Below are 110,240 nucleotides of genomic sequence, written 5' to 3'. Positions count from 1 at the left end.
TCGGCCATGATCTGGGCTTGTTGTTCCGGGTACAACCAGGCCGTCGAGTTGACCACGAAGCAGGCCGATTCCAGGGCGTGCATGCGGATGCTGACTTCCATCTGGCGGGTAAACCGTTCACCGGCAAATGAACCGGGGTACATCGCGGCGTGAATCTGTTCGCCGTCTTCGATCAGGGCGTAACGCGCCAGCGGGTTGTAATGTTCCCAGCAGGCCAGTTGCCCGATGCGGCCAACGGCGCTGTCCACCGCTTTGAGGCCAGAGCCATCGCCCATGCCCCAGATCATGCGTTCGTGATAGGTCGGCGAAATCTTGCGCCGGGCCTGGATCAGGGTGCCGTCGGCATCAAACAGCAACTGCGTGTTGTACAGGGTGCTGCCATCGCGCTCGTTGACGCCGATGGACACCACCATGTTGGCCTCCTTGGCGGCCTTGCCGATTTCATCGGTGGTCGCAGAAGGCACCACCACCGCCTGATCGAGCAATTTGTAGTGCTCGGCACCCATTTTGAAAGGCGCCTGCACAAAAGAAAAATACGGGTAGTACGGGACGATGGTTTCCGGGAAAACGGCGAACTGCACGCCCTTCTCGCCGAGTTCGCGAATCTTGTTAACCACCTTTTCTACAGTGCCTTCACGGCTGTAGAGCACAGGTGCGATTTGGACGGCAGCAGCTTTGACAATGGTCATGGCGGTGATCTCACTGAGGGTTTGGGCTTCAACGAGATAAAGATTACGGCAATCATATTTTGTCTTAAATGCCGAATACACCACCTTTTAGGACATGCCGATTATCACGTCCGGTTCGCGCGCTGAATCACCTGCGGCGGCTGCCCGAACGCGCGAATAAACGCCCGACGCATGCGCTCACGGTCGCCAAAACCGGTTTCGGTGGCGACCACATCAATGGCGTGCCGCCCGGTTTCCATCATCAGCCGCGCGGCCTCTACCCGCAGGTTTTCGACAGCTTTGGCCGGTGATTGCCCGGTTTCGGCCTGGAACACCCGACTGAATTGCCGAGGGCTCAGATTGGCCGCCTCGGCTAATTGCTCCACCGACAACGCCGACTTCAAGTGTTGCTTGGCGTAGGTCAATGCCGCCTGGATGCGGTCGGTCTTCGGTTCGAGTTCCAGCATCACCGAAAACTGCGACTGCCCCCCTGCGCGGCGGTGATACACCACCAGTTGCCGGGCCACCGTGCGCGCCACGTCAGCACCGAGGTCTTTTTCCACCAACGCCAGGGCCAGGTCGACACACGCACTCATGCCCGCGGCGGTCCAGAGGTTGCCGTCGTTGATGAAAATACGGTCCTCCTCGACGAGCACCTTCGGATACGCCCGTTGCAAGGCCGGCGCATGGCACCAATGCGTGGTCGCCCGCCGCCCGTCCAGCAAACCGGCCTCGGCGAGCGCGATGGCGCCGGTGCAGATCGAACCGATACGGCGAGTGGTCTGGCTGGCGCTGCGCAAAAACGCCACCACGCCGGGCGACGTCGGACGAATCACGTTGTCGCCCATCACCAGCAGCGTGTCGAAAGTGCGCTGATCGAAAGCGCTGGTTTCCACGCCGAAACCGGCGGAGGTCTGCACCGTGCCGCCGTGCTCGGACAGCAGTGAAAGGCTGTACACCGGCTCGGTGGTAGTGTTGTTGGCCAGCTCGAAAGTGGCGCACATGGCGAGGCCGAGTACCTGGAAGCCGGGGTAAACGATGAGTCCGATGTTGTGCACGGCTGACGACCTTAAAAGTGGCATAAGGGGTTTCAGGCCATAAAAGGTGGACTCTACGCCACTTGGCATTCTGGACAACAGGCTTTGCGATCAATGGATCGAACAATGCCGTTATGCAACTTCCTCAACCCGTTCTATTTCGCGTTAAGTTTCATACTTGTGTATTGGCCACGTTACAACTTACAGGGCAATAACACGCTCAACTAAAAGAACTAAGCACTCAACAAAACCAACTTGTAAAACAGGTCTATAAATAACCTAGTAGCGTCGGCCATTCGAGGGATGGGCCATGGACAGCAACAAGGATTCCGGTACTAACCTGGCGTTCTGGCTGCCGGGCAGCGCAGTCATCTTCAGTCTGGTCGTCTCTACGTTTGCACTGACCCGCGAACCGTTCCTTGAACCGCGCCCCATCGGTGCACAATTTCAAGCGCAGTTGCCGATCGAAGCGCGGTTATGGCAGGACCCGTTTGATGCGCTGGAGCGTTATCGCAAGAAACTTAACGACATCGATAGTCCGGATGCCGCGAATTTATGCGCGCCCAGGGTTTCCCCGCCGCCCGGAGCGCCCACCCCGCCCGACATCATGGTTTCGCTGGTGGAAGGTGGCCCCTACGCTGACGAAGTCGAACGCCGACGCCGCACTCGTTATGCTCTGCTTGCCGGGTTTAAAAACTCTCATCGTGTGCCGGATCAAGAGCAATACATCCATTGTTTGAGACTGGCGGCCGATCTGTCGGTTGATCCTTCGCCGGACCAACACTTCATCGATGTGCCCTACGAAATATTCGTTTCCAATCCATTCGATCCACCAAAATCTCTTGAAGGCGCTCCCCAGCCCGCCGAGCAGACCATCGTGTTCTGGCTGAAACAAGACGCACTGGGTTCACAGCCATTGCAGCAACTGGAAAAGCTGCGCCAGAGCCTGGCGTGTAGCACTCTCGAAAGCAGTTACCCATTGGCCTGCACAGGCGTGCCTGACAATCGTACTGTGCTGAAAGTCATCGGCCCCGCCACTTCAACCGTGCTGCGGGCTATGTATCAGGATGACGCCAACGCCCGGGCAACACCCAATGTCGAGATCTACTCGCCCCTGGCCACTGCGGACAATTTGACACTGACTAACCACCTCAATGTTCCCGACCCGCCGCCACCGCGCGAATACGACATGAAGCTGCTGCGAACCGTCAACGACGACGGCACCATGGCGCAATTGATGCTGGCGGAACTGAAGCTGCGCAATGTTGATCCGGCCACCAGCCTGCATTGCAATAAAGAAGGCGGCTTGCAGCGAGACGGAAAAACTTGCGTACAGAGCAGTTGGTCGCTTGCGCCAGACCGAATCGCACTGATTTCCGAATGGGACAGCTTTTATAGCCGCGCACTGATCGAAAGTTTCAAGACCTGGGTTGCCGACAATGCAGGGTTTAGTGAACAAGGCGACAAGGCATTTGTCGACAAATGGGTTTTGCGTTTCAGCTATCTACGGGGCCTCGACGGACGCCTCCCCGAGGAAGCCGCGAGCAATGACAAAACCGCCAGCAGCGATGCCAGCAAAAATAACAAGGACGCCGGCAAAATTGACCTCAGCCCACTGGAGAAAGCCGATGGAAACTCCCAGCTCGACTACCTGAGACGCCTTGCCGACCACATCGCACGCGAGGACGCAGCCTATCGACGAGACGGCATGCCCGGCATTGGCGCAATCGGCATATTAGGTGTCGATACCTACGACAAACTTTTGGTGTTACAGGCGCTCAAGAGTCGAATGCCTTACAAACTGTATTTTTCCACGGACCTCGACGCGCGCATGCTGCAACGAGGTCAGGCGGAAACCACCCGCAACCTGGTACTGGCGGCGCCTTATGGGCTGACGCTGACGCGCGCTCTGCAACAAGACGTGCCGCCATTTCGCGACAGCCTGCAAAGTTCGGTGTTTGTGGCCGTTCAGGCGGCATTGGCGCCGCAATCGTTCCATGACAAGCGAGAGAAATTCGACTATTCAACATCGAAGCTATTGCCCGGCATTTATGAGGTGGGCATCAACGGTTTTATTCCGCTGGCGAGCCCGATAGACCAAAAGCGCACACAGAAATGCAACGTACAGTCCGAGTCGAACCGTTCGGATCAAGAAATACATCCGCACGATTTGATGTCCTTAGACTGCCTTCAGGACCCGTCACCCCTGTCCTACCCTGGAACCTCCAAGTCAGTGCGCGAGCACTTCAAAAGAACTCAATCGCTTTTCTTGGCCGGCCCGCTGACGTTTGTCCTTCTTCTACTGGCCGGGTTCGTCGTCTGGCGCTGGATCTCGGGGCCGGAAATGGCCACACAAACGAAGCTGGCCTGGGCACGCGGCGTGCCCATGACGCTGTATATGATCGCGGTAGCCTGTGCATTTATCGCCACCCACTTCTGGTATGTCGGGTTTCTCTGGGGCACGTTTTTGCTGATCCTGCTGGGCATCATCACCTCAAACCGGATCCGTCGCCTCGAGCGGCTGGCACAAGACAATAACGCGACGGCCAGCGCCAGCAGCGGCGTGTACGATTCCCCATCGTGGTACATCGTCGTCCCCCTCGTCGTATTTGTCCTCGCGTTGATGCTGGCGTACCAAAAGCGCGGCCCCTTGACGAACTATGGGCTCGGCGAGCCGATGTTCCTGTTTGAAGGCATCAGTGCCTGGCCGACGGTGGGACTGCGCGTCACCGCCGTGCTGATCTCGCTTTCGGCACTGGCATGGGGCTGGCGCAACCTGCGCGTCAACAGGGTCGAGATAGAACGCACCTATCAATTGCACGCATTCATGCGCAGGTATCGATTGGGGTTGTGCCGCCAGGTACTGCACTTTTTCCATAAAGGCAGGCGCTGGAACTTTCGTCGCTGGTGCAATGAATTTGGGTATTTCCTGCTGCTGATTTTTTTCCCGCTGGTCAGTACCAATGACAACTGGTCAAAGACTTGTACAACTATCCAGGCCAACTGCGACGACGAACGAAAAATGATTTCCATCGCACGCTTCTGGGGTGAGCACTGCATCTGCGGAGCGTTCGGCGCCCGCCTCTTGCGCGCTCTGCTCGCGACCTGGGTGTTCATCGTGGTCACCAGCGTCTTGTTTGTGATCTGGCCAATGGAACAGGTTCCGGTGCGCGGGCAATCGATGATGTGGATGTTCGTCTGGCTGATCCCGACCCTGGCGTTCCAGGTGCTGGTGTTCTGGGTCGTGGATGCCAACCTGCTGCTGACACGATTCATACGGCACCTGAGCAATCACCACGCGATCTGGCCCGAAAAGCTGCAGCAGGAACACGGGAAAATCTTTGGCGTTCTCAGACACCCCTGCATCGATGAATGGGTGGATTTGCAACTGATCGCCAAGCGCACCTCAGCGGTCAGCCGCCTGATCTATGCCCCGACGGTGGTCATGTTGATTCTGTTGGCATCGCGCAGCAGCCTGTTCGACAACTGGCCGACGCCCCCCAGCGTGGTCATTTCATTCCTGCTGACCACGCTGATCCTGCTCGCGTCCGCACTGTCGCTGCGTCGGGCGGCCGAAAAGGCTCGTACGCTGGCACTGCAGCGTATCGATGCCTATCTGCTGGAGACCCCCAAAAAGCCGGGCTATTACGAAAAATTCCAGATGATCCGCGACCGCATCGCGACGCTCAATACCGGTTCGTTCTCCCGCTACTCCGAAGACCCGTTGATTCGTGCGTTGTTGCTGTCGCTGACCGGTATTGGCGGCTCCGCCATTGTCGATGCGTTGAACTACGCGAAGTTCTGACGTCCCATCAGGGCGTTCCACCGAGCGCATGACGCCAATGGACTTCCCCCTGCTCCAGCGGTTTAATCGCAACGGACTTCAAGCACAACAAGGGACAACCATGTTCGATATTTCCATGCAGGACAGCGCCGCACCCGATGGCGTTTGCTACGGCTGCGGCAGCCGTAACCCTCACGGGCTGCACGTCAAAAGCCGCTGGGATGCCGATGGCGTACACGTGGTCGCCGAGCACCTGCCCGAGGCCAAATATTGTGGCTGGCCGGATCTGGTGTACGGCGGGCTCATTGCGATGTTGGTTGATTGCCACTCGAACTGGACCGCCATGGCTTACCACTATCGGGCCGAAAACCGCGAGCCTGGCTCACTGCCGCGTATCGACTGCGTCACCGGCAGCCTTGGCATCAAGTTCATCAAACCGACACCGATGGGCGTTGCGCTCACCTTGCGCGCCAGGGTCGAGGGTGACGTCGGGCGCAAGAGCCGGGTGATTTGCGAGGTGTACGCCGACGACGTGCTCACGGCAGTGGGCGACTCGGTGTTTGTCCGGGTCGATACCGGCCAACTGGCCGCTGTGGCGCATGGTCGCGAAGTGTAGAGCGCTTGAACCTCAGGGTCGGCCAATTTACTTCGCCGACCCGTCATGCGGCTTGTAGAACACGAACAAGCCGATGCTCGCCGTTTTGATGTACTTCTTGGCCCAGACCGGCTTCACCGTCTTGTCGTGGAAATACATCGCGCCGCCGGTGCGATCCGGTAGCTGCTTATTCAGCGCCTTGCGCGCGATTTCCTTGGCCAGCCCATATTGGTTTTCTTCCTGGACCGAGTCCGACTTCCCGTCGCACCACCAGGAGAACTGGCAACTTTTGGTTTCGGAGCCTTGCTTGACCACCCCGCACACGGTATCGGGAAAACCCTCATGGCCGAGGCGGTTCATCACCACATTGGCAATCGCTTCCATGTCGATCTTGTCCTTGCCTTTGGCTTCCCAGTAAATGGAGCGGGCCATGCAGGTAATCGCATCGTCCAACGGGGCCTTGCCGGCCGGGTCGACCGCCTGGACTTCGGACGGGGTGATGGTCTCGGACTTGGGCACCGGCGCATCACTGCCCTTCTCCGCCGCCTTTTGTTCAAGTACCTGCGCCTTGCCTTCCGCCACCTGCTTTTTTTGTTGTTGCTCATCCGCGATGACGTAACCGGCGAAAAGCACAGCAGTGAGAAGCACGGCTATCCATTTGCTGGACATGGTGAAAACACTCTGGGAGGTGTCGGAACAGTGTAGTAGCCAAATCATGTCAACTACTGAGCAACAAACTGCAAAAAGCCATTGCCTTGTACCGGGGGAGTTCGCGCATCATGGGCGCAGTCCGTCCAAGGGGGTTTCCATGCACGTCTTATCATCCGCATTGCGCTTGTCGGGGTTGTCGTTGGGTCTGATGCTTGCCGCAACGGCGATGGCGTCCGAAGAAACGCAACTGGCCGATTCGATCAACGCCTTTCGCAGCCTGTCGCAGCGTTGCGGCGGTCAGGTCTCGCCGGAGTTGCCTCCGCTGACCAGCGATCCGCGTCTGGTATTGCCGGCCAGCGGACAGGTCGACTTGCAGCAGGCCATGGTGCGTGCGTCGTATCCGATGTTCAACGTGCAAGCGATATCCCTGAAAGGCCCGCGTGATGCGCAAGCGGCGATGATGGCGGTACAGGAAAGCTTCTGCCAGGTGGTGCTGGACCCGAAATTCATCGACATCGGCGTCAGCCGCCAAGGCACCGACTGGCGCATCGTGCTCGCCCGCCCCCTGTTGACCGCGCGCCTGGGTGATGCCGCCGCCGAAGGCCAGAAGCTGTTGGTCGAGCTCAACGCCGCGCGCAGTACACCCCGTCAGTGCGGCGGCCAGCCATTTACCGCGACCACGCCGCTGGCCTGGAACGCCACCCTCGCGTCCGCCGCCGAAACCAACTCGCGGGCCATGGCCAACAACAACTATTTTGATCACAAGGACCGCGACGGTCGCACGCCGGGAGACCGGGCGGAACTGGCGGGCTATGTCTATCAGCAGATCGGCGAGAACATCGCCGCCGGGCAAGACTCCGTGCGCAAGGTCGTCGACGGTTGGCTGGCCAGCCCCGGTCATTGCGCCAACCTGATGAATCCGCAGTTCCGTGAATTGGGCGCGGCTTACGCGGTGGACCCGAAAAGCGATTCGGGGATTTACTGGACGGCCATGTTCGGTACGCAGTAGCCGAGTCGGTCAGAGCGGTGCTGCACCGCTCTTACAGCGTTTGCTGACTGTTGCCGACGGTTTTGGCCTTTTCGATGGCCCAGTCCATCGCGTCCTCCATGTCCAACAGGTGCGGCGACGGATGGTGGTCCTCTTCAATGACCGAACCGTCCGGCCGGTACACACCGATCAACATTTTCAGGGAGCCGTCTTTCAGTATCTCGGCCTTGACCCTGATCGAGCATCCGTTGGAAAGCGTCTCCTTGTGTTCCTCGTGGCGTTCAGTCATCGCTGTCTCCCTCTCATTGTGAATGGATCGGGCCAGTCATTCTTTTTGAGCGTAGTAGAAGTTCATCGTCGGACGGCACCCGGTGGTCACGGCGATGAACCTGCCGAGACAGCGGCGTAATGCCACCTATACTCCTTCCCACCAACCCCGCCCGGGGCCTGCACGATCAACAATAAAAAGCAGAGGTGGAACATGGTTTGGCAACAAGTCTACGACCCCTTCAATAACCCGGTGCTTTCCACGCTCATGGCGGCAGTGCCGGTGGTGGTGATGCTGGCATCTCTGGCGTTTTTCCACATCAAAGCGCACATGGCCGCATTGTTCGCCTTGGCGTCCGCCTTGCTGATCGCAATTTTCGCTTTCGGCATGCCCGCGAACATGGCCGGTTCGGCGGCGCTGTTCGGTGCCGCCAACGGTTTGCTGCCGATTGGCTGGATCGTGCTCAACATCATCTTTCTGCACCGGCTGACCACCGAAAACGGCTCGTTCAAAGTGCTGCAGGACTCCATTGCACGCATCACCGACGATCGACGCCTGCAGTTGCTGCTGATTGCCTTCTGTTTCGGTGCCTTCTTCGAAGGCGCGGCCGGTTTCGGTACGCCGGTGGCGGTGACCGGTGCGATCCTGATCGGGCTGGGCTTCTCGCCCCTCGCCGCGTCCGGCCTCGCGTTGATCGCCAACACGGCACCGGTGGCCTTCGGCGCGCTGGGCACGCCCATCATCACCCTGGCCAAAGTGACCGGGCTGGATGAAATGGAGCTGTCGATGATGGTCGGTCGGCAGCTGCCCTTCTTTTCGGTGCTTGTACCGTTCTGGTTGATCTGGGCCTTCGCCGGTTGGCGCAAGATGCTGGAAATCTGGCCGGCGATTCTCGTGGCGGGGGTCAGCTTCGCGATACCGCAATTTCTCGTGTCCAACTACCACGGCCCGATGCTCGTGGACGTGATCGCCGCGCTGATTTCCATGGCCTGCCTGACGGCTTTTCTCAAGGTGTGGAAACCGGCCTCGGTGCACACTTCGGCCGCACTGACCGGGCGTGTCGACAACTCGAAAATCGATGCCGAGCATGAACAGAAAACCGCACCCAGCGCGACGTTTGCCAATGATGCCAAGCCTGCAGTGATGCGCGCGTGGATGCCGTGGATCATCCTCACGGTGTTCGTCTTTATCTGGGGCACCCAAGGTTTCAAAAACACCTTTGATACCCGCCCGGCCATCGATCCGCAAACCAGCGCAGCCAAGCTCGACCCGCAAGGCAAACCGATGCGCGAGGCCAACCCGATTTTCGCCCCGATCGTGACGTTCACCACGCTGCACCTGCAAGTCGAGAAAGTGCCACCCGTGGTGCCGGCACCGAAAACCGAGGAAGCGATCTATAAATTCACCTGGTTCACCGCCACCGGCAGCGGCATCTTGCTGGCGGCAATCCTCGGTGGCTTGCTGATGGGTTACTCCATCCCGCAGCTGATTCACCAGTATCTGCGAACATTGTGGGTGGTGCGTTTTTCGCTGATCACCATTGCGGCGATGCTCGCCCTGGGCTTCCTCACGCGTTACTCCGGACTGGACGCCACCATGGGCCTGGCCTTCGCCGCGACCGGCATTTTCTACCCGATGTTCGGCACCCTCCTGGGCTGGCTCGGCGTGGCGTTGACCGGCTCGGACACCGCGTCCAACGTGCTGTTCGGCGGCTTGCAACGGGTGACCTCCGAACAATTGGGGATCAGCCCGGTGCTGATGGCAGCGGCGAACAGCTCCGGCGGGGTCATGGGCAAAATGGTCGATGCGCAATCAATCGTGGTCGCGTCCACCGCAACGCGCTGGTACGGGCATGAAGGGGAAATTCTGCGTTATGTGTTCTTCCACTCCATCGTGCTGGCGATTCTGGTCGGTGGGTTGGTGACGTTGCAGGCGTATGTGGCGCCGTTCAGTCATATGGTGGTGGGTGGGCATTAGTCGGTAGGCCCTTTTGTTTGCCACGACCCGCAAAGAACGTCCGGGTTGTGGCGACAAAACCCACTGTCGGTCGAAGTTTAAGCTGGGGTGCTAAATCATGACTGACGTTGCATTCAAAGATGCGTTCGACATTTATCAGAAGCAAAGCGACAGCATCCATAAACTGTGGGCCTACTTTCAGGTCATCTCAATTGCTGTCTTGGGTTACACCATTGGAAGCGACAAGGGTAAATGGCCAGCTACCACCTACCTGCTGATTGCAGTCAGCTACTTTATTTTTGCAATGGCCAGTCAATGGGTAATTGTCCTGTCACAAAAAGAGCTTCGCAGATTCGGCGAAGCCGTCAGGCTGGCCTCGGATGAAACGGGCCCGGTCGGCAAAAGGCTTGTCGTTCAAGCAGTGAAACCACGGACTGTTCGAATATTCCATGTCCTGTCCACATTGATCGTCCTGGCTGCAATCGGGGTGACCTGGTACTACACGTGCCCAGAACCCACGCCCTGCAAAGCTCAGGCAACGACTGAAAATAAGTGCCCCTGAGACAATCACTGCTTTACTGATTCAAATCCTGACCAAACGGGAAGCGCCCCTATGGACCGCCTAACCGCCAAAGACTTCGCCCCCGAACTGCTCGAACTCTACGACTACTACGCCCATGGCAAGATCAATCGGCGAGAGTTTCTCGATCGTGCGGCACTGTTCACCCTGGGCGGTTTGACCGCCAGCGCACTGCTCGCCTCCCTGAGCCCCAACTATGCGCTCGCCGAGCAAGTGGAGTTTACCGACCCGGACATCTTCGCCGAGTACATCACCTACCCCTCGCCCAAGGGCCACGGCAATGTGCGCGGCTATCTCGTGCGCCCGACCAAAGTCACCGGCAAGGTGCCGGCGGTGTTGGTCGTGCATGAAAACCGCGGGCTCAATCCTTACATCGAAGACGTCGCCCGACGCGTTGCCAAAGCCGGGTTTATTGCGCTCGCCCCCGACGGCCTGAGTTCGGTCGGTGGTTATCCCGGCAACGATGACAAAGGTCGGGAGCTACAAGCGAAGGTCGATCCGGAAAAGCTCATGAATGATTTTTTCGCCGGCATCGAATGGCTGACAAAAAACGACGCGACCACCGGAAAAGTCGGCATCACCGGCTTCTGCTACGGCGGCGGGGTCTCCAACGCCGCGGCCGTGGCGTATCCGGAACTGGCGGCAGCCGTACCCTTTTATGGTCGCCAGCCCAAGGCGGAAGACGTACCCCGGATCCAGGCACCGTTGCTGCTGCATTACGGCGAACTGGACGCAGGCATCAATGAAGGATGGCCGGCGTATGAGCAAGCGCTGAAAGCAGCGGGCAAAACCTACGAGGCCTACATCTATCCGGGCTGCAATCATGGTTTCCATAACGACTCGACGCCCCGATACGATGAAGCCGCCGCGAAACTGGCGTGGGACCGCACCGTGGCGTGGTTTCGCAAGTATCTGGTTTAGGCGGTTGGCCAACGACTGCCGAGGCGCAACAAGCGGAACGCCTGGTCAGGTATCAATTCCTTCGATCTTTTAAATCACGAAGCCGAATTTTTTATTTTTCTTCGACGAATTCATGATGGCGTCCTTTCGGATCAGTCGGACGATACCCTCATGAATTTAAATTTTGCCTTTGCCTGCCTCATCGTCGTGTCGTTTGCGATTGCGTTGGGGCATGGCTGAACTCAGGCATCGACCTGAACCACTTCAATGCCCAACCGCTGATAATCCTCGACGCTGCCCGACGCTACGTGTTGCTCGGTAATCAGTGTATGGATGCGATTGCACGGTGCAACCACAAACGGCTCCACCGCCCCGAGTTTGTCCGCCGTAATCACCGCCACCACGTGTGAAGCGCTGGCAAGCATCGCTCGCTTCACGGGCGCCTCATCGAAATGCAGCGAGCTGATGCCGACGTCCGGGTGAATCGCGCAGACACCGGTGAACAACAGATCAGCCTTGATGCCTTCGATCAGCCGCAGGGTTTCATGCCCGCTGGCCGACATCGTCGCGGGGTTGAGCTGTCCACCGGCCAGGATCACCTTGATGCCTTTGTACTCGGCCAGGGTGATGGCGATCATCGGCGACGCGGTAATGGCCGTGATGGAGATGTCCGAGGGCAGCGACCGCGCAATTTGCAGCGTTGTACTGCCCGAATCGAACAGCACAATCTGCCCCTCCTGAACCCGGCGCGCCGCGAGTTGCGCCAACTGCGCTTTCACCTCATCGGTTTCGCTGACCCGAGTGAAAAAATCCTTGCCCGTGTCTTTCGGTCGCGGCAGCGCCCCGCCGTGCACCCGCTGCACCAGGCCGGCGGTGGCAAGCTCGGAGAGATCGCGACGAATGGTGTCTTCGGACACCGCAAAATGCTGACTCAACTCTGAAGCCATGACTTTGCCGTCGCGCTCAAGGATCAGGAGGATTTTTTGCCGGCGCACCGAAGGGAGCTCGGCGATGGAATGCTGATCTTGCATGTTTATGCCTGATTTTGCGGGTTTGTGCGAGGTTAGCCAAACAGGCGGGTAAACACAATCGGGAGGGACCGGGGCGGCAAATGGGCAGGTGTCCCCTCGCTTATTGGCAACAGTCACGAAACAGACAACATGGACTGGATCAAACGACCAGATTTGATCATTGAGTAAATGCGATTAGCGGTCGGGCAATACGCGGCGCAATGACGGTGATGGAACTAACGTTGTAATTCCACGCTGGTCAACCCGGCATTCCCGAAGCGGTGAACTTCCATGGAAAAGATCGCCCGTAAGTTAATCCAACCCTCGGCCGTTCGTGTCGCTGGGGCCGGGCTGGCGCTGATTCTCGGATTGAGCCAACCGATCATTTCGCTGGCAGATGAGGCGTACGCCAAAAATTTGCTAAAGAACATGTCCGACTATATGTCAGCGCAAAAAAACATATCGTTCAACTACGACACCAACTTTGAAGTCGTCACCAAAGAAAAACAGAAACTTGCCCTCGCCGCTTCCGGCACGACGGTAATCAGCCGGCCAGACAAAATACGCAACATCCGCACTGGCGGATTTGCAGATATCGAAATGCTGTATGACGGTAAGACGCTGACTGTGCTGGGCAAAAATGTGAATGCCTATACGCAAGTGCCCATCACCGGCACGCTGGATCATTTGATTGATGAGTTAAGGGTTAAGTACGACAGGCCAATAGCCGGTGCCGACCTGTTTGGGTCCAACCCCCAGGAAGCGTTGATGGTGGGAGTGACCGACATAAAAGACTTGGGCAGCGGCGTCATCGGTGGCGTCGAATGCGATCACCTGGCCTTCAGAACCAAGGAAGTTGATTGGCAAATCTGGATCGCTCAAGGCGAGCGTCCTTACCCTTGCCGCTATGTCATCACCTCAAAACAAGTCGAGGGTGGTCCGCAGTACAGCATTCAGTTGAGTGACTGGAAAACGGGCACAGAGGTTGCCGCTGACGACTTCACGTTTGATAACTCGACGGATGCCAAGAAAGTCGACTTGAAAGACGTGCCCAACGGCGATGACTTACCGAAAAACTTTGTGCGAGGACATGCCAAATGAACGGCTTGATAAAAACCGGTGGCTTGGTGCTGGTGGGCTTTGTTCTGGTCGCAGCGCTCGAACTCGGCGAAACCCTATCGATCCCGGGCGTACACAGTGTCATTTCCTCGGCCGAAGCCGTCGTAGGACGCCCTCTTACTCCGGTCAGCGTTTCGGGTGTGGCGCGGCGTAGCAATCGGCGTGATTGAAGGGCCAGTGCTTATAACGATTGATTATAAATTGAAAACTTGCCGGACTTTTCGGCCCGGCAAGTAACAAAACAAATATAAAATACCGGTGCAAAATATTTAAATATTCTCATTTTTTTATCAAACCTTGTCACAACCAATTAACACTGACTCATAACTTTTACAACTTTCGTCATACGTGAATTTCCTCGCATATTGACGCACTTGCAAAACACGCCTTTTATATATGTCCGAGCCCAACCTTCTCGGCTCACGCAGTTGGCAAAGTGCGCTCCCCCTGAAAGGAAACTTATCATGCTCATTATCGACACCCCCTACAACACCACGACAAAACTCCGTTGCCTGTCGAAAGAAAACGTAAAAACTGTTATCCGTTATTACAACTTCAGCAACTCAAAAACGTTTCCAGACAAATGCTTGACGCTTATAGAGGCGCAGTCCATTTGCGCGCAAGGCATGAACATCGCCGTGGTGTTTCAACAACGACAGGACAATGCCGCCGATTTCTCGGAAATCAAAGGCTATGAGGCGGGACGCAGAGCCTACCGATACGCCCTCAACGACATCGGGCAACCCGAGGGATCGGGGATCTATTTCTCTGTCGACTTCGATGCCAGCACCAACGAAATCACCAGCGACATCATTCCTTATTTCCAAGGGGTGCAGCGGGCGTTCAACGAGATCTCCGGTGCTCAGCCAGCCTATCGGGTGGGTATCTATGGCTCTGGCGCAACGGCCAATGCGCTGACAAAAAACGGCCTGTGTTCACTGGTATGGCTGGCCATGTCGTCCGGATTTCGCGGGACCAAAGACGCAATAAAAAACGGCACCTATCACATCGAGCAAAAAGCCCCATCGGCAAAATTGTGCGGCCTGGACCTCGACTACAACCTCATCAATCCCCAGCACGCCAACGATTTCGGGGCTTTCGTTCTACCGGTCGAAACCTCGGTGGTCGCGACATCCCATGCCGCCGCTACCCACGAAGTGATATCGCGCACCAGCCTCAGGCTGCGCGGCGGCCCTGGTACCGAGTACAGCGTAGTGAGCAGCTTGAAGCCCGGCCAGTTGGTTACCGCGAAACCGGTCAATACCGAATGGTCAAGTATCGATCTTCAGGGTGACGGGTTGATTGACGGGTTTGCGGCTTCGGCTTTTTTGAAAGAGTTGAGTTGATTACCGGGCTGTTTCAATCGAGCAGGAGGCACCATGGCCCTTGAACGCGGTGAAACGCAGTTGATCCCAGGCGTACACAACACAATTTCCTCGGCCGAAACCGTCGTTGGGCGCCCGCTCACCCCGGTCAGCGTTTCTGGGGTGGCGCAGCGTAGTTCGCGGCGTGATTGAGCGATCAGGATTTGCAATTGTCAGTGATAGTTGAAACGCCTACCGGGCCACTAGGCCCGGTAGACATGGGTCCCCCCTTAAGTCCAGAAGCAACTACTCGGACGACCGCTGAATTATCTCAAAACGAAACATTCAATATTATCTAATAATCTAATCACGGTTGGCCGACAGATTTAACAAAGGCTACGCTGTACTTCCAACAGCAACTGGCAATAGCGACTTAAATAGAAAATCAACACAGGGAAATTAAGCATGGGAATTTTCCCAGCGGGAATAATCTCCACTATAAAAAATTGCGCCTATCAAGCGGACAAACTTGCACGCTCTGACTTGATTGCCAACCACATCACGACCGAAAACGATTACACCTCTAATTTCACCAGTTTTTTCCGACACAGTATTAACGCATTAAAAATTTTCGGTTTAAGTTCACGCATCCAACAACTTCACCCCCCGCATGAGCGAAAATTCGGCGCCGATGGGTGCATCATTTTCCACAACATCACCAATCACACCATGAAGGTTGGTATTTTTGAAGCCAAGTGGCCCCGGCTGAGCACTCATAAAGACTGCTGGGATTCAATTCAAACCACGAAGAACACATCACACTTTCACGACCAGCTTCGTCGGCAAGCAACAAAAGCAAATGTGTGGGCCATTTGGGAAATGTTTTATTGTGAGTTCCCGTTTAGAGGACAACCCGCCTTTATGCCGCCAGAAGGGTCAGCGTGTGTTTGGCATTCGCCAGCTTACGCAGCTTCTAACAAAAGGCCCAATCCAGCGATTGCCTGGCGGGATAGCGATCTGGAGCAATTGCTCAAAAACCATCCGATGACGATATCTGAAGTTATTACCGATATCTGTAAATGCCACGAAGGAGTGGAGTTACCCGCCACAGGTTTCGACGAACTGTTCCAGGGTGCTATCACCCCTGAAGAAGTGCTGATAGTTGAATATTTTGCTTCATGACCACAGACCACCATCGTCCCTCTTCAAAGCAATTTTAGGACTTTGATATGAACCTTCCAGAACCTGACTTAGTGGCGATTCTGCAAGCTGGAGATTGGGGCCCCACCGCTGAAGACAGCTCGGATTTTTATGGTGAACAAATCCCTGCTCAATGGGTCAAGCAATGGGTTGAGCAATATGACCCGCACAAAATCGAGTCCACGGCAGGCCTCGGCGCATTGACCCTGATTACCGCAGCTGCGGCGTGGGGAGTGACCCCAGGGGGCCTGCTCCCGGAGGATCCGGAGGGAAAGCAGTGGAAGGGTGCACAAAGAGGCAATGATGGAAAACACCTGATGAGCTATGCAGTGGGGGGTGTGGGTGTCGACCATACAGACAGCGCTCAACTCAAGCGCTTGTTCGACTTTATTAAACTAAATCATCTAACGCTGGCCCCCAAGGCAGACCAATTTTTCAATCTGCGCGGGATCAACTTCGACAATATCCGGGCTAGAGGTGGAGTCTGTTCTACGCCACGCTCGGAAATCACCCTCGATCTTGACGCAAAACCGTTCGCTCACGACATCTATGGCGGCGGTAGCAGCTACTGCGGTGCACACATGAACGGCGCAACGACGCTGGAAGACTGGCAGATTTTCCGGCATTGGATACGCACAGCCTTACGCCAGAAAGATGTTCAGAGTTTTATCATCAATCAATGGCTGACGAACGTCTGGGTGCCTTCCTACCAAGCGGTTTTGGCGGCAGGAGGTTCTGTAGAAGAAGCGATGATCAATAGCCGCATTAGAAACTCGAGCCCAGTCACCGCAAAGTGTGCAATTGACAAGGCAAACCAGGTCGCTGACGGCAAACGAATCGAAACCCAACTAAAGGCCTACACAGACCCTGATTGCAAGGGGAAAGCGCGCCATAGCGAGCGTTTCGGCGTGATGAAGAGACCCATGGTGCTCTACCGGCATTTTCGCCAGCAACCCTAATGAACTCAGCGATAACCCGCACATCGACTCACAAGTTTGAGATTGCACGGTAGCCCCGGCAATTGAATTGAATTCAATAACCGTGCTGAAGCTGAGCATCGGGAGGCCAGGTTCAGTTACTCGCCACCTGCGCCACAGTGCCCGCAGTCACCAGCGCTTTAAGCGAAGCATCAAACTGCTTCAGCGCATTCACTTGCAGCTCAGTCTGCCGGTCAATCTGCGCTGCAATCTCCGGGGCCGCTTTGCCATGCACCCAGACCGAAGGCATTTGCTGAGCGCGTGAACCTTCGGCCTTGCCGATGTACTGCAGGTTCGCATCGTAGAACTTGGCCATGAACCGCGCTTCAACCTGATTGTTGCGCTTGGACACCAGGCGGCTGTAGGTATCCAGCATCACCACCACGTCGGGGCGTGCCTGCACCAGCGCGTCGAGGTTGTCGTAGACCGTCACCGAGCCGAACTCTTTTTGCAGCGAGCCCATCAGCCAGTTGATCGCAAGCTGCGGGTCGGAACTGTTGACGAAGGCGTTGCTGATGCGCGAATCCAGTTGAGGGTTTTTCGCACCGTTCACCGCCACCGCATGGTACTGCTCAAGGTATTGGAGGGTGTTGAGGGTGTTTTCACTGTAGAGCACGCCCACGGTCTGGGCATGTTGCAGATGGGTTGTACTGTCGGCGACCGGCGGCAAATGGCACGACTGGTCAGCCGCGTAAGCCGGCCCGGTGGCGGCGACGCTGCCGGTGAATACGGCGATAAAGGCCAGCAAGGTAGACATTTTCATCGCTCAGGTTCCTTCAAAGGCGAGTTCGGTATGCAGCTATCCTCCTCCCTTGGCGAAAAAACAGAACTTGCATTCCTTGATGGTGATTATTGATTAAACGAATGGTTGGGCAACGGGCCTGAATCGGGCCTGGCGTGCGTAACCTCTCAATAGGAAAACGCTGCCCGTCGCAAAGCGCGGCTTTCGGTCTACGCTGTTCTGACGTCCCTTTTCTCTATCACTCATGGAGCCCAAACTTGAACTGGACTGCTTCTGCCGCTATCGCCTTGACCCTATTGTTCTCACTCTCAAGCCCTGCCTTCGCCGAAACACCGGCCCTGAATGAAGCACGCGCACTTGTCGCCAAGGCACACATGGGCAGTAACCTCCCGGCCATTGCCATGTCGACGGCGCAGGGAACGGTGTCCTACTCGATGATTGCCGAGAAGCTCGGCAGTGCCGACGCCGACCGTATCGTTTCCGAGGAAATCACCGCATTGCTGCCCAAGTACCAGCCAAAATGGGACGAGAACCTGGCACAGGCCTATGAAAAGTCATTCTCTGAAGAAGAACTGGCTTCGCTCGTCGCGGACGGTCCGACCTCACAATACGTCGAAAAAGTAAAAGCACAGCAAGCCACCGTCGGCAGCGAGATGCGCTCGACTTCAGAACCGATTGTGGCTGCCCTGGTGACCGAAGCACTGAAAGAGACCATGGAAAAACGTGTCCAGTAACGGACAGCAAATCTGTCTTTGAAAAGCCGTCTACGCTGCTGCAATCGGTATCCCGCTCAGGCTGGGGGGGTACGTGACATTCCACGCGTACGTTGGGAGACACCGTTATGTTGCGTACCCTGCTGACCACTGCCTTACTGCTAGCACTGAGCCTCCCGGCGCAGGCTGGGGTGACACCGTTCCCTGCGGCGTTCCAGACAAAAGACATCAGCGTCGAAGGCGTCAAGATCCATGTGCGCGTCGGCGGCAAGGGACCTGCCGTGGTGATGCTGCACGGCTTTGGCGACACCGGTGACATGTGGGCGCCACTGGCGGCGAATCTGGCCAAGGACCACACAGTCGTGGTGCCGGACCTTCGAGGCTTGGGGTTGTCGTCGATACCGGAAAGCGGCTACGACAAAAAGACCCAGGCCGGTGACATCCGCGGGGTATTGGCGGCACTGGGGATCGAGCATTCGGTGGTCATCGGCCACGACATCGGCACGATGGTCGCCTTCGCCTACGCCTCGCGTTATCCGCAATTGACTGATCGCCTGGTCGTCATGGACGCGCCGGTACCCGGCATTCCACCCTGGAACGATATCGTGCGTTCGCCGATGCTATGGCACTTCGACTTCGGCGGACCGGACGCCGAACGCCTGGTGGCAGGCCGGGAACGCATCTACCTGGACCGGTTCTGGAACGAGTTCGCAGGCGACCGCAGCAAAGTCGATGAAGCCACCCGCCAACATTACGCCAAGCTCTATGCCCGCCCCGGCGTCATGCACGCGGCCTTCGCTCAGTTCCGCAGCATTCGCCAGGACGCGGCGGACAACGAAGCGTCGATGAAGACGCGGTTGAGCATGCCAGTGCTGGCCATCGGTGGTGAAAAATCCTTCGGAGCCAATGAGGCAATCGTCATGCGCAATGCGGCGGACAACGTGACCGAAGTGGTGATACCGGGGGCCGGTCACTGGCTGATGGAAGAAGCGCCGGCAGCGACTATTCAGGCGATTCGCGATTTCATTGCACAGTGATGCCAATCGACAGGGACGAGTGATTGGCAATGCAGTTCCACGGCGAGGCGGTCAAATGATCGCCACGCTGTTTCATGGCTTGATACAACCCCGTTACGCCAGCTGTTACCTGCCGGTCCGAATCAGTGTTGATGACCACTGCGACTGTAACGCCAAGACACTTCGCCGCCCTTTTCTGCCCGCCTACAGTGAAGCCGTCGATGTGCTAACAGGGCCATTGATTGCCCAACATATCACTCCAAGGAATAGGGAAATCATGAGTAAATCCACTGCGGTAAGTGCCCATCAAAAACAGCTGCATGATGACGTGCAGGCGGCCGTCAAATCGATCATGGCCGCACCAACGGCCTTGAAAACCACCGACTACAGCAAGGTCCTGACCTCAACCCTGGCGGCCACGCAAAAATCGGTGAAGATCCAGATCACATCCGGCGACCTGACCACGCTGAAACAGTCCGGCTACAAGCTGTGTTTTGCCAAGAAAGTCGGTACCGAAGCCTATAACGTGGTCTGGCAGTCTTATGTCCAATACTTGAGTAACAGCACCTTCAGCTGGACCCCGCAATATCAGCTATTCGGTTCCAACTCGTTCCAGGCCAACGTGCAAGTGGATGTCTCGACCAACATCGTCAACATCGGCCTGGGTCAACAGTCAGTGCTTGATACTTCCGGCCTGCTTGGCTCGGCGACGACCGGCGGCCCTGACACATCGATTACCCTGATCAATAACTACGGCGCGATCCACCCAGGCATCAGCCAATTGTCCACCGGCATCGATGGCAAGCAGGTCAGCACGCCAATCTACGTGGCTTCCAATCAGATCGTCACCGGCTCCACGGTGTTGACCCCGGTCGAAACCATATTGGTCTGGTTCGAACAGAACGTGCAGACCAGCACCATGTTCAGCACTTCGCGCTCTCAATCCGTCGAAATCGATCTGACTTTCGACAACACTGCCACCCGCCTCTACTCCGGCGGCAGCTGGACCGTCGTGTAACACGGCATCCGGGGCGACCTTGCGGTTGCCCCGCTTTCTCAAGCGTCACCGTCGCCCCGGGCGAAATACCCGGTCAATGACTGGCAGATAGACTCCGCCAAATCTTCCTGAGTGGCGATGCCGTAAGGTCGATTGCGATCAAACTGCTCTGACCAGCGAATTCGCCCCTGCGCAATATCGATCAGGCGCACCGAAGCCCGGACCCGGGTCGATTCAACCCGCACGCTGCCCTCCAGTGAATAACTGCCGCGCCCGGCCCGCACCAGGTCCGGGGCTTTGACGCTGTTGCGCGCGACCTTCATCAATACGTGGTTGCCTAGGCTTTGCGTCTGCTCGAATGACTCGAACAGCTTACAGCTCAACTCTTCGCACAAGCCCCGGGCGAAGTCATCGCCGTCGCGGGTGATGCAGGTGAATGGCTGAATCTGCAAGACCGGATGGCGAGTCGCGATCCCTTTGGGCCTGAGCCGCTGGTAAGCCAGCCGATAACACCCGGCCGGTATGCTCAGGCGTATCGCGTCTTGTTGGCCGGTGGTGGCGTAATGGGTGGTGAGCTTGCGTCGCAACCGCCCCACTTGCACGCGCACCACCGGATCATCGCCCGTGCAGTAAATCGCCGGATCACGGCGAAACACCGCCAGGCCGATGGCGTGCTCGGTGAGCGCAATGTTCGGACATTGAAGGTCATGATCGACCAGAAAGCGCAGCAGACTGCCCATTCGCCGGGACTTGGAAAACACCGGGCTGGCCAATAGCTGCGCCAATACCCGCTCCATTTCTTCACGATCAAGTGGTCCGGGGACACCCTCGGCACTTGAATTGCCAACGTGCTTGATCACCATTGCCTGCCTCCGTGCAGGTTATCGACAATCACTCGTCGTACTCCATGGCCACGCGCAACGCCCGCCCTGAAGTGGCTCGGGCGCTGCAATGTCGAAGCTTAGCAGCCGTAGAATATTGTGCTGAGCGCAACGCTCACAGAGGCATTCAGCAGCAACGCGTCGTGCATTGCTTGCCGCCGTAGCGGGCCTCCTGACGCTCGCGAATAAACATCGAATGGCTCATGACCGGCTGATCTTGTAGCAGCTGCCGTAACACCGACTTTGTAGCAGCTGCCGAGCCCGCGAGGCTGCGTTCGGCTGCGCAGCAGTTGTGAGATCAAAAAATGCGGTGTGTCAGGCCCTCCTTGTACTCAGGGTTTACGACTGCTGCGCAGCCGAACGCAGCCTCGCGGGCTCGGCAGCTGCTACGGGATCGCGTTATGGCCACTGATCCGTATTTTTCTGCACGTTCTGTCTCTGTACTGGTACCAGCGCTGGTCCGACAATGAGCAACGCACCGCAACAGTTTGTTAATATCCACCCGCTTTTTTCGTCTGATTTATCAGCCGCCACAGATTTCACGTCGCTACACAGGATTTTCCCCATGAGTACGTTGTATACCCGTCGCACTGTCCTGCGCGGCATGAGCCTGCTGAGCCTCGGCCTGTTGGTCGGCTGCGATGACAGCAGCAAGCTGTCGTACAAGTACGGCAAGGACCTCAGCGACAACATCATGGGCCGTACCTTCAAGCTCAAGGACGCCGACGGCGAAACGAAGATGCTGACCAGCTATCGCGGCATGATGCCGATGGTTTTCTTCGGCTTCACCCAATGCCCGGCGGTGTGCCCGACCACCCTGGCCCGCGCCGCCCAAGCGAAAAAACTGATGGGCCGCGATGGCGAAAAGCTGCAAGTGATCTTCATCACCCTGGACCCCGAGCGCGACACGCCACAGATGCTCGACAAATACGTCAAATCGTTCGACCCGACGTTCGAAGCGCTGCACGGCACGCTGGAAGAAACCGCCGCCACCGCGAAGGAATTCGGCGTGTTCTTCGAAAAAGGCCCGAACGGTGACAGCTACACTCTCTCCCACACCGCGACCAGTTACGTCTTCGACTCCCGGGGCAATCTGCGCCTGGGCCTGTCCGCATCCCTTACCGCCCAAGAGTGCGCAGAAGACCTGCTCACCGTCATGGAGGTCTGCTAATGACTTCAACCCCCTTCAAGCGCATCAAACAACTGGCCCTGGGCCTGTCCCTGATCGGCCTGGCCTTTCAGGTGTCGGCTCAAACCCAGGTCCAGGACGCCTGGGTTCGCGCGACTGTGGCCGACCAACCGTCGACCGGCGCCTTCATGACCCTGCAAGCCGACAGCGACAGCACCCTGCTGAGCGTGCAGTCCCCGGCGGCAAAAACCGTACAGATTCACCAAATGAGCATGAAAGACGATGTGATGAGCATGCGTCAGGTCGACGCTGTGCCGCTGCCGGCCGGCAAGCCCGTGAACTTCGACCCGCATGGCTACCACGTAATGCTGATTGACCTGACGGCTCAAGTGAAAGAAGGCGATAAAGTGCCGCTGACCCTGACCGTGAAAAATGCCAAGGGCGAGCAGGAAACCATCGAAGTACAAGCCGAAGCCCGGGCACTCGGCACGATGGACCACAGCAAGATGCATTAAGGCGTTGGGCGTGATGCCCTAACCGTGCAACACCCTCCCTCCAGACCCGCCATCCAGGCGGGTCTAAACGTTCTGCCTCAGTTATTTATACTCAAATGCCAGCTTAATAATATTTTACCGATACAGGGGTGATCCCTAGTCTTGAGCCCAAGAGATGGCAGGCCATAAGCGACCTGAATCCCACTTCGAAGGGTAGAGAGATGACCACAGAAAAAACAAAAACAGACACGCTGATCGTTGGCGCCGGTCAGGCTGGCGTGGCCATGAGTGAACACCTGAGCAAACTTGGCGTGCCGCACCTGGTGCTGGAGCGCAACCGTATTGCCGAGCGCTGGCGCACCGGGCGTTGGGATTCGCTGGTGGCCAATGGTCCGGCCTGGCACGACCGTTTTCCCGGCCTGGAATTCGACGACCTCAGCCCGGACGGCTTTGCCCCCAAAGAGCGCGTGGCGGACTACTTCGAAGCCTATGCGAAAAAATTCAACGCACCGGTACGCACCGGCGTCGACGTGCTCAAAGTCGAGCGCAATGTCGGCCGTCCGGGCTTCACCATCGAAACCTCCGAAGGCGTGATCGAGGCCAACCGTGTGGTAGCCGCCACCGGGCCGTTCCAGACGCCAGTAATCCCGCCTATCGCGCCTAAAGATCAACCGTTCTTGCAGATCCACTCGGCCGACTACCGCAATCCCGGTCAACTGCCGGAAGGCGCTGTGCTGGTGGTTGGCGCCGGCTCGTCAGGGGTGCAGATCGCCGATGAATTGCAGCGCTCCGGCAAACAGGTTTACCTCTCGGTCGGTGCGCACGACCGCCCGCCTCGCGCCTACCGCAACCGCGATTTCTGCTGGTGGCTGGGTGTGTTGGGTGAATGGGATCAGGCCGCGATGAAACCCGGTCGCGAACACGTGACCATCGCGGTCAGCGGTGCACATGGCGGCAAGACGGTCGACTTCCGGGGGCTCGCCCATCGCGGCATGACCCTTGTCGGTCTGACCCAATCGTTCAACGGCAGTGTGGCGACGTTTCAACCGAACCTGGCCGAGAACCTGGCGCGCGGTGATGAAAACTACCTGGCGCTGCTCAATGCCGCCGACGCCTACATCGAAAGCAATGGTCTGGACCTGCCGGAAGAACCTGAAGCGCGCATGACCTTCCCGGATCCGGAATGCGTGAAGAATCCGATTCTTGAACTCGATCTGGCCAAGGCCGGCATCAACTCAATCATCTGGGCCACCGGTTTTGCCACCGATTACAGCTGGCTGAAGGTCAACGCCTTCGACGACAAGGGCAAGCCAGCGCACCAGCGCGGTGTGTCGAGTGAGCCGGGGGTGTATTTCCTCGGGCTGCCATGGCAGTCGCGTCGCGGTTCTTCGTTCATCTGGGGGGTGTGGCACGACGCCAAGTACGTGGCCGATCACATCGCCATCCAGCGTTCGTACCTCGACTACCACGATACGGCGCAGCGTCAGGCTGAAAGCGTGCCGGTCGCTCACAAAACCACGGTCAGTGCTTGATTTTTTATTCAGGAGTTTCAGATGTCCACGCCAACCCATACCCGAATTCGCATGTTCAACACCAAGGAAACCTACCCGAACCAGAGCCTGGACAACGATTTGTGCCAGGCCGTGCGGGCCGGGAATACCGTTTATGTTCGCGGCCAGGTCGGGACTGATTTCGAAGGCAACCTGGTCGGTCTGGGCGACCCGCGCGCGCAGGCCGAGCAAGCGATGCGCAACGTCAAACAGTTGCTGGAAGAGGCCGGCAGCGATCTCAGCCACATCGTGAAAACCACGACGTACCTGATTGATCCGCGCTATCGCGAGCCGGTTTATCAGGAAGTGGGCAAGTGGCTCAAGGGCGTGTTTCCAATTTCGACCGGGCTGGTGGTATCAGCGCTGGGGCAGCCGCAGTGGTTGATGGAGATTGATGTGATTGCGGTGATTCCTGAATAAACCGGGTCGCCACCATCGCAGGCAAGCCAGCTCCCACAGGTTAGTCGTCGTACGCAAATCTGTGGCCACTGAAGATCCCTGTGGGAGCGGGCTTGCCCGCGATGGCGTCCGCCCAGACACCTTATTCGCCAGGCTAAACAAGGAGCACAACCATGACCTTCTCCATCGCCGCCCGTTGCCCTGAAACCGGCCAGTTCGGCATTGCGATCAGTTCCTCCAGCATCGCCGTCGGCGCCCGTTGCCCGTGGCTGCTTCCGGGTGTCGGCGCGGTCTCCACGCAAAACATCACCCTGCCCTCGCTCGGCCCGGAAACCCTCGCGCTCATGGAGCAAGGCCTCGCGCCTGCCGAGGCGCTGGACAAAGTCCTGACCCGCAACGGCTACAGCCAATACCGGCAAATCACCGCCATTGACCACCTGGGCCAGACCGCGCATTTCAGCGGTGCACAAACCCTGGGTAACCACAATGCCGTGTCCGGCGAACAATGCGTGGCGGCCGGCAACATGCTGGCGGATCGCTCAGTGATCGAAGCCATGGTCCACGCGTTCGAGCACGGCGAAGGTCAACTGGCCGACCGCTTGCTGGCCGCCATGAAAGCCGCCATCGCGGCTGGCGGTGAAGCCGGGCCGGTGCATTCGGCGGCATTGGTGGTGGTCGGTGAACTGACCTGGCCGATCATCAACCTGCGGGTGGATTGGGCGGACGAAAACCCGATCTGCCAGTTGGAAAAACTCTGGGACGCCTACCGTCCACAAGTCCAGGACTACATCGACCGCGCCCTCGCCCCTGACAAATCCCCCGGTTACGGCGTCGCCGGAGATGACCGATGAGCCACAGCCGCGATTTGCTGAAAACGCTGGTGGCGTTCGACACCACCAGCCGCGAATCCAACCTGCACCTGATCGAGTTCGTTGGCGACTACCTCGAAAGCTTCGATGTGCCGTGCGAACTGATCTACAACGAGCAGCGCAGCAAGGCCAATCTGTTCGCCACCCTCGGCCCGGCGCATCTGCCGGGCATCGTGCTGTCGGGACACACCGACGTGGTGCCCGTCGACGGCCAGCCGTGGACCGTTTCGCCGTTCGAACTCACCGAGCGCGACGGCAAACTCTACGGTCGCGGCACGGCGGACATGAAAGGCTACATCGCCTGCGTGCTCGCCCTGGTGCCGTCGCTGGTGAAGGCCACGTTGCGCCGGCCGGTGCACATTGCGCTGTCCTACGATGAAGAGGTTGGCTGCCTCGGCGTGCGCTCGCTGCTGACGGAACTGCAACAGCGTCCGGTCAAACCAATGCTGTGCATTATCGGTGAACCGACCGAACTGAAACCGGTGCTCGGGCATAAAGGCAAACTGGCGATGCGCTGCGATGTTCACGGCCAAGCGTGCCATTCCGCCTACGCGCCGCAGGGGGTCAATGCGATTGAATACGCCGCTGAATTGATCGGTGAGCTGGGACGCATCGGTCACCGACTGAAGGCGCCGGAGCTTCACGATGCGCGGTTCGATCCGCCGTTCAGCACCGTGCAAACCGGCGTGATTTCTGGTGGCAAGGCATTGAACATCGTCCCCGCCGATTGCCGTTTTGATTTTGAGATTCGCGCATTGCCTTCGCATGATCCCAGCGAGGTTGCGCAGGAGCTCAAGGCCTATGCCGAGCAACAAGTGTTGCCGCGCATGCGTGCCGTGAGTGAACAGAGTGAGATCCGCTTCAGCGAGTTGTCGGCGTATCCCGGTTTGGTGACGGATGCGCACAGTGAAGCGGCGGAATTGATTGCTTTATTTTCGGGCTCAAGAGCGTTCGGCACCGTGGCATTCGGCACCGAGGGCGGCCTGTTCGACGCTGCCGGAATTCCCACCGTCGTCTGCGGCCCCGGCAGCATGGATCAGGGCCACAAACCCGACGAATTCGTCAGCCTCGAACAGCTCAACGCTTGCGATGCCATGCTGCAACGGATGCTGCTATCGATCAGCTAATCCGCCCCCTACACATCCCCCTGTAGCAGCTGGCGAAGCCTGCGTCCGGCTGCGTAGCAGTCGTAAAATCTGACGGCTCGGTGCATCGGGAAAGACCGCGTGCGCAGGGTTTACGACTGCTACGCAGCCGGACGCAGGCTTCGCCAGCTGCTACATGTTGCGCGGTGTTTCGACGATCCAACCCCCTCTAATCCCACAGTTTTCTAGCGACCAACCGGCATACATTTTTTAACGTCTATACCCACAATCTTACTAATTTATCTCTCGCCACCCACCGCACATCATCAACTCCAACAAGAAAAGCGTCGCCCTGTGCGGCGCTCACCGAAGTACGTCCACGTACTCAAAATTGCCTTGGAGTCCGTCATGGTTACCGCTGCAACCACCACCGCCCCGCTCATTGAAAAACACACCATCGGCTACGTGCCGCCCGAAGATCGCCACGGCAAAACCCGCGACCTGTTCACCCTCTGGTTCGGCGGCAACATCGCCCCGCTGCCCATCGTCACCGGCGCCCTCGGCGTGCAAATGTTCCACCTGAACCTGGTGTGGGGCATCGTCGCCATCCTCGTCGGCCACTTGGTCGGCGGCGTGCTGATGGCGCTGCACTCGGCGCAAGGCCCGCAGATGGGCATCCCGCAAATGATCCAGAGCCGCGCCCAGTTCGGCTCCCTCGGCGCACTGCTGGTGGTGCTGATCGCCGGCGTGATGTACATCGGCTTCTTCGCCTCCAACATCGTCCTCGCCGGCAAGTCCCTGCACGGCGTCGTCGACAGCGTTCCGGTGCCGGTCGGCATCGTCATCGGCGCCCTCGGTTCCGGCATCATCGGCATCATTGGCTACCGCTTCATCCACGTGCTCAACCGCATCGGCACCTGGGTGCTCGGCGCCGGCATCGTGCTCGGTTTCGGCTACATCTTCACCCACGTGCAGACTGCCGACTTCCTCACCCGTGGCAGCTTCAACCTGTCCGGCTGGCTCGCCACCGTGTCCCTCGCCGCGCTCTGGCAAATCGCCTTCGCGCCGTACGTCTCCGACTACTCGCGCTACCTGCCGGCCAACGTGCCCGTGGCCGCCACGTTCTGGACCACTTACCTGGGCACCGTGCTCGGCTCCAGCCTCTCGTTCATCTTCGGCGCCGTCGCCGTCCTCGCCACGCCCGTCGGGATGGACACCATGGACGCCGTCAAACTCGCCACCGGCTCCATCGGCCCGCTGATGCTCGTGCTGTTTTTGCTCAGCGTCATCAGCCACAACGCCCTCAACCTCTACGGCGCCGTGCTGTCGCTGATCACCCTGGTGCAAACCTTCGCCTACCGCTGGATCCCCACCGCAAAAAGCCGCGCCGTGCTCTCGGTATTGATCCTCGCCGCCTGCTGCTTCGCCGCCGTCGGCGCCTCCGCCAACTTCATCGGCCACTTCGTCGACATGGTGCTGGTGCTGCTCGTAGTGCTGGTGCCGTGGACCGCAATCAACCTGATCGACTTCTATGCGATTCACAAAGGTCATTACGACATTGATTCGATCTTCAAGGTCGATGGCGGGATTTACGGGCGGTACAACCCACAGGCGTTGTTGGCGTACGCGATCGGGATTGTGGTGCAGATTCCGTTCATGAATACGCCGCTGTATGTCGGGCCGATTTCGGAGCACATCAATGGGGCTGATTTGTCCTGGTTGGTCGGCCTGCTGATCACCTCGCCGCTCTACTACTGGCTCGCCAACCGCGACACCGCTTACAAACGCCGCCTCGCCACCGGAAAACTGGCCACCTCGATCTAACTAACCCTGCAACTCCATGTGGGAGCGGGCTTGCCCGCGAATGCGGAAGGCCAGGTAAAATTGAATGACCTGACAGACCACCATCGCGAGCAACCCCGCTCATGCCTAAACCACAAAACCCCAAAAATTAATGAACCCTGCCCACCATCACTCACCTAACTGCATGACCATCAGGAGGGTGACCCATGCAATTCGAAACAACCTGGATAGTACTTACGGCAGTTCTTCTACTGATCGAGCTATGGGCAATCAACAGAGTCCGCAAAGCCGACGGCAAATCGAGCAACAAACTCTTGTGGATCGTGGTGATCGTGTTCGTGCCGATGATTGGGGTCCTGGCATGGGCAGCGTTCGGCCCGAAAAACACCGAACACAACGCGCATTCGCCGCAGGACCGACAATGACGTCGAACGATCCGCAACATCGATTTTGGTAATTGCACAAAGCCCCAACGATTCGGGGCTTTGTCGTTTCGGGCCATCCGAAAAACATGTAGGAAACCGCCCCCTGTGACGAGGGAGCTTGCTCCCGCTGAGCAGTGAAGCCGCCCCATTTTTCACCAAACTTTTAAACAACCCAAAACCCTGTAGCAGCTGGCGAAGCCTGCGTCCGGCTGCGCAGCAGCCGTAAACCAGTACACACGGTTCACCTGACACTAAACAACCTTTGATTTCACGCCCGCGACCCAACTGCATTCAATCGCAGCCACCCGCTAAAAACTCGAGTTTGCGTCCTACAACCCCGTTTGCAGCCACCAAAATCGACGCCTATATTCGAGCCGTCGCTGACCGCAGTCAGCGATAGGGTTTCGCAGCCCTGAAGAAGATGACGCACCGCTAAATGACAACTGTGGCAAACTTTGCCGCCGTTACGTTTTATGGCGGCTGTGTGTGGGAGACCTTCGGGTCTGCCGGCTTTTGTCTCTTCTCCGGTCTGCGAACCCACACATAGCTGCCACCTATTTGTTTCGCAGCAGAAAGGTGGCTACATAATCCTTTGAAGAGCTCATCTTTATGTCTACGAACAATCCGCCACGCCGCTTCACCCCCATGTCCCAATTCGCCACCGACTACCCCGTCCTGCTCATCGACAACGACGCCCCGCTACGCGAACTCCACAACTGCCTCAGCGAACGCCTCAACGCCGTCCTCAAATACCTAAACCTGATGGCCTGCACCAGCCTCCCCGACTACGCCGAAAACGACATCAACACCGTCACCAACATCGCCCGGATCATGGTCCAAGATGTGAGTGATGTGTTTCGGGTGATTGAGCAGCGTGGATTTGATGCGCCCAAAGGTAAGTAACCGCATTTCCACAAAAAAGGTGACAGATCTATTTATTAAATATAATTCGCACCTTCTCCACTAAAATAGTAAAAAATGGCGACAGATCTATCTATAAAAATAGATCTGTCGCCATTTATATTTCTCTAACTCTGAGCCCCTACCCTTTCGAGTTTGGTTCCGAAACTAATAGCTCTCGCATATGCAGGGTCCATTTCTGTGCCATCAGGGCGCCCCCCTTCGGTTCTTACATTAATAAACTCCCCTTTTACTATGCCTTTTTCGAAATCCACTTCTTTTAATCGCATTGTACCTTCGACAAACTGACCTCCACTTATCATTTCACTGCCGCCTTGGATCAAAAGCGCGCTAAAACCTCCCGAACCAACCTTATAATCAACACTTGGTTTAAAATTTACGTGTCCAAAGTCCAAGCGAAACACCCAATGATTCGGCGCATCCTCTGGATTAAACCCATAAAAATATCGTTGACCGGAAGCAGTAAAACGGCCATTAACTTTAACTTTACTGGTAGCTACAGCAAAATCCCTGTCAGACAACTCAATTTCAAATTGAGCCTCCCAGTCATCACTCGATGACGAACCTAGTAGCCGAACATCATTTTTTTCAATCGTTTTATTACTGGCCATAAACGACATCCTGTTTTATTTATAAATGAGCACTCTCATTTCAGCCCATTCAGACTAATTAAATAAAACACACTCCACACCTGTAAAATATGACAGGTAATAAGATCATTCAAGCATAACCACAAAAAAACCCATTACCCTTAGCTATAACAGCAGGCAAAAAGCTGCCAGACGAAGATCGACGACATTAGTTGCACCCACATCAGCGACCATGACCAGCGTGAACTCAGCAATGCCAAGAAGGTCGGTAGCTGCTCGTATATCGGCGATCACAACCTGCATAACCAGTGTGATCCATGAAGCAATGATTGTACGGCTCACCGAGTGCCAGATAGAGCCGGCAGCAAATCAGAGGAACTAAAACCCGCATTACTGCGGGTTTTTCATGATCTGTTTCATACATGGCAGAATCCCCCAATCGCAATCAAAGGTGACAGATCTATTTATTAAATAAATCTTTCATCATTTCCACTAGTAAAGAGATTTGCTTTTACGCTCTTGCCTTTGCTTTTCTCTAGCTTCCCGTTCCTCCCTTTCAAACTTTTTCATTTCTTCATAAAATTTAGTTGATGTTAATCTGAGATTCTGCATATGACCGATTGCGACTGTTGTAGCAATGACTGTAGTGGCGCCAGCCCAGGCGGTTTTGTTCTGCGCAATTCTGCTTAAAATAGAATAGCAGGGCCACAGGCCGGGAATGCTCACGCCTAACTCTAACAGCAGCGTATACCCAAAAAGGAATGCACCCGCGAAAAGCAACCCGAGAATTGAGAACATACCCAAGTAATACATTATGGATGATGAAACAACCCACGCATTTCGGACAAAAACAGGAACAGCAAGTATTACACCGAGCAATCTATAACCGATTATCTCAGCAAAATTGTTATACCAACAAGGAAGAAAAGGCCGGAAAATATATGAAGCCATCCATATAACAAATATTATTTTTAACACTATAACAATAACGTCCCACCACATATGCACCTCGCCAACAAACAGCCACAGAGATCAATTCAGCAATGCGACCTTTTTAAGTAGATCGTAGAGCCCATCCGGCACCAACGGCGCGTCATCAGTAAAGCCCTCCCACGCCAGCCACTTCGCAGTGAACGTCGCGCCATCGGTTTCCTGACCGTCCAAATACGGCAACTCATAAGCACTAACATCCACAAACTTCGCATCGTAAACCTGAACAATTTCATGCCCCGGCCTGCCGGCGTAGGTAAAGATGTTTTCAAGCGTCCCGAGCAAGCGGACATCAGTAATAGCCAAACCAAGTTCTTCCTGAACTTCGCGGACAATGGCTTGGGCACTGGTTTCGCCAAACTCGATTCCACCGCCGATTGGACGGAAGAATGGGCGGTTTTTGATGGGGTCGTGGGCTTCGCTGAGCAGGATCTTGCCATCGTGATGGAAGATGCAGAGTGCGAGGGGGCGGATGCGGGGTGTGGTCATGAGGTGAAGTCCATTTCTTTAGATAAACGCTGAAGCAGCTGCTTCCATTCAGCATGGGTGTTGAATGCGGACGCAGCCTTCGGCAGCTGCTACAAGGTTGCGTCCGTTTTGAGGTTAGAAGTTTGCCGGGGTGTTGGCGCTGATGATTTCCGCTTCATCCTGGCCAATATTGCGAAACTTGTGCGGCAGGGTTGTCGGGAAGTAGTAGCCGTCGCCCGCGTTGAGCACACTGATCTGGCCATCCACGGTCAGTTCAACCGTGCCACGGGTTACGAGCCCACACTCCTCCCCTTCCGAGTGCACAATCGGCTCTTCACCTGAACTCGCCCCAGGCGCGTATTGCTCGCGCAACAACCGCATCTGCCGACTCGGCACCGAAGCGCCAATCAGCAGCAACCGCAGCCCATGACGCCCGAGATCCGGCTGTTCATTGGCGCGGAACACGTATTGGTGCTCACGCGGCGGCTGATCAAAGGTAAAGAAGTCCGCCAAAGACATAGGAATGCCTTCGAGCAATTTTTTGAGGGAGCTGACGGAGGGACTGACGCGATTCTGTTCGATCAGGGAGATGGTGGCATTGGTGACGCCGCTACGCCGGGCCAGCTCGCGCTGGGACATTTTATAGCTTTCGCGTACTAATTTGAGTCTTGAGCCCGTGTCCATGACAGCCTTATGCGTGAATTACTTAAGGGGTAATGGGGGTGGATGGCGGGCGACTTTTGGCCGCGAAAAACACCGCTTCCCTGTCCCGGAAATTTGAAAGGCGGGTATTAAATCACGTTTGTTCGTGTTGCTCAGCAGGTTCGATAAATGGTTAGTTAAAAAGGTTGTTTTGACCTGATATCAGGGGGTTTGGCTGTGAAAACTGTAGGGGCGGTTGCTGTGTGTCAGCTGGCATTGATGGCGACGGGGATGGCCTCATCGCGAGCAAGCTCGGCTCCTACAGGGTAGTGGTGTGTCAGGCGATATCGATGCTGGCTGATATGGCCTCTTCGCGAGCAGGCACGCTCTCACAGTTTGGTTCTGGTCGTGTACAAATTTTGTGTATGCCATAGATCTCCTGTAGGAGCCGAGCTTGCTCGCGATGGCGGTGTATCAGCCTCCGTCGATGTGACTGACACACCGCCATCGCGAGCAAGCTCGGCTCCTACAGGGATTGCGGCGGGTTTAGATGCCGAAACGGTCGCGCAGCGAGTAGTACACGGCACCGAGGGCGGTCAATGGGGCCGAGAAGGTGCGGCCGCCGATCATTGGCATGTGTGGCAGCGAAGCGAACGCATCGAAGCGTTCGGCGTCGCCGCGGATCATTTCCGAGATCAGTTTGCCGGCCAGGTGCGAGCAGGTGACGCCGTGGCCGCTGTAGCCTTGCATGTAGTAGGCGTTTTTCTCGATGCGGCCGAATTGCGGCATGCGTGACATGGTCAGCAGGAAGTTGCCGGTCCAACGGTAGTCGATCTTCACGTCCTTCAATTGCGGGAAGGTCTTGAGGATTTTCGGCTTGATCAGTTGTTCGATGTCATCCGGTTCGCGCGCGCCGTAGACCACGCCGCCACCGTACAGCAGACGGTTGTCGGCGGTGAGGCGGTAGTAGTCGAGCAGGTAGTTGCAGTCTTCGACGCAGTAATTGTTTTTGATCAGGCTGCGCGCTTGCTGCTCCGACAACGGTTCGGTGACGACGATTTGCGAGCCGCACGGCATGCTTTTGCTGGTCACGCGGTTGTCGAGGCCTTGCGGCAGGTAGGCGTTACCGGCGATCAGCAGGTACTTGGCCTTCACCACGCCTTTGGCGGTGCGCACGGTGATCGGTTCGCCGTAGGTGATTTCCACCGCCGCCGATTGTTCGTAGATTTTGCCGCCCCGGCCGATGATGGCCGACGCTTCGCCGAGGGCCAGGTTCAGCGGGTGAATGTGGCCGCCCTGCATGTCCAGCAGGCCGCCGACGTAGGCGTCGGACCCGACTTCGCGCTTGATGTCGGCCTTGTCGAGCATTTTCAGGTTCTTGTTGCCGTAGCGCTCCCAGCTCTTCTTCTGCTCGGCCAGGCCATTGAGTTGCTTCTTGTTCATCGCGGCGAAGATGCCGCCCGGACGGTAGTCGCACTGGATGTCGTAGTGTTGTATGCGCTGACGGATGATGTCGGCGCCTTCGAAAATCATGCTGCCAAGGATTTCAGCCGTCTTGTCGCCGTAGCGCTCTTCGATGACATCGACGTCGCGGCTATAAGAGTTGACCAGTTGACCGCCGTTGCGACCGCTGGCGCCGAAACCGACTTTGGCGGCTTCCAGTACGGTGACGCTGTAGCCGGCTTCGGCGAGGAACAGCGCCGAGGACAAACCGGTGTAGCCTGCGCCGATGATGCAGACGTCGCAGTCCACCGCACCTTCCAATACCGGGAAGTCGCCCTTGAAGTTGCGAGTGGCGGCGTAGTAGCTGTTTACATGTGTTTGTTTCGCAGAATCTTGTTTCATAGCTTTCTCCGATGGCCGCCGGCAGCGTGCCGGCGACCGTCGCTTTTTTTATAGGTGTTAGAGCTTGATCCAGGTCGCTTTGAGTTCGGTGTACTTGTCGAACGCGTGCAGCGATTTGTCCCGACCGTTACCCGACTGCTTGTACCCGCCGAACGGCGCGGTCATGTCGCCGCCGTCGTATTGGTTGACCCAGACGCTGCCGGCACGCAAGCCGCGAGCGAAGGTGTGAGCCTTGCTCAGGTTGCTGGTCCAGACGCCGGCGGCCAGGCCGAAGATGCTGTCGTTGGCGATGGCCAGGGCTTCTTCAGCGGTGTCGAAGGTGATCAGCGACAGCACCGGGCCGAAAATTTCTTCACGGGCGATGGTCATGGCGTTGGTCACGCCGTCGAAAATCGCCGGTTCCACGTACAGGCCGCCGGTGCTTTCGAGGGTGCGGCTGCCACCCGCGATCAATTGCGCGCCCTGGTCTTTGCCGACCTGGATGTAACGCAAGACGTTGTCCAATTGACGCTGATCGACGACCGCACCGACGGTGGTTTCAGGGTCCAGTGCATGGCCCGGTTTCCAGGCTTGCAAGGCTTCCACCAGCAGCGGAATGAACTGCTCGCGGATCGAACGCTCGACCAGCAAGCGCGAGCCGGCGGTGCAGACTTCGCCCTGGTTGAAGGCAATCGCACCGGCCGCCGCTTGGGCTGCCGCGCGCAGGTCCGGCGCGTCGGCGAACACCACGTTCGGGCTCTTGCCCCCGGCTTCGAGCCACACGCGTTTCATGTTGCTTTGCCCGGCGTAGATCATCAGTTGCTTGGCAATCGCGGTCGAGCCAGTGAAGGCCAGCACGTCGACGTCCATGTGCAACGCCAGTGCCTTGCCGACGGTGTGACCGAAGCCCGGCAGCACGTTGAACACGCCTTTCGGGATGCCGGCGTCCAGCGCGAGCTGAGCGATGCGGATCGCAGTCAGCGGAGACTTTTCCGAAGGCTTGAGGATGAACGAGTTGCCAGCCGCCAGGGCCGGGGCGAACTTCCAGCTGGCCATGATCAACGGGAAATTCCACGGCACGATGGCCGCGACCACACCCGCCGGTTCACGGGTGATGAGGCCCAGTTGATCGTGCGGGGTGGCGGCGACTTCGTCGTAGATCTTGTCGATGGCTTCGGCGCTCCAGCGGATCGCGTTGGCGGTCGCCGGGATGTCGATGTTCATCGAGTCGTTGATCGGCTTGCCCATGTCGAGGGTTTCGAGCAGGGCGAGTTCTTCCTGGTTGGCCAGGATCAGGTCGGCGAAACGAATCAGGATGCGCTTGCGCTCGGCCGGGGCGAGGTTGGCCCAGATGCCGGATTCGAACGTGCGGCGCGCGACGGCGACGGCCGCATTGGCGTCGGCTTCGTCGGTGCTGGCGACGTTGGCCAGGAAGCGACCGTCGACCGGACTCGTGCATTCAAAGGTATCGCCGCTGAGTGCCGGGGCGTATTGGCCGTCGATGAACGCACGGCTTTCAATGGTTAGGGACTGGAAGCGTTGCTCCCAGTCGCTGCGAGTGTTTGTCATGGTTGTGACTCGACGTAGAGGAGTGTAGGAGCCGAGCTTGCTCGCGATAGCGGCGCATCAGGCGACATTGATGTTGAATGTGCCGCCGCTATCGCGAGCAAGCTCGGCTCCTACAAGGAGGGTACGGCGGGAAATCACCATTAAAATCGAAGGTAATTAACCCACCGCTCAAGTCCATCAGACGGTGTGCAAGTACCAGTTGTACTCAAGGTCGGAGATGGAGTTCTCGAACTCGGCCAGCTCGCTTTCCTTGCACGCCACGAACACGTCGATGTACAGCGGGTCGATGTATTTGGCCATGACTTCGCTGTCGTCCAGCTCGCGCAGGGCATCGCGCAGGTTGTTCGGCAGACTCTGCTCGTTTTGCTCGTAGCTGTTGCCTTCTACCGGTGCGCCCGGTTCGATCTGGTTGGTCAGGCCGTGGTGAATACCCGCCAAAACCGAGGCCATCAACAGGTACGGGTTGGCGTCGGCACCCGCAACACGATGCTCGATGCGTACCGAGTCCGGCGAACCGGTTGGCACACGCACTGCTACGGTACGGTTGTCGATGCCCCAGCTCGGGGAGTTCGGCACGTAGAACTGCGCGCCGAAACGACGGTACGAGTTGACGTTCGGGCAGAGGAACGCCATCTGCGCCGGCAGGGTCTCGAGCACACCGCCGATCGCGTGTCGCAGCGCGGCGTTCTGCTCGGGATCCTCGCTGGCAAAGATGTTGTTGCCTTCTTTGTCGAGAATCGAAATGTGCACGTGCAGACCGTTGCCTGCCTGACCCGGATACGGCTTGGCCATAAACGTGGTGTCCATCTCGTGGTCGTAGGCGATGTTCTTCACCAGACGCTTGAGCAACACCGCGTAGTCGCAGGCTTTGATCGGGTCGTTGACGTGATGCAGGTTCACTTCGAACTGCGCCGGGGCGCTTTCCTTGACGATGGCGTCAGCAGGGATGCCCTGCTCTTTCGCGCCTTCGAGGATGTCTTGCAGGCAGTCGACGTATTCGTCGAGGTCGTCGATCAGGTACACCTGGGTCGACACCGGACGCTTGCCGGACACCGGTGAGCGCGGCGATTGCGGACGGCCGTTCACGTTGTCCTGGTCGATCAGATAGAACTCGAGTTCGAACGCAGCGCAGATGGTCAGGCCCATGTCGTCGAACTTGCGCACGATATTGGCCAACACTTCACGCGGGTCGGCGAAGAACGGCTCGCCTTCCAGTTCATGCATGGTCATCAACAGTTGCGCGGTCGGGCGCTTCTGCCAAGGCTCGATGCTGAGGGTGCCAGGAATGGGGAAACAGATTCGGTCAGAGTCGCCGATGTCCAGACCCAGGCCGGTGCTTTCCACCGTAGAACCGTTGATGTCCAGAGCAAACAGGGACGCCGGCAGGTTAATGCCTTTTTCGTAGACCTTATGAAGACTGGTGCGCTCGATGCGCTTGCCGCGCACCACACCGTTCATATCCGCAATCAGAAGGTCGACGTACAAAACCTCAGGATATTTCTTAAGGAATGCGTTTGCTTCGTTGAGTTGAACGGCACGCAGAGGGACCGACATGATGCACCTATTTTTTAGCTGTTAATTATTATGTTCACTACCCTTTCACGAGCCCAGTCAACCCGAACGGCAAAGTGAAGTCAATAGCGAACACTTGGCCTTTCAACCTTTATTTTCGGGCCTTTTTTGGGCACGAGAGTCCTAAATGAGTCTTGCACACCGTGTAAACGCTGAGGTTCGGACGTACGGCGTTTAGAATTTTTTACATGAGAGTTGTTAATTAAAATCAACAAGGCTAAGCTCCGGAAAAGCTCGTTCAAGTGTGAAACTTCGAGGTGATAAAAATGGCATTCAAGCCATTGATCGGCGTTACTGCGTGCGTCAAACAGATTGGCCTGCACCCCTACCACATCAGCGGCGACAAGTACTTGCGTGCTGTCAGCGTCGCGGCTTTGGGGCTGCCTGTGGTCATTCCTTCCTTAGGCGAACTGACTGAAATCGAGGATGTGCTCGCACATCTCGACGGTCTGTTGCTGACCGGCTCGCCCTCGAATGTGGAGCCTTTCCACTATCAAGGCCCGGCCAGCGCTCCCGGCACGGATCACGATCCGGCGCGGGACGCCACAACCCTTCCTTTATTGCGTGCGGCCATTGCGGCTGGCGTGCCGGTGCTCGGCATCTGCCGGGGCTTCCAGGAAATGAACGTGGCGTTTGGTGGCAGCCTGCACCAGAAGGTCCACGAGGTGCCCGGCATGCTCGATCACCGCGAGGCGGACAGCCCGGAGCTGGCGGTGCAATACGCACCGGCGCATGCGGTCACCGTGCAACCGGGTGGCGTGTTCGAGGCGCTGGAGTTGCCGGCCGGGTTCATGGTCAATTCGATTCACAGCCAAGGCATCGACCGACTGGCGCCCGGCCTGCGTGCCGAAGCGATTGCGCCGGACGGTTTGATCGAGGCGATTTCGGTGGAGCACAGCCCGACCTTTGCCGTCGGCGTGCAGTGGCATCCGGAATGGCAGGTGCTGTCGAACCCGCCCTACCTGAGTATTTTCCAGGCGTTCGGCGATGCGTGCCGGCGACGGGCCGCGCTGCGTAAAAACCGCTGACTTAAAACATTGAACATCTATTTACTGCCCCCGCGAGCCAGTCGGGCGTGCCCTTGCGCGCCCGTCCCTCGCGACAGCAACACACTGCGATAACAACAAGTACTACCAGGCAGCCAGGACGGCGGCGCCGAATAAGCCCAGCCGGAACGGGTAACCCTGTAGGAGCCGAGCTTGCTCGCGATGGCGACCGAACATTCAACATTGATGTCGGCTGCCGGGGCCTCATCGCGAGCAAGCTCGGCTCCTACAGGGACCGTACCCGGCTCAGGCTAGCAATCCACTATTAAGTCAGGCCGCGTTGGCCCGACGACTGAAACCTGTTGGGAGTTTCACATGGCAAACGCCTCCAGCATTTACAGGAAGGCTCTTGAAGGTCACCAGGCACCGAAAAAGGTGTTGGTGAAAGTCGACCGCGTCACCAAGAAGTTCGACGAAACCATCGCAGTGGACGATGTTTCGCTGGAGATTCATCAAGGCGAAATCTTCGCCCTGCTCGGCGGCTCCGGCTCGGGTAAATCGACGCTGCTGCGCATGCTCGCCGGTTTCGAACGTCCCACCGAAGGCCGGATCATGCTTGACGGTGTCGACATCACCGACATGCCGCCGTACGAGCGGCCGATCAACATGATGTTCCAGTCCTACGCCTTGTTCCCGCACATGACCGTGGCCCAGAACATCGCCTTCGGCCTCAAGCAGGACCGTTTGCCCGCCAGCGAAATCGACGCCCGCGTTGAAGAAATGCTGCGACTGGTGCACATGACCCAGTACGCCAAGCGCAAACCGCATCAACTGTCCGGTGGTCAACGTCAGCGTGTGGCACTGGCGCGCTCGCTGGCCAAGCGACCGAAGCTGTTGCTGCTCGACGAGCCAATGGGCGCACTGGATAAAAAGCTGCGTTCGCAGATGCAACTTGAGCTGGTTGAAATCATCGAGCGCGTCGGCGTGACGTGCGTGATGGTGACCCACGACCAGGAAGAGGCCATGACCATGGCCGAGCGCATCGCGATCATGCACCTGGGCTGGATTGCGCAAATCGGCAGCCCGGTCGACATCTATGAAGCACCGGTCAGCCGCATGGTCTGCGAGTTCATCGGCAACGTGAACGCCTTCGATGGCACGGTTGTAGAAGACCTTGAAGGTCACGCGATCATTCACAGTCCGGACCTTGAAAACAAGATTTACGTTGGCCACGGCGTCAGCACCTCGGTGCAGGACAAGTCGATCACCTACGCCATCCGCCCGGAAAAAATGCTGGTCAGCACGATCAAGCCGGACACTCGCTACAACTGGTCGCAAGGCAAGGTCCACGACATCGCCTACCTCGGCGGTCACTCGGTGTTTTACGTGGAGCTGCCTGGCGGCAAGATCGTCCAGTCGTTCATGGCCAACGCCGAACGCCGTGGCGCGCGTCCGACCTGGGACGACAAGGTCTACGTGTGGTGGGAAGACGACAGCGGCGTGGTACTGCGCTCATGAGAACACTCAATCAGCGGTTTATGCGGCTGATGCCGAGTGGTCGAAAGCTCGTCATCGGGATTCCATTCTTGTGGCTGTGCCTGTTTTTCCTGTTGCCGTTCTTCCTGGTGATGAAGATCAGCTTCTCGGAAGCGGCGCTGGCCATTCCTCCTTACTCCGAGATCTACACCTACGCCGAACAGAAATTCCAGCTGTTCTTGAACGTTGGCAACTACCTGCTGCTGACCGACGATGAGCTGTACCTCTCGGCTTACCTCGGTTCGTTGAAGGTCGCGTTTTTCAGCACGCTGATGTGCCTGGTCCTCGGTTTCCCGATGGCCTACGCGATCACCAAGGCCAGCAAGGAAGCGCAAAACGTCCTGATGCTGCTGATCATGATGCCGACCTGGACAGCGATCCTGATCCGCGTTTATGCGTGGATGGGCATCCTCAGCAACAACGGTTTGCTCAACGCGTTTCTGATGTGGACCGGCCTGACGTCGCACCCGATCGAGATCCTCAACACCAACACCGCCGTCTACATCGGTGTGGTGTATGCGTATCTGCCGTTCATGATCCTGCCGCTGTACGCCAACCTGGTCAAACACGATCAGAGCTTGCTGGAAGCAGCGTCGGACCTGGGCTCGAGCACCTTCAACAGTTTCTGGAAAATCACCGTGCCGCTGGCCAAGAACGGCATCATCGCCGGTTGCATGCTGGTGTTCATTCCGGTGGTCGGTGAGTTCGTGATTCCGGAACTGCTGGGCGGCCCGGAAACCCTGATGATCGGTCGCGTGCTGTGGCAAGAGTTCTTCAACAACCGCGATTGGCCGGTGGCGTCTGCCCTGGCGGTGGTGATGTTGCTGATCCTGATTGTGCCGATTCTGCTGTTCAACCGTAGCCAGGCCAAAGAGATGGAGAGTCGGGGATGAAACGCTTCGGATTTTCAAAGTTCATGCTGATTTTCGGCCTGTCGTTTATCTACCTGCCGATGCTGATTCTGGTGATCTACTCGTTCAACGCCTCCAAACTGGTGACGGTGTGGGGTGGCTGGTCGTTCAAGTGGTACGCCGGTTTGCTGGACAACACGCAACTGATGGGCTCGGTGGTGCGCTCGCTGGAAATCGCCTGCTACACCGCGATTGCGGCGGTGGCGCTGGGCACGCTGGCGGCGTTTGTGCTGACCCGCGTGACCCGCTTCAAGGGCCGCACGCTGTTCGGCGGCCTGGTAACGGCGCCGCTGGTGATGCCGGAAGTGATCACCGGTCTGTCGTTGTTGCTGCTGTTCGTGGCCATGGCGCAGTTGATCGGTTGGCCGCAGGAACGCGGCATCGTCACCATCTGGATCGCGCACACCACGTTTTGTGCCGCTTATGTCGCGGTGGTAGTCTCCGCCCGCTTGCGCGAGCTGGACCTGTCCATCGAAGAAGCGGCCATGGACCTCGGTGCCAAGCCATTAAAGGTGTTTTTCCTGATCACCATTCCGATGATCGCGCCCTCGTTGGCAGCCGGCGGCATGATGTCGTTTGCCCTGTCGCTGGATGACCTGGTATTGGCGAGCTTCGTCTCCGGGCCGGGTTCGACGACCTTGCCGATGGAAGTGTTCTCGGCGGTACGTCTGGGCGTGAAACCCGAGATCAACGCCGTAGCCAGTTTGATCCTGTTGGCCGTCTCGATCGTGACTTTCATGGTCTGGTACTTCAGCCGCCGCGCCGAAGCCACCCGTAAGCGTGCGATCCAGGAAGCGATGGACCAGACCGCCAGCGAATCCTGGCAACAACCTGAAAAGCAAATGGCTGGAGCAGTGGCCTAAGGGTCTGCTGCACCCACACTTTGTAGCAGCTGGCGAAGCCTGCGTTCGGCTACGAAGTAGTCGTAAAACCTGTGAATTCAATCTTCCTGATAGAACCGCAGTGTCTGAACTCACGACTGCTTCGCAGCCGAACGCAGGCTTCGCCAGCTGCTACAAGGGGTGTGCCATGACTGCAACTGTTTTGCGTATTTGAATAAAAAAGAAATGGAGTTGTACCGATGAAAATGCTTGGCAGGACTCTGCTGACACTGTCCTTATTGGGCGCAATGGCTACCGGCGCCCAGGCCAATGACAAGGTACTGCGCGTCTACAACTGGTCGGACTACATCGCCCCGGACACCGTCAAGAAGTTCGAAGACGAGACTGGCATCCGCGTGACCTACGATGTGTTCGACAGCAATGAAACCCTTGAAGCACGCCTGCTCGCGGGCAAATCCGGCTACGACCTCGTCGTGCCGTCCAACAGTTTTCTGGCCAAGCAGATCAAGGCCGGGGTGTACCAGACGCTCGACAAATCGAAGCTGCCAAACTGGAAAAACCTCAACCCGGTGCTGCTGAAAAACGCCGCCGCCAGCGACCCCGACAACAGTCATGCCTTCCCGTACATGTGGGGCTCGATCGGTATCGGCTTCAACCCGGCCAAGGTCAAGGAAGTGCTCGGCGCCAACGCCCCGACCAACTCCTGGGACTTGCTGTTCAAACCGGAAAACGCTGAAAAACTGAAAGCCTGCGGCATCAGCTTCCTCGATTCGCCGACCGAGATGATCCCGGCCGCCCTGCACTACCTGGGTTACCCGGTGAACGATCAGGACAAGGCGCACATCGCGGAGGCCGAAGCGCTGTTCATGAAAATTCGCCCATCGGTGGCGTACTTCCATTCCTCGAAGTACATCTCGGACCTGGCCAACGGCAACATCTGCGTGGCCGTCGGTTACTCCGGCGACGTGCTGCAGGCCAAGGCCCGCGCCGAGGAAGCTGGCGACAAGGTGAAGATCAACTACAGCATCCCGAAAGAAGGCGCTGGCAGTTTCTACGACATGGTCGCCATGCCGCGTGATGCCGCCAACGTTGAGAACGCCTACCTGTTCATGAACTTCCTGATGCGTCCGGACGTGATTGCCGACATCACCAACAACATCGGCTACAGCAACGCCAACTCGGCCGCCACGCCGTTGGTGGATGAAGCGATCCGCAACGAACCGGGCTCCTATCCGCCGGAAGCGGTGATGGCGACACTGTATGCCATTCCCGACCAGCCGATTGCCATCCAGCGGATCATGACCCGTGGCTGGACCAAGGTGAAGCTCGGCAAATAATCGCTGAATTTGAGATAGCCATCGCGGGCAAGCCCGGCTCCCACAAGGTTCCGTGCTGGAACACAGATTTGTCTACGACGCCAACCCTGTGGGAGCCGGGCTTGCCCCGGGCTGCATTTCCACGCGGAGCGTGGGAACGATCATCAGCTTTACAGTTTTCCGTTCCCGCAGCGCCTTACCACCGCTGCACGCTATTGAAGCAGAACGGCCTCACCTGGCTTCCTCGGTTTAGGTGAATTCAGGCGCCCTCCTCGGGCGCCTTTTTTTATGCAGGAACGAGCGGCCATTCGGCCAACGCCCGATAACGCCCCTTATGCGATTCAAACAGCACGAATCGATCAGCACGCAGGAAAAATTCAGGCGCAGCGGCAGACTCGGGCACAGGCATCCGATAGTCGCGCATCAACGTCAAATGCGGGCGAAACTCCTTCGGCGCATCCTCAAACCCAAACGGCAACATTGCCTGCTCCAGCGCATAGACCAAGCGCAAAAGCTCAGGCGGCGCCTGCTCGGGTGCGAGCACCAACACCCCGGCCCTGCGCCAGACATCCAGTCGATCAAGCAGCAGCCGCAACGGCTCTCCCGGCACGCGCACCTTTGCGGCAGCTGTGCAGATCTCGCCGATCTGCGCCACACCGACCGCGCCCAAAAACAGCAGCGTCAGGTGAAAGTTGTCCGCCGGCACCGGGCGCCCGCTGCGCAGTTGCAGGGCGTTGCGCCACTGCGCGATGGCCCGGCGTTGCTCTGGCGGGCAGCTCAGCGCGAAAAACAGCCGCTTGAACGGTTCACGGAATTCGTCGCTCATGCCTGGCACCTCCTGACATGCACGTTATAGTTGAACCAACCGAAAACAACGGGAGGGGGCCATGCGGGAGATCATCAGCAAAGAGCCATGGTGGGCAATGCCGCCACAACCGGGGCAGGATGAATCCGAGCTGGAATGGGGCTGGCTGGTTCACTATAGCGAAGGTGAGCCGCGTTTCGAGTTCGTCAGGGAGCGGCCGACGGATAACGAGATCCGTAATCGCAAGAGTTGCCGGATCACCCCGAGCGCGGAGTGATCCGACGGTTCGCGTCAGGACTGATAGATGATGTTGAAGCCGCCGAAGATCATGCGCTGACCATCGAACGGCATTGAATTGACGTCCGGTTGCATGCGCGGGTCGGCCATCATTTTCTGCATGCCGGCATTGCGGGTCGACTTGTCTGGCCAGATGATCCAGGAAAACACCACGGTTTCGTCTTCCCTGAGTTTTACCGCCATCGGAAACGAGGTCACTTTGCCGTCCGGCACGTCGTCACCCCAACATTCAACAATGCTCAAGGCGCCGTTCTCCTTGAAAATCGCGCTGGTGATTTCGGCGTGCTTCTTGAATTGCTCGCGGTTGGCGGTCGGTACAGCAATCACACAGCCATCGACATAAGACATGGTCATTCTCCTGCGGGGGGTTGAGGGTCGATCTGCTGGTTAGTCGACTGGCTCGGAGTCCATTCGACAGTGGCCGGATCCTGGCCGACCGGCGGTTCGGCGCTCGCCGCCAAATTGCCCTCGACCTGCCCCGCTATGTACAAAGTCCCCGCCATCACGCCGGTCGTCGGATTTTTCACCAACTGCATCCAGGCCTTATCGAACGTGTTGCCCAGGCTGCTGCGAATCAGCGCTTCGCTGTCAGGACGGTCGGCGGCCTGAATCAGCGCGCGAATCCCGGCCACACCAACGGTAATCAACCCGCCCGCGAGTTTCCCGGCTGCTGCCGCCACGGCGCTGGCCGCACCGCGAGGGGCCATTTCGGCCTCCATGCGCTGACTGGCGCGCTTGGCCACGGGCGCCATGGCGGTGTCGGTCGAGCCCACGCCCTTGTCGCCACCCGCCTTGTGGATCTTGTCGATCAGCGCTGCATAGGCCGGCAAGCTGTCCAGCGGCGCCGTGTGTACGACTTGATACAGCGAGGCATTGCGCGCCGGCGGCGGCCCGAGGGCGATGGCGGGGATTTTCTGGATTCGGCCGTTGAGTTGGGCCATCGGTATGCCGTGACGCTGGGAGGTTTTCTGCAGCGCTTCCTGAAGAATATCGACGTAGAACGCGGTGGCCAGGCCGAGAATCGCATCGGGATCAATCTCCACCGCGACCGGCGCCAGTACGCGTTGTTGGTATTGTTCCAGCAAATAGCCCGCCAGGCGCTTGGCCGAGGCGTCCTGCTCGCCCTTGGCGCTGATGGTGTACCAGCTGACTTTCATCGACAGCCATTCCTGGGTCCAGTAACTGCTGAACCAGGGGATGAAGTTCTCTTCGGTGAGTTGGTAAACCCGTGTTCGCCAATAATCCATGGCGCCGCGCGCATAGATTCGGGTCTGCTCGGTGGCTGATTGCGACGCCACGACGATTTCGCGATCCACCTGTCGCCATGTGCTCTCGGACACCACCACAACCGGCGCCACCACCGGGGCACGCTCAGGCGTGGCGCATCCCGCCAACACCACCAATACGGCGACGATCAGCGAACGCAGGTTCAAGATCGCGGTTTCCTACAATCGCCCTTGGGCAGAATGCCCGGTACTCAGAGGCCTATTTATTTGAGTATAGGTGCCGGTGTTTGTTCGCTTTGGATCGAAGGCGGATTTGAGGGCCCCATCGCGAGCAAGCTCGGCTCCTACAGGTTCAGCGGTGCTCACAGATTTGTGGGAGCCGGGCTTGCCCGCGATGGGGCCCCAGAGAACACCATCATTGCCGTCGATATTCACCATCGCGACGAATGCCTTCCGCAATAAAACCGTCAGGCGCACGATCACCCCATCACAACGCAAACCCCGCATCGGAGGGGCACATCATGTTGATCCATCTCCTGACCTGCCTGACCCTGACGGCCGTTACGCTGACACTTTTTTCCCGTTTCATCCTGGACATCGGCCAGACCGAGGAGCAAGCATCATGATCCACTCCGTTACTTTGGCAGTGAGCTTCCCGGTGTTCGGCAGCAACTACTACGCACAGGAATCTGTGTCGCGCAAAGCGCTGTCATTAGTGTTCGACAAACACTACGAGGCGTTGCTGATACCGGCAGCAGCCAACCACTTCAGCAACGAAGTGGTCGGCCTCAACGATCAGTTCCGCTTTCTCAATGACGTGCTGGCTGAACATCTGCTGGAGATCGAACTGGCCCAGAGCACATCCCGCTCGTCGCGTCAGTTTACGTTCTAGGAAGACACGGGCCGGCGAACGGCCCTGACTTTGCCGCTGTTGCCACCGCCGCAGAAAAACCGCTCGCCACCATCCGATTCAAGCCCTGACACCCCCACGCCTGACGGCATTTCGATAGCCTCCAGGACTTTGCCGGTGATCGGGTCAATTCGCCGCAATTCACTTTCTTCCTCCTCCCAGGTGCCGTGCCACATTTGGCCGTCCACCCAGGTCACGCCGGTGACGAAACGGTTGGACTCGATGGTGCGCAGGATTTTCCCGGTCTCGGGGTCGATTTGATGGATCTTGCGCGCCCGGTACTGACCGACCCACAGCGTTCCTTCTGCCCAGGTCAATCCCGAGTCGGTACCGCCGCCGGGCGCCGGAATTGTCGCGAGCACGCGGCCGCTTTTTGGATCGATTTTGTTGATGTGTTCCCCGGCAATCTGGAACAAATGCTTGCCGTCGAAGGCGGTTCCCGCGTCTGCGGTTATGTCGAGCGAACGCAGCGGCTTGTCACTGTCCGGGTCAAAGACGTTGAGCTTGTCTCCGGAAGCGAACCAAACGTGCCGGCCGTCAAACGAGACGCCGTGCACGCTTTTTACGTCGGGAAAAGGTCCGTATTCGCGGATGATTTCAGCTGATGAACGTTTCATGGGTACATCCTCTTCACTGGGTGTGTGGAGTGGATCCTAATCACCCGGCAACAAAGCGGTGAGTAACAAAGTCGTCGCGAATCCCGGCATCGGTGGCGTCATCCAGCGACGCGCCTTGCCGCGACCGAACGCCTGCACTTTGCTGGCGACTGCCAGCGAATCAAGCGCCCGCTGCACGCTACGCTGACTGGTGCCAAGCGCCATCGCCAAGGCCGAACTCGACCACGATTCACCGTCTGCCAGAAAAGCCAGGAGCGCCGCGTGCTGCTCCTCGACCGGTCGCGCCAGCACCACGACGTCGGGCGCCACCAGTGCAAACCCGCGCTTCGTCGCAGTGACGTCGGCCAACGGTCGAAGCGCCGCCCGCAGCCGTCCGATCTCCACGCGCAAGCGCGCACGGTGGGATTCATCACTGAGTTTCAAGCGAAAGGCGTGGGCGATAAGCACTTCGCGGCTGACATCGGCCGGCCAGGCTTCAGCCAACACCCGTGCGAGGGCGAACAACACCGGGCGACTGCCCAGCGAGACGGACATGCCGGCGCCGCGCACCGTGTAGCGACACGCGTCGACCACCAGCGAGGTTGAAGCGAACAGCGTTTCGACTTCATCCAGCATCAGTGGTCGTGTTTCGCCACGGCTGATCAACCGGGCTGCGGGGGCGTTCATGACGTGAGCGGCGCTTTCGACTTCGCCCGTCAGTGCGGGGATAGCGGCTTCGGCGGCAAAGTGTTCAGCCCTTTGCAGCGCAGACCGGGCCTTTTTGATCTCCAGCCGACGCATCGCAATGCCGGCCACCACCAGTTCATGTGCGGCACGCAGGGCCGGCGGCAACGGCGCGGGGTCGAGACGGACGAGTAATTGCTCGACCTGATCGAGGTGCCCGATCAGCAACAACCGGCGGATCTCCAGATACCGCGCATGTGCCGCATTCACCCAATCCCCATGGGCTTCCAGCGTCGCCCGTGCCGCGTCGAGGGCCTTTACCGGCCAGCTCAAATCGCGCGCCGCCAGCGCAATTTCGGCCTCAGCCACCACGCACCGCGCCCGGGCCATGGGCTCTTTCGCACCAAATGCACGCGCCGCCCGTTTGACCAACGCCTTCGCCCGTTCCAGATCGCCGAGCTGGGCCATGGCGATGCCGCGCAGTGCCAGCGCCGGTGCATCATCGCGCAAGGCCACCCGGTTCAAAGCACCGAGCGGATCACCCGCTGCCAGCGCTCGGGCAGCAGCGGTGATTAACGAGTCCATTTGAATGGCGCCACGTTCGACACTCCCATCGTTCGATGTCCGCTGATCAGTCTATCTCACGAACCTCAAACAGCCCGTCACCCCACGAGCGTTATCGCGCGCGCTTGCCTTCTTGCACCCATTCACGCGGGCTGATGCCGGTTTTTCGGCGAAAGGCCCGGGCCAGGGCCGAGGGGCTTTCGTAGCCGACTTCATCGGCGATCAGTGCAATCGACTTACCTTGGCGCAAGCGCTTCTGCGCCAGGCTGATGCGCCAGCTCACCAGATAGTCGACCGGCGTCTGCCCGACCACCAGCCGAAAGTGTTCGGCAAAACTGGCGCGCGACATGTTGGCCACCGCCGATAATTGGGCGACGGTCCAAGGCTTTTCAGGCGCGTCATGCATCAAGTTCATGGCCCGCGCCAGCCGTGCATCCGCGAGGCCGGCCATCATGCCCGGACGCTGATCGCGACTGGACAACAGGTGGCGCAGCAACTGAATCACCAGCAATTCGAACAGTCGATCCATCATCGCTTCACGGCCGCAGGTGTCGCCGAACGCTTCGTTGAACAACCAGTCCAGCGTGCTGGCCATCGTCGGAACGCTGCCCAGTGGCAGTAGCAGATAGTCAGGCAACGCGGTCGCCAGGGCATTACCGGCGCCGCCGTCGAAATCCAGCGAAGCGCACACCAGTTGCGTGCCCGACGCTTCGCTGGCGAACAAGCGATGACGATAAGGTCGCGGGAAAAATATCAGCGTGGGCTCGGTCAGCAAACGGTCCGGTTCATCGGCCAACTTCAGCGTCAATTCGCCCGCCTGCAGCAGGTGGATGTGCCCCGTTGACTGCTCACCATCAAAGACCACGGCGTCGCAAAAACGCCCACTGAAGAAGCTCCCGGCGCTGACGCCGAAGTGGGTGAGCAAGGTGGACAAGCGATCCATGGAACGACTCCCGGGGGACAGGTTTGGACGATCTGTTGCATATCCTCTACGATTTGCACCCTAAACGCCACCGCCGTTGCATAGCATAGACCCCGTACCCAGCGCACACCGCGCTTGAATCGACGGAGCAACACCATGAGCCGCATCACCGCCCTGAGCCTCGAACACGCCACTGAAACCACCCGCACGCTGCTGGAAGGCGTGCAGAAAAAAATCGGCTTTTTGCCCAATGTCTTCAAAACCCTGGCCCATGCCCCTGCTGTATTGGCGGCCTACCTGCAACAAGGCGTGGCGCTGGGTAAAACATCCCTGAGTGCGACGGAAAAAGAAGCCATTTTCCTGGCCACCTCGCAGGTCAACGGCTGCGATTACTGCCTGGCGGCGCATACCTTGTTTGCCGGTAAAGCCGGACTGTCGGCGCAGGACATCCTCAGCGCCCGGCACGGCCAACTGAATGCCTTCGCCACGCTCGCCCAACAAATCACCGAAAGCCGTGGCCACCTGAGCCTCGAACAAATCGACGCAGCACGTACCGCCGGCATCAACGACGCCAAGATCATTGAAGTGATTGCCCATGTGGCCTCGCAGACGCTGACCAACTACCTCAACAACCTCGCCCTGACCGATATCGACTTCCCCGCCATCGAGGCTTGAACCCGGCGCTTGATTTCAGGAGTACTGACAATGAACAACGTGACGATCTACACCACCGACACCTGCCCCTATTGCCGTAACGCCAAGGCGCTGCTGAGCAGCAAAGGCGTCACCGCGCAGGAGATAAACGTTCAGGTTGATCCCGGCAAATTCCAGGAGATGCTCGACCGCAGCGGTCGTCGCAGCGTGCCGCAGATTTTCATCGGTGACACCCATGTCGGCGGTTTCGATGACCTGGCCAAACTGGATCGTCAGGGCGGTTTACTGTCGATGCTGGCCTGAAATGCACGACGCCCGGCGCGGCCTGAAATACAGGTCGTGCCGGTATTTTCTTAATTCTTCATAGGTTGTACGATGACCGACGAGTCACCCATTCCCATAACAACAAGGAAACACCTATGAAGAACGTCAAACTGCTGGTCGGTTTTTTATGCCTCTTCAGTGGCTACGTAGCGGCCGCCCCCGCCTCCGGCGAGAAAGAGGTCGCCAGCGCTGTCGACCATCTGACCCAAGCCATGTTGCACAAGAACATCACCGAGCTTAAAGCGCTGACCGCCGAGAACCTGACCTATGGGCATTCCAGCGGCAAGGTTCAGGACAAGACCGACTTCATCGCTGATATCGAAACGGGCAAAAGCGCGTTCAAAACCCTGGAAATGCAAAACCAGACCATCAGCGTCTCCGGCGATGTCGCGCTGGTGCGCAATCATTTCTCGGCGCAAGCCCTCAAAGGCACCGAAGTGGTCCCGACCGAAATCGAGAACTTCCAGATCTGGCAAAAGAAAAGCGGCCAATGGCTGCTGGTTGGCCGCCAGGCTTTCCGTATCTAAAACAAAAATCCCGCTCAAGGTCACTTGAGCGGGATTTTTTATTCACGCAGCGTTATCGAATCAAGCTACCGGGATCATCGGGTCCGCGGCTGCCAATGCGGTGACACGGTCAGCTGCCGGCGGGTAGATCCAGACCGTATTGATTTGAGTTTTGAGGTCTTTGGCTTCCTGCTTGACCAGTTTGACCTGACGATCCCAACCCTCGGTGTACACCGCGCCCCAGGCCCCCAGATCCAGGCAGGTGACGTACTTGGGCTGGCTGTACGGCGTCGGGTCCACCCCCAGGATTTGCGCCGCCACGTTATTCCCTGCGTGACGCCCCAGCGAGATCGCGTGCTGGCAGGTCATCAAGGCATGATTACCGATGTCATCACTGGCCGCGTACGCCACATCCCCCGTGGCAAAGATGTCGTCCTGGCCGATGACTTTCAGATGGCTGTCCACGTGCAGACGGCCCATGGCATCACGTTCGGCGGGGATTTGCTCAGTCAGCGAACTGGCTCGCACACCGGTGGTCCAGACCACGGTCTTGGCGTCGATGCGCTGGCCATCGGCCAAGGTCACACCCTTCTCGTCGACTGCAACGACCGACGATTTCAAACGCCATTTCACGCCCAGCTCAGTGCTTGCCTCAGCGATCTTATGGCTGATTTCAGCCCCCATCGAAGCACCGACCTTTTCGCCACGGTCGACGACGATCACCTCGATGTCCGCGGCCTCGCCGAGGATGGCCCGCAGACGCGCCGGCATTTCGGTCGCCGTTTCAATCCCGGTGAAACCGCCACCGGCCACCACGACCGTGTTGCGGCTTTTACTGGCAGGCAGGTTGACCAGGGATTTGAGGTGGTTTTCCAGACGCACGGCTTGTTCGATCTGATCCACATCAAAGGCATGTTCGGCCACACCCGGGGTGTCCGGCAGGGCCAGGCGGCTGCCGGTGGCCAGAACGAGTTTGTCGTAGCTGCACGTCTGCGCAGTGCCCGAAACATCGGTGTAACCGACACGTTTTTGCTGCACATCGATGGTCTCTGCGGAGCCCTTGATGAACTTCACACCCACGGCATCGAACAGCTCACCGATCGGTGCGGCGAGTTGATGAGCATTCGGTTCGTAGAAGCGCGGACGCACACGCAGCTCGGCCTGAGGCGCCAGTACCGTGAGCTCTACGCCGTCATGATCATGAAGGTCAAACAGGCGCGTGGCGCTCAACGCCGTCCACATGCCGCCGAAACCTGCGCCGATTACCAGAATGTGCTGTTTCATCGTTTTAACTCCGGGGAAGACCAAAGACTCTGCTCGTTGTTGAGCCGACAACGGCGACTATAGTGATCCGAGTTAAAACACGCAACGACCTTCCATCGATCGTTACCATCACCTGCCCTGATACCTCGACAATCCGGCCAACAGCTCTCATCCATCGACCGCCCAGGCTAATTAGGGGTGTCGACGGCTCGTTGCTTCCCTATCCGTCGACTGATAACATTGGCGACTCATTCAGTCGGAGATATCAATGTCTCTTTACAGCGCGGGCGTTGAATACGGCATTCATTGCCTGATTTTTCTGGTAGGCGATTACGGCGATAGCCGTGAGGCGAGCGTGCGCGACCTCGCCGAATTGCAAGGCGTGCCGCTGGATTACCTGGCCAAGATCTTCACCAAACTGGCCAAGGCCAAACTGGTCATCGCCACCGAAGGTGTGCGCGGCGGGTTCAAACTGGCGCGCCCGGCGGACGAAATCAGCGTGCTGGACATCGTCAACGCCATCGACGGCCAGAAGCGGATCTTCGATTGCCGCGAAATCCGTGGACGCTGCGCCCTGTTCGACGGCTCCCCACCGGAGTGGGCCCTGGACGGTAATTGCGCGGTGCACGCGGTCATGATGACCGCGCAAAAGCGCATGGAAGAAGCGCTCGCCCAGCAAACCATTCTCGATTTGGCCAGAAGGGTCGGGCGCAAAGCGCCTGCCGAATTCGGTGCCCAACTGAACAACTGGATGAATGATCGGCGGGAAAAGAAAACCGCCATCAGTGCACCGGTCGAGGATGAGCAAATCATTCCGACGACCGATGTTTCCGACTGACCAATCACCTATGGGCAAACCGGATTAGAGCGCTCTATGATTGAACCCCATGACGACCTCCGCTCCGATCCGCTCACCCTGCCCGCCCGGCGCCTGCACCTGCGGGCGTGACCCGCTGCTGGAAACACCGGGCGCGGACGTGCGCATCCTGTTTCTGACCCGCCAGGAAGAAAAACGCCTGCTCGATCGACTGGAAAACTTGCAGAGCCTGGCCGACCTCGAACGCCTGCAAAACCGCATGTACGAGCAACTGGGCATCCGCGTCGAGATCGTCCCCAGCTTCAACGAAGTACGCACCATGCGCGGCATCGGCATCACCCTCGGCGAACAGCCCGGGCTGTGCCGAAAAACCCGCCAGTCAATCCCGGCCGCGATTCGCCGAGGCCTGGAGAATCGCCCGGAAATCGCTTATGACATCCTCAACGCCAACGACCTGTTGCGTGATGCCTGAGGGCAGTAACGATGAATCTCGTGATGGAGTTCCCCGTCACCGACGACATACTGACGTCCTACGCCCTGGCCATCGGTGCTGATCTAACGGCGTACCGCAATCATATTTATCGGATGCTGAACTTCTATGTCGCGATCAGCGGCACTGATTCACTGCCATCGGAGGCGGTGCAGATTGCGGCGGCGTTTCATGACCTGGGCATCTGGACTGACGGGACCATCGACTACCTGGAACCGTCGGTCCAGCAGGCCATGGAGTACCTCGCCAGTCGGCAGTTGACGGACCTTGGCGACGAAGTGACGGCGCTTATCCTGGAACACCACAAAGTGCGGCCTTACCGCGCCGCCCATGCACTCAGCGTCGAGCCTTTCCGGCGAGCCGATGTGATCGATGTGTCCCTGGGGTTGATGACGTTCGGCCTGCCAAGGGCTTACATCAAAACGGTGAAGGCGACGTTTCCCAATCATGGCTTTCACAGGATGCTGATCAGGCTCACGGCGCGGCAGTTCCTGCGCTCCCCGCTCAAGCCATTGCCGATGTTTCGCTGGTAAAACCGCTCAATGGATCATGGCGTCGGCACCACGGTGTAGTAGACGCCGTTGGCACCATAGGCAGGGCGCACCCAAGAATTCCCGCACTGATAAAACGTGCCAGCTGGGCCGGCGATCAACCCGCAGCCGGAAGGAAGCGTGGCAAAGGTCGACCCCATGGGCAGCGTCTCGGGGGCAGTAGCGACCATTCCAGCGTTATAACCGGCGCTATAGGCATCATTATCGGCATTGTCTTCAACGACGCTGGCGACAGCCGCGCCCGACACCGCTCCTGCAGCGGCCACGGCTGCCGAGGCGTAGCCACAGTTGTAACAACCACTGCTGCCAATGACTGCCGTTGGCGGATGGTAATAGCCGGTTCCATAGGTGGCCGGATGGTATACCGAGGTGCCATAGCCGTCTGCGCGATAACCGGCGGCAGTGCCGCCATTTTCACCCTGGGCGCGCCACGAGCCATCGCTCCCCCAGGCCGTCCCGCCATTCTCGTCTCTGGCGCTCCAGTTACCATCGTTGCCCGATGCCGAGCCTCCTCGAAAACCCGACGCGTTCCAGCTGCCGTCACCGCCCGAAGCCGACCCGCCGCGATTAGTCTCTCCACTCCAGCTGCCATCTCCACCCGAGGCAGAGCCGAACGCGCCGGAGCGGTTCCAGTCTCCCCCGCCCCCCCACGAACGGCCGAAACTTCCGGCATGCGACCAGGCCGCCGCCTGGTTGCAGCTCAGTAGCGCAATCAACACCCCGGCAAGCGTCAAGATTGATCGACTCATGGCTCAGTCACCTCACTCGGTTTTTTGCGGTTTTGCCACCGGTTCTTTAACCCCTGCAGGGGCGCGCATGCCCGGTGGCGGGGCAAACTGAATGCGTTGCGCCTTCTCACTGTTCTGTGGCCTGAAGAACTGCTCAGGCATCGCCGATTCGAGCTTCCAGTCGCTGAACGCAACCTGATGCCGCGATTGCGTCGGATCGTCCCGAAACACGGCACGCAGCATGCGCGGCAACTTGTCCTGCGTACCGACCCACGCTTGCACAAACACGGTATCGCTGGCGTAGGCAATGACGTCGGTGGTGGTGTCGCCAACCACCGTGGACTGACCGATGTAAAACGTCAGGCGCAGGTCCTTCGACAAATCCTTGTAGGGGTCGGCGACGATCACATCGGTAAAGGGAAAGTAAATCGCAGCTCGCTGGTACGCGGCCTCCAGCGTCGCATCGATAGTGGGTGGCGCGTCCGCCTGGGCCAGCAGGTTTTCCTTCGGTGCGTAGGCATAGGCCTGTTTACCGTCGTAGTAAAACTCGGTCGCCGGGCCGTCACCCGAGGTTAAAACGCGCAGGTGATCTGGCCGTTGCACGGTCACCAACGCGACGGTGTTGTAGGCCAGAGGTGGCCCCGGTCGGCTGGGTTTTTCGTAAGTGGTAATGGCTTTGAAACTCATGCCCGGCGTGCTCGTCAACTTGGCACTCATGGCCTTGAGAACGTCCAGCGCCTTGGGTTCCAGTTGCATGGCTGGCGCCGCCTCAACAGCGGGTTGTGCCGCGTGCAAAGGACCGGCAAACAAGTACACCAGCCAGCCAAAGAAGAACAATCGGGCCTGCGTTGGGAAAGACGGCATCGTTTGCTCTCCACCGAGATCTGTTGGAGCACTAAAGTCTAGCAATGCCCCGGAACCAGACGGAATATTTTCCGATCATCCCGCCATTGCCCATGACCACTGCGTGCAAGCCCGGCCACCTCCACCCGATGAAAATCATCATCAAATAAGAAAAAAAACTGATTGCCTGAGCGACAACGGCACTTTTTCGGCCAATTGCTGCTGAATATTTCGCAGGTCGTACTACGCTCTTGCGGGGGAAAGCCATTTTCACTACCGGTCGGGGGACCTGTTTCGACACCCCATTCCCGCAAGCAGGAGTTCCACATGAACCAGACAAAGCTTTCCAGGCTCTTCGCCGCATCGGTGCTGTTGTCTGCAATGGCTCTACCCGGCATCTCCCAGGCAGCAGACAAATCGGCCCCTAATATCCTGGTGATCATGGGCGACGATATCGGCTGGTCGAATATCGGTGTCTACAACCAGGGCATGATGGCCGGCCGCACCCCCAACCTCGACCAGCTCACGGCCGAAGGCATGCGCTTCACCGATTATTACGCCGAGGCCAGTTGCACGGCCGGGCGCGCCAATTTCATCACCGGTGAACTGCCGATCCGCACCGGGATGACCACGGTCGGCCAGGCCGGCTCGCCTGTCGGCATTCCTGCTGAAGCGGTCACCATTGCCACCGCACTCAAGGCCATGGGTTACGCCACCGGCCAGTTCGGCAAGAATCACTTGGGCGACTTGAACGAGTTCCTGCCGACGGTACACGGCTTCGACGAATTCTTTGGCTACCTCTATCACCTCGACGCCATGGAAGACCCGGCGCACCCCAACTATCCGCAAGACCTGCTAGCGACTGTCGGCCCACGCAACATGGTCCACAGTTGGGCCACCACCACCGATGACAGCACCGTGATGCCGCGTTGGGGCAAGGTCGGCAAACAGAAAATCGAAGACGCCGGCACGCTGTATCCAGAGCGGATGAAAACCGTCGACGAGGAGATCCGCGACAAGACCTTTACCTTCATCGACAAGGCCAAGCAGGACAACAAACCCTTCTTCGTCTGGCTCAATCCAACTCGCATGCACATCGTTACCCACCTGTCCGATAAATACGAAGCCATGCGCAACTCGGAAAACGGCTGGTCGGAACAGGAAGCCGGCATGGCGCAACTTGACGACGTCGTTGGCGATGTCATGGCCAAGCTGAAAAAAGACGGGCTGGCCGATAACACCATCGTCATTTTCACTACCGACAATGGCGCGGAGAACTTCACTTGGCCGGATGGCGGCACCACCCCGTTTGCCATGGGCAAAGGCACCATTATGGAAGGCGGCTTCCGGGTACCGGCGATTATTCGCTGGCCGGGCAAAGTACCGGCCAACCAGGTCGCCAACGGCATCATGTCGGGCATGGACTGGTTCCCGACCCTGGTCGCGGCAGCGGGTAACCCGAACATCACCGCCGAACTGCTCAAGGGTAAACAACTGGGCGATACCACCTACAAAGTGCACCTCGACGGTTACGACCAGACGCCGATGATTACCGGAAAGGGTCCGTCGAACCGCCACGAGATCTTCTACTTTGGAGAGAGCACCCTCGGTGCAGTGCGCATCGATGACTACAAATATCGTTTCATTGACCAGCCAAGTGCCTGGTTGGGAGCTAAGGTTGCGGTGGACGTGCCGTACCTGACCAACCTGCGGCTCGACCCGTTCGAACGCATGGGCTGGGCGGACAATGGGGCCGCGCAAGGTTCGACGCAATACTTTGACTGGTTCAAGTATCAGTTCTGGCGTTTTGTGTTTGTCCAGCAACAGGTCGCCAAACTGGCTGAAACCGCCATCGAGTTCCCGCCGATGCAAAAAGGCGCGAGCTTCAACCTCGACTCGGTCAAGGCCAAGATCGAAGCGGCCCGGGCAGCCATGGCCAAGTAACCAGCAGAATCCAAGGGTGGCTGGCGCCAGCCACCCTTGTTTGAAGGGACATTTCCTGGGGGGAAACCATGCGAACAAGAACAGTTGCTCTACCCACATTCACCCTTCTTGCGCTCTGCTGCCAGCAAGCCTGGGCTGGCGGAATCATGCTCTACGAAATCGGCACCGATAACGCCGGCCTGGCCAACGCCGGTGCCGCTGCGCGCGCTCAAGGCCCCTCGACCATCGCCAGCAATCCGGCGGGTATGAGTTACCTGCCCGGCACGCAAATCACCGCAGGCTTGCAGGTGCTTTATGGCGACTTGAGTTTCGATCGAGACTCCGGCACCAACGTTTCAGGCAGTAACAGTGGCAATGCCCTCGATCCGATTCCCGGCGCCAGCTTCTTTGTCACGCATGAACTCGACGATCACTGGAGCGTCGGTTTCGGCCAGTACGGCGACTTCGGGCTGGCACTCAATTACGACAACGATTGGTCCGGGCGCTACTTCGCACAGAACGTCAGCCTGCTCGGTTTGTCCCTGGTGCCGAGCGTGGCCTACCGCTTCAACGAGCAGTGGTCGGTGGGCGTGGGCATCAAAGCCATGTACGGCATATTGAAGGCAGATACCGCCATTGACCGCTCTCCCTTCGGCTTCACCGACCGCGCAGATGGCCAGTTCAAATACAAGGATGGCACCTGGGGCTATGGCGCCAACGTTGGGGTCATCTACGCACCACAACCCGGTACGCGCATCGGCCTGACCTACACCAGCAAAGTCGATCTGGACTTCGAGGATCGGCTGGATGTGAAAGGCGACGGCCGCCTGCTGGATCGCATCAACAACACCAACACTAAAATCGACACATCAGTGCCGCAGACCGTGACCCTGAGCCTGTACCAGCAACTCGACCGCCAATGGGCCTTGCTGGCCTCGGCCAACTGGCAGGACTGGTCTGAGTTCGGTGAGATCGGGGTGGAGGTCGATACCAGCGCGTTGGGGGCTCAATCGAAAACGGTCGACGCCGGGTTCAAGGACACCTGGCACCTTTCGCTGGGCGCGCAATACCAGGCCACCGAACAATGGTTGTGGAACGTCGGTATGGCCTACGACAGCAGCGCGGTCTCGGACAGCAATCGCTCCGTTATCTTGCCGATGAACGAATCTTGGCGCATTGCCACAGGAGCCACCTATGCTCTGAACAAGGACACCGACGTGAATGTCAGCTGGGCCATGATCTGGCTCGACGACATGCCCGACAACCAGACCAAGGCCGTGTCAGGCGATCGAATTTCCGGTCAATTCGACAAAGCCTGGATTCAAGCCCTGACCGGCAACATGACTTGGCGTTTTTGATGCACTGCAATGAACAACACGACTCAAACCATGGAGTAAACACCACTATGAATCTGTCACGAAACTTGCTCATCGGTGCTGCACTGACCGGCGTCTTGCTTGGCGGTTGTACTTCGAAGGTCACGGAAAAGGAACAATATTCCGGTTACCTGTCGAGCTACAACAACCTGCAGGAAGTCGAAACGCCCAGCGGTGGTACGGCAATGCGTTGGGTGAGCCCATCGTGGAACCCGAATGCGTATGACACCGTGGCGTTCAACAAGCTGGAATTCTACCCGGCGCCGAAACCCAACGAGCGGGTGAATCAGCAGACGCTGGCCGATATTCAGAGCTACATGACCAGCAAAGCCAAAGCCACGCTGGGCACCAAATACCGGGTTGTGACCAACTCGGCGTCAGCACCGGCCGGCTCCAGAACCTTGATCTTGCGTGCGGCGATCACCGGGGTCAGCGCCTCGAACGAAGGCATGAAGTGGTATGAAGTGGTGCCGATCGCTGCCGTTGTCGGGGCGACACAGGCAGCCACCGGTCATCGTGACCAGGACACCGAACTGTATATCGAAGCTGAATTCGTCGATGCCAGAACCAACCAGACCGTGGGCAGAGTCGTGCGCAAGGTCTTTGGTACCACCCTGGAAAACGAAAGCCAGAACGTCACTGCCAAGGATTTTAAAGCGGCCATCGACAAGCTGAACTCCGACCTCCTGCAATTCATCAAGTAACAAAGAGCGCCGGCTGGCGCCCTGTTGAAGGGGCGCCGGCATCCTCACTGCCGATTACTTTTTCATCCCCACCCGTCGCCGCATCTCAGCCGTAATCGTCTGCCGGGTTTTCCTCATGCCCGCCCAAGGCCCCTCACCCACCTCGGCCAGACGCTCATGCACATTGTGCACGTTCCATTGGTTCCCCCCTTTGAGCTCGGCCACTTCCTCGCGAAAGATTGGCACCGACACCGGTAAACCTTCACGAGTACGCACGGCGTAGGCGCAAATGGTGGTGGCACCCAGACCGTTGCGCAGGTAATCGATGAAGATCCGCCCGACCCGATTCTTCGGCCCCGAGACGGCAGAAAAGCGTTCCGGCAACAGCTTCGCCATGTGGCTGACAATCGCATGGCTGAAGTCCTTCACCTCGTCCCAACCCTGCTTGCGGGTCAGCGGCACCACCAGGTGAATACCCTTGCCGCCGCTGGTTTTGAGGAAGGCCTTGAGCCCCAGTTCATCGAGCACCGACAGCGTTAGCTGAGTCGCCTCGACCATGCTTTTCCAGGGCAGCGCCGGGTCCGGATCAAGGTCGAGCACGAAACGATCGGGCCGCTCGAGATTATCGGCGGTGGCATTCCAGGTGTGCAGCTCCACGGTACTCATTTGCACGGCGCCAATCAGCGCTTGGGCGTTGTTGATGATCATCACCGGTTGGCCGGTGAGTGCCTTGTCCAGCGTGGTGATGCCTGGAATGGCCAAGTGCTCGGCATTTTTCTGGAAAAACAACTCACCAGCGATCCCCTCCGGTGCACGAACCAGTGCCACGGGCCTGTCCTTGAGCTCGGGCAAAATCCACTGCGCAACGCTGGCGTAATACTCGGCCAACTGAACTTTGGTGGTCCCGGTGGTGGCGTCGATCACCCGGTCGGGGTGGGTGATGCGCACCTCGCCCTTGACCAGGCCAGCCTGCGACGGTGCAGGTTGCGCACCGGCGGTTTTTTTCTCTGGGGTCTTCACCACGTGGGGACGCTCCTCAGTGATGCCTTTGGCGGGTTTGTCTTCGCGCAGGCCATGGAACACCGCATGGCGCACCGAGCCCTCCTTGGTCATTTCAGCAAACGCCACTTCGGCCAGCAGCGTGGGCTTGAGCCAGTGCACACCCTTGGCCTCGAAACCGCTCGGTGGGTTGACCACCGACGGCTTCTTCGTCTGCCAGGGTTTGAGCTGTTCGAAGATGCGCTTGAGCGTCGTCTCGTTGAATCCGGTGCCAACCTTCCCGGCGTAACGCAATTGAGCGCTGTCACGGTCGTGCAACCCGAGCAATAAGGCACCGAATGCATGACGCGACCCTTTCGGATCGGTGTAGCCGACCACCACGAATTCCTGCCGATGTTTGCACTTGAGCTTTATCCAGTCGCTGCTGCGTCGTGACACATAAGGTGAGCCCATGCGCTTGCCGATCAGCCCTTCCATCTGCATTTGGCAGGCGCTGTTGAGCAAGGCGTCTGGTGCTTCAGCGAAAGAATCCGAGAAGCGCAGCAGCGGGTCATGATTTTGCTTGAGCACGGTCGACAGCGCCACCCTGCGTTCTTCGACCGGCACCTCGCGCAGGTCCACGCCGTTGAGATAAGGCAGGTCGAACAAGTAGTACACGATGTTGGCGCTGGCACCGGCGTCGAAGGCATTTTGCAGCGCCTGAAAGTCCGGTACGCCCTGCTCGTTGGCCACCACCATTTCACCGTCAAGCCAAGCCGATTCGAGGCCCAATGCCGCCAATGCTTCGGCCTGCCTGGGCAGTTTGTGGGTCCAGTCGTGACCGTTACGGGTGAAGAGCCTGACGTCGCTGTGGTCGATGCGGGCCATGATCCGGTAACCGTCGAACTTGATCTCGTAAAGCCACTGACCGTCCGGAGCCTTCTCCACCAACGTGGCCAGTTCGGGTTTGAGCTGCTCTGGCAGTTTGGCTTTGCGAGCGCCGGTGAGTGGCGCCGATGTCTCTTTAGTCGCCACTTTGCGTGCCGGTTGCTTGACGGGTTTGGGTTTAACCGTCGACTTCGATTGTTTGGCCAGGAGGGTCCGATCACTGAGCACGCTGTCGGGCTCGGCGGTGACCACATCGTAATCGCTCTCGGGCTTGGCCGCGCTGTCCTGATGCTTGATCAGAAACCATTGCTCCTGTTTGCCCGGCATGTGCGTGCGCACCAGGCTCCATAGACCACCAAGCTTCTCGCCTTGCAGTTCGAACTTGAGCTTGCCCTTGGCGTAGGCCTTGACCGGATCCTCCTGCGCAATCCACACACCGCGGTCCCACACGATCACATCGCCCGCGCCGTAATGCCCTTCGGGAATGCTGCCCTCAAACGTCGCGTAATCGAGCGGATGGTCTTCGACGTGAACCGCCAGACGCTTGACCTTGGGGTCCAGGGACGGGCCTTTAGGCACCGCCCAGCTTTTCAGCGCCCCCTCAAGTTCCAGGCGAAAATCGTAATGCAGACGTGAGGCGTCATGCTTCTGAATGCAGAACTGCAACGCGTGGTCTTTCGCGTTTTTTTTGGCCAGGCGTTTGGTCGCGACGGGCTCTGAGGTCGCCGAAAAATCGCGCAAGCGGTTGTAGTCATCCAGGGTCTTGTTCATGGCATACCTGCTGCCGATGCCGCCGTCATGAAGGCGTCTCTAATCAGCAGAGCAACCGGGCCAGATAAAAATTCCATCGGCATTCAAACCACTCGGACAAACGGGCCTCAGGCGCGGCACCCGACGGCTCGCGGGTGAATATACTCAGCCAGTGCGGATTCATCCTGCGGAGAGCAATCATGCGAACGGTTCACATCATCGAGCAAGCCCAAACGCCGACACCGGTGAATGTCGTCGGCGAGGCGATCACGATTCTCGCCGGCGGCGATCTGAGCAAGCCTTTTGAAATGCACATTCAGGAAGGCGTGCAAGGGGGCGGGCCGCCGCCGCACTTTCATCCGTGGGATGAAGCGTTCTATGTGGTCGCCGGCGAGGTCGAAGTGACGGTAGCGGGCACGTCCACCACGGTGTCAGCCGGGGGCTACGTGCATATTCCCGGTGGGGCGATCCATGCTTACAAGAACCTCAGCCCGACCGCGAAAATGATTGGTGTGGTCTCCGATCCAAGGGGCGGGCAGTTCTTTGCGGCGGTGGATCGGCTGCGGGTGCCGGAGGATTTGCCGCGGATCCTTGAGATCGCCGCGGCGCATGGCGTTACGTTTCTGCTGTAGCGTCCGTTACAGCCGCTCAGGCCGCGCCTCCCTTGGCCTGCTGCTCCAGATGCACTTGCAGTTCAGGATCAATCTCCAGCGCCGCTGCCAATTCGTCGAGATAGGTCCGCTCGGCGTCCCCCTGATCGTTCACCAGCATCACGCTCGCCAGGTACATTTCCGCCGCAATCGCCGGGTCCGTTGCCGACACCGCCACATCGACGGCATCCAGCGGCCGGGCCACCTCTTCATCCAGCCATTGCTGAAGGTCTGGGTCATCGGTGTGCTTGCCGATTTCAGCGCTGATTAGCTGCTTCTCGGCCGCATCAATGCGGCCATCGGCTTTCGCCGCCGCAATCAATGCACGCAACACGGCATGACTGTGGTCTTCTATTTCCGGCCCCGACAATAGATCAGCCGTGCGCGGCGGCTGTCGGGGTGCCGAAGCCTGACTGCGCTGCCAGCTCTGATACGCCTGGAATGCCATCATTCCCAACGACGCCAGGGCCGCGTAATTGGTGCCGCCACCGGAGCGACTCTGGGTCGAACCACCCGTCGCTGAACCACCGCCGAGCAAACCGCCGAGCAATCCACCCAGGCCGCCACCGCCACTGCTTGAACCGCCCCCTCCGCCCACCAGGCCACCCAGCAAGCCACCGAGTCCGCCCAGCGGATCTTGAGACGACGCGCCACCGCCGCCCTGTTGACCCATCGAGCCCTGGCCGGCCCGCAGCAATTGTTCGAGCAGATCGCTGGTATTCATGACGCTGTCCTCTTCAAGAGAAGTTGATCCGGTCAGGCAACGATAGTCCTCACCGACAAATGCGCCACGACCATTGGGCTGCTGAAATCAGACGGTGCGCCAGCGTCGGCGTTTCCTCGAACGCCCGGCGTTTATCCGGGGTATTTTCTTGCCATGCAGCTAAGATTTACAGACGCTGAACCTTATCCCCGGATTCCCGGTCGATACCTGCAACCGACCCGGTTTGCCGACACCCCCACTTGAAGGGGTGATAACAGGCTTGCTTCATTTACTGGAGAACGCCCCCGTGATTTCGACCGTACACATTGCCAGGCTCAAAGCTTGGGGCGCCCATGGTTTTACCGCCACCGGCGTGGTGACTGCCTTCCTCGCCACCCTGGCATTGCTGGATAACCAGCCGACTCAGTGCCTGCTGTGGCTGGGCGTCGCGCTGATCGTCGACGGGCTGGATGGCGCGCTGGCGCGCAAGGTCAATGTGCAATCGGTGCTGCCCAGTTTCGATGGCTCGATTCTGGACCTGGTGATCGACTACCTGACCTATGTGTTTATCCCGGCGCTGTTCATCTATCGCTACATCCCGCTGCCGGACTACACGCTGCTGCTGAGCGTGTCGCTGATTCTGGTGTCGTCGCTGTTCTGCTTCTGCAACGTCAACATGAAGAGCAAAGACAACTACTTCCAGGGCTTTCCGGCCGCGTGGAATGTGGTTGCGCTGTGCCTGTACATCATCGCGCCGACGCCATGGATCACCTTGCTCACCGTCATTGGCCTGGCCTTGTTGACCGTGACGCGGATGAAGTTCCTGCACCCGTTTCGCGTGCGCAAGTTCATGCCGATCAACATTGCGGTGACGGCCATTTGGCTGCTGTGCAGTTTGTCGCTGGTGATCAACCATCCCGTCATCAATCCGATGGTGATGGGGCTTTGGTTGCTGATGTCGGCGTATTTCCTGGGGATCTGCCTCTGGCGCACGGCGCTGGAGTGGCATGACGGCTCGCGGCACCCGTAACGCCATGGCCATTCATATCGTCCGCCTCGGCTCGCCGCGCTCCCCTGATGAAGGCTTGCGCCTGGGCACCGTGCGCCGTCCACCCCGTGGCGTACCGAAGGCTGAGTTTGCCCGCCGTGATTTTTACGACGTGTGGCAGCCGTTGCTGTCGCCGAGTGCCGAATTGGTGGCTGAAGCCAAAGCGGCCACGGACGACAAGGCCTGGGAGGCCTTCAGACGCAAGTTCAAGGTAGAAATGAACCAACCCGCGCCAAGCCAGTTACTGGACCTGTTGGCCGCCCTCTCCCATCACACTTCGCTGGCCGTGGGTTGTTATTGCGAGGAAGAGGCGCACTGTCACCGCTCGGTGTTGCGCGAACTGCTGGCGGCCCGAGGCGCCAGCATCGTGTAACCTCCAAAGCATACAAAATCCCCTGTCGGAGCTGAGCTTGCTCGCGATGGCGGTGTGTCAGACAGCATAAATATCGATCGATACGCCGCCATCGCGAGCAAGCTCGGCTCCTACAGTTAGATCTACGCCGGGTCAGCGTCTTGTGATGACGGCTTCGAGGTATTCACTCGGCACCACCAGCGACTTCTCCCCCGCCCGGTTCATCCGGTTCAACAGCTCGGTCAGGTCCTGTTCAAAGGCCTCGGCGCCCTCGGGAGGCAGCACGGCGAAGGCTTTATAGATCGGCCCGTACCAGTTGCGGAAGACGTCGATGAAGTGCGCCGGCGAGCGATAGCGGAAATTGAAGGCACGACGCGTCACCTGGACCAGGAAGTCGTGTTCGTCAAAGTGTGAATGCAGCCAGGCCTCGGTGCCCCAGTTGGACGGCGGTTGTGCCCCCAGCGGTGGCGGCAGGTGCTGGCCCAGGGTCTTGAACACCTGGCCGACAAAACCTTCCGGCGTCCAGTTGGCCAGGCCGATCCGGCCACCGGGGCGGCAGACTCGCGCCAGTTCTGCGGCCGCTTTGGGTTGGTCCGGCGTAAACATCACGCCGAACGTCGACAGCACGGCATCGAAGCTCGCGTCCTCGAACGGCAGCGCCTCGGCGTCGGCCACCTGGAAGGTCACTGGCAAACGCTCTGCCCTGGCCCGTTCTTCGCCACGCTCCAGCAACGCGCCGACGTAATCGGTCGAGGTGACAGCGCAGCCTCGGCGTGCGGCGGCGAGTGTTGCATTGCCGTTACCGGCGGCCACGTCCAGCACCCGCTCGTCACAGAGCAAGTCGCAGGCTTCGGCGAGTTGTTCACCGACAATCTGCAAAGTGGTCCCGATAACGGTGTAGTCGCCACTGGCCCAAGAGGCCATCTGACGGTTTTTCAGGGCAGTTAGATCAATCGGTGTACTCATGAAGTCTGCTCCGTACGGATGGCAACCGACCGCGGCCTATTCCGCCGTGGTGGGATCGATGATGCTTGCCACTTGGGAAATACGACTGGCCGGGAAACCACTACGGGTCGCGTGTTCTTTGATGAGTGCTTCGCTGGGTGAGATGTACACGCAGTAGAGCTTGTCACCGGTGACGTAACTCTGAAGCCACTGCACCTCTGGCAATTCGCGCAACACGCTGCAGGACTTTAGCGCGGCGGCTTTCAAATCCCGTTCTGACAGTGTTCCAGCGCCCGGGATATCGCGTTCTATGACGAACTTCGGCATGGCAACCTCTCATTCTTGTTATTGATGACAGGGTCGGTAGTGAACCTGTAGGCAAACTATCGCCCCGGCGCACGCCCGCGTCCTGCCCGATCGTCGGCCAACCTTGTCCGATCGTCCGGAGGTTTGGCGCAGCGCGGTGACAGGCTCACAATCAACACCATTCGTACACGGGGAAACCTCCATGGACGCCCTCTCCCAAACCTTGCGTGTCGTGCGCCTGGTCGGCGCGATTTTTATCAATGCCCGGTTCACCGCGCCCTGGTGCTATCAGTCGCCGAGCGCCGACACGGCGGCACCGTTTCTGGAACCCGGTGCCGAGCGAGTGGTGATTTTCCACCTGATCACCGAAGGCGAGTGTTACGTCGAACTCGGTGATGATCCGCCGCTGCTGCTGTCGGCTGGCGATGTGGTGGTGTTTCCGCAGGGGCATGCCCATCGCATGAGCTCTAAACCCGGACTGCCGCCCGCCACGGGTGCGCGGCTGGACGTCGTGCTGGCGCGGCGTCCACGGCAATTGAGTTACGGCGGGGGCGGCGCGGTCACGCGGTTGGTGTGCGGCTATCTGGCGTGCGATACGCGGTTGGCAGGCATGTTGCTGACGGGCCTGCCAGCGGTGGTCCGGGTCAACGTGCGCGGCTCGAATGCCGGGATCTGGCTGGAGTCTTCAGTGCGTTATGCGCTGGCCGAAGCCCGCTCGCCCAGGCCTGGCGGCGAAGGCGTGCTGGCCAAACTGGCCGAGGTGTTGTTCATCGAAGTGCTGCGCCTGTACATGCAAGAACAGGGCGAAGGGCAAACCGGGTGGCTGGCGGGTGTCGGCGACCGGATTGTCGGCGCCGCGTTGAATGCCCTGCACAAAAAGCCCTGTCACGCCTGGACCGTGGATGAACTGGCGCGCACGGCCGGGACGTCAAGATCGGTATTGGCCGAGCGCTTTCAGCAATTGGTGGGGAGCTCGCCCATGCAGTACCTGACGCAATGGCGGATGTTGCTGGCGGCCAACCTGTTACGCAGCAGTAACAGCTCATTGATACGCATCGCCGAAGAGGTGGGTTACCAGACCGATACGGCGTTCAGCCGGGCCTTTCGCCGCGAGTTCGGTACGCCACCCGCTGCGTGGCGGCGTAATCAGGAGAAAAAATCAATGGCCCACGGCGCGGATCCTGTGGGCCATTGATTTGGAGGATTACGCCGCAGGCGCTTTGGCTTCTTCCAGCAGTTGTTGAATCATCTTCTCCTGCGTCTCGTAGCTGCCTTCACCGAAGTGGGTGTAACGCACCTGACCCTTGGCGTCGATCAGGTAATGCGCCGGCCAGTATTGGTTATCGAATGCACGCCAGATCGTGTAGTTGTTGTCGATCGCCACCGGGTAGGTGATGCCGAGTTTTTTCACCTGATCCTTGACGTTGTCGATGATGCGCTCGAAACCGTATTCCGGAGTGTGCACGCCAATCACTACCAGGCCTTCCTTCTCGTATTTCTTTGCCCAGTCCTTCACATACGGCAGCGTGTGCTGGCAGTTGATGCAGTCGAAGGTCCAGAAATCCACCAGTACCACTTTGCCTTTCAGCGATTCGCGGGTCAGGGCCGGTGAGTTGATCCATTCGACGGCGCCGTTCAGTGAGGGCATCGCGCCTTGGGCGTTGTCCATCGGGTCGGCTTTGACTTTGCTGACAAAGTAATCGACGACCTTCGGCACGTTTTCCAGCACACCTTTCTCCAGGCTGCTGACGCCTTCGGACGATGTACTGGCCAGCAAGGTTTTGTCCGCGCCAGTGGAAATCACCGCGGCGGCAGCCAGCACCGCGACACCGGCACCACGACGCAGCCATCCAGTGACCGGGATCGACGCTTTCAAGCGATTGACCAGGCCGCGACCGGCGAAAATCAATACCCCCAGCGACAACGCACTGCCCAGGCCGTATGCCACCAGCAACAGGCTGGTTTGCGCATTGGCGCCTTGCAGCATGGCGCCGGTGAGGATGACCCCGAGGATCGGCCCGGCGCAGGGTGCCCACAGCAGGCCGGTGGCCACACCGATCATGACCGAACTCAACGGGCCGGAGATTTTGCGCGAATCCGGATCCAGACGGTTGCCCAACGCCACAAACGGACGGGCCAGCCAGTCTCCGACCCGGGCAGAGATCAACGACAAGGCAAACAGCCCCATCACGATCAGGGCCACATGGCGACCGGTGTTGTTGGCCTGCACCACCCACTCGCTGCTGACCACGGCCAGGCTGGAAATCAGGGCGAAGGTCAGGACCATGCCGCCGAGGGTCAGCAGAATGGAGGAACGTGTACGTTTGACCCCGGCGAACAGGAACGGTACGACCGGCAGGATGCAAGGACTGAGGACGGTCAATATGCCGCCCAGGAAAGCGATGAGGAACATGGGATCACCTTTGAAATAAAGAGCGCGGCACACTGAAAATCCCTGTGGGAGCGAGCTTGCTCGCGATGAGGTCAGTACACCCAACATGGATGTCGACTGACACTCAGCCATCGCGAGCAAGCTCGCTCCCACAGTGGGTGGTGGTGGTTGGATAAGTTGTGTCTGGCATCAGGCAGTCTGGCTATCCAGTTGCTGCCCCTGGGGAGTCCGGCTTGCGCCGTTCTCTGCCACCATCTGCCCCTGCGGCGTCCGGCTATAACCGTCCTCGGCCAGAAATGCGGTGGAATCCTTGTGCGCCACCGGCGTCAGCTGGAAGCACGTGACACTGCCACAACTGCTCTGTTCAACAGCGGCATTGGCATGGGCGGCGGCACCGGCGACGGAGAAGGCAATGGCGGTCAGGTAGCGGCTTACGTTGTTCATGAGGGTCTTCCTGTTTCGAAGGGGGTGGGCAATGGGTGATCGCAGCAATCAGTTGTCCGAGTTGCAGTTGTCAGCCACTTTTCGGTAGTCAAGAACCTGGGTTTTGTTCTGCGAATCCAGGTAAGTCAGTTGCGCATCCACCACGCCGCAGACCGGGGTCGCGTCTTGTTTCAGCGACACGACCTTTCTGATGTCCAGGTGAGTGCCGTAGGTGTAGGTTTTGGCGGTAACGTCTGCTTCGGCACGGGCCGACAAGGTGCAGATGTTCAGGGCAGCAAACAGGCATGCGGCGTAGATGGCTTTCGTGTTCATGGCGATGTCCTCAAGGCTTCAATGGGTAGGTCGTTCGATTGAGCCGAGGCGGTCTGGTGTGCCTCGATGGAACCTATTAGAAGCCTGCGAGGTATCTGGCCTGTGTCGAAAACAGGCGCGTATAAATCGGTACGTATCAAAGCCGCCCTGCGATACACAGCGATACAAACCCCCTGGAAACAGCTGTTTTTGCGTTCATGTGTATCCGCCGCCCTGCCAGATACACTGCAATACAAAGCGCGGAAGGCGAGCGGGCCAAGGCTCGATAGACTGGGCAGCATTCCCCTACTGACAGAGGCAAGGCCCCATGGAACACGTCGATCACATTCTCATCGTCGACGATGACCGCGAGATCCGGGAGCTGGTAGGCAACTACCTGAAGAAGAACGGCCTGCGCACCACCGTGGTCGCCGACGGGCGCCAAATGCGCACCTTCCTCGAAACCACGCCGGTGGACCTGATCGTGCTCGACATCATGATGCCCGGCGACGACGGCCTGATGCTCTGCCGTGAATTGCGCGCCGGCAAACACAAGGCCACGCCGGTGTTGATGCTCACCGCGCGCAACGACGAAACCGACCGCATCATCGGCCTGGAAATGGGCGCCGACGATTACCTGGTCAAACCCTTCGCCGCCCGCGAGTTGCTCGCCCGCATCAACGCCGTGCTGCGCCGCACGCGCATGCTGCCGCCGAACCTGGTGGTGACCGAGAGCGGTCGCCTGCTGGCGTTCGGTCGTTGGCGCCTGGACACCTCGGCCCGGCACCTGCTGGACGAAGACGGCACCATGGTGGCGCTGAGCGGTGCCGAATATCGCCTGCTGCGAGTGTTTCTCGATCACCCGCAGCGGGTGCTCAATCGCGATCAACTGCTGAACCTGACCCAGGGCCGCGACGCCGATCTGTTTGACCGCTCCATCGACTTGCTGGTCAGCCGCTTGCGCCAGCGCTTGCTGGACGATGCCCGCGAACCGGCCTACATCAAAACCGTGCGCAGCGAGGGCTATGTGTTTTCGTTGGCGGTGGAAGTACTCGGGGCGCCCTCATGAACGTCACGATTCGTTGGCCGCGCACCCTCGCCTCACGCCTGTCGTTGATCTTCCTGATTGGCTTGATCCTGGCGCAAGCGCTGTCCTTCGGCGCGCAGTACTACGAGCGTTACGAAACCGCGAAAAACACCATGCTCGGCAATCTGGAGACCGATGTCTCGACGTCCATCGCCATCCTCGACCGCTTGCCCGCCGCGGAACGGGCAAGCTGGTTGCAACAACTGGAGCGGCGCAATTACCGCTATTTGCTGGACGAAGGTTCGCCGGGCACGGCCATGAGTGACACGCCGATTGCGGTGACCTCGATCAAGGACGCCATCGGCAAGGACTACCCAATGACCGTGACCGACATTCCCGGCCCGATCAAACACTTCCAGGTTCATCTGAAACTGGCCGATGGCAGCCCGGTTACCATCGACGTGCGCCCATCGATGGTGCCGCTGTCGCCGTGGCTGCCGTTCGTCCTGCTCGGCCAATTGGCGTTGATGATTGCCTGCACCTGGCTGGCCGTCAGAATCGCCATCCGCCCCCTCACGCGCCTCGCGCAAGCCGTGGACACCCTGGACCCGAACGCCCACCCCGTGCACCTGGACGAAAAAGGCCCGACCGAAGTTGCCCACGCCGCGAAGGCGTTCAATGCCATGCAGGCGCGCATCGCCGCGTACCTCAAAGAACGCATGCAACTGCTGGCAGCCATTTCCCACGACCTGCAAACCCCGATCACCCGCATGAAACTGCGCGCTGAATTCATGGACGACTCCAGCGAGAAAGACAAACTGTGGAACGACCTCGGCGAGATGGAGCATCTGGTACGCGAAGGCGTGGCGTATGCCCGCAGCGTCCATGGTGCCACCGAAGAAAGCCGTCGCACCGACCTGGACTCGTTCCTCGACAGCCTGGTATTCGACTATCAGGACATGGGCAAAGACGTATCGCTGGAAGGCAAAAGTGCCACGGTGATCGACACCCGTCCCCATGCGTTACGTCGAGTGTTGGTGAACCTCACCGACAACGCGCTGAAGTTCGCCGGAGCCGCCGAACTCTGGGTTGAAAGCAAAAACGGCAACCTGTCGGTGAAAGTCATGGATCGCGGGCCGGGCATCTCCGAGGAAGAACTGGCGCACGTGATGGAACCGTTCTACCGCGTCGAAAACTCGCGTAACCGCAGCACCGGCGGGACCGGGCTGGGCCTGGCGATTGCGCAGCAATTGGCGATCGCCATCGGTGGCTCGTTGACGCTGAGCAATCGCGAGGGGGGTGGGTTGTGTGCGGAGCTGAAATTGCCGGCTCGACCTGTCAGTCAGTAAATAAACGCAAGGGCCAGGGAAAGCCTTTATATTGTCGGACGCTGTCGGTCGGCTCGTCCCTGCGGCGCAACTGGCAACGCCTCATCACTAATATGGACATTGGCAAATGGATGACAACAGAAGGCCCATCAAGACGCGCTCGGCGGGTTGGGCGAAACGTATCACCGACCGGCTGGTGAAACGCGACATTTCCCCCAATCAGATTTCCGTCGCCAGCATCGCCTTCGCACTCGCCGGGGCGCTGGCGCTAAATATTGATAACGGCCTCATTGGCTCACTCCTCTGCGCCGTCGGCATTCAACTGCGCCTGCTGTGCAATCTGTTCGACGGCATGGTGGCCATCGAAGGTGGCAAGCATTCCGACATCGGCAGCCTCTACAACGAATTCCCCGACCGTATTGCCGACAGCCTGCTGATCATCGGGCTCGGGTATGCCATTGGGCACGTCGACCTCGGATGGTTCGCGGCGTTGGCCGCGGCGCTGACGGCTTATGTTCGCGTCTTTGGCGGTTCGCTGGGCCTCAAGCAGACGTTCATGGGCCCCATGGCCAAGCAGCATCGAATGGCGGTGATGACCGCCGGGCTGTTGCTCAATGCAGTCGAAACAACGGTGTATGGCACTCACTACGTGCTGTTGATCGCGCTGCTGATCATTGCTGTCGGATCCGCCGCAACCTGCGTCACGCGAACCTTGGCCATTTCGCGTCAGCTAAAGGGGAATCTCCATGTGGATCAGTAATGCGCTGATTTCCGTACTGCGTTTCCTGATCGGTGTTACGGCCCGCTGGGAAAGCCCGCCGGACCTGACCCGCCAGCGTATCTATTTTGCCAATCACACCAGCCACATGGACACGCTGGCAATTATTGCCGCCCTGCCCCCTGAAGCCCGGGTCAATGTGAAACCGGTGGCCGCCGCCGACTACTGGGGCAAGAACCGTTTCCTGCGCTACATCTCGCAGAAAGGCTTGAATGCCGTGTTGATTGAGCGCAACCCGACACCCGGCACCAACGTGCTTGAGCCTATTTTTGATGTGGTGCGGTCCGGACATTCGATCATCATCTTTCCGGAAGGCACGCGTTCCAGCCAGGCATTACCGGGAGAGTTCAAATCCGGCCTGTACCGGCTCGCCGAGGCGTTCCCCGAGGTTGATCTGGTGCCCATCTACCTGGAAAACCTGCACCGCTCCATGCCCAAAGGCAAACACGTGCCGTTGCCCATCATCTGCACGATCCGTATCGGCGACCCGATGCAACGGGTTGCCGATGAGGAAAAACAGGTGTTTCTGCAACGGGCGCGTGACGCCATCGTGAGGTTGTCGGCATGACGCTTGAACAAAAATTCTTGTGGTTCTTTGGCGCCATCGCCTGCTTGCTGGCGGTGGCTTCGATCATCGGCCACGTGCTGGCCAAGCGGGCGAAAACCGAGGGCTCGATCTCGACCATCGAAAACCTCAATCAGCGAGTGAATGCCTGGTGGGGGATGGTGATCATATTCTTCGTCTCCTACCTGCTGGGCGGGAATGCGACGGTCATCCTGTTCGGCTTCATCTCACTGTTTGCGCTCAGGGAGTTCATTACCCTGACGCCGACACGCCCCGGCGACCATAACGCACTGTTTTCAGCGTTTTTCATTTTGATCCCGCTGCAATACGTGCTGATCGGTACGCACTGGTATTCGCTGTTCACACTGCTGATTCCGGTGTACGCCTTCCTGCTGCTGCCGGCGATTGCAGTGCTGAGTCAGGACACCGACAGCTTTCTGGAGCGTGCCGCCAAGATCCAGTGGGGGGTGATGATTTGCATCTACTGCATCAGCCACGCGCCGGCCCTGTTGCTGCTGGATCTGGAAGGCTTCAAAGGACAGAACGCATTGCTGCTGTTCTATCTCGTGTTTGTCGTTCAGTTGAGTGACGTGTTGCAGTACGTGTTCGGCAAGCTCTTTGGCAAACACAAGGTCGCGCCGCTGGTGAGTCCATCGAAAACCGTGGAAGGACTGGTGGGTGGCGGCTTATCGGCAACGCTGATCGGTGGCTGCATGTTCTGGATGACGCCTTTCAGTTTCTGGCAGGCGCTGCTGATGTCGTTGGTGATTGTGGTGATGGGGTTTCTGGGTGGGCTGGTCATGTCGGCGATCAAACGCAGCCTCAGTGCAAAAGACTGGGGGACCATGATCAAAGGACATGGCGGCATGCTGGACCGGATGGATTCGATCTGCTTTGCGGCGCCGATCTTCTTTCACCTGACGCGGTATTTTTTCTCCGCGTAACCCGCACCACCGATGATCGTTCCCACGCTCCGCGTGGGAATGCAGCCCTGGACGCTCCGCGTCCCTGAAGCGGACGCGGAGCGTCCGGTGAGACTTTCCCACGCAGAGCGTGGGAACGATCATGCCAGTCCCAAAACGCCTTCCCCGTGCATCTGGCGCAACAACGCTGCACCACTGGCCATAAACTCCGCCGACCCGGTTGCTCCGGCCTCCAGCGCCAGCCCTTCCAACTGAGCACGCCCCTCCAGTTCAGGAAACTGCTCGATCCGCTGCAACAACCGCCACGCCAACGGGCTCAGCTCCGAAAACTTCACGCTCCAGTCCTCGGCCCGGCGCACCAGCAGCAACGTCGGCTGAGCCGGTGGCGTTTCTGGCTGGTAGTCCGGCCCCACCCACTGCACCGGCCAGGCATACGCCAGCGGCCAGGCCAGCGCCGAGACCTGCAACGGTCGATCCTGCAACTGCCCGGCATCGCTTGCCGGCAAGGGCTCGGCATCAGACTGCTGCAATGCCATCTCGACCCACTCGTAATGCGCCAGTTCGACCATGAACGGCGGCCATGCGCCCTCGTTCAATGCTGGCGGTTGAGCCGCAATGAACTCGACAAACTCCTGGGCGATCTCGCCGAATTTCGGCGTACGCGCGCGGTAGTCCCGCAGGAAGATCCGTACCAGTGCGCGCCACTGCTCATCACCAAGAATCTTGATCAGCACTGGAAATGTCCCGCTGAGCAACGTCGACAGGTTGGCGAAAATCAGGTCGCGATACACCTGGGCTCGTGCGGCATTCATTTCGCCGGGTGGCGCGCAGTGATCAGGATCGCGCAGGTAGCGGCCCAGGGTGGTTTGTTGTTCGAACAGGCTCGGCTTATCCATGGTGAATCCCCTCGGTTTGCAAGCGGCGAATGGTCTGCAACTCCGCGACCAATTCAGAGAATGCCGGGAAGTTGAAGTCCCGCTCCAGCAGTGTCGGTTGCGCGCCGAATCGGCCATACGCCTGCGCCAGCAACGACCAGACCGCCGGTTTCACCGAGGCTCCGTGGGTGTCGATTTTCAAAGTGTCGGACTCATCGAAGTGCCCGGCCACGTGCATGGCCACCACCCGGCCTGAATCGATGCTGGCCAGAAACGACTGCGGATCAAATCCGTGATTGATCGAGTTGACGTACACGTTGTTGACGTCCAGCAGCAGGTCGCAATCGGCCTCGCGCAACACCGCGTTGGTGAATGCCACTTCGTCCATGTCCTGCTGTGGCGCGGCGTAGTAGGAAACGTTTTCCACCGCCAGGCGCCGGCCAAGAATGTCCTGAGCCTGGCGAATCCGCGCCGCCACGTGATGCACGGCTTCTTCGGTAAAGGGCAGCGGCAGCAAGTCGTAAAGGTGACCGTCATCGCTGCAATAGCTCAGGTGTTCGCTGTACAGCGGCACGTTGTATTGATCGAGGAACACCCGCACTTCCTGCAGGAACCCGACATCCAGTGGCGCCGGGCCACCCAATGACAGGGACAAGCCGTGACAAGACAACGGAAATCGCTCGGCCAGGGTGCGAAATGCATGGCCATGGGCACCGCCGATGCCAATCCAGTTTTCCGGCGCGACTTCCAGGAAGTCGAAATCACCGGTACGGGCGGCTTGAAGGTCTTTCATCAGGCCGCGGCGCAGGCCGAGCCCGACGGTGGCCTTGGTTGATGTGGATGAGGTCTGCATGGTGTCGATCTCAATGATTGCCGAAACGGAATCACAGTTAATCGAAGCGCTGTATCGGGGGTGTGTTCGGTTGCGGCAGAAAATCGGATGGGATGTATCAGCGACGGGTCTGTACACACTTGGGTACAGACCCGCTGATGGGCGTTATGCCAGGTCGTATTTTTCACGCACCAAGTGGCCGATGCCGATGCGATCCAGCACGGTCATCGGGCACAGGAAGGTCACGCGCACGGTGCCGGGCAAGCGGCTGATGTCGATCGAGCCGGTGATGGTCGCGCGGTTAAGCACTTCGTCATACGGCAGGCCGGTGACCGAAGCGGCGCGCTTCAGACCGTTTTCGACCGCGACGTTGAGGTTCTCGCCGCTGCCGATGAACGTGATCGGGCCACTCTGTTCGATCTCGTGCTGCCCCCAGCGTTCGCCCAGTTCGCGGACTTTCTGCCGCTGTTCGGCTGTCATCGGGCGCGCCATGGGCGGCAGGTCGTCAAGGTTTTGCAGGAGGATCGGCCCTTCCAGCGTCAGGTGCTTGATCACTTCCACCTGCACTTCGGTTTCCCCGGAGCAATCGGTGGCATGCCCGGCGATCTCGCCGTTGCCCTGCTGGGCATGCATGTCGCCCATGTACACGCCGGCGCCCGGCACTTTCACCGGACAGATCAGCACGCAGCCTTCGCGGATCGAATTGGTGTCCATGTGGCCGTCGGTCTTCGCCGCGTGCAGTTCTTCGCGGGTCATGCCGAAACGGTGTGGCGCGTTGATCAGGCACTGGCCGAAATCGGCGCAGTTGTGCGAGTCCGGCAAGTCACGGGACGGCGTGGTGCCAATATTGCCGAGGAACGGGCGCATGTGCGCGGCGACGCCGGGGATGTCGGCGCGGGCCAGCGACAGGATCGAGTGCTGGGCGGCGAATTCCGGCAGTGCCGACATCTCGGAGGCGTTGCCGGCCAGTCGATTGGCAACGTCCTGATTGACAGTCAGGCTGACCTGATTTTGCGCATCAAACACGATCACGTAACCGTGGCTGAAACGAAACGCGCTGACTTCGGCGCCGCAGTTGTTGCAACGAATCGAGTCTTCACCGATGCCTTCGACGTGGCTGGCCGGGTGATCGGTGCCGCACCTGGAGCAGAATTTGGAGACGAACGGATCGCCGTTGTAGCGCCCCTCGACAAAACTCATGACCCCGGACGACGTCGCCAGCGACGTCACGCGCATGCTTTTGATCTTGATGGCCACCGCATCGCCGACTTCCGCGCCAGCGATGGCCACCGGTTGCGTCACTTCGTGGCCCCCCTCGAAGGCCGGCGTAATCATCGGCCCCCAGCAGCCCGGCGGGGTGCCGGTGATCAGCGTACCGCCGTCGGCCAGCGGCCCGAGCATGGGCTGGCTTGGGCCGATGATGCCTTGGGTGTAATGGTCGACGCGCAAGCGGTCGACAGGCTTGGATTCAGACAGGAGCGTTGTCATTGGGGGTTCCCATAACGGAGTCAGAAGCGAAGACGGCCGCCTGTTGCGACGACCATGAAAAGTGCCCAGGCAGATCCGGGTTTCAGGCGCTGGACGGTCTTCACAGTTCATCGCAAGTTTGTATCCGGGCTGTGTTCGGCAATGGTCGGGAATGAAGTGGAATGTATCGGGACAGCGGTTAGATACAGTGCGATACACAGCACCAATCCCCCAGGGCACCGCCGCTCCCACAAGGGTTCGGTGTCAGGCTGGGAAATGGGGCTTTCGTCGCTGCAGACCACGACGCTCGAGGCCCGGACTAAACTTAATGCACCCAGGACGCGCTTGGCGTCCTGTTCATTCCAACGACCACTGTCCAGGGGCAAATGCCTCGAAAAACAGGCCTCCGGACCGTGATCCTGCTGAAGGAGCACACGTGATGGACGAGGCCAGACTCAATGATTTCATGGGCAAACTGGTAAATGACATGGGCGGCGCGGCGATGCTCGCCAACGTCATCCTCGGCGAGGAACTTGGCCTGTATCGGGCGATGGCCGACAGCCAGCCCATCAGCCCTGAAACACTCGCCGGGAAAACCGGCTGCAACCCCCGACTGGTGCGCGAATGGCTCAGCGCCCACGCAGCCTCCGGCTACATGGAACACCGCGACGGCCAGTTCCGCCTGCCCGAAGAACAGGCCCTGGCGTTGGCCAACGAAGATTCGCCGGTGTATGTGGCCGGCGGTATCGGCGTGGTCGCCTCGTTTTTCCATGACAAGGACAAACTGGTCAAGGCCATGCGCGGCGATGGCGGCCTGCCTTGGGGCGATCACCACCCGTGCATGTTCAGCGGCACCGAGCGGTTTTTCCGGCCCGGCTACAAGGCGCACCTGATCAGCGAATGGTTGCCGGCCCTTGAGGGCGTGGTGGCGAAACTGGAGGCTGGGGCGAAAGTCGCGGACATCGGCTGTGGCCATGGCGCCTCGACAGTGATCATGGCCCAGGCGTTTCCGGATTCGCGGTTTGTCGGTTTCGACTATCACGCACCCTCCGTCACCGTCGCCACCCAGCGTGCCGAAGAAGGCGGCGTGGCCGGACGCGCCCGGTTTTTCCAGGGTACGGCCAAGAGTTATCCCGGCGACGACTATGACCTGGTCTGCTACTTCGACTGCCTGCACGACATGGGCGACCCGGTGGGCGCGGCCAAACATGCCTATGAATCGTTGAAACCGGACGGCACGGTGTTGCTGGTCGAGCCGTTCGCCAATGACTCCCTCGACGACAACATCACACCCGTGGGACGCCTGTTCTACGCCGCTTCGACCTTTATCTGCACGCCCAATTCGCTGTCCCAGGAAGTCGGCCTCGGGCTCGGCGCCCAGGCCGGTGAAGCGCGCTTGCGCAAGGTCTTCACCGAGGCCGGGTTCAAGACGTTCCGGCGGGCGACGGAAACACCGTTCAACCTGATTCTGGAGGCGCGTAAATAGCCGTCGATCCGCACCCGGACAGACGAGCTGTCCGGGTGCCCGGTCTGCTACGCTGCAAGCACTCATGGCTCTCTCCGGAGTGTTGAACATGCTCGACAGATTCCTGCGCGAACAACTCGAACAGCTTCGCCAAATGATGGCCGAGCAGCCGTTCGTGGTCCTGACTGGCGCCGGCATCAGCACCCCGTCGGGCATTCCGGACTACCGCGATAACCAGGGCGTGCGACGCGGCCGGCAACCGATGATGTATCAGGAGTTTCTCTCGGCCCCGCAATCGCGTCGACGCTACTGGGCCCGGGCGATGCTCGGTTGGCCGCGCGTACGCCTGGCGCAGCCAAATGTGGCGCACGAGGCGTTGGCCAGTTTGCAAAGCGCGCAGCACATCAGTGGGCTGATCACGCAGAACGTCGACACCTTGCACGACCAGGCCGGCAGTCACGATGTGATTGAGCTGCATGGCAGCCTGCACCGGGTGCTGTGCCTGGATTGTGGCGAACGTAGCGAACGCGATTCCATTCAACGGTTGATGGAGGCGCAGAACCCCTACCTGGCGGGTGTCGATGCGGTACTAGCGCCGGATGGCGACACTTTGCTGGACGCCGCGTTTGAGGCTCGGTTTCAAGTACCGCACTGCCCGCATTGCGCAGGCGAGCGAATGAAACCGGATGTGGTGTTTTTTGGCGAGAACGTGGCGCAGGCGACGGCGGCCAAGGCCATGGCGGCGGTTGAAAAGGCAGCGGGGTTGTTGGTGGTCGGGTCGTCGTTGATGGCGTATTCGGCATTTCGGTTGTGTCGGGCGGTGGCGGATCAAGGCAAACCGTTGATTGCGATGAACCTGGGGAAGACTCGGGCAGATGACATTCTGGATCTGAAAATTGAAGGGTCCTGCGAGAAACTCCTGCCCCTGCTGGCCCAAAAACTGTCCACCTGACGAAACCCATACTGATCGATCCCACGCTCTGCGTGGGAACGATCTTCATCACTGAAGCCCCCCACTCCCACAAGGGGATTGTGATCAGTGCAGGGAGATTTGTTGGCCGAGTCCTTCTTTGAGGATGTCGAACAACGCCTGCGCCGCCGCCGACAGTTCTACCCCTGGCTTGGTCAGCACGCCAATCGCCCGTTCCACCACCGGATCACGCAAGGTAATGCAGTGTGCGCCCAGCTCTTGCATCTGCCCGGCGCACAACGCCGGTACCGCGCTTACGCCCAGGCCGCTGGCGACCATCCGCCCGACGGTCGCCAACTGATGACTTTCAAACTCCACCGGCAATTTCATGCCCCGCGCCTGCAAATGTTCTTCCAGCATCACCCGCACCGTAGAGGGTCGCTGCAAGGTGATGAACGGCTCCTTGAGCAGCGTTTGCCAGTCGATGGCATCGAGCTCGACCAGCGGCGAGTCCTTGGGCACGATGGCCACGAAGCGGTCCATGTACAACGGCGTGAACGCCAGCGACGAACTCTGCGTCGGCTCAAACGCCACGCCCAGCTCCACTTGGCGGTCGCGGACCATTTCCAGCACCTGCTCGTTGATCACGTCATTGACCGTGACGTTGACCTTCGGATAACGCGCACGGAACGTCTTGAGAATCGGCGGCAGCAGGTTGCCGGCAAACGACGGCATGGCCGCCAGCGTCACGCGGCCACGCTGCAGGGTGAAGCGTTGGCGCAGCTCATCCTCGGCGTTGTCCCAGTCAGCGATCAACCGGCGAGCCAGAGGCACCAGCGCCTCGCCCTCGGCGGTCAGCGCCACGTTGCGCGTGTTGCGGGTGAACAGGCGCCCGCCCAGCCCGTCTTCCAGCGCCTTGATCGTCAGGCTCAACGCCGATTGCGACAGGTGCAAGCGCTCGCACGCCACGGCAAAACTCAGACTCTGGGCCACAGCCAGGAAGGCGCGGATCTGCTTGACTGTCATGACCGGTGGCTCCAACGTATTACGGGCGATTGATTAGTGAGTTTTATCTATCAATCAACCTTAAAAATCAACTTAACAAATGAATGCAGTGACGCGACACTTCATCGCATACGGCTAGCCAGCCGCCCACAAAGAATAAAAGAGGTGCATATGGCAGGTTTCGACAAGCGCGTGAGTTCCTACGAGGAAGCCATGGCCGGTCTTGAAGACGGCATGACCGTGATCGCTGGCGGCTTCGGCCTGTGCGGGATCCCGGAAAACCTGATCAACGAGATCAAGCGCAAAGGCACTCGCGACCTCACGGTGGTTTCCAACAACTGCGGCGTGGACGGTTTCGGCCTCGGCGTGCTGCTGGAAGACCGGCAGATCAGCAAAGTTGTGGCCTCGTACGTGGGCGAGAACAAGATGTTCGAAGAGCAGCTGCTCAGCGGCGCCATCGAAGTGGTCCTGACCCCGCAAGGCACCCTCGCCGAAAAAATGCGCGCTGGCGGCGCCGGCATCCCGGCCTTCTTCACCGCCACTGGCGTCGGCACTCCGGTCGCTGATGGCAAGGAAGTGCGCGAATTCCATGGCCGCCAGTACCTGATGGAAGAATCCATCACCGGCGACTTCGCCATCGTCAAAGGCTGGAAAGCCGACCATTTCGGTAACGTGATCTATCGCCACACCGCCCAGAACTTCAACCCGCTGGCCGCCACCGCCGGCAAGATCACCGTGGTTGAAGTCGAAGAAATCGTTGAACCCGGCGAGCTGGACCCGGCGCAGATCCACACCCCAGGCATCTACGTCGACCGGGTCATTTGCGGCACGTTCGAGAAGCGCATCGAACAGCGCACCGTGCGTAAGTGATCCCCTGCCCCCGGACCGAATGAAGGAATAACAACAATGGCACTTTCCCGCGAACAAATGGCTCAACGCGTCGCCCGCGAAATGCAGGACGGCTTTTACGTGAACCTGGGCATCGGCATCCCGACCTTGGTTGCCAACTACATCCCCGAAGGCATGGAAGTCATGCTGCAGTCGGAAAACGGCTTGCTCGGCATGGGTCCTTTTCCTACTGAAGAAACCATCGATGCCGACATGATCAACGCTGGCAAACAAACCGTGACCGCACGTACCGGCGCTTCGATCTTTTCGTCGGCCGAGTCCTTCGCAATGATCCGCGGTGGCCATGTCGACCTGACCGTGCTGGGCGCCTTTGAAGTAGACGTACAAGGCAACATTGCCTCGTGGATGATCCCGGGCAAGCTGGTCAAGGGCATGGGCGGCGCCATGGACCTGGTCGCCGGCGCAGACAACATCATCGTCATCATGACCCACGCGTCCAAGGACGGTGAGTCCAAGCTGCTGGACCATTGCAGCCTGCCGCTGACCGGCGCCGGTTGCATCAAGCGCGTGCTGACTGACCTTGCGTATCTGGAAATCGAAAACGGCGCGTTCATTCTCAAAGAACGTGCGCCGGGCGTCAGCGTCGAGGAGATCGTTGCCAAGACGGCGGGTAAACTGATTGTTCCCGATCACGTCCCGGAAATGCAGTTCGCTGCCCAGTGAGGAATCCTTCCATGCAAGACGTCGTAATTGTTGCCGCCACCCGCACTGCCATCGGCAGCTTCCAGGGTTCCCTGGCGGGCGTGTCCGCGGTTGACCTCGGTGCGGCGGTGATCCGTCAGTTGCTGGCGCAAACCGGCCTGAACCCGGCGGAAGTCGATGAAGTGATCATGGGCCAGGTCCTGACCGCCGGTGCCGGGCAAAACCCTGCGCGCCAGTCCGCGATCAAGGCCGGCCTGCCGTTCACCGTACCGGCCATGACCCTGAACAAGGTCTGCGGCTCGGGCCTCAAGGCCTTGCACCTGGCGACCCAGGCGATTCGCTGCGGCGATGCCGAGGTGATCATTGCCGGCGGCCAGGAAAACATGAGCCTGTCCAACTACGTGATGCCGGGCGCTCGCACTGGCTTGCGCATGGGTCACGCGCAAATCGTCGACACCATGATCAGCGACGGCTTGTGGGATGCGTTCAACGATTACCACATGGGCATCACTGCTGAAAACCTGGCTGAAAAGTACAACCTGACCCGCGAGCAGCAGGACGCTTTTGCCGCCGCCTCCCAGCAAAAAGCCACGGCAGCCATTGAAGCCGGGCGTTTTGCCGATGAGATCACGCCGATCCTGATTCCTCAGCGCAAGGGCGACCCACTGTCCTTCGCCACCGACGAGCAGCCACGCGCCGGTACCACCGCTGAAGCGCTGGGCAAGCTGAAACCGGCGTTCAAGAAGGACGGTTCGGTGACCGCAGGCAACGCGTCGTCGCTGAACGACGGCGCCGCTGCCGTGATCCTGATGAGCGCCGACAAAGCCAAGGCCCTCGGCCTGCCAGTGCTGGCGAAAATCGCCGCTTATGCCAACGCTGGCGTAGACCCGGCGATCATGGGCATCGGCCCGGTGTCCGCCACCCGTCGTTGCCTGAGCAAGGCCGGCTGGTCCATCGACCAACTGGACCTGATCGAAGCCAACGAAGCGTTCGCCGCTCAATCGCTGGCAGTGGCCAAGGACCTGGAATGGGACTTGAACAAAGTCAACGTCAACGGCGGCGCCATCGCGCTGGGTCACCCGATCGGTGCATCGGGCTGCCGCGTGCTGGTGACCTTGCTGCATGAAATGATCAAGCGTGACGCCAAGAAAGGCCTCGCCACCTTGTGCATCGGCGGTGGTCAGGGCGTAGCCTTGGCAATCGAACGAGCGTAAAGCGTTCAACAGACTGCGCGGGGACCCACGAAGATCCGTCGCAGTCTGGTAACACCCCCGGTGCGATTCACCTCGCACCGGGTTCTACCGCATACCTTGTAGCAGCTGGCACATAACCTTGTGTAGCAGCTGGCGAAGCCTGCGTCCGGCTGCGAAGCAGTCGTAAAGTCAGGCAATGCGGTGCATCAGGAAGACCGAGTGCTCGGGTTTTACGACTGCTTCGCAGCCGGACGCAGGCTACGCCAGCTGCTACAGATCGTGCGCTCAGTCAAACTTCACCAGGTTCAGTGCTGGCAACGGCCCGCCTGGAAACTGCACCAGCCGCGCACCGATGCTCAACGCCCCGAGATCGATGCCGAAGAATCCCAACCGATCGATCAGCGACGCCACCCGGGCTTTGGCCTCGACATCATCCCCCGACATGAACAGCACTCTGCGACCACCCTCCGCGCCTGGGTCGCTTTCAAGCAACCGCGCCTGAAGGTGATTGAACGCCTTCACCACCCGCGCCCCCGGTACCCATTCGGCAAACACTTCGCTGGACATGCGTCCGTGCAAGTCCACAGCCTTGAACGATGGCGCCTCAATCGAGTTGTTGGCATCGATCACGATCCGCCCGCCGAAATCCGACAGCCCCGCCAACGCCGCTGGCAATTTCGACCAGTTCACCGCCACCAGTACGATGGGTTGGGCGGCGGCTTCTTCACGGGTGCCGGCACGCGCCGTCGGCCCCAGCTCTGCCACCAGTGACGCGAGGGTTTGCGGCCCGCGACTGTTGGCGATAACTACTTCAATGCCTTTGCGCGATAGGGCTCTGGCAAATGCTGCGCCGATGGCCCCAGCGCCAATGATTCCGATAGTGCTCATGGTGTATTCCTCTCAAGTGATTAACGGTGGGATGAATACTGCCCTTGCCATTAGCGCGTGATTAGCCGGTAATGCCTTGAATCATCTTCAAGCATTGCTATCAGGCAACCGACATGGAAACCCTTGCCAACCTCGAATGCTTTGCCCGCAGCGCCGAAACCGGCAGTTTTTCGGCAGCCGCGCGATTGCTGGCCCTGACCCCGGCAGCCGTCAGCCGCAACGTGGCGATGCTTGAACGCAACCTCGGTGTGCGGCTGTTCCAACGCTCGACCCGCAAGCTCTCACTGACCGAGGCCGGCGAGCGTTTTCTGGCGAGCATCGGCGGCAATCTTGAGGCGTTGCAGGCGGCAATCAGCGCGGTGAACAGTGATCGGGGTGAGCCCGCCGGGGTGCTTAAAGTCAGCCTCGCACCGACCTTTGGCATCGGGCATATCCTGCCGCTGTTGCCAGCATTCCTTGAGCAATACCCATTGATCCGACCGGAATGGCACTTCGAAAACCGCCCCGTGGATCTGATTGCCGAAGGCTATGACGCGGCCATCGGTGGCGGCTTCGAATTGACGCCCGGTGTGGTGTCGCGGACGTTGGCGTCGGCGCACGTGGTGGCGGTTGCTTCCCCGGCCTATCTGGCCGTGCACCCGGAGCCCGCGCATCCGGCGGACTTGTCCAGGCACAGCGGCATCGTGATGCGCGGCAGCCGCACCGGGCGGATTCGTCATTGGGTGATGCAGGACGGTGCGGGCCGTGAAGCGTCGGCGGATCTGAGTGAAAACATCGTGCTCAATGACCCGGCGGCCATGCGCGAAGCCGCGATACTCGGTCTGGGTGTGACGCTGCTGGTGTTGCCGGACGTGATCGCCAACCTCCAGCGCGGCGAACTGGTGCGCTTGCTGCCCCACTGGCACGCGGACGCGGGGCCGATTTCGCTGTATTACCCGAGCCGAACGCTGATGCCGGCCAAGACCCGAGTGTTTATTGATTTTGTGGTAGGCGCATTCCAGAAATAATCCACGCTGATCATTCCCACGCTCTGCGTGGGAGTGCAGCCCGGGACGCTCCGCGTCCCATCCAGAGACGAACGCGGAGCGTCCGTTGAGGTATTCCCACGCAGAGCGTGGGAACGATCAGCGTCAGGCCAGAAACTGGAAGATCAACCAGCTATTCGCCCCACTGATCACCGCAAACAGCCCCCACACCAACACCCGCGTCGGCCACCGATTCACAAACGGCCCCATCAATTTGTGATCACTGGTCATGCGAATCAGCGGGTACAACGCAAATGGCAATTGCAAACTCAACACCACCTGGCTCAACACCAGCAGCTTGCCGATCGCATCATCCCCCATCAGCCAGACCCCGATGAACGCCGGGATCAACGCCAGCCCACGGGTGATCAAGCGTCGTTGCCAGCACGGAATCCGCAGGTTCAGAAAGCCTTCCATGATCACCTGCCCGGCGATGGTCCCGGTAAAGGTCGAACTCTGCCCCGATGCCAGCAACGCCACGCCGAACAGTACACTGGCCATCGCCCCGCCGACCAACGGGTCCAGCAGGTGATAGGCATCCTGAATGTCCACGACATCGGTATGCCCGGTCTTGTGGAATGCGGCCGCCGCGAGAATCAGGATCGCCGCGTTGACCAGCAACGCCAACGCCAGCGAGCCGATGGTGTCGATGCGCGCCAGTTTCACCGCATCCTGCTTGCTGGCCAGGTCCTTGCCAATCAACCGGGTTTGTACGATGGATGTGTGCAAATACAGGTTATGCGGCATCACCGTGGCCCCGAGAATACCGATCGCCAAATACAGCGGCGCGGCCTCGCTGATGGCGGACAGTGACGGTGTGAACCCTCGGGCGACTTCCGGCCAGTAGGGTTTGATCAGCAACAGTTCGACAAAAAAACACACGCCGATGGTGCTCACCAGCACCAGCATGATCGCTTCCAGTCGACGGAAACCACGGTTTTGCAGGGCCAGCACCAGCAGCGTGTCGAACGCGGTCAGTGCGATGCCAAACGTCAGCGAACACCCCAGCAACAGATGGAACGCCAGCGCGCAGCCGAGCACTTCAGCGAGGTCGGTGGCGATGATCGAGATTTCCGCCAACACCCATTGAGTTCGCGCAGTACGGGTGCTGTAGCGCTCACGGGACAACTGCGCCAGGTCGCGCCCGGTGGCAATGCCCAGCCGCGAACACAAACACTGCACCGCCATCCCGGCCAGGCTCGCCAGCAGCACCACAAACAACAGGCTGTAACCAAACCGCGAACCGGCTTCGATGGCGGTCGCCCAATTGCCGGGGTCCATGTAACCGATGGACACCAGCAAGCCTGGGCCGGCAAAGCGCAACACACGTTTGAAGAATGACGCACGAGGGTCGACCGGGACGGAGCCCGCCACCTCTGGCGGGCAAAACGGCGCAGTAGCGGTTTTCGGCAAACTGAATTTCACACGATGATCCATCAACAGGTGGTAAGGCGCGGGGTCGCGCGCAGATCATCGCAAACTTTACGGGACAACGCCCAGCAACTGCTGGCGCAACTCGGGATTGCTCGTGTGCGGGTCGAACCAGATCGCGAAAAACGCCCGGGCGAATTGCGGGTCGTTAACTTCACGCAACAATTGCTGACCGACAAAAAAACGCGCGCCCTGCCCTGGCAGATAGACGCCGGTCAATCGCGTGCCGGGCTGCACATCGATGAACGACTGCTGCATCAGTGCCTGCCACGCCGCCAACTGCTCGGCACTGACCGTATCGCCGCAGACTCGCTTGATTTCCTTGACGGTCGCTTGCACCAACTGCTCGCGGGAGATCGAGCGCTGGTAAATCAGCTCCAGGGCGAACGGCTTATCACTGGAGAACGGTCGCTCCACGCTCCAGAGCCGCGCACTGTAGACGTCAAAACCGTACTTGCGAAACTCGCCGCTGCCAATGAGCTGCGCACCGGGTAACGCCTCCTGCCAATTAGCCAGCGCCTGGCAACCGAGCAGTGCCAGCAGCCAAAGACCATGGCGCAGTGATGAGCGTTGGCGGTTCATGCTGAGCTCGCCCCCCTCGAGGAATGCCTTGATAAAACGTATGTGTAAAAGCGGGTTTCGTACAATTTTCGGTGCTCTTATTTTTGTATACAAAATCACCATATCCGTAGCGCAATCTACTGCATGCAATGTTACCGTTGCCACCTCACCCTGATCGGAGATGTGCGCGTGTTGATCCTCAAACTGCTGGTGATCCCGGGATTTCTGCTGCTGATTTCACTGGCCGGTAAACGCTGGGGGCCAAGCGTGGCCGGTTGGCTGTCGGGATTGCCGGTGGTGGTCGGGCCCATTCTGCTGTTCCTCGCCCTCGAACAAGGTGAAGCGTTCGCCGCGCAATCGGCCACGGCGGCGTTGTCGGCGATGTTCGCGATGATTGCCTTCTGCGTGACCTATGCCCAGGTCGCCCAACGGACCGGATGGCCGTTGGCGTTGACGGTTTCACTGTCAGTCTGGATGGGGGTGGCGATGGTACTGGCGCTGATCCCTGCGTCCCTGCTGTTCTCCGTGTGCGCCGCCGCGACCGCGCTGCTCGCCGCACCGTACCTGTTCCCGACCGTGAAGCCCTTGACCAGCGGCCCGGCACCCAAGTCCGACAAACTGATCCTGCGGATGATTGCCGGCGCCCTGCTCACCTTGATCGTCACCTTCCTGGCCAGCACCGTCGGTGACCGCTGGAGCGGCCTGCTCGCGGTTTTCCCGGTATTGGGCAGCGTGATGGCGGTGTTTTCCCAGCAAACCCGAGGCCCGGCGTTCACAGCGGCGTTGCTGCGAGCGACGGCCACGGGCATGTATTCGTTCGCGGCGTTTTGCCTGGTGTTGTCGTTGGCGTTGCCGCACATGGGGCTCAACGCTTTTGTGCTGGGCGTTGCCGTGTCGGTCGCCATGCTGGCCGTGACCAAACGCTTGCTGGCGCGGCCGGTCGGCGCGACGTCGGGCGCTGGACGAACAGCGATCAAGGACTAAGCTCCAACGAGTCATCGGGCAAGGATGTTGCCCGCCCCTATGCGCTGAAGGAACAGACATGACTCAGTCTCGCGTGCGCAATGCCGGACCGGCGACGGCCGTCGGCGTGATTGCGATCTTCCTCTGGTCTTGTCTTGCGCTGCTGACCACCCTGACCGAAGGCATTCCACCCTTTGAACTGCTGACCCTGAGTTTCGGCGTCGCGTTTGCCGCGAGCCTGATCATTCTGGGGCGCCACGGGGTGGCCGGTTTCAATAGCTGGCGCCAACCCTGGGCGGTATGGGCCACTGGCTTCGTCGGGATTTTCGTTTATCACGCGCTGTATTTTTTTGCGCTCAAGGTCGCACCGGCGGCCGAAGCCAGCCTGATCAACTACCTGTGGCCACTGTTGCTGGTGCTGCTGTCGGCGTTCGCCGCCGGAGAAAAGCTGCACAAGCGCCAAGTGCTCGGCGCCTTGCTGGGCCTGGCGGGCACGGCGTTCATCATGCAGCAACGCGCGACGCACACCGCTGGCGCAATGCCCATGGCCGGGTATCTGGCGGCGTTCGGTTGTGCGCTGATCTGGGCTGGATACTCGGTGTTCAACCGCCGCTTCAGTGAAGTCCCAAGCAGCATTATCGGCGGCATCTGTGGCATGTCCGCGGCTGCGGGGCTGGTTTGTCACCTGGCCTTCGAAACCACCGTGAGGCCCGACTCGGCGCAATGGGTCGCCATTATTGTCCTCGGCCTGGGACCGGCAGGCCTGGCGTTTTTTGCCTGGGACCACGCCACCAAACACGGCCACCTGGCGACGCTGGGGGCCTTGTCCTATCTGGCGCCATTGATGTCGACCCTGCTGCTGATCGTCGTTGGCCATGGTTATGCCGGGCCGATCCTGATCATTCCGGCGCTGCTGATTATTGCCGGGGCAGTGATTGCCACGTCGCAAGCTCCCGGCAAAGCCCCTGCAACACGTTCGATCACTTCGCACGAGTAGAGCAACAACCTCGTATGTCAATCGAACAGGTTTCCCGCAACATCAACCTCAGTTCACCCCCCATCACTGACTGAGGCCTACACCATGAAATTCTTTTTCCACCCTTCGCCTAACCCGATGAAAGTGGCCCTGCTGCTCGAAGAGTTGCAAACGCCTTATGAATTGATCGGCGTCGACACCTTCAAAGGCGAACAACACCTGCCAGCCTTTTTGGCGATCAACCCGAACGCCAAGGTGCCCGCACTGGTTGACGGCGACGCCACTGTATTCGACTCCCAGGCGATCCTGTTGCACCTGGCGCAAAAATATCAACGCTTCCTGCCGACCACCGCGGCTGGCAATGCCGAACTGCTGTCGTGGCTGATGTTTATCGCCACCGGCCTGTCGCCATTCTCGGGGCAAGCCGTGCACTTCCTGCACCACGCCCCCGAAGACCTGCCTTATGCCAAGAACCGCTACTTGAAAGAAGTCGAGCGTCACTACCGCGTACTCGACCAGCGTCTGGCCGATCATCAATACCTGGCCGGCGACACTTACAGCATCGCCGACATGGCGCTCTGGGGTTGGGCCAATTACGCACCGTACATCCTTGGCGAGAACGGCCTGGCGGCATACCCGAACGTCAAGCGCCTGTTCGATGAAATCAGTGCCCGCCCGGCCGCGCAGCGAGCCCACGGCCTGAAAGAAAAACTGGTATTGAAGGCTGAGTTCGACGAAGAAACCCGTCGCAACCTGTTCCCGCAGAACCAGGCTTAATCCACCAATTACGGCATTCGAGGGTGATGAAATGAGTGATCACGTCGCGTTTATCGTTTACCTGCCGGCCAAACCCGAACGGTTCACCGAAACCAAAGAGCGGCTGTTGGAGGTGGTGCACCAGATGTCCGCCGAGCCAGACTTCGTCAACACCTGGGTCCACCAGTTGCAGGACGAACCAAACACTCTGGTGCTCTACGAAACCTGGAACTGCAGCAAGGAAGACTTCATCGCGCGTCACCTGAGCAAACCGTATCGCGAGGAATACGAAAAGCTATTGCCGGACTTGTTGGCCAAGGAGCGTCGGATCGAGTTTCTGGAAGTGATCCGCAGCTATCCGTCGCGCCGCGAGGTGTAAACCGACACCGCGCTGGAATGCTTTACAACGTCCATGGGATGATCGCCGTCAAAGCGCGATCATCCCTGGAGTTTTTGCATGTCACTGTTGAGTAAAAAAACCGCTGTCCTGTTGCTGACCGCGGTTGCCAGTCTGGGCGCGTTGCATGCACAGGCGGCCAAGGCCCCTGCCAGCAATAACGAGCCGGCTCAGAAAGTCTCGATGCTGGGCGGCAAGTTCACCTTCACCCTGCCCAAAGGCTTTACCGCCAACACCCTGCCGTCCAGCCCGACCGGCGCGAGCGGCACCATGTACACCAACGAAACCACCAAAACCGTGGTGATCACCGCTGAAAACAACCTGCCGAAAGACGTCAGCGTCACCGACAACGACGGTGCGTTTCTCGACGGTACGGTCGCCGATTTCGACGCATCACAACGCAACGCCCTGCCGGACTTCAACAAGCTCAGCGAAAAAAGCCTGACGCAAAGAGGTACCGGGCTGGGGCTTCGCCAGGTTGACAGCACGGCCACACAGGGCGGTGGCATGACCCTCAACACCACACTGATGGCCGCGTCCGGCAACCGCATGGCCGTGGTTCAGGTCATTTCCCGTCCGGGCGACATGGCCGCGCATGAGACGTTGATCAAACAGATCGTCAGCAAGTAAGCGTCAAGGGTTGAGGCGCTGCAACCAGGCGTTCAAATCCTCGATCTCGGCCGCACTGATGGTGTGGCCGAGCCCTTCGTAGGCATGAAACTCGGGCTTGAGTGAGAGTTTCTGCAACAGGCTCTCGGCGTCAGTGCCATCCTTGTACGGCAGGATGTCATCCTCAGTGCCATGAGTAATGAAAATGGCCAGTTTCTGGAGTTTTTCATCGGGTTTCAGTTCGGATTCGAGCACCGGCAAAATCCGTCCGCTCAACGCCGCAATCCCGCCGACTGCTTCGGGATGACGCAACCCCACCTCGTAAGACATGATCGCGCCCTGGCTAAAACCCACCAGGTACACCTTCTGCGGTTCGGTGTGATATTTTTTTGCGGCGCGTGCGATGAAATCCAGCAGGATCTGGCCGGCGGTTTTCAAGTCGTCGGTATGGCCGTTATAAGCGCCCTCGCCCTTCTGGCGAAACCACTGGTAACTGCCCTCTTCCAACGTCATTGGCGCACGCACCGACAGGTAAGTGTAGGTGGCAGGCAGATCATCCTTGATGCCGAACAGGTCCTGCTCGTTACTGCCGTAACCGTGGATGAAAATCACCAGTGGCTGATGGCTTGAATCCGCGGTGGTCTGTTCCTGGTAGTTGAGCGGCAGATCGGTTTGCAGCGTGGTTTGTGCATGGACCGTGGCGGATGCCAGCAGCGCCAACAGGGCGAGAAATTTCAACATAAGCCTACCTCCAGAGGGTGCAGGGTTTCCGGGGTAAGCGTAGCACTGCGGCCACCTGATAGATCAGGTGTTGCTGATGGCCCCATCGCGGGCAAGCCCGGCTCCCACAGATGTCTTTGTTGCAACACAAAGGTGTGTACAACACCCATCCTCGGTAGGAGCCGAGCTTGCTCGCGATGAGGCCCTCAAGCACAACGAAAGACCTCAGTCGTTTATCAGCTTCCCGACCCGAATCGGTTCCCGTCCCGCCACTTTCGCCTGCCACGTACCCGGCTGGGTATAGCGCCCGCGATCAATCGCAAACAACACACCGCTGGTTCCGGCACGCACCGTCGTGACCTTGTCTTGCAGTGGATCAACCACTTCAAACAGGGCATCGCCCTGCTCCACCCACTCACCGGCCTCGCGCAGGAAACTGACCACCCCGTGATGCGGCGCAAACAGGTATTGGGTGCCCTCGAACGGCATGCCTTCGCAGCATTCGCTCGGCGCCGCCGGCCAGGTACCTTTGATGAATCCCTGCTCGGCGAGAAAGCCCAGGATGGCCTCGCAATTGGCTTGAGCCTGATCGATGCGGGTGTCGCCCATGCTGCCCAGTTCCAGCGTGGTCGCCAGATTGGCGGGTGGAATCGCCGCCTCAGGAAACGCTCGCGCCAGGCGCAACCACGGCGACGAACACGATTCATCGAACGAGCTGCCGCCGGAATCTTCACACAACAATGCCACGCCGGCCTTCAACCGTGCCGCCAGGGATTGCCACTGCGGCCAGTGCTGCGGCAACGCATAAATATGAATCGCCGCATCGAAATCGCAATGCAGATCGAGGGTGATGTCGGCATCGCACGCATGGCGCAATAGCAAGCGATGCATGGCTTCCAGCTGCGAGGCGGGTGCTGGCAAACCGTCGAGCACCTGGCCCATGGCCTGGCGGATCAGCGCGATGTTGGCCTGCGCATCGTTGCCCAACCGGTCGCCGATCAGCTCAGCCACGGGTGCGCCGAGTTCCACGAACGAACGGTTGAAATTTTTACCGCTGCCCAGTTCAAAACGGCCCATATGGCTGCCTTGCAGGTGCTGGTCCAGACCAATCGGATTGGCCACCGGCACCAGTTCGATCACGCCCTGCAACTGCCCTTGGGTTTCGAGTTCGGCCAGGCGCTTTTTCAGCTCCCATGCCGTACGCATGCCTGGCAGTTCATCCGCGTGCAGGCTGGCCTGGATGTAGACCTTGCGCGTGCCCGCGCCATAACGAAACACGCTGAGGGTACGTTCGGTGCCCAGGTGGCTCCAGGGCAGTGAATGGTCAATGCGTTGCATGGTGAACTCCTGATGCCTGAACGGTGAGATCCCCTGTGGGAGCTTGCTCGCGATAGCAGTCTGACAGTCAAGTCATTGTTGCCTGACCCTCCGCTATCGCGAGCAAGCTCGCTCCCACAGGGTTCTCTGCTGCTAAAGAGAATGCACAAAAAAAATGGCAACCGCGTCAACGGATGCCACTTTTTTAAACGAGGTGATTACTCGCCGTAAACGTCAAAGTCGAAGTATTTGTCTTGCACTTGCTTGTACTTGCCGTTGGCGCGGATTTCGGTGATGGCTTTGTTGAATTGCTCAGCCAGAGCGGTATCGCCCTTGCGCACCGCAATCCCGGCACCACCGCCGAAGTACTTGGCGTCTTCGTAGGTCGGGCCAACGAATTCGAAGCCTTTGCCGGCGTCGGTTTTCAGGAAACCGTCACTGAGGTTGACCGAGTCGGCCAGCAGCGCGTCAACACGGCCAGAGACCATGTCCAGGTTGGCTTCCTGCTGCGAGCCGTAACGAACCAGTTCGATCCCCGCCGGCACCAGCACTTCAGTGGCGTAACGGTCGTGGGTGCTGGCGCGCAGCACGCCGACCTTCTTGCCTTTGAGCTGGGTCAGTGGATCGGTGATGTTGGAACCTGCCTTCATCACAAAGCGCGCCGGGGTGTGGTAGTACTTGATGGTGAAATCGACGTTCTTTTTACGGTCGTCGGTGATGGTCATGGACGACAGGATTGCGTCGATCTTCTTCACTTTCAGTGCCGGGATCAGGCCGTCGAATTCTTGCTCGACCCACGTACACTTCACTTTCATCTGCTCACACAGCGCGTCACCGATGTCCACGTCGAAACCGGTGAGTTTACCGTCAGGGGTTTTCATCGAGAATGGCGGGTAACCGGCTTCGATACCGATGCGGATCGGCTTGGCGTCTTCGGCCACGGCGGTCAGAGACAACATCGACAGTGCCAGGGCACCGAACATCACTAGCTTCTTCATTTATAACTCCTGTGTGCGGAGGCTTTTATTGGCAGCTTAAGATTGGCTTTCGGCCGGTGAAAACCGAAGTGGCCGGCAGTCTAGAGTGGCTTCAAATGGGCAAATTGTGTTTAAGCGACAAATACTTATAGAAAAGTGGCTGCTACAACAGAGCGACTTGATGCGTGCGCCAACGCGGTGCACAGACTGTAGGACAAGTCCTTTTTTCGGACAAATCTGACAAACAAAACTTACCCGAGAGCCGTGATGCCTACCTTGAATCTGATCCAGCACCACCCCGCCGAAGGCCCTGGTGCCATTGCTGACTGGGCCTCGTCCCGAGGGCTGACGCTGAAGGTGTTCCGTGCCGATCTCGGGCAATTGCCGCCCGTGAGCGCAGCACCGGTGATCGTGTTGGGCGGGCCATATGAATCCAATGCCGGGCCGACATGGCTTGAGGCCGAGCGACAGTGGCTGGCGGGCAGTCTGGATAAAGGCGTCGCGGTGTTCGCGATTTGCCTGGGCGCGCAATTGCTGGCGTTGAGCCTGGGCGGAACGGTGCGACGGATGGCGCGCACGGAAACCGGCTGGACGTCGGTGACATTCATCGATGGGCAAAGGCTGAACGTGCTGGAGTGGCACGAAGACGCAATCGCCCTGCCGCCGGAGGCGCAATTGCTGGCCAGCAGCGATCAATGCGAACAGCAGATGTATCGCGTGGGGCCTACGCGGGTGGGACTGCAGTTCCATCCGGAGTGGAATGCCGAATCGGTGGCGATACTGAATGAACACTTTGCCGAGGAATCACCATTGCCTCGGGGTGAACCGGACAGCGCCGCCTACGCCGCCGTTTATGACTGGCTGCAGGCGACGCTGGATGCGTGGTGGGCGGCTGCGTCCACTCGCTGAACGTCAGGACTGACGGGCTTTTTGTGTTACTTGAACATCAGCATTCGCAACCAATGGCAGCACTGGCCGGACGCTGTACCGGCGTACTCAATTCAAACCCTTCATCCAGCCACCCGGTCACACCGCCTATCATTTCCTTGACCGGGTAACCCAGCGCCGCGAGCTTCACCGCTGCCTTGTTGGCGCCGTTGCAGTGCGGACCGGCGCAATACACCACGAACAAGCTGCTTTTCGGGTACGCCGCCAACCCTTCAGCATTCAGCAATCGCCCCGGAATATTGATCGCGCCCGGCACATGCCCCCGCTCGAACGCCAGCGGGCCGCGCACGTCGACCAACACGAAATCCACCTCGCCGGCCTGTTGACTGCCGTGGACGTCGGAACAGTCTGTTTCGAATGTCAGACGGTTGCTGAAATGCATCAGGGCGATGGCCGAAGGGGCTGCGGGAATTTCGCGGACCAGGCTGGTCATGGGCAGTACTCCAAAGTCAGGGTGGGTGTGAGAAGACTTTATCCGCCCGATGCTTGGCGCTACAGTGGCGCACAAGACACTCACCGGGAACTTTCCGCCAAATGCAGCCTAACCCTGGATTGGTCGCGATCCTGGCCTACGACGGCCTCTGTACCTTCGAATTCGGCATCGCCGTGGAGATCTTCGGCCTGGCGCGGCCAGAGTTCGACTTTCCTTGGTATGAACACCGGATCGTCGCCGTGGATCAGGGCCCGATGCGCGCCATGGGCGGTATTCAAGTGCTGGCCGATGGCGGCATGGAGCTGCTCGAAGACGCCCGCACCATCATCATTCCCGGTTGGCGCGACCGTCATGCAGCGGTGCCCGAGCACTTGCTCGACGCCCTTCGAAAGGCCCATGCGCGGGGCGCGCGGTTGCTGTCAATCTGTTCCGGCGTATTTGTGCTGGCGGCGACCGGTTTGCTCGATGGCCACAGCGCCACCACTCATTGGCGCTACACCACCGAACTGGCCGAGCGCTTTGCGCATATCCAGGTCAACCCGGACGTGCTCTACGTCGACTCAGGTCAACTGATCACCTCGGCCGGCAGCGCAGCGGGTATCGATGCGTGCCTGCACCTGGTGGCTCGGGATTTCGGTACACACGTGGCGAACTCGGTGGCGCGACGGCTGGTGATGTCGCCGCAACGCACCGGCGGCCAGGCGCAATTTATTCCGGCACCGGTCAGTCCGACGCCGCGCAGCGATGTGTCACGCGTCATGCAATGGGCGCGCGAGCGCTTGCACGAACCGCTGGAGGTGCGCGAATTGGCCAGCGAGGCCGCCATGAGTGAACGGACGTTCCTGCGTCGGTTCACTGAGGCCACCGGGATGCCGCCCAAAGCGTGGTTACAGCATGAGCGACTGGCGCGAGCGCGGGAATTGCTGGAGAGCACCGACCACAACACCGATCAGATTGCCGAGCGGTGTGGGTATCGATCGGTGGAGAGTTTTCGGGTGGCGTTTCGGGGCATTGTAGGTGTGCCGCCGTCAGTGTATCGGGAGCGGTTCGGGCGTGGGGGCAGTGCGATCATTTAAGGTGTGTTTGAGGACGCCATCGCGGGCAAGCCCGCTCCCACAGGTTTGCGGGCGTACACAGCATCGGTGGCAGACACCTATCACTGTGGGAGCGGCGGTACGACGATTCGACTTGCCCGCGATGAGGCCATCCCGGACACGAGTTAACTCAAGGCTTACGCAACAGATAGGTATCCATGATCCACCCATTGGCCAATCGAGCTGCCTTGCGCACCCGCTCAATTTCATCACCTACATCCTTGAGTTTGCCGCTGATCAGGATTTCATCCGGCGTGCCTAAATAGGCGCCCCAGTAAATCTCGGTCTCCTGATCCGCCACCTGATGGTAGGCATCCTGTGCGTCCAGCATCACCACCACGCTGTCCGCATCACTCACCTGCCCCGCCGCCAGCCGTCGCCCTGTGGTGATTTCAATCGAGCGGCCAATCTCATTGAGCGGCACTTTATGCTGCGCCGCCAAGGCCTGGACGCTGGTAATACCGGGGATGACCTCGAACTCGAACACACAGCGCCCCGAAGCCAGAATCGCCTGCAAAATCCTGATCGTGCTGTCGTATAACGCCGGATCGCCCCACACCAGGAAACCGGCGCACTGATCATCGCTCAGGTGCTCATTGATCAAGCGCTCGAAGGTCAATTGCTTGGCAAGGTTGAGGTCTTCGACACTGTTCGTATAGTCCACATCACCGCGCTCGCGCTCGGGGCTGTGGGCTTCGACGAAGCGGTAGTCGCGATCGGTGATGTAGCGCTCGCAGATCTCGCGACGCAGGTCGATCAACGAGTCTTTGCTCTGGCCCTTGTCCATCAGGAAAAACACATCGACACGGTTCAGCGCCTTCACAGCCTGCATCGTGACGTAGTCGGGGTTGCCGGCGCCAATGCCGATGACCAGCAGTTTTTTCATCACGACACTCCTTCGGCGTCGGTGCCGAGCAAGCGCAGACGCCAGCGGCCGGTGAAGCGCAATTCGATGGCTGACAACGGCTCAACGTCGATCTGATTGAAGGCCGCGCCCTGCACCACTTCCATCAACGCCGCCCGTATGACGAAGGGGTGGGTGATGGCAACGATATGCCCCGGTGCGCTTTCAAGCGTTTGAAGCCACTGCGCCACGCGCTGGCGCAACTGCACCACCGACTCACCGCCATGCGGCGCCGATGCCGGATCATCGAGCCAGGCCTGGAGCGCCGACGCTTGTGACGTTTGCAAGGCATCGATGTGTACGCCGTGCCACTGTCCGAAGTCGCATTCGCTCAATGCCGCGACGACTTCAACATCATCGCCGAACAAGGCCGCGGTTTGCCGGGTACGCAGCTCCGGACCGCACAGTAAACGGGGCGTCCCTTTGAACTGGCTGCGGCGCGAGCCTTTCGCCAATTGCCAATCCATTTCCAGTGGCTCGTTCGTAGGAAAATACGCCAATTTCTGTGCGACGGTTCGAGCGTGACAAATCAGAGTCAAACGGGTTGCCTGCACGAATTATCCACCTGTCGAAACCATCGAAAACGGCAACGCGCCGCAAAAACTTGCCCAATTGTGCCCCAAGAAGCCCGGTTCAGGGCGTTTCGTTTCACCGGTCACGCACCGCGTGCCGAACGCCAGGGTCGATGAAATTCGGCAATGTCCCACACGGTTATGGGCGATTACCTACAAGCGCTGTCGACTTCTATGTAGCCCCCTTAGCACGCGGGTTTCGCCCCATTTTGGGGCTCGAAAAAACCGCCGAAAAATTCACTAGACTTGTTGAGTCCGCTACATAAATACTGTTTTAGCAATTTATGAAATGAAACCAACACCCATCCAGCAGGAGCCCGGATGCCCTCTCTCAGAGACCAGATCACCGACGCCGGCATGGAGCTGACGCCGTCGGAACGCAAGGTCATACGTGCCTTGCTGGATCAGTACCCGCGTAACGGCCTCGGCCCGATGTCACGTTTGGCCGAACACGCCGGCGTCAGCGATCCCACCATTGTGCGCCTGGTGAAAAAACTCGGGTTCAACGGTTATGCCGATTTCCAGGATGCCCTGCTCAGCGACATGGACCAGCGTTTGCGTTCCCCCAGTGCCCAGTTGCAACGGCGCTCCCATCTGCACAAAGGCGATGCATGGAGCCACTGTCTGGCGAGCAGCCATCGAGCGTTGGTGGATACCCACGCACTGACTCAGCCCGAAGACATCCGGATCCTCGTGGAATGGCTGCTCGACACTCGCCATCAGGTGCACTGCTTTGGCGGGCGCTTCAGCAATTTCCTCGCCCAGTACTTGCTCAACCACCTGCGCCTGCTACGCCCCGGCTGTTTTGCCCTGGAAGACAACGCGCAACTGCCGGACCGAGTGTTCGATGTGCAGCGCCAGGACGTGGTGCTGGTGTTCGATTACCGCCGCTACCAGTCGCGGACCTTGCGGTTGACCAACGCCGTCAAGAGCCGATACGCACGGGTGGTGTTGTTCACTGACATCTACACTTCCCCACTACGCGAGATGGCTGACCTGATTATCAGTGCGCCGGTTGAATCGGTGTCAGCCTTCGACACCCTGGTTCCGGCGCTGGCCCAGGTCGAGGCGTTGATTGCCTGCCTGACGTTGCGCAGCCCGGACCTGGCCGATCGCCTGGAAGGCATCGACGCCCTGCGCGGCGAATTCGACACCCACCTGCTGGAGGATAAATAAGGATGTTTACGCTCCCCCATTGCTCACCCCGGGACCTGCCATTCATCGCCCACCACACCGCGTTACTGTGGGCACCGGCGATCATGTACAACACGGTGCTGGCCGACCCGAGCAACGACTGACAAAAAAAAGGGCGGCGTCTGACAACAAATCAGGCGAGCGCTGCTTTCATGCGTGGAAACCGACAGTGATAGTCAGGTTCGGTGCCAATCACCGAACCCTTTGATACAGGAGTGCAGCCATGCTGGTCTTACGCCCAGTCGAGTTAACCGACCTGCCCCAATTGCAGCAACTGGCCCGTGACAGCCTGGTGGGCGTCACGTCTTTGCCCGATGACAGCGAACGCTTGCGCAGCAGAATTCTCGAGTCCTGCGCCTCACTGGACAAAGACGTTGAGAAACATGGCCCGGAGAACTACTTCTTCGTCCTTGAGGACCTGACGGCCCGGCGCCTGGTGGGTTGCTCGGAAGTCCTGGCCACCGCCGGGTTCAACGAGCCCTTCTACAGCCTGCGCAACCGCCACTTCACCAGCGCCTCGCGGGAGTTGAACATCGAGCATGGCGTGCCAGCGCTGTCGTTATGCCACGACCTTAATGGTCACACCCTGCTGCGCGGCTTTCACATCGACGACGACCTGGTGCGCACCGAGTTCTCGGAGTTGCTGTCACGGGCACGGCTGCTGTTTATCGCGGCCCATTCGCAGCGATTTGCGGACGTTGTAATCACCGAAATCGTCGGCTACAGCAGCGACGAGGGGCAATCGCCGTTCTGGGATGCCGTGGGCAAGCACTTTTTCGACCTGCCTTATACCGAGGCCGAACGCCTGTGTGGGCTGGAAAGCCGGACCTTTCTCGCCGAACTGATGCCCCAGTACCCGATATACGTTCCCATGCTGCCCCAGGCTGCGCAGGACTGCATCGGCCGGATTCACCCCGACGGCCAGGAGGCCTTCGACATTCTTGAACGCGAAGGCTTTGAAACCAACAGCTACATCGACCTGTTCGACGGTGGCCCGACCTTGTATGCACGCACCTCGAACGTACTCACCATCGCCCAAAGCCTGACGGCAACGGCGCAGGCCGTTTCGTCCATCGATGCACGAGGCAGGTATCTGGTCAGCAATGACGCACTCAAGGGCTATCGCGCGATCGTCGCCGAACTGGATTACCAGGCCGGGCACCCGGTAGGGTTGAGCGCCGACATGTGCAGGGCCCTGAACGTGACCGATGGCAGCCCGATCCGGTTGATCGACCTGTGAGCATCACTCGGCCCCGTGGCCAACGACAGCGCCCGAACAGGCGCGAAGAAGGAGCTGCATCATGATTGTCCGTCCGGTTCGCGTCACCGACCTGCCCGCCTTGATGGACCTGGTGCAACAGGCCGGCCCCGGGTTCACCACCCTGCCGGCCAACGAGGATCGCTTGGCGCACCGGGTGCGCTGGGCCCAGCGGACATTCGCCGAACAAGTCGAGCGTGCGGATGCCGATTACCTGTTTGTGCTTGAGGATGACGATCAGCAAGTGGTCGGCGTCAGTGCCTTGACCGGCGCCGTGGGCCTGCGTGAACCCTGGTACAACTATCGGGTCGGGTTAACTGTCAGCGCTTCGCCGGACCTGGGCATTCAACGACAGATTCCGACCCTGTTCCTGAACAACGAAATGACTGGCCAATCGGAACTGTGCTCGCTCTTTCTGCGCCACGACCAACGCCATGGCACCCATGGCCGGCTCCTGTCGCTGGCGCGCCTGCTGTTCGTCGCAGAATTCCCCCAGCAGTTCGGCGACAAGCTCATTGCCGAACTGCGTGGCCGCGCCGACGAGCATGGCTGTTCACCATTCTGGGACAGCCTGGGCCGGCATTTCTTCAAGATGGAATTCAGCCACGCCGACCACCTGTCGGGGTTGGGCAGTAAATCGTTCATCGCCGAATTGATGCCGCGCCAACCGCTCTACACCTGCCTCCTGACGGAACAGGCCCAAGCCGTGATCGGCAAGGCACACCCGAACACCGAACCGGCCTTGAAGATCCTCAGCGCCGAGGGTTTTTCCCACAAGGGCTACATCGATATTTTCGACGCAGGTCCGGTGATTGAAGCACCGGTGTCGAAAATCCGCACCGTGCGCGACAGCCAGGCCCTGGTGCTGACCATTGGCACGCCCGACGAACAGGCCCCGGTCTGGCTGATCCACAACCGTCGCCTGGAAAACTGCCGCATCACCGCCGCCAAGGCACGCATGGTGGGCAACAGCCTGATTGTCGACCGACTCACTGCCAAACGGCTGCAACTGCAGCCCGGCAACTCCGTGCGTGCGGTGCCATTGCTCAATCAACAGCAGCAGGCTGTAGCGGCGTAAACACTTGATGGCGAGTGCTGCGCACTCGGACGCAGCCTTCGGCAGCTGCTACAGGGGTTAGCGTTACTGTGAGGATTGCAGACAACAACTTTGTAAATTCGTCATCATCTTCTGTTCGTCCGCGTGATAGCCTTTTGTTCCTTCGGCGTTGACACTTTTGCTCAAGCCCTTCCATTCCAATTGCAGTGGTGGAACTCGTATGTCCAGGCTTTCCCATCAAGATTTGCGCCGTAACTTCCGCGAACTGTTCGCTTCCAACACCTGCTATCACACGGCTTCGGTCTTCGACCCGATGTCGGCCCGCATTGCGGCTGACCTGGGTTTTGAAGTGGGGATTCTGGGCGGCTCGGTCGCATCGTTGCAGGTGCTGGGCGCCCCCGACTTTGCGTTGATTACCCTCAGCGAGTTCGCCGAGCAGGCCTCCCGCATTGGCCGCGTGGCGCAATTGCCGGTCATCGCCGACGCCGACCATGGCTACGGCAACGCGCTCAATGTGATGCGCACCATCGTCGAACTCGAACGCGCCGGCGTGGCCGCACTGACCATCGAAGACACCTTGCTGCCGGCACAATTCGGCCGTAAATCCACCGACCTGATCGGCGTCGCGGAAGGCGTCGGCAAGATCCGTGCAGCGCTGGAAGCCCGCGTCGATTCAGAAATGGCGATCATCGCCCGCACCAACGCCGGCATCCTGCCCGTCCAGGAAATCATCAGCCGCACCCAGCAGTACCAAGCCGCCGGAGCGGACGGGATCTGCATGGTCGGTGTGCAGGACTTCGACCAACTGGAAAAAATCGCCGAGCACCTGAGCGTGCCGCTGATGCTGGTCACCTACGGCAACCCGGCGCTGCGCGATGACAAGCGCCTGGCCGAACTGGGCGTGCGAGTGACGATTGACGGACATGGCGCTTACTTTGCGGCGATCAAGGCGACGTACGACAGCTTGCGCGAACAGCGGCAGATCTTTACCCAAGCGTCGGATTTGAACGCTACGGAGCTGACGCACACCTACACGCAGCCTGAGGAATACATCCGCTGGGCGAAAGAATTCATGAGCGTTAAAGAATAAGGGTTTAACCGGTTTAGCTGTATTGCCTGGGCTGACGCCTTCGCGGGCAAGCCATGCTCCCACAGTTGAAACGCATTCCCCTGTGGGAGCGTGCGGTGCGGCGATCCGACTTGCCCGCGAAGGGGCCGGTTGCAACACCGCTAGATTGCAGCCTTGAACCCCTCCTCCCGCTGCAACGCCCGCGCCCGGATCACGTCCAGAATCGCGCATCCTTCACGCATCAGCAGATGCACCGCCCCGGTCACACGCGTCAGATCACAGTCTGAAATGCCTTTGAGGCCAAGGCTGGACAAGGTGTCCGCCAAATCACGAACCACGGTAAAGCGATGCGCCGCGCAGGCTGCGAGGTCGCTGAGTTCTTTGTGGGTATTGACGAAGAGCACCGGATTTTCGGCGTCGTAGGTGTCGATGGGGAGGTAACGCGGCATTACTTGGTCGTGCATTGTTGTAACTCCTGTAATTGGAGCAACCACCGTTTCGCGGCCAAACGAAGGTGGCAGCCGTACGCGGGTTGGCCGACCGGGTACAGGAACCGGCACACCCGAAGGTGTCCCACGCACAGCCGCCATAACACGATGTTTCAGGCGCTAATCGCCTGAACGGTGTCGGGTAGCTGGACGTTCCTGTATCCGACCGACCAAGGTCGTTCGCGGAGTTTTCCGCGAGCCCGAACTATAGGGGTCGATACCGAAACGCGGCAACAGGGTACGTTGTAGGAAACGTCTTGGAAAGTTGTACGCCTCATGATGATCGTTCCCACGCTCTGCGTGGTAACGCAGCCCGGGACGCTCCGCGTCCCTCACAAGCCGAACGCGGAGCGTCCGTTGAGGCATTCCCACGCGAAGCGTGGGATCGATCACATACATGCGCTGGGTGGAAGAGTTCATGAGCGTTAAGGAATGACGGTTTAGCCGGTTTGGTGGCGACGGATCAAACCGGATCAAAGACCGCCCGATGCAGCTTGCCGTCGGCGCAAATCACCCGATTGCGGCCAGTGGTCTTGGCTTCGTACAGCGCCTGATCGGCGTCGTTGAGCCACAACGTGGCATCGGCGTGTGCCGGGTTGAAGGCGGCCAGGCCGATGCTCAGGCTGACTTTCAACGCCGGGCTTTGCTCGTAGCCCAGCGTCGCGAAACGATCACGCAAGGCATCCATGGCCGCGGCGGCACTGTCCAGGGGCAAGTCCGGCAGTAGCACGCAGAACTCGTCACCCCCATAACGCCCGGCCACATCGGTGGCACGCAGGTTCTGCTTGAGCATTTTGCTCAGCTGACGCAACACAATGTCCCCGGCGACGTGGCCGTAGGTGTCATTGATGGTCTTGAAATGGTCAATGTCGATCAGCGCAATCGCCCCGCCCTGCTGCTGGCGTTGGCAACGCTGGAATTCAATTTCCAGTTGATCCTTCCAGGCGCCATGGTTCAGCAGGCCGGTCAGGCTGTCGGTGCGGCTCAGGGCCAGCAGTTCGCGCTTTTGCCGGCCCAGGGTGGTGGCCTGGCGAAAGCAGATCCAGCCCAACGCCAAGGGGTACAGGATCAGCAGCGGCATGCAGGCAAACATCTGCAATGGACTGGTTGTCGGGATGAACGCGGGCGTAAACAGCAGCCATCCAATGCCTATCCCGAGAATCTGCGCGACGGTGCCCACCAGCAGAAAACGCAAGCCACCGATGGCGACATTGTTCATCGCCATCATCGACAGCGTTGCAACACTGGGCAGCGGATTGAATTGCATGGCCGCCACCCAGAAACCACCGAGAAAGGCGTCGACCAGGATGTTGCGGTGCTCGGCGTGAAACGGAACCTTGGCCCGCCGTGCCCACTGATAGGCAACGTGCGGCCAGAACACCCCGTTGAACACCATAAAACCCCACACCCACGGCGCCGGGTCGAGGGGATACATCGCCGCGCTCACGCACAACAATCCCAGGGCCAAACCCAGGGTACGCGATGTATAAAGCCTCCTGGCCAATGAAAGTCCTTTTCCTCCCGCTTTTTCCATAAGGGCCTCTGCACCACTGAACGGAACCTGATGACACCGGGGTGACAGGTGCGATTGGAGTCTATCAGGGCAACGTTAAATAGCCATCACCGGCGAGCGGCCTGAATACCGTGGTATTGCCGCGAGGCGAGTCTTCAATGTTTGGCTATACATGAAAGAAGGGTTCAATAAACAACGATAAAAAAGGAGGCCCATGCAGACCTTTCAAGTATTGATCATCGGCAGCGGTTTTGGCGGTCAGTGCGCGGCGATCAATTTGCTCAAGGCCGGCATTGATGATTTTCGCTTGCTGGAACGACGGGATTTTTTCGGCGGCACCTGGTGCCAGAATACCTACCCCGGCGCAGCGGTGGACGTACCTTCGCCGCTGTATTCGCTGTCTTTTGCGCCCTACCGCTGGACGCAAATGTTCGCCGAACAAGCGGAGCTTCACCGCTATACCCAGTACGTGGTGGAACGCTTCGGCCTGCGCGAGCGGGTTGAACTGCAAGCCAATGTCGAACGCATCGAATGGGATGACGCCAGCAAACGCTGGGCCGTGCACACCGCCACCAAAGGCACGTATTACGCACAGTTTCTGATTAACGCGACAGGGCCGTTGAGCCAGCCGGTCATTCCTCACTTCGTCGGTCAGGAACGCTTTCAGGGCAAGACCTTCCACACCAACAACTGGGACCATTCCTACGACTACCGGAAAAAACGCGTGGCCGTCGTCGGCAGTGGTGCCAGCGCTGCCCAGGTCATCCCGGCGATTGCCCCGGACGTCGAGCACCTGCATGTGTTCCAGCGCACACCACACTGGGTACTGCCACGGGCCGACCGTGCGTTTGGCCCTTTCCAGCGTTGGCTGCTGGGCCTGAAGCCGGCCTACAAGCTCCTGCGCTGGATGATCTATTGGCAGTTCGAAACCCGGGTGATCGCCTTCAAGTACTCGAAACCGGCGATCCACATGGTCCAGCAACACGCCCTGCGCTTTCTCAAACGCCAGGTGCCAGACCCCGCATTACGCCAAAAGCTGACACCGGACTTCACCATCGGCTGCAAGCGGGTGCTGGTCTCCAGCACCTACTACCCGGCGCTGAGCCGGCCTAATGTGACGTTGCACAGTCGCGAACAAGGCATCGCCGCCATCGACGAAACCGGCATCGTCACTCAGGACGGCCAGCACATCGACCTCGATCTGATCGTCTGGTCCACCGGTTACGACGCCACCGACGGGGTGATTTCCTACCCGGTCACCGGCAAACACGGCACGCAACTCAAGGACGTCTGGGCGCAGTACCCGCGGGCCTACCTGGGCACCAGCCTGCCGGACTTCCCGAACCTGTTTATCGTCACCGGCCCGAACACCGGCATTGGCCACACCTCGGCGCTGTTCATCATCGAATCGCAGATGAATTACATCCTCGACTGCATCCGCACGTTAAAAGCCCAAGGTTTACGCAGCATTGAAGTACGCCCCGAAGCGGAACGTACCTACACTGAAATGATCCATCGCGAAATGGAGCGCACGGTGTGGAAGTCCGGGGGGTGCCATAGCTGGTACCAAAGCAAGAGCGGTCATGTGATCGCCATGTTTCCGGGGTTTAGTTTCAGCTACCACCGATTGACCCGGGCGCTGAAACCTGCCGACCACATCCTGTCCTGATCACGTTAGAGGAAGTCATCCGATGCTTCTTTTGGTTGTCGTTATTGCAGTTATCGTGGCCTGGAGCTGGTTGAGCTACCCGGCCATCGGTTATTGGCTCTATGACTGGAACATGGCGATTGAAGCCAAGCTGTATCGGCTGCACAAGATCGTCGTACCGATCCACGAGATGACCGTCTCGACCTGGCAAGGCGGCCCGTATGAGGCGTCCAGCAGCGTGCTGATGCTGCACGGCTACAGTGCCGACAAAAACCTCTGGCTGCGCTTTGCCCGGCACTTTGTCGGCAATTATCGGGTAATCATTCCGGACATTGCCGGTCATGGCGAAACCGGGTTCAAGGCCGGTGGCGGCTACGACATCCCCTTGCAGGCCAAGCGGATCATCCAGTTGCTCGACGTCTGCGGGGTCGAGAAGGTGCATGTGATTGGCAACTCAATGGGCGGCTACATCGCAGCGTGGCTGGCAGCCACGTACCCGGAGCGGATAGCCTCCGTCGCGCTGATCGATCCGGCCGGGGTCACCGCGCCCGAAGCCAGTGATCTGGAGCGGCACCTGGCCAAGGGGCACAACCCGTTTCTGATTCACTCGCGCGAGGAGTTTCGACGCTTCTACGCCATGACCATGGCCGAACCGCCGTGGGTGCCCGGCGTAGTACTGGACGCCGTGGCCCAGCGCTACGAGCAAAGCCGCGATGAGCTGGAGGAGATTTTCAACGACTTTCGCGCCAGCCCGCCGATGGAGCCGATACTGGCGGACATCAAGTGCCCGGCGCTGTTGTTGTGGGGTCACAAGGACCGTTTGATCGACGTCAGCAGCGTGGCCGTCTGGAGCAAGGGCATCGTCGATCTGCGAGTGCATATCTGGGATCACCTCGGCCACATGCCGATGGTTGAGCAACCGGCGGATACCGCAAGGCTGTACCGGGAGTTCCTGGGATCGCTGCGCACCGAAAGCCGTTCCCACTTATAACCACCACCGAGCCCCGTAGCAGCTGTCGAGCTGCGCGAGGCTGCGTCCGGTGGCGAAGCCGCCGTGAATCAGGCTCTGCGGTTTTTCAGTTAAACCGGGTTTTCAGGGTTTACGACGGCTCCGCCGCCGGAAGCAACCTCGCAGGCTCGGCAGCGGCTACAGGTCCTGTTGTTCAAGCAGTCCTTGGCAGAATGAAGTTCGTAAGATTCTTCGTTTGTCGGCGCCGCTGAAGGCTGCGATCTTTTCGCACATCCTTTACGTCACCGCGCCAGGAATTCTTCATGAGCCAAGCACACTTCGTCAGCCCTGACCTGATCCGTCAACGCTTCTCCAAAGCGATGTCCGACATGTACCGCGAGGAAGTGCCGCTGTACGGCGCGCTGATGGAACTGGTGGAACAGACCAATCAGTACGTGCTGGACAGCGACCCGCAGATCGCCCGCCAGTTGATCAGCACCGGCGAAATCGAGCGCCTGGACCTGGAACGCCACGGTGCAATCCGCGTCGGTACCGCCACCGAACTGACCACCCTCGCCCATTTGTTTAAGGTCATGGGCATGCAACCGGTGGGCTATTACGACCTGACCCCGGCGGGCGTGCCAGTGCATTCCACCGCATTCCGCGCCGTGCACGAAGCAGCGTTGCAAGTCAGTCCGTTCCGCGTGTTCACCTCGTTGCTGCGTCTTGAACTGATCGAAGACCTGGAACTGCGCGCCTTCGCCCAGTCGGTGCTGGACAAGCGCCAGATCTTTACCCCGGCAGCGCTGACCTTGATCGAGCGCGCTGAAACCGCAGGCGGCCTCACCGAGCAAGAAGCCCAGGACTTCGTCGAGCAGGCGCTGGAAACCTTCCGCTGGCATCACAGCGCGACCGTCACCGCCGAGCAGTACCAAAAACTCAGCGCCCAGCATCGCCTGATCGCCGACGTCGTGGCCTTCAAAGGCCCGCACATCAACCACCTGACGCCACGCACGCTGGACATCGACATCGTCCAGGCGCAAATGCCGGTCCACGGCATCACCCCCAAAGCAGTGATCGAAGGCCCGCCTCGCCGCCAGTGCCCGATTCTGTTGCGCCAGACCAGTTTCAAGGCGCTGGACGAACCGGTTGCCTTTACCGATCAAACCGCCACCCAAGGCAGCCACAGCGCCCGCTTCGGTGAAATCGAACAACGGGGTGCCGCGCTGACGCCAAAAGGCCGGGCGCTGTATGACCGGTTGCTCAACGCGGCACGAGATGAATTGAAAGACTTCCCCAATGAGGCCAATGCCGCACGCTACAACGCGCTAATGACGCAGCACTTTGGCGAATTTCCTGACACGTACGAAGGCATGCGCCAACAGGAACTGGCGTACTTTCGCTACTTTGTGACGGAAAAAGGCCAAGCGGCCGAAGAACTGAAATCGTTGTCGCTGGAGGCGTTGCTCAGCGGCGGTTACCTGCGGGCTGAACCTTTGGTCTATGAGGATTTTCTGCCCGTGAGCGCAGCGGGGATTTTCCAGTCGAACCTCGGGGATGCAGCGCAAACCCACTATGGCGTGCATTCGAATCAGCAAGCATTTGAACAAGCGCTGGGGCGAGCGACGATTGATGAGTTGGGGTTGTATGCCGAAACGCAACGGCGTTCGATTGAGGAATGCTATGCGACGCTGGGCCACGCCATCTGAAACCTGTAGCAGCTGGCGAAGCCTGCGTCCGGCTGCGAAGCAGTCGTAAATCGGCTGGTGCGGTTTTTCAGATAAACCGTGGTTACCGGATTACGACTGCTACGCAGCCGGACGCAGGCTGCGCCAGCTGCTACAGGATCGGGTTTAGCGGAGTTTGGCGAGCAACGCCTCGGCCGCAGCCTCGGACGACGACGGGTTCTGACCGGTGATCAGCAACCCGTCAGTCAGCACATAGCTTGCCCAATCGTCGCCCTTGGAATAAATCCCGCCCTTCTCCTTGAGCATGTCTTCGACCAGAAACGGCACGACGTTCGTCAGTTGCACCGCCTCTTCCTCCGAGTTGGTGAAGCCCGTGACCCGCTTGCCCTTGACCAGCGGCTGACCGTCCGTGCCTTTGACGTGGCGCAGCACACCCGGTGCATGGCAAACCGCTGCGACCGGTTTATTCGCCTTGTAAAACGCTTCGATCAGCGCAATGGATTGCTTGTCTTCAGCCAAATCCCACAGCGGACCATGGCCGCCCGGATAGAAAACCGCATCGTAATCCTCGGCTCTCACACTGTTGAGCAGCGCGGTAGAGGCCAATGCGGATTTAGCCGCCGCGTCTTTATTGAACCGATCGGTGGCGGCGGTTTGCGCATCCGGCTCATCGCTCTTGGGGTCCAGCGGCGGCTGGCCACCCTTGGGCGAGGCCAGGGTCAACTGAGCACCGGCGTCCTTGAAGGCGAAATACGGTGCGGCGAACTCTTCCAGCCAGAAGCCGGTTTTCTTCCCCGTGTTACCCAATTGATCGTGGGACGTTAAAACCATCAGGATTTTCATGTCGCTCTCACTCCGGTTCAGGGTTGTCAGGATGCTCGATGGCAGTGTTTTTATGGACCCTGCTGCCAGTCGATTCGTTGCACCGGCTATCAGGTGTCGTTGATGGATGGCGCATAGCCCTTATGCGCAAGAAGTTGCGCACTCATCGTTGGAAAAGGCCTTTTTGGGACCCTGATCACCCTGCCGGGCGGGCTCTCCAGCCGAGTGCGCAAGAAGTTGCGCAGTGCTGTGCAAGTTCTTGCGCACATTCCTCAGTGTTCTTCTGTAGAAATCTTTCCGGAACCTGAAAAACATTCTCAACACACTGTTTTATATAGTTTTTAACGTTTCTGGCACGGACCTTGATAACAGTCAGGCACCCACCGGGCGATACCGCCTCCCGGGCACCCTTAATTTTTAGCAAGGAGCACACCCATGGCTACACCAGCGTACATGTCCGTCACTGGCGAAAAACAAGGTCTGATCACCGCCGGCGCATTCACCGCCGATTCGGTTGGCAACACCTACCAGGAAGGCCACGAAGACCAGGTCATGGTTCAGGCTTTCAGCCACGACGTGATCATCCCGCGTGACCCACAGTCCGGCCAACCTACCGGTCAGCGCGTTCACAAGCCAGTCGTGATCACCAAGGTCTACGACAAGTCTTCGCCTCTGCTGCAAGCGGCCCTGACTTCCGGCGAGCGCATGAGCGAAATCGTTATCCAGTGGTACCGCACTTCGGCTCAAGGTACTCAAGAGCACTACTACACCACCAAACTGGAAGACGCGATCATCGTCGCCATCAACAACAAAATGCACAACTGCCAGGACCCGTCGAACTCGCACTT

At 59.2% G+C, this 110,240-nt stretch carries 117 protein-coding genes (1 of these 117 running past the window's edge); 69 read left to right on the top strand and 48 right to left on the bottom strand.

All coding sequences use genetic code 11. The features are described 5' to 3' along the window. Both C7534_RS00600 and C7534_RS00595 read right to left on the bottom strand, forming a co-directional pair. Nucleotides 1-689 carry the 5' portion of a nitrilase-related carbon-nitrogen hydrolase gene (locus tag C7534_RS00600; protein WP_109784624.1) on the bottom strand. 280 nt of this gene lie to the left of the window's left edge, so 689 of the gene's 969 nt are visible here — the first part of the coding sequence; it begins with the start codon at nucleotides 687-689; its stop codon lies off the left edge, out of view. Between the two features lie 104 nt (nucleotides 690-793). Continuing rightward, nucleotides 794-1,726, bottom strand: coding sequence for a GlxA family transcriptional regulator (locus C7534_RS00595; RefSeq protein WP_109784623.1), 933 nt, complete (start codon nucleotides 1,724-1,726; stop codon nucleotides 794-796). A 289-nt stretch (nucleotides 1,727-2,015) separates the two neighbouring features. Between C7534_RS00595 and C7534_RS00590 the strand changes: the two genes are divergently transcribed. Next, nucleotides 2,016-5,510 (top strand): hypothetical protein, encoded by a 3,495-nt coding sequence (locus C7534_RS00590; protein ID WP_109784622.1) that lies wholly within the window; start codon nucleotides 2,016-2,018, stop codon nucleotides 5,508-5,510. 100 nt (nucleotides 5,511-5,610) lie between these two features. After that, nucleotides 5,611-6,105, top strand: coding sequence for a PaaI family thioesterase (locus C7534_RS00585; RefSeq protein WP_109784621.1), 495 nt, complete (start codon nucleotides 5,611-5,613; stop codon nucleotides 6,103-6,105). A gap of 27 nt (nucleotides 6,106-6,132) precedes the next feature. Here the strand turns inward: C7534_RS00585 and C7534_RS00580 are convergent, their stop codons facing one another. Continuing rightward, nucleotides 6,133-6,753 (bottom strand): cell wall hydrolase, encoded by a 621-nt coding sequence (locus C7534_RS00580; RefSeq protein WP_109784620.1) that lies wholly within the window; start codon nucleotides 6,751-6,753, stop codon nucleotides 6,133-6,135. A gap of 139 nt (nucleotides 6,754-6,892) precedes the next feature. On the opposite strand from C7534_RS00580, the gene C7534_RS00575 reads away from it, so the two are divergent. Next, complete coding sequence (locus C7534_RS00575; RefSeq protein WP_109784619.1) at nucleotides 6,893-7,744, top strand: CAP domain-containing protein; 852 nt, start codon at nucleotides 6,893-6,895, stop codon at nucleotides 7,742-7,744. A 31-nt stretch (nucleotides 7,745-7,775) separates the two neighbouring features. Here the strand turns inward: C7534_RS00575 and C7534_RS00570 are convergent, their stop codons facing one another. Then, a complete protein-coding gene (locus C7534_RS00570) occupies nucleotides 7,776-8,012 on the bottom strand; it encodes a hypothetical protein (protein WP_046027671.1) in 237 nt (78 codons plus the stop codon). Nucleotides 8,013-8,204: 192 nt separating this feature from the next. Between C7534_RS00570 and C7534_RS00565 the strand changes: the two genes are divergently transcribed. From C7534_RS00565 to yghX, 3 genes are all read left to right on the top strand, one after another. Then, complete coding sequence (locus C7534_RS00565) at nucleotides 8,205-9,968, top strand: L-lactate permease (RefSeq protein ID WP_109784618.1); 1,764 nt, start codon at nucleotides 8,205-8,207, stop codon at nucleotides 9,966-9,968. Nucleotides 9,969-10,065: 97 nt separating this feature from the next. Beyond that, nucleotides 10,066-10,509 carry a hypothetical protein gene (locus tag C7534_RS00560; protein ID WP_046027673.1) on the top strand — a complete coding sequence of 148 codons (444 nt, stop codon included), beginning with the start codon at nucleotides 10,066-10,068 and terminating at the stop codon, nucleotides 10,507-10,509. 51 nt (nucleotides 10,510-10,560) lie between these two features. Continuing rightward, nucleotides 10,561-11,448 carry a YghX family hydrolase gene (gene yghX / locus C7534_RS00555; RefSeq protein WP_109784617.1) on the top strand — a complete coding sequence of 296 codons (888 nt, stop codon included), beginning with the start codon at nucleotides 10,561-10,563 and terminating at the stop codon, nucleotides 11,446-11,448. Between the two features lie 221 nt (nucleotides 11,449-11,669). Here yghX and C7534_RS00550 read toward each other — a convergent pair whose 3' ends face one another. Further along, nucleotides 11,670-12,458 (bottom strand): DeoR/GlpR family DNA-binding transcription regulator, encoded by a 789-nt coding sequence (locus C7534_RS00550; RefSeq protein ID WP_109784616.1) that lies wholly within the window; start codon nucleotides 12,456-12,458, stop codon nucleotides 11,670-11,672. A gap of 270 nt (nucleotides 12,459-12,728) precedes the next feature. On the opposite strand from C7534_RS00550, the gene C7534_RS00545 reads away from it, so the two are divergent. The 5 genes from C7534_RS00545 (at nucleotide 12,729) to C7534_RS00525 (ending at nucleotide 17,019) form a co-directional block, all read left to right on the top strand. Continuing rightward, nucleotides 12,729-13,538: a DUF2092 domain-containing protein gene (locus tag C7534_RS00545; protein ID WP_109784615.1), complete on the top strand. Its 810-nt coding sequence runs from the start codon at nucleotides 12,729-12,731 to the stop codon at nucleotides 13,536-13,538. Next, nucleotides 13,535-13,726 carry a hypothetical protein gene (locus C7534_RS00540; RefSeq protein WP_077430316.1) on the top strand — a complete coding sequence of 64 codons (192 nt, stop codon included), beginning with the start codon at nucleotides 13,535-13,537 and terminating at the stop codon, nucleotides 13,724-13,726. The genes C7534_RS00545 and C7534_RS00540 overlap by 4 nt, the downstream gene beginning before the upstream one ends. Nucleotides 13,727-14,020: 294 nt before the next feature. Next, nucleotides 14,021-14,902, top strand: coding sequence for a DUF1906 domain-containing protein (locus C7534_RS00535; RefSeq protein WP_109784614.1), 882 nt, complete (start codon nucleotides 14,021-14,023; stop codon nucleotides 14,900-14,902). A gap of 423 nt (nucleotides 14,903-15,325) precedes the next feature. Further along, on the top strand, nucleotides 15,326-16,042 hold the full coding sequence (locus C7534_RS00530) for a hypothetical protein (protein ID WP_109784613.1): 717 nt from the start codon (nucleotides 15,326-15,328) through the stop codon (nucleotides 16,040-16,042). 47 nt (nucleotides 16,043-16,089) lie between these two features. Next, nucleotides 16,090-17,019, top strand: a complete 930-nt coding sequence (locus C7534_RS00525) for a hypothetical protein (RefSeq protein ID WP_109784612.1) — start codon at nucleotides 16,090-16,092, stop codon at nucleotides 17,017-17,019. Between the two features lie 112 nt (nucleotides 17,020-17,131). On the opposite strand, the gene C7534_RS00520 is transcribed toward C7534_RS00525, so the two are convergent. Beyond that, nucleotides 17,132-17,800, bottom strand: a complete 669-nt coding sequence (locus tag C7534_RS00520) for an ATPase (protein ID WP_109784611.1) — start codon at nucleotides 17,798-17,800, stop codon at nucleotides 17,132-17,134. Between the two features lie 236 nt (nucleotides 17,801-18,036). Here C7534_RS00520 and C7534_RS00515 point away from each other — a divergent pair, with 236 nt between their 5' ends. From C7534_RS00515 to C7534_RS00505, 3 genes are all read left to right on the top strand, one after another. Continuing rightward, a complete protein-coding gene (locus C7534_RS00515; protein ID WP_109784610.1) occupies nucleotides 18,037-18,513 on the top strand; it encodes a hypothetical protein in 477 nt (158 codons plus the stop codon). A 107-nt stretch (nucleotides 18,514-18,620) separates the two neighbouring features. Beyond that, on the top strand, nucleotides 18,621-19,529 hold the full coding sequence (locus C7534_RS00510) for an alpha/beta fold hydrolase (RefSeq protein ID WP_109784609.1): 909 nt from the start codon (nucleotides 18,621-18,623) through the stop codon (nucleotides 19,527-19,529). 256 nt (nucleotides 19,530-19,785) lie between these two features. Beyond that, nucleotides 19,786-20,526 carry a hypothetical protein gene (locus C7534_RS00505; protein ID WP_109784608.1) on the top strand — a complete coding sequence of 247 codons (741 nt, stop codon included), beginning with the start codon at nucleotides 19,786-19,788 and terminating at the stop codon, nucleotides 20,524-20,526. Nucleotides 20,527-20,564: 38 nt separating this feature from the next. Here the strand turns inward: C7534_RS00505 and C7534_RS00500 are convergent, their stop codons facing one another. Next, on the bottom strand, nucleotides 20,565-21,368 hold the full coding sequence (locus C7534_RS00500; RefSeq protein ID WP_109784607.1) for a hypothetical protein: 804 nt from the start codon (nucleotides 21,366-21,368) through the stop codon (nucleotides 20,565-20,567). 145 nt (nucleotides 21,369-21,513) lie between these two features. Next, entirely contained in the window at nucleotides 21,514-21,624 is a 111-nt protein-coding gene (locus C7534_RS00495) for a CstA-like transporter-associated (seleno)protein (RefSeq protein ID WP_256577239.1), read from the bottom strand. 327 nt (nucleotides 21,625-21,951) lie between these two features. On the opposite strand from C7534_RS00495, the gene C7534_RS00485 reads away from it, so the two are divergent. The 9 genes from C7534_RS00485 (at nucleotide 21,952) to C7534_RS00445 (ending at nucleotide 30,043) form a co-directional block, all read left to right on the top strand. Next, on the top strand, nucleotides 21,952-22,557 hold the full coding sequence (locus C7534_RS00485) for an SCO family protein (protein ID WP_109784606.1): 606 nt from the start codon (nucleotides 21,952-21,954) through the stop codon (nucleotides 22,555-22,557). Further along, entirely contained in the window at nucleotides 22,557-23,030 is a 474-nt protein-coding gene (locus C7534_RS00480; RefSeq protein ID WP_109784605.1) for a copper chaperone PCu(A)C, read from the top strand. The genes C7534_RS00485 and C7534_RS00480 overlap by 1 nt, the downstream gene beginning before the upstream one ends. Before the next feature lie 164 nt (nucleotides 23,031-23,194). Continuing rightward, nucleotides 23,195-24,541, top strand: coding sequence for a flavin-containing monooxygenase (locus C7534_RS00475; RefSeq protein ID WP_411740754.1), 1,347 nt, complete (start codon nucleotides 23,195-23,197; stop codon nucleotides 24,539-24,541). 21 nt (nucleotides 24,542-24,562) lie between these two features. Continuing rightward, nucleotides 24,563-24,979, top strand: a complete 417-nt coding sequence (locus C7534_RS00470) for a RidA family protein (protein WP_046027689.1) — start codon at nucleotides 24,563-24,565, stop codon at nucleotides 24,977-24,979. A gap of 152 nt (nucleotides 24,980-25,131) precedes the next feature. Beyond that, nucleotides 25,132-25,809 carry a DUF1028 domain-containing protein gene (locus C7534_RS00465; RefSeq protein WP_109784603.1) on the top strand — a complete coding sequence of 226 codons (678 nt, stop codon included), beginning with the start codon at nucleotides 25,132-25,134 and terminating at the stop codon, nucleotides 25,807-25,809. Beyond that, a complete protein-coding gene (gene argE, locus C7534_RS00460; protein WP_109784602.1) occupies nucleotides 25,806-26,954 on the top strand; it encodes an acetylornithine deacetylase in 1,149 nt (382 codons plus the stop codon). The genes C7534_RS00465 and argE overlap by 4 nt, the downstream gene beginning before the upstream one ends. Before the next feature lie 366 nt (nucleotides 26,955-27,320). Continuing rightward, nucleotides 27,321-28,736 carry a purine-cytosine permease family protein gene (locus C7534_RS00455; protein ID WP_109784601.1) on the top strand — a complete coding sequence of 472 codons (1,416 nt, stop codon included), beginning with the start codon at nucleotides 27,321-27,323 and terminating at the stop codon, nucleotides 28,734-28,736. 185 nt (nucleotides 28,737-28,921) lie between these two features. Beyond that, a complete protein-coding gene (locus tag C7534_RS00450) occupies nucleotides 28,922-29,140 on the top strand; it encodes a PLD nuclease N-terminal domain-containing protein (protein WP_109784600.1) in 219 nt (72 codons plus the stop codon). A 609-nt stretch (nucleotides 29,141-29,749) separates the two neighbouring features. Then, entirely contained in the window at nucleotides 29,750-30,043 is a 294-nt protein-coding gene (locus tag C7534_RS00445) for a fructose-bisphosphate aldolase (RefSeq protein WP_109784599.1), read from the top strand. Nucleotides 30,044-30,168: 125 nt separating this feature from the next. On the opposite strand, the gene C7534_RS00440 is transcribed toward C7534_RS00445, so the two are convergent. From C7534_RS00440 to C7534_RS00410, 8 genes are all read right to left on the bottom strand, one after another. Beyond that, nucleotides 30,169-30,672: a hypothetical protein gene (locus tag C7534_RS00440; RefSeq protein WP_109784598.1), complete on the bottom strand. Its 504-nt coding sequence runs from the start codon at nucleotides 30,670-30,672 to the stop codon at nucleotides 30,169-30,171. Between the two features lie 144 nt (nucleotides 30,673-30,816). Further along, a complete protein-coding gene (locus C7534_RS32480) occupies nucleotides 30,817-30,954 on the bottom strand; it encodes a hypothetical protein (protein WP_158283911.1) in 138 nt (45 codons plus the stop codon). A 189-nt stretch (nucleotides 30,955-31,143) separates the two neighbouring features. Continuing rightward, complete coding sequence (locus C7534_RS00435) at nucleotides 31,144-31,653, bottom strand: hypothetical protein (protein WP_109784597.1); 510 nt, start codon at nucleotides 31,651-31,653, stop codon at nucleotides 31,144-31,146. Between the two features lie 30 nt (nucleotides 31,654-31,683). Then, complete coding sequence (locus tag C7534_RS00430; protein WP_109784596.1) at nucleotides 31,684-32,130, bottom strand: NUDIX hydrolase; 447 nt, start codon at nucleotides 32,128-32,130, stop codon at nucleotides 31,684-31,686. Between the two features lie 114 nt (nucleotides 32,131-32,244). After that, entirely contained in the window at nucleotides 32,245-32,793 is a 549-nt protein-coding gene (locus tag C7534_RS00425; RefSeq protein ID WP_046027697.1) for a cupin domain-containing protein, read from the bottom strand. Nucleotides 32,794-33,297: 504 nt separating this feature from the next. Then, nucleotides 33,298-34,596: an NAD(P)/FAD-dependent oxidoreductase gene (locus C7534_RS00420; protein ID WP_109784595.1), complete on the bottom strand. Its 1,299-nt coding sequence runs from the start codon at nucleotides 34,594-34,596 to the stop codon at nucleotides 33,298-33,300. A gap of 57 nt (nucleotides 34,597-34,653) precedes the next feature. After that, a complete protein-coding gene (locus tag C7534_RS00415) occupies nucleotides 34,654-36,144 on the bottom strand; it encodes an aldehyde dehydrogenase (RefSeq protein WP_109784594.1) in 1,491 nt (496 codons plus the stop codon). Between the two features lie 177 nt (nucleotides 36,145-36,321). Further along, nucleotides 36,322-37,698, bottom strand: coding sequence for a glutamine synthetase family protein (locus C7534_RS00410; protein WP_046027704.1), 1,377 nt, complete (start codon nucleotides 37,696-37,698; stop codon nucleotides 36,322-36,324). A 284-nt stretch (nucleotides 37,699-37,982) separates the two neighbouring features. Between C7534_RS00410 and C7534_RS00405 the strand changes: the two genes are divergently transcribed. The 5 genes from C7534_RS00405 to C7534_RS00385 all read left to right on the top strand — a co-directional run bounded on the left by C7534_RS00405 (nucleotide 37,983) and on the right by C7534_RS00385 (nucleotide 43,328). Further along, complete coding sequence (locus C7534_RS00405; RefSeq protein WP_109784593.1) at nucleotides 37,983-38,744, top strand: gamma-glutamyl-gamma-aminobutyrate hydrolase family protein; 762 nt, start codon at nucleotides 37,983-37,985, stop codon at nucleotides 38,742-38,744. 333 nt (nucleotides 38,745-39,077) lie between these two features. Continuing rightward, the gene (potA, locus tag C7534_RS00400; RefSeq protein ID WP_046027706.1) at nucleotides 39,078-40,220 is read left to right on the top strand and encodes a polyamine ABC transporter ATP-binding protein; all 1,143 of its coding nucleotides are present in this window, start codon (nucleotides 39,078-39,080) and stop codon (nucleotides 40,218-40,220) included. A 29-nt stretch (nucleotides 40,221-40,249) separates the two neighbouring features. Then, nucleotides 40,250-41,131, top strand: a complete 882-nt coding sequence (locus C7534_RS00395; RefSeq protein ID WP_175649006.1) for an ABC transporter permease subunit — start codon at nucleotides 40,250-40,252, stop codon at nucleotides 41,129-41,131. After that, nucleotides 41,128-42,012 (top strand): ABC transporter permease subunit, encoded by an 885-nt coding sequence (locus C7534_RS00390; protein WP_109784591.1) that lies wholly within the window; start codon nucleotides 41,128-41,130, stop codon nucleotides 42,010-42,012. The genes C7534_RS00395 and C7534_RS00390 overlap by 4 nt, the downstream gene beginning before the upstream one ends. A gap of 218 nt (nucleotides 42,013-42,230) precedes the next feature. After that, complete coding sequence (locus C7534_RS00385; protein ID WP_109784590.1) at nucleotides 42,231-43,328, top strand: polyamine ABC transporter substrate-binding protein; 1,098 nt, start codon at nucleotides 42,231-42,233, stop codon at nucleotides 43,326-43,328. A gap of 265 nt (nucleotides 43,329-43,593) precedes the next feature. Here C7534_RS00385 and thpR read toward each other — a convergent pair whose 3' ends face one another. Beyond that, nucleotides 43,594-44,133: an RNA 2',3'-cyclic phosphodiesterase gene (thpR, locus tag C7534_RS00380; protein WP_109784589.1), complete on the bottom strand. Its 540-nt coding sequence runs from the start codon at nucleotides 44,131-44,133 to the stop codon at nucleotides 43,594-43,596. A 61-nt stretch (nucleotides 44,134-44,194) separates the two neighbouring features. Between thpR and C7534_RS00375 the strand changes: the two genes are divergently transcribed. Further along, nucleotides 44,195-44,389, top strand: coding sequence for a hypothetical protein (locus C7534_RS00375; protein ID WP_046027717.1), 195 nt, complete (start codon nucleotides 44,195-44,197; stop codon nucleotides 44,387-44,389). Nucleotides 44,390-44,403: 14 nt separating this feature from the next. On the opposite strand, the gene C7534_RS00370 is transcribed toward C7534_RS00375, so the two are convergent. Together C7534_RS00370 and C7534_RS00365 are read right to left on the bottom strand one after the other, a co-directional pair. Continuing rightward, nucleotides 44,404-44,757, bottom strand: coding sequence for a DUF1428 domain-containing protein (locus C7534_RS00370; protein WP_109784588.1), 354 nt, complete (start codon nucleotides 44,755-44,757; stop codon nucleotides 44,404-44,406). 2 nt (nucleotides 44,758-44,759) lie between these two features. Further along, entirely contained in the window at nucleotides 44,760-45,842 is a 1,083-nt protein-coding gene (locus C7534_RS00365; protein WP_109784587.1) for a hypothetical protein, read from the bottom strand. A gap of 415 nt (nucleotides 45,843-46,257) precedes the next feature. On the opposite strand from C7534_RS00365, the gene C7534_RS00355 reads away from it, so the two are divergent. Next, a complete protein-coding gene (locus tag C7534_RS00355; protein WP_046027728.1) occupies nucleotides 46,258-46,527 on the top strand; it encodes a hypothetical protein in 270 nt (89 codons plus the stop codon). Here C7534_RS00355 and C7534_RS00350 read toward each other — a convergent pair. The 3 genes from C7534_RS00350 to C7534_RS00340 form a co-directional block, all read right to left on the bottom strand. Then, a complete protein-coding gene (locus C7534_RS00350; RefSeq protein ID WP_109784586.1) occupies nucleotides 46,524-47,162 on the bottom strand; it encodes a Vgb family protein in 639 nt (212 codons plus the stop codon). The genes C7534_RS00355 and C7534_RS00350 overlap by 4 nt on opposite strands. A gap of 36 nt (nucleotides 47,163-47,198) precedes the next feature. Beyond that, nucleotides 47,199-48,410: a hypothetical protein gene (locus C7534_RS00345; RefSeq protein ID WP_046027732.1), complete on the bottom strand. Its 1,212-nt coding sequence runs from the start codon at nucleotides 48,408-48,410 to the stop codon at nucleotides 47,199-47,201. Nucleotides 48,411-48,501: 91 nt separating this feature from the next. Continuing rightward, the gene (locus tag C7534_RS00340; protein ID WP_046027733.1) at nucleotides 48,502-49,332 is read right to left on the bottom strand and encodes an AraC family transcriptional regulator; all 831 of its coding nucleotides are present in this window, start codon (nucleotides 49,330-49,332) and stop codon (nucleotides 48,502-48,504) included. A gap of 135 nt (nucleotides 49,333-49,467) precedes the next feature. Between C7534_RS00340 and C7534_RS00335 the strand changes: the two genes are divergently transcribed. The 3 genes from C7534_RS00335 to C7534_RS00325 all read left to right on the top strand — a co-directional run bounded on the left by C7534_RS00335 (nucleotide 49,468) and on the right by C7534_RS00325 (nucleotide 50,816). Beyond that, nucleotides 49,468-49,986 (top strand): carboxymuconolactone decarboxylase family protein, encoded by a 519-nt coding sequence (locus C7534_RS00335; RefSeq protein WP_109784585.1) that lies wholly within the window; start codon nucleotides 49,468-49,470, stop codon nucleotides 49,984-49,986. Between the two features lie 30 nt (nucleotides 49,987-50,016). Then, complete coding sequence (grxC, locus tag C7534_RS00330; protein ID WP_109784584.1) at nucleotides 50,017-50,268, top strand: glutaredoxin 3; 252 nt, start codon at nucleotides 50,017-50,019, stop codon at nucleotides 50,266-50,268. 116 nt (nucleotides 50,269-50,384) lie between these two features. Further along, nucleotides 50,385-50,816 (top strand): nuclear transport factor 2 family protein, encoded by a 432-nt coding sequence (locus tag C7534_RS00325; RefSeq protein WP_109784583.1) that lies wholly within the window; start codon nucleotides 50,385-50,387, stop codon nucleotides 50,814-50,816. 60 nt (nucleotides 50,817-50,876) lie between these two features. Here C7534_RS00325 and C7534_RS00320 read toward each other — a convergent pair whose 3' ends face one another. Beyond that, on the bottom strand, nucleotides 50,877-52,079 hold the full coding sequence (locus C7534_RS00320; protein ID WP_109784582.1) for an NAD(P)/FAD-dependent oxidoreductase: 1,203 nt from the start codon (nucleotides 52,077-52,079) through the stop codon (nucleotides 50,877-50,879). A 247-nt stretch (nucleotides 52,080-52,326) separates the two neighbouring features. Here C7534_RS00320 and C7534_RS00315 point away from each other — a divergent pair, with 247 nt between their 5' ends. The 3 genes from C7534_RS00315 to C7534_RS00305 are packed head-to-tail and all read left to right on the top strand — an operon-like array spanning nucleotide 52,327 to nucleotide 53,898. Continuing rightward, nucleotides 52,327-52,896, top strand: coding sequence for an RrF2 family transcriptional regulator (locus tag C7534_RS00315; protein WP_109784581.1), 570 nt, complete (start codon nucleotides 52,327-52,329; stop codon nucleotides 52,894-52,896). A 49-nt stretch (nucleotides 52,897-52,945) separates the two neighbouring features. Next, nucleotides 52,946-53,347: a hypothetical protein gene (locus C7534_RS00310; protein WP_046027739.1), complete on the top strand. Its 402-nt coding sequence runs from the start codon at nucleotides 52,946-52,948 to the stop codon at nucleotides 53,345-53,347. Nucleotides 53,348-53,358: 11 nt separating this feature from the next. Then, on the top strand, nucleotides 53,359-53,898 hold the full coding sequence (locus C7534_RS00305; RefSeq protein ID WP_046027741.1) for a hypothetical protein: 540 nt from the start codon (nucleotides 53,359-53,361) through the stop codon (nucleotides 53,896-53,898). A 14-nt stretch (nucleotides 53,899-53,912) separates the two neighbouring features. On the opposite strand, the gene C7534_RS00300 is transcribed toward C7534_RS00305, so the two are convergent. Together C7534_RS00300 and C7534_RS00295 are read right to left on the bottom strand one after the other, a co-directional pair. After that, nucleotides 53,913-54,665 (bottom strand): hypothetical protein, encoded by a 753-nt coding sequence (locus C7534_RS00300; RefSeq protein WP_109784580.1) that lies wholly within the window; start codon nucleotides 54,663-54,665, stop codon nucleotides 53,913-53,915. Nucleotides 54,666-54,677: 12 nt separating this feature from the next. Next, nucleotides 54,678-55,508, bottom strand: coding sequence for a DUF2092 domain-containing protein (locus C7534_RS00295; RefSeq protein ID WP_109784579.1), 831 nt, complete (start codon nucleotides 55,506-55,508; stop codon nucleotides 54,678-54,680). A gap of 306 nt (nucleotides 55,509-55,814) precedes the next feature. On the opposite strand from C7534_RS00295, the gene C7534_RS00290 reads away from it, so the two are divergent. The 3 genes from C7534_RS00290 to C7534_RS00280 all read left to right on the top strand — a co-directional run bounded on the left by C7534_RS00290 (nucleotide 55,815) and on the right by C7534_RS00280 (nucleotide 59,490). Further along, nucleotides 55,815-57,431, top strand: coding sequence for an arylsulfatase (locus C7534_RS00290; RefSeq protein ID WP_109784578.1), 1,617 nt, complete (start codon nucleotides 55,815-55,817; stop codon nucleotides 57,429-57,431). A gap of 68 nt (nucleotides 57,432-57,499) precedes the next feature. Next, nucleotides 57,500-58,768, top strand: a complete 1,269-nt coding sequence (locus tag C7534_RS00285) for an OmpP1/FadL family transporter (protein ID WP_109784577.1) — start codon at nucleotides 57,500-57,502, stop codon at nucleotides 58,766-58,768. A gap of 47 nt (nucleotides 58,769-58,815) precedes the next feature. Beyond that, entirely contained in the window at nucleotides 58,816-59,490 is a 675-nt protein-coding gene (locus C7534_RS00280) for a DUF3313 domain-containing protein (protein ID WP_046027745.1), read from the top strand. Nucleotides 59,491-59,544: 54 nt separating this feature from the next. Here the strand turns inward: C7534_RS00280 and ligD are convergent, their stop codons facing one another. Further along, complete coding sequence (gene ligD, locus C7534_RS00275) at nucleotides 59,545-62,106, bottom strand: DNA ligase D (RefSeq protein WP_109784576.1); 2,562 nt, start codon at nucleotides 62,104-62,106, stop codon at nucleotides 59,545-59,547. Between the two features lie 179 nt (nucleotides 62,107-62,285). Between ligD and C7534_RS00270 the strand changes: the two genes are divergently transcribed. Continuing rightward, on the top strand, nucleotides 62,286-62,717 hold the full coding sequence (locus C7534_RS00270) for a cupin domain-containing protein (RefSeq protein ID WP_109784575.1): 432 nt from the start codon (nucleotides 62,286-62,288) through the stop codon (nucleotides 62,715-62,717). Nucleotides 62,718-62,733: 16 nt separating this feature from the next. Here C7534_RS00270 and C7534_RS00265 read toward each other — a convergent pair whose 3' ends face one another. Then, nucleotides 62,734-63,459, bottom strand: a complete 726-nt coding sequence (locus C7534_RS00265; protein ID WP_109784574.1) for a tellurite resistance TerB family protein — start codon at nucleotides 63,457-63,459, stop codon at nucleotides 62,734-62,736. Between the two features lie 286 nt (nucleotides 63,460-63,745). Here C7534_RS00265 and pcsA point away from each other — a divergent pair, with 286 nt between their 5' ends. Then, on the top strand, nucleotides 63,746-64,468 hold the full coding sequence (gene pcsA, locus C7534_RS00260; RefSeq protein ID WP_077430339.1) for a phosphatidylcholine synthase: 723 nt from the start codon (nucleotides 63,746-63,748) through the stop codon (nucleotides 64,466-64,468). Between the two features lie 4 nt (nucleotides 64,469-64,472). Next, nucleotides 64,473-64,859 (top strand): DUF488 domain-containing protein, encoded by a 387-nt coding sequence (locus C7534_RS00255; RefSeq protein ID WP_109784960.1) that lies wholly within the window; start codon nucleotides 64,473-64,475, stop codon nucleotides 64,857-64,859. A 132-nt stretch (nucleotides 64,860-64,991) separates the two neighbouring features. Here C7534_RS00255 and C7534_RS00250 read toward each other — a convergent pair whose 3' ends face one another. Both C7534_RS00250 and C7534_RS00245 read right to left on the bottom strand, forming a co-directional pair. After that, a complete protein-coding gene (locus C7534_RS00250) occupies nucleotides 64,992-65,804 on the bottom strand; it encodes a class I SAM-dependent methyltransferase (protein ID WP_109784573.1) in 813 nt (270 codons plus the stop codon). A 36-nt stretch (nucleotides 65,805-65,840) separates the two neighbouring features. Beyond that, nucleotides 65,841-66,110 (bottom strand): DUF4242 domain-containing protein, encoded by a 270-nt coding sequence (locus C7534_RS00245; RefSeq protein ID WP_046027751.1) that lies wholly within the window; start codon nucleotides 66,108-66,110, stop codon nucleotides 65,841-65,843. Nucleotides 66,111-66,291: 181 nt separating this feature from the next. On the opposite strand from C7534_RS00245, the gene C7534_RS00240 reads away from it, so the two are divergent. Continuing rightward, nucleotides 66,292-67,284 carry an AraC family transcriptional regulator gene (locus C7534_RS00240; protein WP_109784572.1) on the top strand — a complete coding sequence of 331 codons (993 nt, stop codon included), beginning with the start codon at nucleotides 66,292-66,294 and terminating at the stop codon, nucleotides 67,282-67,284. A 9-nt stretch (nucleotides 67,285-67,293) separates the two neighbouring features. On the opposite strand, the gene C7534_RS00235 is transcribed toward C7534_RS00240, so the two are convergent. The 3 genes from C7534_RS00235 to C7534_RS00220 all read right to left on the bottom strand — a co-directional run bounded on the left by C7534_RS00235 (nucleotide 67,294) and on the right by C7534_RS00220 (nucleotide 69,237). Beyond that, a complete protein-coding gene (locus tag C7534_RS00235) occupies nucleotides 67,294-68,502 on the bottom strand; it encodes a cytochrome c biogenesis protein DipZ (RefSeq protein ID WP_109784571.1) in 1,209 nt (402 codons plus the stop codon). Between the two features lie 168 nt (nucleotides 68,503-68,670). Further along, nucleotides 68,671-68,925: a hypothetical protein gene (locus C7534_RS00225; protein WP_109784570.1), complete on the bottom strand. Its 255-nt coding sequence runs from the start codon at nucleotides 68,923-68,925 to the stop codon at nucleotides 68,671-68,673. A gap of 48 nt (nucleotides 68,926-68,973) precedes the next feature. Beyond that, nucleotides 68,974-69,237: a DUF2790 domain-containing protein gene (locus C7534_RS00220; RefSeq protein ID WP_109784569.1), complete on the bottom strand. Its 264-nt coding sequence runs from the start codon at nucleotides 69,235-69,237 to the stop codon at nucleotides 68,974-68,976. 307 nt (nucleotides 69,238-69,544) lie between these two features. Here C7534_RS00220 and C7534_RS00215 point away from each other — a divergent pair, with 307 nt between their 5' ends. The 5 genes from C7534_RS00215 to C7534_RS00195 all read left to right on the top strand — a co-directional run bounded on the left by C7534_RS00215 (nucleotide 69,545) and on the right by C7534_RS00195 (nucleotide 73,858). Further along, nucleotides 69,545-70,285: a response regulator gene (locus C7534_RS00215; protein ID WP_046027756.1), complete on the top strand. Its 741-nt coding sequence runs from the start codon at nucleotides 69,545-69,547 to the stop codon at nucleotides 70,283-70,285. Beyond that, a complete protein-coding gene (locus tag C7534_RS00210; RefSeq protein ID WP_109784568.1) occupies nucleotides 70,282-71,592 on the top strand; it encodes an ATP-binding protein in 1,311 nt (436 codons plus the stop codon). The genes C7534_RS00215 and C7534_RS00210 overlap by 4 nt, the downstream gene beginning before the upstream one ends. 106 nt (nucleotides 71,593-71,698) lie before the next feature. Continuing rightward, entirely contained in the window at nucleotides 71,699-72,331 is a 633-nt protein-coding gene (locus tag C7534_RS00205; protein ID WP_109784567.1) for a CDP-alcohol phosphatidyltransferase family protein, read from the top strand. Beyond that, on the top strand, nucleotides 72,318-72,917 hold the full coding sequence (locus C7534_RS00200; protein ID WP_109784566.1) for a lysophospholipid acyltransferase family protein: 600 nt from the start codon (nucleotides 72,318-72,320) through the stop codon (nucleotides 72,915-72,917). Before C7534_RS00205 ends, C7534_RS00200 begins: the two co-directional genes overlap by 14 nt. Continuing rightward, the gene (locus C7534_RS00195; RefSeq protein ID WP_109784565.1) at nucleotides 72,914-73,858 is read left to right on the top strand and encodes a phosphatidate cytidylyltransferase; all 945 of its coding nucleotides are present in this window, start codon (nucleotides 72,914-72,916) and stop codon (nucleotides 73,856-73,858) included. Before C7534_RS00200 ends, C7534_RS00195 begins: the two co-directional genes overlap by 4 nt. Before the next feature lie 119 nt (nucleotides 73,859-73,977). Here C7534_RS00195 and C7534_RS00190 read toward each other — a convergent pair whose 3' ends face one another. The 3 genes from C7534_RS00190 to C7534_RS00180 all read right to left on the bottom strand — a co-directional run bounded on the left by C7534_RS00190 (nucleotide 73,978) and on the right by C7534_RS00180 (nucleotide 77,032). Further along, nucleotides 73,978-74,733: an HvfC family RiPP maturation protein gene (locus tag C7534_RS00190; protein ID WP_109784564.1), complete on the bottom strand. Its 756-nt coding sequence runs from the start codon at nucleotides 74,731-74,733 to the stop codon at nucleotides 73,978-73,980. After that, the gene (locus tag C7534_RS00185; RefSeq protein ID WP_109784563.1) at nucleotides 74,726-75,565 is read right to left on the bottom strand and encodes an HvfB family MNIO-type RiPP peptide maturase; all 840 of its coding nucleotides are present in this window, start codon (nucleotides 75,563-75,565) and stop codon (nucleotides 74,726-74,728) included. Before C7534_RS00185 ends, C7534_RS00190 begins: the two co-directional genes overlap by 8 nt. Nucleotides 75,566-75,709: 144 nt before the next feature. After that, nucleotides 75,710-77,032 (bottom strand): acetamidase/formamidase family protein, encoded by a 1,323-nt coding sequence (locus C7534_RS00180; RefSeq protein WP_109784562.1) that lies wholly within the window; start codon nucleotides 77,030-77,032, stop codon nucleotides 75,710-75,712. 418 nt (nucleotides 77,033-77,450) lie between these two features. On the opposite strand from C7534_RS00180, the gene C7534_RS00175 reads away from it, so the two are divergent. Next, a complete protein-coding gene (locus C7534_RS00175) occupies nucleotides 77,451-78,497 on the top strand; it encodes a class I SAM-dependent methyltransferase (RefSeq protein ID WP_077430347.1) in 1,047 nt (348 codons plus the stop codon). 88 nt (nucleotides 78,498-78,585) lie between these two features. After that, entirely contained in the window at nucleotides 78,586-79,428 is an 843-nt protein-coding gene (locus C7534_RS00170; protein WP_109784561.1) for an NAD-dependent protein deacetylase, read from the top strand. An 84-nt stretch (nucleotides 79,429-79,512) separates the two neighbouring features. On the opposite strand, the gene C7534_RS00165 is transcribed toward C7534_RS00170, so the two are convergent. Then, entirely contained in the window at nucleotides 79,513-80,412 is a 900-nt protein-coding gene (locus C7534_RS00165; RefSeq protein ID WP_109784560.1) for a LysR family transcriptional regulator, read from the bottom strand. A gap of 150 nt (nucleotides 80,413-80,562) precedes the next feature. Between C7534_RS00165 and C7534_RS00160 the strand changes: the two genes are divergently transcribed. From C7534_RS00160 to C7534_RS00150, 3 genes are read left to right on the top strand one after another with little or no spacing between them, the layout of a single operon-like run. Continuing rightward, on the top strand, nucleotides 80,563-81,261 hold the full coding sequence (locus C7534_RS00160) for a CoA transferase subunit A (protein ID WP_046027771.1): 699 nt from the start codon (nucleotides 80,563-80,565) through the stop codon (nucleotides 81,259-81,261). 36 nt (nucleotides 81,262-81,297) lie between these two features. Further along, complete coding sequence (locus tag C7534_RS00155) at nucleotides 81,298-81,963, top strand: CoA transferase subunit B (RefSeq protein ID WP_046027772.1); 666 nt, start codon at nucleotides 81,298-81,300, stop codon at nucleotides 81,961-81,963. A gap of 11 nt (nucleotides 81,964-81,974) precedes the next feature. Continuing rightward, nucleotides 81,975-83,156: an acetyl-CoA C-acetyltransferase gene (locus tag C7534_RS00150; protein WP_109784559.1), complete on the top strand. Its 1,182-nt coding sequence runs from the start codon at nucleotides 81,975-81,977 to the stop codon at nucleotides 83,154-83,156. Between the two features lie 264 nt (nucleotides 83,157-83,420). Here the strand turns inward: C7534_RS00150 and C7534_RS00145 are convergent, their stop codons facing one another. Then, nucleotides 83,421-84,023 (bottom strand): NADPH-dependent F420 reductase, encoded by a 603-nt coding sequence (locus C7534_RS00145; RefSeq protein WP_046027776.1) that lies wholly within the window; start codon nucleotides 84,021-84,023, stop codon nucleotides 83,421-83,423. Between the two features lie 113 nt (nucleotides 84,024-84,136). Here C7534_RS00145 and C7534_RS00140 point away from each other — a divergent pair, with 113 nt between their 5' ends. Further along, nucleotides 84,137-85,030 carry a LysR family transcriptional regulator gene (locus C7534_RS00140; protein ID WP_046027777.1) on the top strand — a complete coding sequence of 298 codons (894 nt, stop codon included), beginning with the start codon at nucleotides 84,137-84,139 and terminating at the stop codon, nucleotides 85,028-85,030. Between the two features lie 123 nt (nucleotides 85,031-85,153). Here C7534_RS00140 and C7534_RS00135 read toward each other — a convergent pair whose 3' ends face one another. Both C7534_RS00135 and C7534_RS00130 read right to left on the bottom strand, forming a co-directional pair. Beyond that, nucleotides 85,154-86,473 (bottom strand): Nramp family divalent metal transporter, encoded by a 1,320-nt coding sequence (locus C7534_RS00135; RefSeq protein ID WP_046027778.1) that lies wholly within the window; start codon nucleotides 86,471-86,473, stop codon nucleotides 85,154-85,156. 57 nt (nucleotides 86,474-86,530) lie between these two features. Continuing rightward, nucleotides 86,531-87,061 carry a chalcone isomerase family protein gene (locus tag C7534_RS00130; protein WP_046027780.1) on the bottom strand — a complete coding sequence of 177 codons (531 nt, stop codon included), beginning with the start codon at nucleotides 87,059-87,061 and terminating at the stop codon, nucleotides 86,531-86,533. Nucleotides 87,062-87,229: 168 nt separating this feature from the next. On the opposite strand from C7534_RS00130, the gene C7534_RS00125 reads away from it, so the two are divergent. The 5 genes from C7534_RS00125 to C7534_RS00105 all read left to right on the top strand — a co-directional run bounded on the left by C7534_RS00125 (nucleotide 87,230) and on the right by C7534_RS00105 (nucleotide 90,762). Continuing rightward, nucleotides 87,230-88,024 (top strand): hypothetical protein, encoded by a 795-nt coding sequence (locus tag C7534_RS00125; protein ID WP_046027782.1) that lies wholly within the window; start codon nucleotides 87,230-87,232, stop codon nucleotides 88,022-88,024. Between the two features lie 58 nt (nucleotides 88,025-88,082). Continuing rightward, entirely contained in the window at nucleotides 88,083-89,000 is a 918-nt protein-coding gene (yddG, locus tag C7534_RS00120; RefSeq protein WP_109784558.1) for an aromatic amino acid exporter YddG, read from the top strand. Nucleotides 89,001-89,084: 84 nt separating this feature from the next. After that, nucleotides 89,085-89,756 (top strand): glutathione S-transferase family protein, encoded by a 672-nt coding sequence (locus C7534_RS00115; protein ID WP_109784557.1) that lies wholly within the window; start codon nucleotides 89,085-89,087, stop codon nucleotides 89,754-89,756. A gap of 31 nt (nucleotides 89,757-89,787) precedes the next feature. Beyond that, nucleotides 89,788-90,114 carry a putative quinol monooxygenase gene (locus C7534_RS00110; protein WP_109784556.1) on the top strand — a complete coding sequence of 109 codons (327 nt, stop codon included), beginning with the start codon at nucleotides 89,788-89,790 and terminating at the stop codon, nucleotides 90,112-90,114. Between the two features lie 78 nt (nucleotides 90,115-90,192). Continuing rightward, the gene (locus C7534_RS00105; protein ID WP_109784555.1) at nucleotides 90,193-90,762 is read left to right on the top strand and encodes a hypothetical protein; all 570 of its coding nucleotides are present in this window, start codon (nucleotides 90,193-90,195) and stop codon (nucleotides 90,760-90,762) included. 3 nt (nucleotides 90,763-90,765) lie between these two features. On the opposite strand, the gene C7534_RS00100 is transcribed toward C7534_RS00105, so the two are convergent. The 3 genes from C7534_RS00100 to C7534_RS00090 all read right to left on the bottom strand — a co-directional run bounded on the left by C7534_RS00100 (nucleotide 90,766) and on the right by C7534_RS00090 (nucleotide 93,776). Then, the gene (locus C7534_RS00100) at nucleotides 90,766-91,482 is read right to left on the bottom strand and encodes an alpha/beta hydrolase (protein WP_109784554.1); all 717 of its coding nucleotides are present in this window, start codon (nucleotides 91,480-91,482) and stop codon (nucleotides 90,766-90,768) included. Between the two features lie 204 nt (nucleotides 91,483-91,686). Next, on the bottom strand, nucleotides 91,687-92,799 hold the full coding sequence (locus C7534_RS00095; RefSeq protein ID WP_109784553.1) for a M14 family metallopeptidase: 1,113 nt from the start codon (nucleotides 92,797-92,799) through the stop codon (nucleotides 91,687-91,689). Nucleotides 92,800-92,996: 197 nt separating this feature from the next. Beyond that, complete coding sequence (locus C7534_RS00090) at nucleotides 92,997-93,776, bottom strand: ABC transporter substrate-binding protein (RefSeq protein ID WP_077430356.1); 780 nt, start codon at nucleotides 93,774-93,776, stop codon at nucleotides 92,997-92,999. A 246-nt stretch (nucleotides 93,777-94,022) separates the two neighbouring features. Here C7534_RS00090 and C7534_RS00085 point away from each other — a divergent pair, with 246 nt between their 5' ends. Then, nucleotides 94,023-94,664: a type 1 glutamine amidotransferase gene (locus C7534_RS00085; RefSeq protein ID WP_109784552.1), complete on the top strand. Its 642-nt coding sequence runs from the start codon at nucleotides 94,023-94,025 to the stop codon at nucleotides 94,662-94,664. A 37-nt stretch (nucleotides 94,665-94,701) separates the two neighbouring features. Here C7534_RS00085 and C7534_RS00080 read toward each other — a convergent pair whose 3' ends face one another. Then, nucleotides 94,702-95,136 (bottom strand): rhodanese-like domain-containing protein, encoded by a 435-nt coding sequence (locus C7534_RS00080; protein ID WP_109784551.1) that lies wholly within the window; start codon nucleotides 95,134-95,136, stop codon nucleotides 94,702-94,704. A gap of 101 nt (nucleotides 95,137-95,237) precedes the next feature. Between C7534_RS00080 and ftrA the strand changes: the two genes are divergently transcribed. Continuing rightward, a complete protein-coding gene (gene ftrA / locus C7534_RS00075; protein ID WP_109784550.1) occupies nucleotides 95,238-96,212 on the top strand; it encodes a transcriptional regulator FtrA in 975 nt (324 codons plus the stop codon). Between the two features lie 148 nt (nucleotides 96,213-96,360). Here ftrA and cobF read toward each other — a convergent pair whose 3' ends face one another. Together cobF and C7534_RS00065 are read right to left on the bottom strand one after the other, a co-directional pair. Beyond that, the gene (gene cobF, locus C7534_RS00070) at nucleotides 96,361-97,116 is read right to left on the bottom strand and encodes a precorrin-6A synthase (deacetylating) (RefSeq protein WP_109784549.1); all 756 of its coding nucleotides are present in this window, start codon (nucleotides 97,114-97,116) and stop codon (nucleotides 96,361-96,363) included. Then, on the bottom strand, nucleotides 97,116-97,688 hold the full coding sequence (locus C7534_RS00065; protein ID WP_109784548.1) for a histidine phosphatase family protein: 573 nt from the start codon (nucleotides 97,686-97,688) through the stop codon (nucleotides 97,116-97,118). The genes cobF and C7534_RS00065 overlap by 1 nt, the downstream gene beginning before the upstream one ends. A 339-nt stretch (nucleotides 97,689-98,027) precedes the next feature. On the opposite strand from C7534_RS00065, the gene C7534_RS00060 reads away from it, so the two are divergent. The 4 genes from C7534_RS00060 to C7534_RS00045 all read left to right on the top strand — a co-directional run bounded on the left by C7534_RS00060 (nucleotide 98,028) and on the right by C7534_RS00045 (nucleotide 102,305). Continuing rightward, nucleotides 98,028-98,882, top strand: coding sequence for a MurR/RpiR family transcriptional regulator (locus tag C7534_RS00060; protein ID WP_109784547.1), 855 nt, complete (start codon nucleotides 98,028-98,030; stop codon nucleotides 98,880-98,882). A gap of 241 nt (nucleotides 98,883-99,123) precedes the next feature. Next, nucleotides 99,124-100,140: an arginine N-succinyltransferase gene (locus C7534_RS00055; protein ID WP_109784546.1), complete on the top strand. Its 1,017-nt coding sequence runs from the start codon at nucleotides 99,124-99,126 to the stop codon at nucleotides 100,138-100,140. Nucleotides 100,141-100,201: 61 nt separating this feature from the next. Then, nucleotides 100,202-101,236: an arginine N-succinyltransferase gene (gene astA / locus C7534_RS00050; RefSeq protein WP_077430359.1), complete on the top strand. Its 1,035-nt coding sequence runs from the start codon at nucleotides 100,202-100,204 to the stop codon at nucleotides 101,234-101,236. A gap of 199 nt (nucleotides 101,237-101,435) precedes the next feature. Continuing rightward, nucleotides 101,436-102,305, top strand: coding sequence for an isocitrate lyase/PEP mutase family protein (locus tag C7534_RS00045; RefSeq protein ID WP_109784545.1), 870 nt, complete (start codon nucleotides 101,436-101,438; stop codon nucleotides 102,303-102,305). Nucleotides 102,306-102,445: 140 nt separating this feature from the next. On the opposite strand, the gene C7534_RS00040 is transcribed toward C7534_RS00045, so the two are convergent. Both C7534_RS00040 and C7534_RS00030 read right to left on the bottom strand, forming a co-directional pair. Beyond that, nucleotides 102,446-102,748, bottom strand: a complete 303-nt coding sequence (locus C7534_RS00040; protein WP_046027802.1) for a hypothetical protein — start codon at nucleotides 102,746-102,748, stop codon at nucleotides 102,446-102,448. A 487-nt stretch (nucleotides 102,749-103,235) separates the two neighbouring features. After that, nucleotides 103,236-104,306, bottom strand: coding sequence for a diguanylate cyclase (locus C7534_RS00030; protein WP_109784543.1), 1,071 nt, complete (start codon nucleotides 104,304-104,306; stop codon nucleotides 103,236-103,238). Between the two features lie 193 nt (nucleotides 104,307-104,499). On the opposite strand from C7534_RS00030, the gene C7534_RS00025 reads away from it, so the two are divergent. From C7534_RS00025 to hglS, 3 genes are all read left to right on the top strand, one after another. Then, complete coding sequence (locus C7534_RS00025; protein WP_109784542.1) at nucleotides 104,500-105,954, top strand: flavin-containing monooxygenase; 1,455 nt, start codon at nucleotides 104,500-104,502, stop codon at nucleotides 105,952-105,954. 22 nt (nucleotides 105,955-105,976) lie between these two features. Next, nucleotides 105,977-106,924 carry an alpha/beta fold hydrolase gene (locus C7534_RS00020; RefSeq protein ID WP_046027807.1) on the top strand — a complete coding sequence of 316 codons (948 nt, stop codon included), beginning with the start codon at nucleotides 105,977-105,979 and terminating at the stop codon, nucleotides 106,922-106,924. 281 nt (nucleotides 106,925-107,205) lie between these two features. Continuing rightward, nucleotides 107,206-108,591: a 2-oxoadipate dioxygenase/decarboxylase HglS gene (gene hglS / locus C7534_RS00015; RefSeq protein WP_109784541.1), complete on the top strand. Its 1,386-nt coding sequence runs from the start codon at nucleotides 107,206-107,208 to the stop codon at nucleotides 108,589-108,591. A gap of 144 nt (nucleotides 108,592-108,735) precedes the next feature. On the opposite strand, the gene C7534_RS00010 is transcribed toward hglS, so the two are convergent. Further along, nucleotides 108,736-109,413 (bottom strand): type 1 glutamine amidotransferase domain-containing protein, encoded by a 678-nt coding sequence (locus C7534_RS00010; protein WP_109784540.1) that lies wholly within the window; start codon nucleotides 109,411-109,413, stop codon nucleotides 108,736-108,738. A gap of 414 nt (nucleotides 109,414-109,827) precedes the next feature. Between C7534_RS00010 and C7534_RS00005 the strand changes: the two genes are divergently transcribed. Next, the coding region (locus C7534_RS00005; RefSeq protein WP_109784959.1) for an Hcp family type VI secretion system effector at nucleotides 109,828-110,240 on the top strand (413 nt) is incomplete at its 3' end.

Source organism: Pseudomonas sp. OV226 (genome assembly GCF_003148705.1).
Classification (GTDB): domain Bacteria; phylum Pseudomonadota; class Gammaproteobacteria; order Pseudomonadales; family Pseudomonadaceae; genus Aquipseudomonas.
Note: the sequence above shows the minus strand (reverse complement) of the source record. Positions and strands in the feature narration are given on the sequence as shown.

What these genes read in the sequence shown, in the direction of transcription:
- C7534_RS00590 (WP_109784622.1), top strand. Translation starts at nt 2,016, where the DNA reads ATGGACAGCAACAAGGATTCCGGTACTAACCTGGCGTTCTGGCTGCCG.
- C7534_RS00585 (WP_109784621.1), top strand. Translation starts at nt 5,611, where the DNA reads ATGTTCGATATTTCCATGCAGGACAGCGCCGCACCCGATGGCGTTTGC.
- C7534_RS00580 (WP_109784620.1), bottom strand. Translation starts at nt 6,753, where the DNA reads ATGTCCAGCAAATGGATAGCCGTGCTTCTCACTGCTGTGCTTTTCGCC.
- C7534_RS00575 (WP_109784619.1), top strand. Translation starts at nt 6,893, where the DNA reads ATGCACGTCTTATCATCCGCATTGCGCTTGTCGGGGTTGTCGTTGGGT.
- C7534_RS00570 (WP_046027671.1), bottom strand. Translation starts at nt 8,012, where the DNA reads ATGACTGAACGCCACGAGGAACACAAGGAGACGCTTTCCAACGGATGC.
- C7534_RS00565 (WP_109784618.1), top strand. Translation starts at nt 8,205, where the DNA reads ATGGTTTGGCAACAAGTCTACGACCCCTTCAATAACCCGGTGCTTTCC.
- C7534_RS00560 (WP_046027673.1), top strand. Translation starts at nt 10,066, where the DNA reads ATGACTGACGTTGCATTCAAAGATGCGTTCGACATTTATCAGAAGCAA.
- yghX (WP_109784617.1), top strand. Translation starts at nt 10,561, where the DNA reads ATGGACCGCCTAACCGCCAAAGACTTCGCCCCCGAACTGCTCGAACTC.
- C7534_RS00550 (WP_109784616.1), bottom strand. Translation starts at nt 12,458, where the DNA reads ATGCAAGATCAGCATTCCATCGCCGAGCTCCCTTCGGTGCGCCGGCAA.
- C7534_RS00545 (WP_109784615.1), top strand. Translation starts at nt 12,729, where the DNA reads ATGGAAAAGATCGCCCGTAAGTTAATCCAACCCTCGGCCGTTCGTGTC.
- C7534_RS00540 (WP_077430316.1), top strand. Translation starts at nt 13,535, where the DNA reads ATGAACGGCTTGATAAAAACCGGTGGCTTGGTGCTGGTGGGCTTTGTT.
- C7534_RS00535 (WP_109784614.1), top strand. Translation starts at nt 14,021, where the DNA reads ATGCTCATTATCGACACCCCCTACAACACCACGACAAAACTCCGTTGC.
- C7534_RS00530 (WP_109784613.1), top strand. Translation starts at nt 15,326, where the DNA reads ATGGGAATTTTCCCAGCGGGAATAATCTCCACTATAAAAAATTGCGCC.
- C7534_RS00525 (WP_109784612.1), top strand. Translation starts at nt 16,090, where the DNA reads ATGAACCTTCCAGAACCTGACTTAGTGGCGATTCTGCAAGCTGGAGAT.
- C7534_RS00520 (WP_109784611.1), bottom strand. Translation starts at nt 17,800, where the DNA reads ATGAAAATGTCTACCTTGCTGGCCTTTATCGCCGTATTCACCGGCAGC.
- C7534_RS00510 (WP_109784609.1), top strand. Translation starts at nt 18,621, where the DNA reads ATGTTGCGTACCCTGCTGACCACTGCCTTACTGCTAGCACTGAGCCTC.
- C7534_RS00505 (WP_109784608.1), top strand. Translation starts at nt 19,786, where the DNA reads ATGAGTAAATCCACTGCGGTAAGTGCCCATCAAAAACAGCTGCATGAT.
- C7534_RS00500 (WP_109784607.1), bottom strand. Translation starts at nt 21,368, where the DNA reads ATGGTGATCAAGCACGTTGGCAATTCAAGTGCCGAGGGTGTCCCCGGA.
- C7534_RS00485 (WP_109784606.1), top strand. Translation starts at nt 21,952, where the DNA reads ATGAGTACGTTGTATACCCGTCGCACTGTCCTGCGCGGCATGAGCCTG.
- C7534_RS00480 (WP_109784605.1), top strand. Translation starts at nt 22,557, where the DNA reads ATGACTTCAACCCCCTTCAAGCGCATCAAACAACTGGCCCTGGGCCTG.
- C7534_RS00470 (WP_046027689.1), top strand. Translation starts at nt 24,563, where the DNA reads ATGTCCACGCCAACCCATACCCGAATTCGCATGTTCAACACCAAGGAA.
- C7534_RS00465 (WP_109784603.1), top strand. Translation starts at nt 25,132, where the DNA reads ATGACCTTCTCCATCGCCGCCCGTTGCCCTGAAACCGGCCAGTTCGGC.
- argE (WP_109784602.1), top strand. Translation starts at nt 25,806, where the DNA reads ATGAGCCACAGCCGCGATTTGCTGAAAACGCTGGTGGCGTTCGACACC.
- C7534_RS00455 (WP_109784601.1), top strand. Translation starts at nt 27,321, where the DNA reads ATGGTTACCGCTGCAACCACCACCGCCCCGCTCATTGAAAAACACACC.
- C7534_RS00450 (WP_109784600.1), top strand. Translation starts at nt 28,922, where the DNA reads ATGCAATTCGAAACAACCTGGATAGTACTTACGGCAGTTCTTCTACTG.
- C7534_RS00445 (WP_109784599.1), top strand. Translation starts at nt 29,750, where the DNA reads ATGTCTACGAACAATCCGCCACGCCGCTTCACCCCCATGTCCCAATTC.
- C7534_RS00440 (WP_109784598.1), bottom strand. Translation starts at nt 30,672, where the DNA reads ATGGCCAGTAATAAAACGATTGAAAAAAATGATGTTCGGCTACTAGGT.
- C7534_RS32480 (WP_158283911.1), bottom strand. Translation starts at nt 30,954, where the DNA reads ATGCAGGTTGTGATCGCCGATATACGAGCAGCTACCGACCTTCTTGGC.
- C7534_RS00435 (WP_109784597.1), bottom strand. Translation starts at nt 31,653, where the DNA reads ATGTGGTGGGACGTTATTGTTATAGTGTTAAAAATAATATTTGTTATA.
- C7534_RS00430 (WP_109784596.1), bottom strand. Translation starts at nt 32,130, where the DNA reads ATGACCACACCCCGCATCCGCCCCCTCGCACTCTGCATCTTCCATCAC.
- C7534_RS00425 (WP_046027697.1), bottom strand. Translation starts at nt 32,793, where the DNA reads ATGGACACGGGCTCAAGACTCAAATTAGTACGCGAAAGCTATAAAATG.
- C7534_RS00420 (WP_109784595.1), bottom strand. Translation starts at nt 34,596, where the DNA reads ATGAAACAAGATTCTGCGAAACAAACACATGTAAACAGCTACTACGCC.
- C7534_RS00415 (WP_109784594.1), bottom strand. Translation starts at nt 36,144, where the DNA reads ATGACAAACACTCGCAGCGACTGGGAGCAACGCTTCCAGTCCCTAACC.
- C7534_RS00410 (WP_046027704.1), bottom strand. Translation starts at nt 37,698, where the DNA reads ATGTCGGTCCCTCTGCGTGCCGTTCAACTCAACGAAGCAAACGCATTC.
- C7534_RS00405 (WP_109784593.1), top strand. Translation starts at nt 37,983, where the DNA reads ATGGCATTCAAGCCATTGATCGGCGTTACTGCGTGCGTCAAACAGATT.
- potA (WP_046027706.1), top strand. Translation starts at nt 39,078, where the DNA reads ATGGCAAACGCCTCCAGCATTTACAGGAAGGCTCTTGAAGGTCACCAG.
- C7534_RS00395 (WP_175649006.1), top strand. Translation starts at nt 40,250, where the DNA reads ATGCCGAGTGGTCGAAAGCTCGTCATCGGGATTCCATTCTTGTGGCTG.
- C7534_RS00390 (WP_109784591.1), top strand. Translation starts at nt 41,128, where the DNA reads ATGAAACGCTTCGGATTTTCAAAGTTCATGCTGATTTTCGGCCTGTCG.
- C7534_RS00385 (WP_109784590.1), top strand. Translation starts at nt 42,231, where the DNA reads ATGAAAATGCTTGGCAGGACTCTGCTGACACTGTCCTTATTGGGCGCA.
- thpR (WP_109784589.1), bottom strand. Translation starts at nt 44,133, where the DNA reads ATGAGCGACGAATTCCGTGAACCGTTCAAGCGGCTGTTTTTCGCGCTG.
- C7534_RS00375 (WP_046027717.1), top strand. Translation starts at nt 44,195, where the DNA reads ATGCGGGAGATCATCAGCAAAGAGCCATGGTGGGCAATGCCGCCACAA.
- C7534_RS00370 (WP_109784588.1), bottom strand. Translation starts at nt 44,757, where the DNA reads ATGTCTTATGTCGATGGCTGTGTGATTGCTGTACCGACCGCCAACCGC.
- C7534_RS00355 (WP_046027728.1), top strand. Translation starts at nt 46,258, where the DNA reads ATGATCCACTCCGTTACTTTGGCAGTGAGCTTCCCGGTGTTCGGCAGC.
- C7534_RS00350 (WP_109784586.1), bottom strand. Translation starts at nt 47,162, where the DNA reads ATGAAACGTTCATCAGCTGAAATCATCCGCGAATACGGACCTTTTCCC.
- C7534_RS00345 (WP_046027732.1), bottom strand. Translation starts at nt 48,410, where the DNA reads ATGGACTCGTTAATCACCGCTGCTGCCCGAGCGCTGGCAGCGGGTGAT.
- C7534_RS00340 (WP_046027733.1), bottom strand. Translation starts at nt 49,332, where the DNA reads ATGGATCGCTTGTCCACCTTGCTCACCCACTTCGGCGTCAGCGCCGGG.
- C7534_RS00335 (WP_109784585.1), top strand. Translation starts at nt 49,468, where the DNA reads ATGAGCCGCATCACCGCCCTGAGCCTCGAACACGCCACTGAAACCACC.
- grxC (WP_109784584.1), top strand. Translation starts at nt 50,017, where the DNA reads ATGAACAACGTGACGATCTACACCACCGACACCTGCCCCTATTGCCGT.
- C7534_RS00325 (WP_109784583.1), top strand. Translation starts at nt 50,385, where the DNA reads ATGAAGAACGTCAAACTGCTGGTCGGTTTTTTATGCCTCTTCAGTGGC.
- C7534_RS00320 (WP_109784582.1), bottom strand. Translation starts at nt 52,079, where the DNA reads ATGAAACAGCACATTCTGGTAATCGGCGCAGGTTTCGGCGGCATGTGG.
- C7534_RS00315 (WP_109784581.1), top strand. Translation starts at nt 52,327, where the DNA reads ATGTCTCTTTACAGCGCGGGCGTTGAATACGGCATTCATTGCCTGATT.
- C7534_RS00310 (WP_046027739.1), top strand. Translation starts at nt 52,946, where the DNA reads ATGACGACCTCCGCTCCGATCCGCTCACCCTGCCCGCCCGGCGCCTGC.
- C7534_RS00305 (WP_046027741.1), top strand. Translation starts at nt 53,359, where the DNA reads ATGAATCTCGTGATGGAGTTCCCCGTCACCGACGACATACTGACGTCC.
- C7534_RS00300 (WP_109784580.1), bottom strand. Translation starts at nt 54,665, where the DNA reads ATGAGTCGATCAATCTTGACGCTTGCCGGGGTGTTGATTGCGCTACTG.
- C7534_RS00295 (WP_109784579.1), bottom strand. Translation starts at nt 55,508, where the DNA reads ATGCCGTCTTTCCCAACGCAGGCCCGATTGTTCTTCTTTGGCTGGCTG.
- C7534_RS00290 (WP_109784578.1), top strand. Translation starts at nt 55,815, where the DNA reads ATGAACCAGACAAAGCTTTCCAGGCTCTTCGCCGCATCGGTGCTGTTG.
- C7534_RS00285 (WP_109784577.1), top strand. Translation starts at nt 57,500, where the DNA reads ATGCGAACAAGAACAGTTGCTCTACCCACATTCACCCTTCTTGCGCTC.
- C7534_RS00280 (WP_046027745.1), top strand. Translation starts at nt 58,816, where the DNA reads ATGAATCTGTCACGAAACTTGCTCATCGGTGCTGCACTGACCGGCGTC.
- ligD (WP_109784576.1), bottom strand. Translation starts at nt 62,106, where the DNA reads ATGAACAAGACCCTGGATGACTACAACCGCTTGCGCGATTTTTCGGCG.
- C7534_RS00270 (WP_109784575.1), top strand. Translation starts at nt 62,286, where the DNA reads ATGCGAACGGTTCACATCATCGAGCAAGCCCAAACGCCGACACCGGTG.
- C7534_RS00265 (WP_109784574.1), bottom strand. Translation starts at nt 63,459, where the DNA reads ATGAATACCAGCGATCTGCTCGAACAATTGCTGCGGGCCGGCCAGGGC.
- C7534_RS00255 (WP_109784960.1), top strand. Translation starts at nt 64,473, where the DNA reads ATGGCCATTCATATCGTCCGCCTCGGCTCGCCGCGCTCCCCTGATGAA.
- C7534_RS00250 (WP_109784573.1), bottom strand. Translation starts at nt 65,804, where the DNA reads ATGAGTACACCGATTGATCTAACTGCCCTGAAAAACCGTCAGATGGCC.
- C7534_RS00245 (WP_046027751.1), bottom strand. Translation starts at nt 66,110, where the DNA reads ATGCCGAAGTTCGTCATAGAACGCGATATCCCGGGCGCTGGAACACTG.
- C7534_RS00240 (WP_109784572.1), top strand. Translation starts at nt 66,292, where the DNA reads ATGGACGCCCTCTCCCAAACCTTGCGTGTCGTGCGCCTGGTCGGCGCG.
- C7534_RS00235 (WP_109784571.1), bottom strand. Translation starts at nt 68,502, where the DNA reads ATGTTCCTCATCGCTTTCCTGGGCGGCATATTGACCGTCCTCAGTCCT.
- C7534_RS00225 (WP_109784570.1), bottom strand. Translation starts at nt 68,925, where the DNA reads ATGAACAACGTAAGCCGCTACCTGACCGCCATTGCCTTCTCCGTCGCC.
- C7534_RS00220 (WP_109784569.1), bottom strand. Translation starts at nt 69,237, where the DNA reads ATGAACACGAAAGCCATCTACGCCGCATGCCTGTTTGCTGCCCTGAAC.
- C7534_RS00215 (WP_046027756.1), top strand. Translation starts at nt 69,545, where the DNA reads ATGGAACACGTCGATCACATTCTCATCGTCGACGATGACCGCGAGATC.
- C7534_RS00210 (WP_109784568.1), top strand. Translation starts at nt 70,282, where the DNA reads ATGAACGTCACGATTCGTTGGCCGCGCACCCTCGCCTCACGCCTGTCG.
- C7534_RS00205 (WP_109784567.1), top strand. Translation starts at nt 71,699, where the DNA reads ATGGATGACAACAGAAGGCCCATCAAGACGCGCTCGGCGGGTTGGGCG.
- C7534_RS00200 (WP_109784566.1), top strand. Translation starts at nt 72,318, where the DNA reads ATGTGGATCAGTAATGCGCTGATTTCCGTACTGCGTTTCCTGATCGGT.
- C7534_RS00195 (WP_109784565.1), top strand. Translation starts at nt 72,914, where the DNA reads ATGACGCTTGAACAAAAATTCTTGTGGTTCTTTGGCGCCATCGCCTGC.
- C7534_RS00190 (WP_109784564.1), bottom strand. Translation starts at nt 74,733, where the DNA reads ATGGATAAGCCGAGCCTGTTCGAACAACAAACCACCCTGGGCCGCTAC.
- C7534_RS00185 (WP_109784563.1), bottom strand. Translation starts at nt 75,565, where the DNA reads ATGCAGACCTCATCCACATCAACCAAGGCCACCGTCGGGCTCGGCCTG.
- C7534_RS00180 (WP_109784562.1), bottom strand. Translation starts at nt 77,032, where the DNA reads ATGACAACGCTCCTGTCTGAATCCAAGCCTGTCGACCGCTTGCGCGTC.
- C7534_RS00175 (WP_077430347.1), top strand. Translation starts at nt 77,451, where the DNA reads ATGGACGAGGCCAGACTCAATGATTTCATGGGCAAACTGGTAAATGAC.
- C7534_RS00170 (WP_109784561.1), top strand. Translation starts at nt 78,586, where the DNA reads ATGCTCGACAGATTCCTGCGCGAACAACTCGAACAGCTTCGCCAAATG.
- C7534_RS00165 (WP_109784560.1), bottom strand. Translation starts at nt 80,412, where the DNA reads ATGACAGTCAAGCAGATCCGCGCCTTCCTGGCTGTGGCCCAGAGTCTG.
- C7534_RS00160 (WP_046027771.1), top strand. Translation starts at nt 80,563, where the DNA reads ATGGCAGGTTTCGACAAGCGCGTGAGTTCCTACGAGGAAGCCATGGCC.
- C7534_RS00155 (WP_046027772.1), top strand. Translation starts at nt 81,298, where the DNA reads ATGGCACTTTCCCGCGAACAAATGGCTCAACGCGTCGCCCGCGAAATG.
- C7534_RS00150 (WP_109784559.1), top strand. Translation starts at nt 81,975, where the DNA reads ATGCAAGACGTCGTAATTGTTGCCGCCACCCGCACTGCCATCGGCAGC.
- C7534_RS00145 (WP_046027776.1), bottom strand. Translation starts at nt 84,023, where the DNA reads ATGAGCACTATCGGAATCATTGGCGCTGGGGCCATCGGCGCAGCATTT.
- C7534_RS00140 (WP_046027777.1), top strand. Translation starts at nt 84,137, where the DNA reads ATGGAAACCCTTGCCAACCTCGAATGCTTTGCCCGCAGCGCCGAAACC.
- C7534_RS00130 (WP_046027780.1), bottom strand. Translation starts at nt 87,061, where the DNA reads ATGAACCGCCAACGCTCATCACTGCGCCATGGTCTTTGGCTGCTGGCA.
- yddG (WP_109784558.1), top strand. Translation starts at nt 88,083, where the DNA reads ATGACTCAGTCTCGCGTGCGCAATGCCGGACCGGCGACGGCCGTCGGC.
- C7534_RS00115 (WP_109784557.1), top strand. Translation starts at nt 89,085, where the DNA reads ATGAAATTCTTTTTCCACCCTTCGCCTAACCCGATGAAAGTGGCCCTG.
- C7534_RS00110 (WP_109784556.1), top strand. Translation starts at nt 89,788, where the DNA reads ATGAGTGATCACGTCGCGTTTATCGTTTACCTGCCGGCCAAACCCGAA.
- C7534_RS00105 (WP_109784555.1), top strand. Translation starts at nt 90,193, where the DNA reads ATGTCACTGTTGAGTAAAAAAACCGCTGTCCTGTTGCTGACCGCGGTT.
- C7534_RS00100 (WP_109784554.1), bottom strand. Translation starts at nt 91,482, where the DNA reads ATGTTGAAATTTCTCGCCCTGTTGGCGCTGCTGGCATCCGCCACGGTC.
- C7534_RS00095 (WP_109784553.1), bottom strand. Translation starts at nt 92,799, where the DNA reads ATGCAACGCATTGACCATTCACTGCCCTGGAGCCACCTGGGCACCGAA.
- C7534_RS00090 (WP_077430356.1), bottom strand. Translation starts at nt 93,776, where the DNA reads ATGAAGAAGCTAGTGATGTTCGGTGCCCTGGCACTGTCGATGTTGTCT.
- C7534_RS00085 (WP_109784552.1), top strand. Translation starts at nt 94,023, where the DNA reads ATGCCTACCTTGAATCTGATCCAGCACCACCCCGCCGAAGGCCCTGGT.
- C7534_RS00080 (WP_109784551.1), bottom strand. Translation starts at nt 95,136, where the DNA reads ATGACCAGCCTGGTCCGCGAAATTCCCGCAGCCCCTTCGGCCATCGCC.
- ftrA (WP_109784550.1), top strand. Translation starts at nt 95,238, where the DNA reads ATGCAGCCTAACCCTGGATTGGTCGCGATCCTGGCCTACGACGGCCTC.
- cobF (WP_109784549.1), bottom strand. Translation starts at nt 97,116, where the DNA reads ATGAAAAAACTGCTGGTCATCGGCATTGGCGCCGGCAACCCCGACTAC.
- C7534_RS00060 (WP_109784547.1), top strand. Translation starts at nt 98,028, where the DNA reads ATGCCCTCTCTCAGAGACCAGATCACCGACGCCGGCATGGAGCTGACG.
- C7534_RS00055 (WP_109784546.1), top strand. Translation starts at nt 99,124, where the DNA reads ATGCTGGTCTTACGCCCAGTCGAGTTAACCGACCTGCCCCAATTGCAG.
- astA (WP_077430359.1), top strand. Translation starts at nt 100,202, where the DNA reads ATGATTGTCCGTCCGGTTCGCGTCACCGACCTGCCCGCCTTGATGGAC.
- C7534_RS00045 (WP_109784545.1), top strand. Translation starts at nt 101,436, where the DNA reads ATGTCCAGGCTTTCCCATCAAGATTTGCGCCGTAACTTCCGCGAACTG.
- C7534_RS00040 (WP_046027802.1), bottom strand. Translation starts at nt 102,748, where the DNA reads ATGCACGACCAAGTAATGCCGCGTTACCTCCCCATCGACACCTACGAC.
- C7534_RS00030 (WP_109784543.1), bottom strand. Translation starts at nt 104,306, where the DNA reads ATGGAAAAAGCGGGAGGAAAAGGACTTTCATTGGCCAGGAGGCTTTAT.
- C7534_RS00025 (WP_109784542.1), top strand. Translation starts at nt 104,500, where the DNA reads ATGCAGACCTTTCAAGTATTGATCATCGGCAGCGGTTTTGGCGGTCAG.
- C7534_RS00020 (WP_046027807.1), top strand. Translation starts at nt 105,977, where the DNA reads ATGCTTCTTTTGGTTGTCGTTATTGCAGTTATCGTGGCCTGGAGCTGG.
- hglS (WP_109784541.1), top strand. Translation starts at nt 107,206, where the DNA reads ATGAGCCAAGCACACTTCGTCAGCCCTGACCTGATCCGTCAACGCTTC.
- C7534_RS00010 (WP_109784540.1), bottom strand. Translation starts at nt 109,413, where the DNA reads ATGAAAATCCTGATGGTTTTAACGTCCCACGATCAATTGGGTAACACG.